Here is a 115,343-nt window from a genome sequence, read left to right as displayed (position 1 = left end):
CATGGCCTTCACTTGCCCGACCAGGGTGGCGACCGTGTCGCGCGGGGTATCGCCAGCAATGCCGAGCGACTTGGCTTGCTCGGCGGATAACTGAATACTGCCCTGATCAACTGGGTGCTCTGGAGAGGGAGTGCTACTACCCGCAACCCAGCTTTTCAGGATGATAAACACCACGGCCAGCAGCGCAGCTGGTACCAGCCATTTGAGCAATGCGTTAGCCTTCATCGTCAGCACCTCTCGCAACGGGCGGGAGCAGCACGGCTTGTTCGAGGCCAGCACCGCGGGTGACGAGGTAGGCAATCGTGGTGTCTTCAGCGCTGCCGACAGGCCCGAGGAAAGCATGCTGGAAGGCCGCGGCGAACAGCTTGGCTTGAAGCTGACGCGGGTCGAGTTGCAGAGTCTCTGAACCACGATTGCGCAACTTCACCGCCGTCACCCAGTAATCACCGAGTCGCCAGGCGGCGATAGGGGTGATGGACACGTTTTCGGTTGGCAGCAGGGTCGGCAGTTCGCTGCGCAGCTTGAGCGGTACGCGGCGTACTCCGGGTAGGGATTCTACCGTGCGCAGCGGCGCGTAAAGGCTCTGTGCGGCATAGCGCGTCAAAGCGACCGGGATCGGCGTACGTTCTGGAACAGGGACGGTGCTCGATTCAGACTCGGTAGTTTGCACCTGAGCACTCTTGATAATACGCACGGGTTCCAGCGGTTGATCGCCGGGAGTGGCCGCGATATCCAGCAGGATGATCTCGCCCGTCGTGACTGATTGCAGTTGCAGTCGGGTCGGTGCAATGGCTTCTGACGCGCGCAGGTACAGCGTGCCGCCAGTTGATTGCACACGCAGTTTGCCTGTCAGGGTTGAGGGCACGCCGACTCGAACATCCTCATTGATAAAGACCACTCGTTCCTGATTGATCACCAGCGGGACCGCGAGGGGTAGACGTTCCCATTGCATCAGCTCGACGGCCTGCGCTGCAGCTCCCCATAGCATCAGTGCGACGGTTAGTCCCAGGGTAGAAATCCGCTTCATGGCTCACCTCCAGGCAGGGAGATTTTTTGTGGAGTGCCCTGATAACAATCCAGTGCCAGCCCCCACTTATTGCGTTCGGGGTCCAGATCAAAACGCACCACGCGTAATGGATAACGCACCACCACCCGTTTCACCGGTTCGGCGGCGTAATACTCATCGGCGTTGAGGTCGAGTTTGACCAGCCAGCTGTCGCGGTCGAGTTGCTTGACCCTGAGTTCCGGATCTTCGCTGTAACCTCGGCCCAGAATTTCGTACACCCCACGCACTCGCTGGCGCAGCTCGCCGGCGGCCTTGCGGTACTCGTAGTCTCCGTCGAGGAAGGCCTTGCAGGCGGGCGTCAAGTAGGACTGCAAGCCATAGATGGCACGGCGATAATCCTGCTCGCCATCCGAGGGCCAGCGGTTGAGTTGGCCAAAGATGTACAGGGCAAAGGCATAAACATTCTCTGAGGGGATATCCCACCACTTGCGGGTGCTGCCCGAGCGCAGATCCGGCGGTACATGCACGGTCAGATCGGTCGGTGCCGAGCGCCAGCCATACCAGAGTCCGGCACAGACCAGGGTGAGGATCACTACCACCAGACGCAGGCTGAAGATATGAGCCTGCTGGGCATCCACCTTGTTTCGAAATCGGCTCATCGCTGACACTGTGACAGGGCAGGGCGCAGACGACGTGAACGGCGAACCGTCCAGGTGCCGGAGTGCAGGATCAAACTCCCGCGACCCAGACGCCAACGGCTGGCCAGTACCCATTCGAGCTTGCGGTACAACCAGGTCTCGGGGCGGGCCCGTTTGGCCCGACGCAGTAGCGTGCCACCGGCAAATAACACCACCGTCATGCCTGCGATCATGCCGGTCGGCGCCACGGCAATGGAGGCGGCGGCGATCGCCAGAGGAACACCCAGCAGCAGGCCGACGAGTGCGCCGACACCGAGCGCCACCCACATCTCATCATTGGTCAAACCGCGTAGTACGGCAGGATCGCGATTGAGTCGCTCCGGCAGAAAGACCAGGGTGCCGTCAGCAAGGCGTTCGATAGTGTTGTTCATGTCGACCTCACAGAATCGCGGCGGCCTTGGTCAGGAACCAGATGATGATCACCACCAACAGTGCTCCGATACCGACCACCGCGCCGAGGTCCTTCCAGGTCTTGCGCTGGTTCTGCACGTCGGCATAGACGGTCAGGGAATGCCAGGCAACACCCAAGAAAGCGAGCAGGGCGATCAGCAGGCCGAGGAGGATGCCGCCGTCGTAGGCGTAGTTTTTGATCGTTTCGATCAACCCGGAACCTTCACCACGTGAAGGAGCCTCCATGGTGGGAAGCTCGGCAAAAGCCAGGCTTGGACCGATTACCAGGAGCAGACCGATCAAGCGTTGGCTCGCACGATCACGCAGGTTGTTTTTCAGGGGGACAAGGCACTTGAGCATGACGGCGATCTCCTGGTTAGGACAGGGTGAAGAACATTAGGACGATTAGGGCGAGCAAGACGCGCGCAGCGCTGCCACCGAAGGCGCCGAAGCGCACGCTGCCGACCGCCCAACCTCGGTAAGCAGTCCACATCACCCAGGCGCACCAAAGCAAAGTCAGGACCAGAACCAGGGACATCCAGAGCGTCGAACTGCTCTGCGGTGAGAAACCGGAGGCGTTTTGGAACGCTGAGTTCTGAGCGTCAGTCATGCTCATGGCGACGGCTCCGCGGACGGAGTGTCAAGGCGGTAATCGCCAACCAATTCAGTGGGGTCTCTGGGTTGAGCGCGGGAAGGGGACAGGTAGCCCTGTACTCCGTGACGGATGCGCTGAATGTCCTGGGTCAGTCGTGGGTAGTCGAAGCGATAGCGCTCGACTGATTCAGCCGTGCGGGCTGTCTTAGCTCGTGTCACAAGGCGTTCGATAGTGTCGAGTTGTTGCAAAATCAGACTGAACTGATCCTGTTCATGAGCAGATGCGGCATAGCTGCCGCTATTGAACGTGATCAATACGAACAGAGAGCAGATTCGGCAAAATATAGTTGGCATGTGGATAGCCCATTTGGTTATGGGGCCAGCATTCAACTAACGTCCAGGCTCAGCAGTAAGAAACATGAAATACGCTGCGTCATTTTTTCAGTACCACGTCTGGTCGCGTAACGAATTAGGACACCACATTGAGGGCTATCAAACGCGGTGAAATGACGCGATTGCGCTGCAAGTACGGTTTCGATTTCTCATGAAAAACGATGGGCAGCCGTTAACGTTTGATGCCGTTAGCAACAATGTTAGCGGGGCGCAAATAAGGCGCGGGCGATATCAGTTTACGAAGAGTGAGTGCAGAGAGTGAACATCCAACAAGCAATTCGGCGGTACCGTATTCGACAGGGCGTGGGGATCACCTTGACCGTCTGCGGTGCGCTAATCTATTTGGTTTCGTCATTGATTTTTCTACACCAACAAGCAGAGAAGCTTGCAGGCACAACGATTTTTGGGCATTTGGGAGGGGTTGTGCAAAATTTAATAGCCGACGTTTACCAGGCCACATCACCCTACATCGGTTTTGTATGGAAGTACGCACCAACCCTCAGCCAGGAAAACCCGTTCAGCTATGGAAATTTGCTGTTTTTCGGCTTACTGGGTGTGATGATTGTTGGAAAGCAATTTCTCCTTTCCGCTAGCCAACTCAAGAGGCGTGTTCAGGTTCAACTCGAACGTCTTGAGGAAGCTCAGTGGCGCAATTCGATGCAAAATGGAACTGCGACCCAAGTCAACGCGAATCAGATTGGACAGATCAATTTTTATCAGCAATCTATGCCGCCGTCCCAAGGCGGTGATTGGTGGCAACGGCCGTGGGGTATTGTTGGTTTGTCTATCATTGGCGGTTACATCGTCGCGGTGTTGGCTAAATTAACCGGAATGGTTTAACACGCCAGCAATACGTTCTATCAGATGTATTTTTTAAACGTCGCCGCGGTGATAGCTGTCGTTACTCCGAGCATCATCGCGCTAGGCAAAAAAATGGCCATGGGATTGAGCGAAAAGGGCAAGGACAGGTAAATGACCCATGGCACGATCAGCAGAGGTATCACTGCTCGTTTAGCGCGGTGATAAACAAAACTGCTTTCTCGCCCAGCTCCAAATTTGCGCAGGTCGCGGCGCATCAGTCCATCGACGAAACCAGTGAACATGGCCAGCAGAAATAAGGGGGTGGCTAGGATCAGAATGGTCAGGCGTACCATGAAGGTAAAGGTCACATACACCGCCGCCAGCACGAAATCCTCAATGCTCACGTAGAATTGATTGGTCCAGCCCCAGAAACCGTTGCCTTGGCTCGACACCCGCGCCTGCTGGGCAAAATCCACAAAGCCTGTCTTGACCAACAACCACTGATTGAGGAAATCCAGCAACTGAACGATCGTTTGCCCGGGTTGTTGGAGGATGAGTGAAGCTTTGAAGTGCTCACTGAGCCAGCCCAGTTCACTGGTCAGCATGGCCTGGCTATGCCGCCAGCCCTGATCACCCCAGAACAGCAGCAGGCCGGCGAACTCGATCAGGATCGAGAACAGTAGTGAGGCAACCAGCAAGCCGATGATGCGCAGGACCAGGCTGATGGCCGAGACGATTATTCCCGGATGCTGGATAGGTTGTGGCGGCGTGTTCTGTGTGGAAGTCGCCATCGTTCACTCCATTGTGTGCCACAGGACTGATGTCGTTACGACGTCTATTGAGTGTGTTTTTGCTGAATAGAAATCAGGTGGGGTAGGGCTACCCCACCTGATCCAAATCGAAGTTGGTTGTTGGGCCGCCCCCGCTGGCAGTCCACCATTGGCCTGCCTGCTCGTTATAGGTGGCCCGCATTCGCTGGGTGAGTTCCTGCAGGTCCTTGGGCATGGCATCGTCGTTGGAGGGCTTAGGCAAAGGTATGCGGACTTTCCAGAGCTGCCCACCCGCCTGGAAGGAGAACATTTGCCCCTTGGGCAAACTGACGATGTGAGCAGGCTCGATCAGCTGCACACTGGTGCTGCTAACACGATCCTGCGAGGACGAAGTGAAGTCCGTGTTGGCCTCAGGATCGGAGGTGTCAGTCGCCCCCGACACCAGGGTCTTGGTCAGCACGTTAATCTTGGGCAGCTGCTGGGTGAGCAGTTCAGCGGTGGCGGTTTCGCGCACCCGCAGCATCTGCAGGGTGTTGAAGTTGCCGATGACCTGGCCGGCCTTGGCGCGGTTGCCAATTCGCGCTTCGATATCGCTGAGGGTCTGGGTGTAGGCGGTTACCTGGATACCGGCACCGCCGCCCTTGTTGATCAGCGGGATGAACTCATCCCCCATCAACTCGTTGAACTCATCGGCGTGCAGGTTGATGGGAAGCTTGTCGGCGCTGCTGCTCGATGGGGGGAGGCCGTGGTCGATGCCGTGTTTGTAGATGTGGCCGGCGACCGAGACCAAGTCGGCGAACATGGAGTTGCCCACGGCGGCGGCCACCTCGGCATCGGTCAGCGCATCCAGGCCGACGTAAACGATGCCGCGCTTACGGATGATCTGCATCCAGTCGAAGATTGGTCGCGGGTCATCTAAATCGGTGTAGTTGGGGGCCAGCAGCTGGGCGGTCTTACCGGTGGTGAGTTTCTCCAGCAGCGGCAGTAGCGAGGCAACGATTTTGTCGAAGTAAGTACGGTCATATCGCACCGCCGAACGCAGACCGTCCATGACCGGATCAAATACTCGCTTCACCGCCAGGTACTGCTCGATGGCCACCACCCGTTTTTCTCGCCCGATCATATGCCGGGGAATGTTCTTCTCGGTGAGCTTGCCTTCAAGCTGGACGATCACTTCCCACGCTTTCGGATCGGTCTTGGCGAAAAACTGCTGGGCGTATTCAATGAACAGCGCGTCGATGTTGACCACATGCCGTTGGATCTGCAGGTAGTCCGGGCGTCGGCCCAGCTCGATCAAAGCCCGGGCAATGATGTTGACGAAGCGCCAGGCGAACTCACGGAAGGCCGCAGAGTTACCTTCACCACTGAGCTGTCCAGCAATGCGAGACGCCACCTCAGAAATGCGTCCGAAACGTCCCACGGCGTTGTAGCGGGCTGAGATCTCCGGCCAGCCTAGATGGAACACATAAAACTCCTTCTCCCGACCGGCCCGCTTGGCTTCGACGTACATACGCTTGAGCAAGTCGGCATCGCCTTTCGGATCGAAGACGATCACCACTTCGTGTTCGATGCGATGAATGTCCTGGGTGATGTACACCTCGGCGAGTCGCGTCTTGCCGACGCGGGTAGTGCCCAGCACCAGGGTGTGTCCGACCCGTTCGCCCAGCGGCAGACTGACTTCCGTTTCGTTGGGCTCGACCCCATGCAACAGTGGCGAGCCACCTACCGGGGGTAAAGGGCGCAACGGATTGAAGGCGCTGTCCCAGGCAGTGACACGCGCCAGTATCGAGAGTCGAAACGGTGCATGCTCCAGGCGCCGTTCGAGTCCGCGGGCCAGGCGGTAGTGGGTCGGTTGGTCAACATAGTGAGCGACTGCCGGGTCTTGGGCTTCGACCAAGCGTTGGGTGTGTAGGCGGGTCCAGCGAAAGCCGCGACCCATGAACAAACGCTTACGGCTAACCGGAATCTGGCGACTGGTCAGTTCGTAGCGGGGCAGCCGGCGGATATTGCGCCGATAACGCAGCACGTCCCAGGCTTGTCGAAGCCGGATAAGGCCGAACAGGGCATAGGCCAGCGCCGCAACTAGACCGATCTCGGGTGACAGGGCCACGGCCCAGGGTGAGTTCACGCACAACACCGCGGCGGCGATGCAGATCGCCACGGTGTACAGCTCCACCGCTGGCCGGAGCTTGGACTCCATCGCGTGCTCGGCCATGACCTGGACTCACTGTTCCAGTGAGGTGGCAGTGATCAAGACGGGGTAATGCTCGATCTGCAGGCGGGTGGCGATGTCGTTGCCGTTGACCGGTAGGATGGTGATGTCTGGAGCGGCTGCTCGAATCCGGGCCAAAGCTTCAGTATCGGCCACCTCGACGGCCAGGCCGGCTGCACCCAGTTCCTGCAGTTCAGCCGCGCGTTGACGCAGCCAAGTCAGCGACTGGGGATCGCCGCCCACCAGAAAAAAGGGCTGCAGGCCGGGCATTTTCAGGGAGCGAGGCTTGACCGGGCCAGGGCTCAGCCGGGAACTACTAATCGGCAGTATCCAGGCCACATCGGCAAAGGTGGACAGGTCCGCATGCACGGGCCGATCAGCCTGAACTCTGTTATTTATCGGCACGCCCATGGCTGGAAAATCGGGTCGGGTGAAGTCGCTAGGCTGATCCCCGGCTACGGTCAGTTCCGGGTGGGCGAAAGGTGCCAAGAGCAGGATGAAATAGCAGGTAAGGGATATTCGCTTCATGGTGGTGTGCCTTGTTCGAAGGAAACCAGCAACCGTTTGAGTTGCCGGGAAAAGCCTGCGCGGTAACGCGTGGCCGGTGTTCCTCCTGCCGGGCGGTGATAGCGTCCGGCAGCCAACACCCAATCACCGGTGGCGGCGTGATGCTCCTGTAACAGCGCGGCGGTGACGGCGAGATTTCGGTAGGGGTCTAGGGCTTCGCAGGGACTGGAAAAACGTTGCCCGTGGTAACCCAAGTTGGTTTGTCCGAGACCGACATCGACCCGCTTGGCGTCATGTTGGGCGAGCGTCTGAAGCAAGGCGTGACAGGCGGCCTGGCGAGTGGAGAAGCGGTAGGGGGTGCCGGCAATGTTCAGGGTCCAAGGCCAAGGCAGCAGTCGGCCACGGACGCGGATACCGCTCTCCTGCAGGGCAATCGCGAACAGCACTGTAGAAGGGATATCGGCGTCATGTGCCGCCAGTTGGTAGGCTGGCGGCGGAAGCTCCTCGGCCTGAGCGACCAGCATCGCCAGCATGAGTGCAATACCACTCAGTCGAGGCGTTGCCATTGTCCATTCACCTGTTGAAATGTGGCAGGCAATGGCCCCGGGGCACCCAGGCTGAACCAGCGACCACGGTCATGGTTCAGGGTGATCTGCCTGCGTTGAACTCTGGTCGGGTCGATGTCTGCTTGCCGAGCCCAGCTACGGACGCGTTCATCCTCGCCTTGGCTGCCCACCAGGTAGATATCGAACGCCGTATCACTGCTTTGCAGACGCTGCGCTTCAACGGTGCACGCTGGGCAGTGGTCCTCCACAAACAGGGCCTGGCGCGGCACGAGCGATGAGCTGGCAGGGGATGGGGATGCCATGCCCTGGATCGGCAGCAGCCCTGGAAACAGCTTGGCCCAGGCCGTGGTGTAAGCGTTTTGGTAGGCCAATTCGCTCTCGGCGCGTTTGGCTTCCAGCGCTACCTGTAATTCGGCATAGCGCTGGCGCTCTTGGTCGGTCTGGGCCTCGACTCCGAGTGCGGTCAGTGGATCGAGGTTCGGGCTCCAGAAACCACGCGGGCCGGCTTGGATCTGTTCGAAGCGCGTCCACTCCTGCTCCGTCAGCCCCCAGCTTGCCGCCTGTTCAGAGTGAGAGCGCCCCAGCGGAGCGGACTGCGTGTCTTGGATCTGTGACTGTGTCGTGATGGGGTTAGCCATCGCAGCGCCGCTGATTAGTAGCGAAACGAGACAGGCGACGGAGGGCAGTAACGCTTTGTTCATGATCGCTTCTCAAGGGAGGTGCACGGTCTGGTCTGGCTGAGCGGCCACCGCGAAGATAGCTGAGTTTGGCTCCAGCACTTTCAGGTGCCAGGCGCCGAGCTGCTCGCCGCTATGCAGCAGACGAACATCCCTGAGCGAGCGACTGTCAGGAGGTGCGACTGCCAAAAAGCGCTCACCCCCGCGGGACTCGACACTCAACACTGAGAACGGTGGCGAGAGCGGGGGAGGTTTAGGACGAGTCGTCTGTTTCGGTTTGGTCGCGGAAGGCGTCGGTGGTGGTGAGGATGGCTTTGTCCTGAGGTCCAGGAGCTGCTGCTCGACCTGTTCAAGGCGTGCTCGTAGCGCAGTCATGTCCGCCGCGGTGGCGCGGGCTGCCAGACCGTCGCGCAGTTCCTGTATTTCTTGTGCCCACTGATCCAGCATCGGATCGAGGGTATTGGCCTGTTGCTCACCGGTATCGACCATCTGCTTCAGGTCTTTCAGCGCGTACTGCAGCTTCTCTTGTGCGTCCTTCAGCGCGCTTGAATCACGTTGCAGGGAGTCCAGAGTTTGTAGGCGTTGGGTGTCCGTGCTCTGTAGCTCGGCCATACGCTGATACTGGTTATACAAACCACCGCTCAGACCGGCGACTGTCAGGCACAGCAGCCCAATGATGAGGGTTTGAAACGTTGAGGCTTTCATTGACGCGCCTCCGATTGATGGGGCGAGACTGGTGTGATTAGCATGCCGCTGGCATTAGTTTTCTGCTGTTCGAAGCAGACCGAACGGCTGACGTCATCGGTCGTGAGTTGCCAGGCGGGTCCAGCCAGCACCTGTAGCGCACTGCGCAAAGAGATCGGGCCGAGCCGGTAATGGGCTGCGGGCAGAGACCGGGTAAACAGCACCTTCACCGACGCGGAAACTGGACAGAGCGAATAGCCCGAGCGCTGCAATACGTACTGCAACGCATCCTGCACCGAGGGACTCAGGCTGGACGGGATGCTCACATCAATGATTTGAGCGAGAAGATCGCGTTGTTCCGTGGTGGGTTTGGTGCTGACCAGCGTATAGCGGCCATAGCGGAGTTCTGTCGGATGCTTTCCTTCGACTGTGCCCCTCGAAAGCTGTGCCCGATTGGAGCCACTGTCGATCTCTGGATGGGCCGGCAATGGAGTGGGGATTTGCGCGGTGCAGGCGCTCAACAAACCCAGCAGGCAGACAGGCGTGAAAAAACGCTCCATGGAAAAAACCTCATGTCAGATTCAGTGCTGAACCTGACATGAGGTGAAGGAGCGATTCAGTGAGAAAGTTGATTCAAAGCTGGTCGTGTTAAAGCTGAACGTGTTGCTATTCATCAAAAATGGCGAGCCCATCCAAGACGACAGCGTCGGGGTCGAAGATCAACAATCGCACATCCGCCAATGCCGCCAGATACAGTACGTTGACCAAGGCTTCCGGTGTGCCGGCGTCGAGCTGCTCTTGTCTCAAGCTCGAATAACCATTGCCCTCAATGTTCAGCAAGTTCTCGTCCGTCCATGGCGTGCCGATCAGTTTGCAACCGATGCCGTGGCAATCCGCCAATGTGAACAGCTCGAACAAGAGGCCGGTTTGCCTCAGCGCGGAGTCACTGACCCACTCCTCCAGACACAGCATCGTTTCTTCAGGAAGGTGTGCGGTACTGATTTCCCAGGCTCGACTGTAGTGTCCCGTTTCGAAGCTTAGGCGATGGACCATGGCTTGGGCTTCTTCCAGGGAGTACAGGTCGCCGACGTGACACCGCTCGTTAAGCATTTCGCCTATCACGGCGTAGATCACTTGGCGCACCAGCCCGGTGGACGGGTAGCGTTCATCCAACTCCTCCGGAATGAATTGGCCTTCGCTGATCAAGGCGAAATCGTCATTGAACAGGCAGGGGAACAGCTGCAGCTCATCGTCGGGCAGATGGGCCTGTGAGTCGTGTACGGGGCGAAAGCAGGGAGGGCAGTCGTCTTCGTAGGTGATCAGTAGCAGCCGTTCGATATGAAGGTCGTCGTAGCCGCGAGCAAATGGATTGGAGGCCGCCAGCAGAGCAGGGGCTTGGGGTGTGGGGTTCATGAGCGTTCTCCAGATGAAAATGAACAAGGCGCCCGAAGACGCCTGTGAGGGTTAAAGCCAGCCATGTTCGGCCAGGGAAAACGGACGACCTTCACCGACGATGAAGTGATCCAGTACGCGCACTTCGATCAAGGCCAAGGCCTCTTTCAACCGTGCGGTCAAGACGCGATCTGCCTGGCTGGGTTCCGTACAACCTGAGGGGTGGTTGTGCACAAAAATGACAGCGCCTGCGTTATGAGCCATGGATCTCTTAATGACCTGTCGGGGGTAAACGCTGGCCCCATCAATGCTGCCGTGAAAGAGGACTTCGAACGCCAGCACCCGGTGCTTGGCATCGAGAAAAATTACACCGAAGACTTCATGCTCTTGTTGTGCAAGGTGCAGTTTTAGGTATGAGGCCACAGAGTCAGGCGACGTCAGGCTAGGGCCGCGGGCGAACAGCCGACGATCCAGAATATGCAGCGCTTCGTCGATCACCTGGTTTTCTTGGACGATACGATCAGTCGCGAAATCCGAGGTTTCAATCAGGATGAGTTGGGTGCTCATGGTGGTACCTCCGAAGGGAACAATCAGGGGTACACGCCCGAGGGGAGTGGTGTCCCCGAGGTGGATAGAGAGTCGCGGGCATTAGCCGATGGCGCGCTGTTTACAGCCGCGTGAATCGGTGGCGTTGACCGTGCAGGGGTGAGCCACAACCGTCGCAGGGCAATGGGGAAAAGGCTATTACTCCCCAGCCGGCTTCGGGATCGAAGTCGGCACTGATGGGCATTAACCGAACCAGTCCACGATGGATGCCGGCGATGCGTTTCTCGATTTCATCCGTCGTGTAGTAGAGCGATAACGTGCTGTAGTCCTCGTACGCCACAGCGAACAGGCAGTCGTCGCAAAGCCAGAAGGATTCCATATTGGGTCTCCTGTGCCGATTGAAGAAAAGGCGCTCGAGGAGCGCCTTGATGAGGAACATCGTGGACTGTTCAGGCGGACTGAACGGTATGGGTGGCATCACGGCGGGCCGTGCGGGGAGCAGTTGGAGATTCAGGTTCGACCCGAGCCTCTGTTGGGTTGTCGGTCTCCTCAGCTTCGCCATCAGCTGATGGTAGGGATGGCTCACTGGTTGGCGCTTGCTCAGCAGGTGCTGTTGCTTCCTGCCTGGCCGGCGCTTTGTACTCGAACGTGCCGTTGACCTTGATCCAGTCAATGAACAGCAAACGCCCTTTCAGACTGGCACCCGGTTGGCCCTGTTTATCGCCTTTCTCGTAGAGAAACGGATCGATCCACAGGTCGCCGATACGGAACGACAGCAAGACCTTTTTCTCGGCGTTGACGGCGTCCATATAGAGACGAATCAAGCGTTCAGCTTCACCCCCAGCGACTTTGCAGTCGAAACGGGTGTACTCCACCGCGTCGGTGGCACCGTGCAGGGCGGCGATATCGCAGGCCATAAATGGCTGGCCGCGGCGGACTTGTACTTCACGAACACGGTTGAGATAACCGATACCGACGGTGTGCAGATTGAAGTATGTAGTTGCTTCTTGGGAGTGGTTGGCGTGGGCCATGGTGGTTCTCCTGTTTCAAGGGAAAACGGCGACGCACAGTCCCTTACGGGGAAGTGAGCCCCCGTCAGGGTGGGTAAGGTGAAGGCAAGCGATGAACGACTCGTCACCGGCAAGCCGATGACGATCAGAACGATGCGTCTGGGGAAATAGCGGTGCAGCAGAGGAGCGTCTGCGGTGGTGATCCGCAGGCATGGGGTAGTGGGCATTCATCACCGCTGAAGCGGTAACCGCGCGAGCTTCCGAACGCTGATCGCACTTGGGTAAACCACCACGAACGTGGCGTAGCCTTGAAGGTTCTGGCTACCTGGGCTGGGCTGTCAACGACAGCGAACCACGCCCTTTGTATAAGCCTGTCATAGGGGAGCGTCAAGACGCTGCCCCCCGATTTTTTATCGCCGGAATGTAGTGGTAGTCACTGGACTGAAGAAAGTGAAGAATGGGCCTGGCGGGGTGCCAGGCGAGGAAGAGAAAAGCCACCTTTGGCGGTCTGACGCAATCGACAAGCTCCTCGCAAAACTTGGTTTGACTGCGCCATGATTCGCCAACCGACCCTTGTCGTGGCCTGGGGCGGAACATGCTGGCACGCATCCGCGCACAAAGGGTGCCCAGTGTTTCCCCGGTGGGCTCCGGAACTGAATACGATCGCTGAAGCGGATGACCGCTATTGCCTGGTAGAGACAACAGTGGTCATCCGCCACAGTGATCAGGTCGAGCACAAATCAGGAATGAAATTCCGCAGAAAGAGAAGGCTCCGAACTCAAGGAGTTCGACCGAGCTGCCCGGAGCGATTCGGTCTTGGGTCGCCGTTGGCGATGATCCTGAGACACTACAGCAGAGAGGGTTGGATCACGTCAAGCCAGTGGGCGATCCCGCATAAGCCACTACATTGAGCACGATGAAAGAGGTTACATACTGCCGAGATGAGCGGCCAATTGTTCGACGGTTGCCAGGATAAAGGCGCGGTCACTTTCTTTGCCTTGGCCCGTGAAATCGGACAACACTTTATCGACTTAGAGAGGGATCAGCCGCCGTTGATGATGCACTGATCAGCACATCACCCCAATACTCATGACGATCTACAGTGAAGCGTCATGAGCGACGCGTATCTTTTCTGATCGGCACTGTTCCCTTACAGTCGGGGTAGTGGGAGCATGACCAGAACGGCCCTGATTTCCCCTTTCGCCTGCGCGTTGAGGCGTTGCAAATGGGGCAGGTCGGGCCGGCTTCGACCGTTACCGCCAAGGTGAGTGCGCCACAGTGTTCGACCAATTGTGCAATCCAGTTCGCCTGCTTGGCGACGAACGCATCCAGGGTCAGACGTCCCGCTTCGATTTCGTCCAGAGCCTGTTCCCAGATCGCGGTCATACCCGGATCCGCGACAGCAGCGGGCACCGCCTCTATCAGAGTATGGGCCGCTGCGGAGGCCATTAAGGCGCGTTTTTTCTTCAGCAAATAGCCGCGATCAATCAACCCCTTGATGATGCCGGCTCGCGTGGCTTCGGTACCGATTCCGGTGGTGTCCCGAAGTTTCTGTTTCAGGCGTGGGTCGTTGACCAGCTTGGCCACGTTTTTCATCGCCTTGATCAGATCACCTTCGGTGAGAGGTTTGGGAGCGGCAGTGCGCATGGACTTGAGTTCGACGTCGTTCACTGCGCACTGAGTACCCTGTTGCAGGACGGGCAATACTTGGTGCTTTTGACTGGGCTCATCCTCCTCGGTGTTTTCGTAGAGCAAGCCTTTCCAGCCCTGGATCAGGATCTGTTTGCCAACAGCAGTCAAACGCTCTCCGCCGCACTTCAGTTCGACCTGAGTTCGATCAAACTCATGATGCGGAAGAAATTGCGCGAGGTAGTGGCTACGAATCAGTTCGTAGACTTGGCGTTCTTGTTCGGACATCCGCGCCAGGTTCGCCGGCTCGGTGGTGGGGATGATGCCGTGGTGCGCGGTGACCTTGGCATCGTTCCACACGCGGGAGTGCAGTGATCGATCGAGTCTTCCGAATGTGGGCTGCAGCGCCGGATCCGTTTTGAGCAGGGCAGCGAATACCGCGGGTACCTCATTGAACATACTCTCTGGCAAATAGCGGCAATCGCTGCGTGGGTAGGTGGTGGCCTTGTGGGTCTCATACAGGGCTTGGGCGATGTTCAGGGTTTCCTGAACGCCGAGTCCCTGCTTGCGCGAGCAGACTTCTTGCAGTGTGCTCAGGTCGAAGGGCGGGGGCGGAGGTTCTCGGAAACGCTCAGTCTGCAGCGAGAGTACTGTGGCCGTCTTACCGCCAGAAATCTTTTGGGCCGCCTGAATGCCCAGCGCTTGTTGCAGGCAACGACCTGCCTTGTCCTGCCCTGAGCTGGGTGGTAACCACGACGCGATGAATGGTTGCCCCATTGAGGACAGGTGCACCTCCACTTCCCAGTAGGGCACCGAGACGAAGCTGGCAATCGCACGATCCCGATCGACTACCAGACGTAAAGTGGGTGTCTGGACGCGTCCAACCGACAATACACCGTCGTAGCCCGCCCGCCGACCAAGAAGGGTAAACAAACGACTCAGGTTCATGCCGATCAGCCAATCGGCGCGGCTGCGGGCGAGGGCTGAGTGGTAAAGCAGGAAGGTCTCCTGACCAGACTTCAGTGAGGACAGTGCCTTGCGAATCGACGCCTCGTTGAGTGCGGACAACCAAAGTCGTTGAACGGGACCTCGATACTTGCAGAGTTCCAGTAGCTCGCGGGCAATCATTTCACCTTCTCGATCGGCGTCGGTCGCGATGACGACAGCAGAGGCTTCACTGAGCAGGCGCTTGATGACTTTGAACTGTGTCGCAGTCTTGGGTTTGACCTCGACCATCCACTGCGCGGGAATGATCGGTAGATGATCCAACGACCAACTCTTGAATTGCTCGCCATAGGCTTCAGGCGATGCTGTCTCCAGCAGGTGGCCGATACACCAGGTGACGGTTGTCTCTGTGCCGATCAGGCAACCATCACCACGCCGAGTGGCCCCGAGTACCTTGGCGATGTCCCGACCCTGGGAAGGTTTTTCGCAGAGGAAGAGGCGCATAGAACTGCTCCGGATTGAGTTCGGAGCAGCGTTGTTGGAAACAGCAGTTGCGAGATATGAGAAACCTGAATTGCAGGTTCCTCATATTAGTCGGTGAGGGCAGGCTTGAATGGGCCGAGGCTGCTAACCCGTTGCGACGGCAGTGTGGATCTTCACGAGCAGCACGAAGTAACACGCCAGCAACTTCGCGCAAAGGCGCAATTTTTATGCCTGAAAGTCTGTCAGTCCGTAGGTGGCTGCCCTCTGCGCTTTCTTGGTTTCGACGCAGGTGAACTGGCCTGTTCTGTACTTTTCTCGACGTGTGTCGCGGATGCCGCGGGTTCGCTGGATCGTTCCCGCATGACCACGCTGTGCACCCGGTGAGGCAGGATGCCGACTCGACGGGCCTCGATCTTGAAGGTGACCCGCGCATTGTCTTCGCTGTCCTCCCACTCATCGCGTACGGTGCGGCCTTCGACCAGCACACGCATGCCTTTCTGGTACAGCGTGCTCCAGTGTTCAGCCTCGCGGTGCCAGAGTTCAACCGGTGCCCAATAGCCGCCTCGGTCTTCATAACTGCCCTCGCGTGGCACGGGGTTGTCGAAGTACACATTCAGCCGTAGTAAACGCCGTGGCTCGTCATTGCCTGATGGAAACTCCTGAAACTCTGGTGCACTGCCGATGTTGCCTTCGCCGACAAAAAAAGTACTCATCCTGATACCTCCACTGCGGTTGTGAACTGGCGCAGTAACCGTTCGGCACTTGCCATTTTGATCGCGCAGGTCGTGGCCTGGCGGTAGAGCGAATGCACCACGCTCATTTGCAGGTTCAGTGCAATGCGCTCGCATTCGAAAAGGTGCAATGCCTCGTGTACGGCCTGTGGCAGGGCGTTGTTGGAGACCTGGCGTTCCCAGACCGCAACCCCCATACGGGCAAAATCACGGGTGCGCCAACGCAAAAAGGTGCTACCTGAGCTGGTGTTCTGCAGCACCAATCGGATATCCAGCAGTGAGAAAGGAGGCTGTCCGGCCTGCTGCACCACAGCCTCCATCAGGTGACATAACTGCGCCTCGATTTCCCTCGCCACCTGCGCCAGGTGCTCCAACTCTCCCTTACCCTTAAAAGGTTTTAAAAGGCCTTTTAGGGAGGCTGCGTGTTCGAGCTGTCGATAGGCATCCGGTGTCAACGCGTCGAAGGGCATTGGGTGAGCCGGATTCATGGGGTTTATGGGATTCATGCTTCGTCCTCCGGCTCATCCACTGTCGCAAATGGGGCTCCCGCTTCCTCTGCTAATGCGTCAGCGTCATCCACTGGCACAGCACTACGGCGAATGATCGGCGGTGCGAACTGGGAGCGGCGATGACCCTCAAGGATGTCCATCGGGGGCAAACCCCATTTGTCGATGGCTGCCAGGGCACGGGCGTTGTTCGCCGTCATGTCATCGCGTGTGACTCCGGCATGCCGATAGCGCTGTGCCTGACCGAACAGGCTGCGCAGCAAATGGGCGCCGTCGTCGATCCAGGCTTCCATGTCTCTGCGGCCGATCAGGGCGGTGTGATGGGCCAATAGGGTCCGGCGTACCAGGGTGTCGTAGTCGGTCAGCAGGTAGACCGCCAGAAAACCCAGCTGGCTGCCGATGTACAACGGCAAGGTGACGGGGTGGATGTTGAGGTTGTCACCCATGTCGATCTGGGTCGGCAGCTCTTGTCTGATCCGATCCAGCTGTTGGGTCAGTTCCAGCATCCCAACCTTGGCCTGCATCAGTTTTTCTTCGAGTTGCACGATGGCCCAGTCGGCATACGGATCGTCCTGGGCCGCGGTTTGTTTGATCAGGTTGGTGACACTGATGTAACCGGCCATGCCCATGATCGAGTGGACGCCTTCGCGTGCGGTTCGACCTTGCCAGATACGGGCGGCGTGGTGAGTGTGCAGGGTCAGGGTGATACTGCTGCGCAATGAACCCAGGTTGAGTTGATAGTGATCGGTCACGGTGTTGTCCTCGCATAAGCTTGGACGGGAACGTTGCGACAGATGAGGGGTAAGGACAGCCAAAAAGCTGAATGCGGTCTGTTCGGTTTGGTGTGAGAGGGTTAATTTCGCAGGCGTTCGCGATTGACGTCACTGGCATCATTTTCAGGGATGGCGATGGCTGTATCGGTCGAATTGCGCAGGTTCGGCTCTTTGCGATTTCACCTTAGAACTCAGTAGATTTGATGCCACTGGCATCAAATCTACTGACGTCCAGGGCGTTTTTCGCGCAGTTGGCGCAGCTCACTCAGGCACGCTTGGGCGAGGGCAGAGGCGGGTTCGCGCTGTTTTCGGGACGGGAGTGCGGGTGCTATTGGGGGCGGTTCTACAACGGGTGAGGGCTCTGTCTGACCTGCCCAAGGATGAAAATCACCGTTCAGTGCGCGCTGGATCAGGCCCATCAGATAGGCCGCGGGCTTGCGGATACCACCGGCTGCACAGCGTGCACCGGCTTCGTTAAGCACTGCCTGACGATCCGCTGGGTTGAGCTTGCTCAGCGCCACGGTGACGGCCTGACGCTCGCTTGGACTCAGGTGCAGCGGATCGGGCCAGTTCAGGTTATCCACCGTTGAGGTCGCGCGCGGTACAGTACAAGTACTTTCTTTTAATACAGTACAGGCGGCGTTCGGATTCCGAACGGCGCCGGAAATAGGGGCGTTCAAGCCCGGTTCGGAATCCGAACGAGGGCCTGCACGATTCCGAACGCGGTGATCGCCACCCAGTTCGGAATCGTGTAGGGCGTCCTCGGTTGCTAAATCCAATCCTTGCTGCATCCAGTGTTCGCCCCAGCTGTCGAGTCGCGTCGGTAGTCGACCCTGATCGATGTCCGTGTCCTGGCGGATTTCTTCCAGCATGTGCTGGGCGACAATCCGCACCGCCTTGGCGTTATGGCTGAGGCAATGTCCCACCAGCTCCAGGTAATCCTGATCCAGCTCCATGGCTTCAGCGGGGGTTAACGGTTCATCGTGTAGGACGTACAGAGAACCTTGTAGGCGCCCGCTGAGCTGATCGCGGCCACGACTCACCAAGCTGAGCCAGCGTGTCAGCCTGAGCATCATCAAGACGCGAGCGATGGTTTCACGGGAGGCTGACGCACCGTAGGGGACGCTTGACAGGTAAGGCTGAAAATCCTCATAGCGCGGTGTGACCACGCCCTGGTCTTGCAGGATGAGTCGCAACACCAGCCAGGCATTACGTTCCAATGGCGTCAGCCGATGATCCAGCAGCAGGCGACGCGGCACGACTTCGTGTGATTGGCCACTGAACAGAAAGTCAGCCTGCAGCGCCTGGTTGGAAGGTTGTTCGGTGGTAGGGCGGGCGGGCCAGCGCTCACTCAACTGCTGGGTGCATTGCTGCAGGACACGCTGCCAGCGACTGGAAGGGGCAGTGTTCATGTTCCATTGCTGTACTGGTCAATCTGCTGCCAGACGATCGTCAAGCTGATCTGCTGTTCTTCGGCCAGCATCATCATGGCATCGAGCTGATCCTCGGTACCGTCCTGTGTGCGTAGCTGGCACCATTGCTGCCAGAGCGCATGTTCCTGCGCTTCGCTCAAATGCTGAGGGCGGCCCTTTCGGGTTTCTATCTTGAGCAGACGTCGGCGCAGAGCGGTTTCCGAATGCGCCAAGCCGAAGCACTGATACATGATGGTGCTGCTGGCACCGAGCTTAAGCGCCCGGTTGATCAATCTCTCGTTCTGCTCGTCGCGTTCGGCTTGCTCGATCAACCGATGCAGCACCGGCGAATCAATTTTGACCTCAACCCAGGGAACGGTTGCATGGGCCAGGCGCGACAGCGTGGTGGGGGGTAAAGATTGCAGCAGGTAGATGTCGTCTTCACTCAGTCCGAGTGCTTTGCAGCGTTGCAAGTTACCCAGGCGCAACTCATGAAGCACCTGGGTCAGCATGGCCTGGTTGAGCACATTGAAGGACAGGTTCATGGCAGCTCCTTCGGTGAATCAGCTTCAGGTGTAAGCGTTAGATCGATCAGGCGACGGGCCAGACGGATCAGGCGATACAGTTTGATTAACAAACTGTCGGGCAGTCGCTCCAGTCCTACGTCCACGGCAGGACGGTCTGTCAGCGGAAGTTGGTAGATCCCCAGCAACAGCTGGCCAAACAGCGCTGAAGGCAGTTGCTTGCGATCCTCCCAGTTCACGTCGTCTTGAGCGCGCAATAGGGCCAGGAGCAGAAGGTGAACGCCGGTAGAGCGAGGTGTCGCAAAATCTACCCGCTCCATATCCATGGCAAAACCCAATCCATGCGGCTGATCGATGATGCTCTCGGGATGTCCGGCATAGGCTGCCATTTCCCGCGCTAGTCCGGCGATGGTTGAACGCAGTTGTTCGGGGCTATCCAGTGTGGGTGCGATGGTCCAGATATCGTCGATTGCGCAGGCCTCGACTGTCGGTGCTGCTTCGAATGAAATCTCGCGATCGATTTGTTTGCGAATCTGTTGAGTGCGTGACGGAGGACTGACCGCTGGTACGACATTCGTTTCGGGCGGTGTGAGCAGCTCCTCTCGCGCTGTTTCGGTCTGGGTTCTGGTCTCGATTGATTGGGGACGGGACTCGGAGGAGGGAGGTCCTGGCGCGGCTTCACCAACGCTCGGCGGATGGCTGTTCTCTGAGGGTGTGGTGACGACAACGCCAGGCGTCGAGATGACCTGTTGGGTGTCGCTCAGTTCCAGGGCCAACATACGGTAGGACTGTCCGAGCAAACGGCTCATGCGTTCGAGCAGTTCATCCTGGATCTGCTCAAGATCGAAGGACTCGGGTTCGGCATCGAAGTAACCCAGGGTATCGAGCCAAAATTCGGCGAACGCAATGGTGGCGGTTGGATAACGGTTCCAGGTTCGTTCAGCCTGGCTACGTAGGCCGATCAGGCGTTCGATCTGCGGCTTGCCCAATCCGGCATACAGGGTTTGTGGAATGGCGGGCAGTAAGTGTTCAAGGGTGTCGAGCATCCGGCTAATGTGCGACTGCGAAATGGGATAGCCTCCAGCGGCAAGGCGTCGTGCCAGCTCACGTTGCGAGAGCGCAGCGCCATCTGGTTCGAGCATGGTTTTGAGTTTGGCTACCGCCAGAGCACGCTCGATGAAGGTGAGTTGGCCGTGCAGATCGCTTTCGGCTAGATGGCCGAGTAGGGCGGTGATTTCATTGGCCCAGGGTCGGAACAGGCAGTGAATGCGAAAAAAACGTTCATCGCGGGTTTCCTGCCACAGCTCGCCGAGAATCGCCAAGCGCGTATTACCGCCGTTGCGGATGATGAAATAGGTTTCTCCTGGGCGGCGAGTAATCGGCGGTGGTTGATCCAGACCGCGTTCACGGATCGAGGCCTTGATATCGTCATAAAGCGGATTACGGATGAAGCGCGGGTTGTGTTCGTAGGGTCGCAACTGCTCCAGAGTGACCAGCATAGGTGTGTCGATGAGTGGATCGGACAGTCGTTCCACTTTTGGACCTGGAGTGAAGTGGTCCTGGTACAGCCTGTCGGTGATCTCCTCCTGACTGAGCTTCTTCATCGGAACAACCTCAGTTAACGCCGGTTGCGCAAATGGTCACCGACCTCGAACTTGACTATCTCGGCACTCCCCGAACCTTCGAAATGTTGGGAGAGTTCTGCGAGGAGCCAACCCATGGCCGAACGTCCACCCTGCAGACGAAAGACCACGGTGCAGTACTCCTCGCAAGGTGGATGACGTGGTCGAATGGATGGCTGAACGATGATGGGAAGTTGATCCAACATCAAAAGACTCCTTGCCAAACGCTATTGGCATCAAGGTCGATAAAAAATGATTTGGCGAGAAATGGCCGGCTTGGCGATTCATTTCATTGAGCCTCCGCGCACCTGCTCACTGTAGAGATCTCTGCGCGCCATTCCGGAAACAACTCGATGGCCAGTGCTTGCATGGTTTCCAGTGCCGATGGCGAGCGTCGTTTACATGACCGGCGCATCTCGATTCGGTGGACCGGCAGGCCAAGGGAGGCGGCATTGAGATACGCCACTCGGTCTGGAACTACGGTGTCTAGAACCAAGATGTTGGTAGCCCCAGCGAAGGTCTCCCGCAGACCGCAGATGATCATCTGAGTGTCCGTCCTAATGGCGTTCACCTGGTTCAGTAGCAGTCGCAAGGATGGTGGTGGAATGCCCAGGTGGCGGAACGGTTCGAGTTCGCTGAGCAGCTTCAAGGTGCCGCGGCGCAGTTCGCGGGCGGCGAGCATTTCCGGCGTGATGGGAGAAAGGGCGAGATCGGATGCCAGGATGGCCATCTCCAGCAGCACGCTACGTGCGCCTTGGGTGTCGATCAAAAGCAGGTCATAACGGGAACGGAAATGGTCGAGCAAATTGCGCAGCCGTAATCGCCCGTCAGGGGCGTGCAGCAGCAAAGTGCTCAGTCGGCCTTGGTCGTCGTTGGAGAGGATGAGGTCGAGACCGACGACCTCCGTCGTGGAAATTATCTGCGCAGGATCTGTCTGGTTGAGTGCAATGAGTTCGTACGCACCGGCGATGGCCTCGTGGTTCAAGGCGTAATAGCTGGAGAGGGTGGGTTGGCTATCCAGATCGAGCAGCAGGACGCGTAGGCCAGCATCCGCCAGCAGACCGCCGAGATTGGCAGCCACTGTTGTTTTGCCTACTCCACCTTTGGTGGACACCACTGATACCACACGCATAGCATCAGGCCTGCTGCGCCAAACGCTCAGTGATCCACTGTTCGATCTCCAGCGAGTCCCAGCCGACGGCGCGCAGTCCAATGCGTTTGGCATGAGGGAATTTACCTTCCTTCATCAAGTTGTAGATGTGCGCACGCTTGAAGCCGGTTTTACGCTCCACCTCGTCTCGCCGCATGATGTGACGTTCGACCTGTGGTAGAGGAGCTTCAGTGATGGGGGAGGGCTGGTTGGGCATGATGGTCACTCCTGGCGTCGATTGGCGCGTAGTGGGAAGTGACCTGAATTGAATAGTAGAAAAGGCGTGGAGTCATTGCACTGCAATCGGAGGGACTGCAGTGCAATGGCTCCGCTCACGTGTTTTTTTTGAGTATACGATTGGCTGCGGCGAACTTTGCATCCAGCGTGCGTTTACTCAGGCCAGGATCATTTTTTCGATGAGCTGAGATGGAATCGACGATGGAGGTTTGACTATCAAATACTGAGTGAGGTTTACCTGATGGCGAATGCCCTAAGATGAGTTCAACCAAGGCCCCGATGACTTTCAGGTAGCCGATTTCACTGCGGTCACTGAGTTTACTGTTGGCCTTGAGCAACTGATGGATATTTTCCCTTTCCAACCCCATTGCCTCAAGTTCATCGAGTAGTTGTTGGTAGGACGCTTCTATACTTTTTACCTGTAATTGCAGGGCATCACGATCAGCTTGTAAGGCTAGGTAGCTGCCAATGCTGATAGCTCCTTGTTGGTTGAGTGACTGTTCGAAAAGAAAGGCTGGTCTCTGGTCAGGGTAGTAGCGCGCCATCCACAATCTGAGGTCCGTATGGCGGACGGTTAGCTGGCTGCAATCAACGGGGGTGCCAATGGCGACCGGCATGCCGAGGCAACCATAGGTCAGCTCACCATGGTGGATAGCATCGAAAATTTTTTCGGTATTTGCATGTAGGCACGGCCATTGCGGAAAAGCTTTACTGAGATTGGATGAATCATTCCATGCAACCTCAAGGATTTGAGCCTCGTGAGCCATTAGATTGCACCAGCGTAAGGCTGCGTCTATGGGGCGATAAAAGACCTTCGCATACGGATTACAGCTTTGGATTGCGTACATGCTAAGGAGTCCTCCTTTTCTTCCACTAGGCATGGTCTCCCGAACAAATGAATTGGTGGTACTTGGAGCGTCCATGCGTTGCTATATATAGCTTCATATGGTTTTTTTTGAAAACGATTTCATTTGAGGTTGAGTTTTATAGTGCGCTATTGATATCAATATGATGGCGGCAAGGTTGGATATTGAAAATTTCAGCCACTTCGTGACACCGGCTGTGCGGCATCAAGGGGCGGATCAACATTCTGGAACGCAGTAAAGACACCCTAGTGCGGTGGTCAGATTTGACCTCAACCGGAAGGCTATCCGCACGGTACCAGCTCGCTGCTCGGGCGGGGCTGGTGGAGCGAAAGTACTGCCTACAGCGCGACCATGTGAATCATGCCGAAGCTGGCGAGCAAGGGGATTTTGTAAAGCGCTTCTCGACATCAGAAGCGCTCTGGATTCAGACGTTCAGGGCTCGGCCTTTGGCCAAGTACTTACACCTCCATGGAGCAACGAACGGGTCACTTACAGGGTCGCTGGTGCTCGTCGGTTAAGCATTTTTTGACTCATCGATAATGCTCTTAAAGCCCAGTCGAAACTCGTGTAGTAGCGGTTCGGTATAACCGCTAGGCTGCGCCTGGCCTTTGAACACTAATGCGCATGCTGCCTGAAAAGCCATGGAGGTTTCGAAGTTGGTTGCCATCGGTTGATAAAGTGGATCGTCGGCATTTTGCTGATCGACCACAGCGGCCATGCGTTTTAGAACCTCCAATGTCAGCTCTTCGCTAATGACCCCGTGTCGCAACCAGTTGGCAAGGTGCTGGCTGGAGATACGCAGGGTGGCGCGGTCCTCCATCAAGCCAACATCGTGAATATCCGGGACCTTCGAACAGCCGATACCTTGTTCAACCCAGCGCACCACATAGCCCAGTAATCCTTGAGCATTATTTTCGATTTCTTCACGAATCTCCTCAGCTGTCCAGTTGGCTTGTGGCACGACAGGAATAGACAGTAGTTCGCGAAGAATTTGCTCGCTTGCAGAGGTTAAGTCGACTTGTTCGAGTTCGGCCTGAATGGCTCGCACTTCTACCTTGTGATAATGCAATGCATGCAAGGTGGCGGCGGTAGGTGAGGGGACCCAAGCAGTGCTGGCGCCAGTTTTGGGGTGAGCGATTTTTTGCTCGAGCATAACGGCCATTTGATCCGGCATCGCCCACATGCCTTTACCTATTTGGGCCCGACCGCGCAAGCCACAAGCCAACCCGACCAGAACGTTGTTGCGTTCATAAGCCTTGATCCAGGGAGTGTTTTTCATGTCGCCTTTTCGCAGCATGGCTCCGGCTGCCATGGAGCTGTGAATTTCGTCCCCGGTACGATCTAGAAATCCGGTATTGATGAAGGCGACCCGTGCAGACGCTGCACCGATGCAGGCTTTGAGATTGGCGCTGGTGCGTCGCTCTTCGTCCATGATCCCCATTTTCAGGGTATTGCGCGGGAGTTTGAGCAAGTCTTCGACACGTCCGAACAATTGATTCGCAAATGCTACCTCGGCAGGCCCATGCATTTTCGGTTTGACGATGTAGATACTGCCGGTACGAGAATTTCCTCGGCGTGACAGATCATGCAACGCAATCAGGCTGGTCATTACGCCATCCAGTATTCCTTCGGGAATCTGCTGGCCTTCGCTATCGGTGACGGCTGGATTGGTCATGAGATGACCGACGTTGCGTATCAACAACAACGAGCGTCCTGGGAGTGTTAATGGGCTCGTGTGTGTTCTGTATTCACGGTCGGCATTGAGGCTGCGAGTGATGCGTCGTCCACCTTTCTCCAGTTCCTCTATCAGATCCCCTTTCATTAGGCCAAGCCAGTTGCGATAGACCGCAATTTTGTCTGAAGCGTCGACAGCCGCTACCGAATCTTCGCAATCGATAATGGTCGACACGGCCGCTTCCAAGAGCAAGTCTTTCACGCCTGCAGCATCGGTGCGACCGATCAGGCTGTTGGCGTCGATCTGAATCTCGATATGTAAGCCATGATTCCGTAGCAGAATTGCAGTCGGTTGCTGCGCTTGGCCTTGGTAACCCAGATATTTTTCTGGTTGTTGCAGTCCGACTGAGTTGCCATTGCTCAATAACACCCGCAATTGGCCATCTTCGACAAAGTAACGCTGCGCATCGGAGTGGGAGTCGCTGGCCAGCGGTGCGGTCTCATCGAGAAAAGCGCGGGCGAAAGCAATAACCCGTGTGCCGCGCAGTTCGTTATAGCCTTGACCTTTTTCAGCGCCATCGGTCTCGGCAATGACGTCAGTGCCATACAGAGCGTCGTACAGGGAGCCCCAGCGGGCGTTAGCGGCATTGAGCGCATAACGGGCATTGACGGCGGGTACCACCAGTTGCGGTCCGGCCTGATGGCAAATTTCGACATCAACGTTGGCGGTGGTGGCCTGCACGAGTTCAGGTTGCGGTTGCAAATATCCAATGGACCGAAGGAAGGCAAGGTAGGCGTTCATGTCACGGATGGGGCCAGGATGGGTGTTGTGCCAGTTGTCCAATTCGCTCTGCAAACGGTCACGCTCGACAAGCAGTGCTCGGTTCAGTGGCGCCAACTCATGCACCAATGCGTCGAAGCCCTCCCAGAAGGCCTTGCGGTCCAGGCCGGTGCCCGGCAGTACCTCCTCATCGACGAAACGTTGTAGGTTGGCCGCCACTTTCAAGCGTTTGCAGTTGACGAAATCAGTCATTTTGGGGTCTCCGCTTACTCATTAATCTGTACTTATTCAGATGGCCTGGCCAAAAAAAAACGGCGGCCAGGCAATCCCTGCCTGCTTTCGTTCTGAATCACTCAGTGCTCAAACATGCAGCCCCTGCTTTGGCCACTTGTGCATCCTGTGCGGAGGTCACGCCAGAGACGCCCACTGCGCCAATCACTTGCCCTTCGATGATGATCGGCACGCCACCTTCGAGAGAGGTCAGTAACGGGGCCGACAGAAATGCATTACGCCCGCCATTGACCATATCCTCGTAACCTTTGGATTCTCGGCGACCCAATGCCGACGTACGGGCTTTTTCCAGAGCGATATAAGCGCCAATCGGTGCACAACCATCAAGGCGTGTAAGGGCCAATGGGTGACCGCCGTCATCGACGACTGCGATACTCACTGCCCAATGGTTCTTCTCGGCTTCGGTACATGCGGCAGCGATAACTCGCTGGATTTCGGACTGGCTCAATATGCTTTTGGTTTTCATCAGGTTCTCCAATGTTGGCTGTTTATGTGTTTAATGCAGGGCTTCTTCGACCAGTTCGATCCAGTGTCTGACAGGGGTTCGACCTGCTCCGTCGAGATGGGTCTGGCAGCCGATATTCGCAGTGACAATGACTTCGGGTTTTCCGCTTTCCAGTGCATTCATCTTGTTGTCTCGCAGCTGTCGGGACAGCTCAGGTTGCGTCAGCGAGTAGGTGCCCGCTGAACCACAGCACAGGTGACTGTCCGGAACTGAAGTGAGGTTGAAGCCCAAGCGCGAAAGTACGGTTTCCACCGCGCCGCCGAGCTTTTGTGCGTGCTGTAATGTGCACGGACAGTGGAAGGCAAGGCGCCGATCACTCAGAATGCCAAGTGTTTCCAAGGGTTCATCCTGCAACACTTCCACCAGGTCTTTGGCCATGGAACTGACGCGAACGGCTTTGGCCGCATAAGCAGGATCGTCCTTCAGCAAATGCCCGTACTCCTTGACGAATGCTCCACAACCGCTAGCGGTTTGAACAATAGCTTCGGCACCGCGTTCTATGTTCGGCCACCAAGCGTCGATATTGCGGCGGGCACGAGCCAGACCGGTTTGCTGGGCGTTCATGTGATAGTCCACCGCACCGCAGCAACCGGCCTGGCTGATGGGGGTGATGCTGATACCCAGCCGATCCAATACTCGTGCTGTTGCGGCATTGGTATTGGGGGACAGAGTGGGCTGCACACACCCTTCGAGTATCAACACATGCCGGTCATGCTGCTGTGTTGGCCGTGGGCTGGCCGGGTACGATGATCTTGGCAGTTTGGTCTTGAGTGTATCCGGCAGCAGCGGGCGGAACGTCTGGCCGAGGTGAACCAACATTTTGAATAGTGTTGGGCTCAGTACAAGGGCTCGCAGTCCATCTCGTAACAACCGTTGTTTTGGCTGACGAGGCACCGCTTCGTCGACCACAGCACGACCGATGTCCAGCAAGTTGTGATAGTCGACACCGGAGGGGCAGGTGGTTTCGCAGTTGCGGCAGGACAAGCATCGATCCAAATGCTGCTGGGTCTTTTCAGTGACCTCGTTGCCTTCGAGTACTTGCTTGATCAGATAAATGCGTCCACGCGGACCATCCAGTTCATCACCCAGCAACTGATAGGTCGGACAGGTGGCGTTGCAAAAGCCGCAATGCACGCAACTGCGCAAGATGCTTTCGGCTTCATCAGCGCGTGACAGTCGTTTAGCTTTTTCGCTCAGAGTGGTTTGCATGGTTCAGAGCTCCGCGTACATCCGGCCCGGGTTGAAGATCCCTTTCGGGTCGAGTTGAGCTTTCAGTTGACGGTGATAACGCAATAGCGGAGTGGCCAGGGGGTGGAAAGGGCTTTCGGTAGCGCCGCTGCTGTAGCAGGTTGCATGGCCACCGACTTCAGCAACAATCGAGCGTATAAACACTTCATCGGCATCGGATTTCAGCCAGCGCTGAGCACCCGCCCAATCGATCAATTGTTCTCCGGGCAAGGCCAGGGTAGTGGTGTTGTTGGGGAGCGAAAGTCGCCATAGGGGGCGACTGTCCTTGAAGAACACCAGCCGGTGTTCATTCAGTTCGCGCCAATACGAGTCATCGAGCACTTCACCTCCGAGACGGTCATGGGCCGCTGCCACTGAGCCTTCGCCGCCCTCAAGACGCAGGCGCAGCAAGAGCCCATCATGACTGGCGGCACTGATTGGGATGGGTTGCTGACCCCATTCGGCAAGCTTCAACAGGGCCTGATGGCTGTCCATTTCCAGTACGATGCTCACGCAGCGGCGCGGCTTGGGCAGGACTTTCAACGAAACCTCCGTCAGCAGTCCCAGGCCGCCGTAACTGCCCACTAGCAATCTGGAAAGATCGTATCCGGCGACGTTTTTCATGACTTCACCGCCGAAACGCAGATGTTTGCCCAATCCGGTAATCACTCGGGTACCCAGAACAAAGTCACGCACTGAACCGGACCATGGACGACGAGGCCCGGATAACCCCGTAGCTACCATGCCACCCACGGTAGCGCCGTCTTCTGAGTAAGGGGGCTCACAAGGCAACATCTGCCCTGCGGCTTCCAGCGCTGCCGACAGTTCGTTAAGGGAGGTGCCGGCACGAGCAGTGATCACTAACTCCGTTGGGTCATAGCTCACAATGCCTCTATGAATTCGGGTATCGAGCACTTCACCGGCGATTTTTCGCCCAAGAAACGCCTTGCTATTACCGCCCTGAATCCGCAGTGGCGTCGCACTTTCCCGCGCATCGTTTACCTGTGCCAGTAACGTTGGACTGGCGTCGAAGTTCCGTTCGGCTAACATCAGAAACGCTCCAGGTCAGGGAAGGGAAGTTGACCCAAATGCACATGCATGGCGCCGAACTCGGCGCAGCGATGCAGGGTAGGAATGTTCTTGCCAGGGTTGAGCAGGCAGAGAGGGTCAAACGCGGCTTTTACTGCATGAAACAAGGTCAATTCATCGTTGTTGAATTGAGCGCACATCTGATTGATTTTTTCGCGACCGACACCGTGTTCGCCAGTGATGCTGCCACCGACCTTTACGCAGAGTTCCAGGATCTTGCCACCGAAGGCTTCGGCACGGTCCAGTTCGCCGGGCTGGTTGGCATCGAACAGGATCAGGGGGTGCATGTTGCCGTCGCCTGCGTGGAACACGTTGGCAACTCGCAGGTCGTACTCTGCGGAGAGTGCGGCAATCGACTTGAGTACCCCGGGCAGTTCACGTCTGGGGATCGTTCCGTCCATGCAGTAATAATCCGGTGACAGGCGCCCGACTGCCGGGAATGCATTCTTGCGACCGGCCCAGAATCTGACGCGCTCTGCCTCATCACGAGCCTGACGCACTTCGGTAGCACCGGCTTTTTGCAGTACCGTGCGTACCCGATCGCAATCGTCGTGGACATCAGCTTCAACGCCGTCCAGCTCGCAGAGGAGAATGGCTTCGGCATCCACCGGATAACCGGCGTGGATGAAGTCCTCGGCGGCGCGAATAGCCAGGTTGTCCATCATCTCCAGGCCGCCAGGAATAATGCCCGCGGCGATTATGTCGCCTACAGCACGCCCGGCCTTTTCCACGGAGTCGAAACTGGCAAGCAGTACTTTTGCCACTTGTGGCTTGGGTAGGAGCTTGACCGTAACCTCGGTAATGATGCCGAGCATGCCTTCGGATCCGGTGAATAGCGCTAACAAGTCGAAGCCCGGAGAGTCCAGTGCGTCGGAGCCGAGCGTCATACGCTCGCCTTCGACGGTAAGGATGTCTACCTTCAGCAGGTTATGCACGGTCAGGCCATATTTGAGGCAATGGACTCCGCCGGCATTCTCGGCAACATTGCCACCGATTGAGCAGGCAATTTGTGAGGAGGGATCTGGTGCGTAGTACAAACCAAAGGGGGCCGCGGCTTGGGAAATCGCCAGATTGCGCACACCAGGCTGGACACGGGCAAAGCGCGCGGCGGGATCAATTTCGAGGATTTGGTTGAATCGCGCCATCACCAGTAACACGCCTTTTTCTAACGGCAAGGCGCCCCCTGAAAGCCCTGTGCCGGCACCTCGAGCTACCACCGGGATTTTTCGCTCGCGGCAGAGCCTGAGTAAGGTTTCTACCTGCTCAATATGCTGTGGCAGTGCCACCAGCATTGGTGTTGTGCGGTAGGCGGACAGACCATCACATTCGTAGGGTTTAAGTTCCTCCTCGAGGTGGAGGATCTCCAACTCAGGTAAGTGCTCGCGCAGAGTCCGAAGGAACTCGACCTTATCGATGGTTGTTAATACACCGTCGACGCGTTCGTCGTAGAGAATATTCATGGGTAGGCTGACGACCCTTTGTTGTTTTTATTAGAAGGCTGTTCCTTCAGGAACGAGCGACTTGCATCATTGGCCACAGAGGTATTACTGTCCATGAGTCGCAGGACTGGTAGAACCAGTTTTTTCTATACGTGATGAGCTTTTATCTTATAATTAGTAATAATATCAATAAGTTATAAGTTGTTTTATTTCTTGTTGGTTTTGTTTTTTTAACTGGTACTACCAGTTGGAGGTCGAATGGACGGCTTTGAATCTGAACGTGCGCCCCAAGTCGCGGATGTAGTGTGTCAGCGCATTGAGCGCTTAATCGTTGATGGCATTTTGAAAAACGGTCAGATATTGCCGTCTGAACGGCGCCTGACAGAAAAGCTCGGGGTTTCCCGCAATGCTTTACGTGAAGGTCTGAAGTTGCTTCGCGCCAGAGGGATAATCGAGACCGCGCATGGCAAGGGGTCGTACGTTGCTCAACTGTCCGCCCATCCAGCAAGCTCTCCGCTGATGCACCTGTTCAGTTCACAACCACGCACCCTTTATGATCTGTTCGAGGTGCGTAGTTTATTGGAGGGGGAGTCTGCTCGATTGGCTGCGTTGCGTGGCACCGAAGCTGACTTCATATTAATCACCCGCAGTTATGAGGCATTAGTTGCGGCACATTCGCAGTCACTCGAAGCATCAGTACATGCGCGGCTCGATCATGCCTTTCATCTCGCGATCTGTGAGGCGTCACATAATCCGGTATTAGTGCAGACCCTTCGTTCGCTGACTGATCTACTGCTCAGTTCGGTATTTGCCTCGGTCAATAATCTTTATCACCGGGAGCCACAAAAGCGTCAGATTGACCGTCAGCACGCCCGACTCTACAACGCAGTCACCGGCCGCTTACCCGAGCAAGCCCGTAAGGCAGCCACAGCGCATATTCAAAGCATTTGCGAAAACCTCAAAGATATAGAAAGTGAGGAGCAGCGATTGGTGCTTGCCACCCTTCGGCTTGAGGGATGGAGGTGAGCACGTGAAAGAGCGACCGGACACGAAAATTTTGCCAGGGCAGATTCAGGAGATGAAGAACGCCCTATTTTTGGACATGCGGGCACTTTTTTGCACCGTTTTAAAACGACTACGTGTGACGTTGGGAAACGAGGAGTGTTACTAAAGCAGACAAGTGTTCCGAATGATGGCGGTACACCTCATGGCGCATGGGGCGTTTGATGCGGGCTATCTGCGGTTTAGGCGTGTCGCTTGTCTATTTGGCAATACTGGCATGAACACTGCTTTGTAATCCTTTACAGGGTGTGTTGATTGTCGATGCGTGGCCAGGGGAGAGGTAGGGCTACTGATGCTTTTAGAGATCAAAAGCGCGTTAAGTACATTTGACATATTTTTTGTAGGTCGGAATGTAATCCTTTACATGACGAGATTCGATTTATAACCGTTCTCGATGATGAGAGCTCCACCGCGGTTCGCACAACAATAATCGAACTGCGCGCCCATAGAGAGGCCAACGATGGACATCGAAAAAAGAAGCATTGAATTCGTTCCTATGTCGGAGCGCTACGGTCACCCGCGGCGTCTCTTTACAATCTGGTTTAGTGCCAATATGCAGGTGACCACTCTTGTGGTAGGTACCCTAGGCATTGTTGCGGGGCTGAGCCTGGCTTGGACGTGCATCGCTCTGGTTTTGGGCTGTGTTATCGGCACCATTTTTATGGCTGCTCACTCGACCCAAGGTCCTCATCTCGGCATTCCGCAGATGATTCAGAGTCGCGCTCAATTCGGCGTGCTGGGAGCTGGTTTCCCACTCTTGATCAACTACATCTCATTCATTCTGTTTACTGCGGCAAATGGCGTTGTGATGCGTGACGCTATCAAGGTCTTTCTGGATGTGGGCGATAACACAGCTATCGTTTTGTTTGGGCTCGTCTCGTTCATTATCGGTTTCATCGGTTATGAGCTCATCCACCGACTCGGGGCAATCATGTCTGCATTGTCAGGGATCATCTTTCTGGTGGTGGCTTACCTGGCTCTGCAGCATCCTCTGCCTGTGGGGGCAATGGACCTCGGCCAAGGTTTCACTCTGGCGGCGTTTGCCTTGACAGTTACCCAGGCGGCGTCTTGGACATTGGGCTTTGGTCCATACGTCGCTGATTATTCCCGCTATCTGCCGGCGAATATTTCCAGCAAGCAAACGTTCTGGTTCAGCTACATGGGTAACTTGCTGGGCGCAGGATTGGTCATGCTCCTCGGTGCCGTGTTGGCGACCATGTTCACTGATGTGACGACCAACCCAGGCAATGCAATCGCCAGCTTTTTTGGTCCATGGTCAAAAGTCGCGATGGTCATAGTGGTGCTCGGTGTTCTGGAAATCAACTCGTTGAATCTGTACAGCGCCTACATGTCGGCGATGACGATCATTTCCGGTATGCATGGGATGACTCGAATCAGTCGCAAGACGAAATTTATCGTGATGGGGCTGTCAGCTGCCGCCGCCACGTTAATCGCTGTTGCAACGCAATATGACTTTAACGCTTACTTCGCTGACATCCTGATTGCTCAGGTCTATTTCCTGGTACCTTGGAGTGCGATCAATCTCGCTGACTATTACCTGGTCAAGAAAGGAAAATACGTCGTTGCCGATATGTACGATGTGAACGGGAGTTACGGTAAATACAATGTGTCCACGATGATCATCTTCCTGATCGGCGTAGCGTCCACTGTCCCATTCATGGACATGTCGTTCTATCACAGCTATTTCGCCAAGATGATCGGCGCAGACATGAGCTGGATTCCTGCTTTGATCGTTCCTGCAGCGCTTTATGTCGGTTATGCCCGTTATAAAGCCTCTCATCACTTGCCAACGTTGCGTCAGGCAGCTTGAAGCTCCATTTCTAATCCTTCGAAAAAGCTGATGCACCACGTCATCAAGAATTTTGGTATTGTACTCGTGGCTTTGTAATCGTTTACGAGCCTGCTATTTGGTGGCGTGATGCGCAGTTAAGGTCGCCGGAGAGGCAGTAGACGAGTGGAGCAAGGGGATTACCAGTGCAGTTTCAAGGTATCCAAGAGACTCAGATTGCTAGACGTATAGAATTGAACAATGAGGAATCTTCAAAATGAAACTGAAAGACAAAGTCGCGCTCATAACCGGTGCTGGCGCAGGTATCGGCGAGGCTACCGCTCGTCTTTTTGCCCAGGAGGGGGCTAAAGTCGTTGTAGCCGACCGTAATATCGAATTGGCGCTCGCGGTTGCGGAGTCCATTGGGCCACAAGCGTTGGCCGTTCAAGTCGATGTCGCTATCACAGCGCAAGTTAAGGCTATGGTCGAAAAAACCGTCGCGCATTTTGGCGGTCTGGACATTTTGGTCAACAACGCCGGTTTCGGTACCTTGGGAACGGTGGTGACTGTCGACGAGGATACGTGGGATCAAGTTATCGACGTAAACCTTAAGGGCGTGTTCCTCTGCTCCAAGTTTGCAATCCCTGAAATCGTGCGCGGCGGCGGGGGAGCGGTAGTGAACCTGGCATCGACCATTTCCGTTGTGGGGATCAAGGACCGCGCCGCTTACGTTGCAGCCAAAGGTGGCGTCGCTGCATTGACTCGGGCTATGGCGCTTGATCACGCTTTAGAAGGTGTGCGAGTCAATAGCGTCGCGCCAGGGGTTATCGCATCAAGTTACTACGATAAGATCTTCGAAAGTGTTCCAGATCCTGTGGCATTCAAGAAGGGGCTGGAAGCTCGCTCGCCGTTGAATAAAATGGGCGAGCCTATCGATATTGCCAATATGATCCTGTTCCTCTCATCTGATGATTCCAGCTTCGCGACTGGTGCAATGTTCACTGTAGACGGTGGCTACACCGCCTGGTAAAAAGCGATCGGCTAGCGGGCTATTTTTTCTAATGGCTCGCCAGTTGTTCTTCCTCATCTGCCTATTCGTTCAGCCACAATTTCACGGTAAGCTCTTCCCAAGGATTTTGCTTGTTTTTTAAAATGTAATCGATTACAAGTTGGTATTGTGATGTCTCTCCAGTAAAAATGGTTCTCAGGGAGAGAATGCCGTGCGTGCCTTTAATGATTGTTTCGATCGAGCTTTTTTCGGACATGCCATCGAATAAAAAAACATGACTTGTGATCCTTTGAACTGGAACGATTTATGCGGCTCCGTCACGCGCTAAGCGGCCCGCGCGTATAGAGCGCAGTTTCAGATTTTTTGCTAATAGATATTGTTTAGTTTATCTGTTCGAAAGACAGTGCTTTGATAACTGTCGCTATAAGAAAAACAATCTGCGAGGTGTTGATGTTTTATTCCAAAGTTCTACGACGCGCGAGGATTGCTACCTCCGCAATTTTTTTTGCCAACGGAATGGTGCTGGCTATCTGGGCGACGAATATTCCTGGTATGAAACAGGCGCTAGCTCTTTCCGATCAAGAGTTGGGTTTTGCCTTAAGTGCATTTGCGGCGGGAACCATGCTGACAATGTATCTAGCAGGTGCGCTTGTTACGCGTTTGGGAAGTCGCAACACTTTATTACTAGGTGGCTTGCTGGTCGCATTCGTAGTCCCTATGTGCGCATTAGTTAACACTGTAGTTAGCCTTTCTATAGCGATTTTCTTGTTGGGAGTCGCAAATAGTATTCTCGATATATCGATGAATACTCATGGAGCGATAATTGAAGCCGACCGCGGCCGGCCGATGATGTCGTCCTTTCACGCAGTCTTTAGTATCGGTGGGCTAGCGGGCGCATCCACCGTAGCTACGTTGCTGTCAAATAAGCTGGGACTTCTTCAGTGTCTTTCGCTAGCTGGAGTACTGATGGGCGGTATTACGCTGGTCGCCGCAAGATTTTTGGGCAATCTTCAGCCCAAGCTTAAAGACAATAAGTCTACCGCTATTTTGAAGGGTTTCTCCTGGCCGAATCGTGCGCTAATTTGCATCGCTGGCTTGACCTTTTTGTCTTTGTTTATCGAACGCACGCTGATCGACTGGAGTTCGCTTTACCTAATTGATGTCAGCCACACTAGTACCAATATCGCCGCTTTTGCTTTCGGTGCGTTTAGTCTTGCTATGGCGATCGGACGATTGGCTGGAGATTTCTTGATCCGCCGTTTTGGGATTAATTGGCTGTTGACGGTTTCAGGGGCTTTGGGCGCACTTGGGTTGATCGTAGCAATCATCTTCCCTCAACCAACGATGTCCATTGTGGGTTTCATTGCCGTGGGTCTAGGGCTCTCCAATATGACACCGCTTTTATACAGTCAGGCTAGCCGTGCTTTTCCGGGGACGCCAGGTCTGGGTTTAGCAATGAATGGCACTATGGGCTACATCGGTTTTTTACTTGCACCTATTCTTATAGGTTTCTTATCTGAGAGTGTGGGGTTAAAAATTGCGATGGTTGTTCCGACAGTGGCATTCCTGTTGCTCATGAGTAGCCATCTACGGAAAACTCGAATCGATCGTCAAGTTATTGAGCTTCGCCGTACGCAGTCACTTTGCTCATAAAATGGTACGTTGAGGTGCCAGTGTCATCCGTTAGGATATAACTGGCACTGGTTAACCCAGTGAGGTATTTCTTGGACTATTTCGCGGCACTGACGGCTTTTGTTGAGGCTGCTGACAAAAATAACTTTTCACATGCTGCTGAACGGTTGGGCATCAAGGCTTCAACAGTGTCTCGCTATATCAAAGAGCTGGAGCAGGATTTAGGCATCGCTCTGTTCAATCGCTCGACACGAACATTGCATCTGACTGAGGGAGGTGAAACTTTCCTTCTCCATGCTCGTAACGTGCTCAATGGACTGGAGGAAGCCAAAGCAGCAACTTCAGCGTTGAATATGGAGCCGCGCGGTGTTTTGAAGTTGAACGCTCCCCCCGCATTCTGCAGGCATCATATATTTCCCTTTCTTCGTGACTTTTTCATTGCTCATCCGCAAATCAAGGTCGAGATAACCTTAGAAGAGTCGCAGGTCAACCTGATCAAGTCAGGTGTAGACCTTGCAATTCGAATTGGTGTGTTAGTTGACTCAAGTCTTAAAGCTCGCAAGCTGGCTGAAGAGCGGGTTGTGATATGCGTAAGCCCTGGGTTCGCAGTTCAAAACAAAGAGCCGGATAGTCCGAAAGCATTGATGGACGGGGCAGCAATTCTCCACTCCCATCACTCCGACGAGATCATACTTATTCGAGCTGCCGAGCGGGTGCACATAACCTTGAAGGGGAATATGCGCACTAACGATCTGGACGCGCAGCTCATCGCTGCCGAACAAGGTCTAGGTGTGGCGTTTCTGCCGGATTGGCTGGTAGCTCAAAGCTTGCGTGAAGGACGGCTCGTCAGGTGGCTGCCGCAATGGGAGCCTCAGTTTTCGCAGGTCACTTCTTCGCTGTGGTTTGTGTATCCACCTAAGCGAATTGTGTCTTCGAAGGTGCGTTGCTTCATCGACTTTATGATTCAGCATATCGGCGAACTGCCATACTGGCAGAGATGAATGCTGCGTGATGATTTGATCGCCACGCAGGTTCGACGGTGTTAACTGAAACGAATATCCAAAGAGCGCAAGTGCGTCTGCAGTCCCGCATCTTGTATGGGGATCAAAAATGCTTCGCTATCCGACTCGTTGAAGTGAGCGTGCCAGTAACCTGGTGGGGTCACGAATGCAAGACCGGGTGTCCAATCGACGCGAGTTGGATTTCGGATCTGACCATTTGCATCAAGCTCCGTACCGACTAATGTGTAGCAACCATCAGGGCAATCGATGATGAAGTCTAATGCTATCGACTGATGGCGGTGGGGTTTCTGAATCGAACCTGACGGCAAAATTCCATACATGGCCCAGAGCACGTGAGTTACGGTGCGGGTCTGGGGGAAATTACTATTGCCAAGTAATATGCTTATTCGACTTCTGTCCTGGGCACGTGGGTCTTCAGCGGCTTCGCGCAATTTGGCATTGGCTACCTCGGCAGGGTAGAGCGTGGCACTGAAACGATCCTCCGTGCGAGTAACACCCAGATAACGCAGCAGCGGTTCGTCATGTACGTAGTAAAAGCGAGCATCTTGTGTGGCCTTGAGCTCGGTAGCATTCATACCCGGAAGCGCGATGAAACATCCTTTGTTCCATTCAAAATGGTGCTGACCTTGAGTCAAGCTGCCACTGCCCGCGATAACATAGAGCACCTGTGACGTCGCGTTCGGTGTCAAGGTCAATGCGTCTCCAGCATTGAGGCGGATAAAGTTGGCACATAAACCAGGACCTGTAGCCGGACCATCACAGCCTAGAGCTCCGCTCAAATCTAACGGCAATAAACGCGAAGCCCCAGAGTCATGGAGTGACGCAGGGAAGCTGTGATAAGGAATTCGGGTTATAAGATTTGCGCTGATTGGATTGGCAGCTTTGCTGTACTCGAAATATTGGGCTTCCAGTTCATGGGTTGGTAATTCTGTGCCGGTTACAGGCTTGAATTCAGTATTCACGGTTTCACCTTTGATCATCGTTTGATCCAACGGGTGCCAAGCGTCTGGCGCCCCTCGGCGAGACCACTATACGAATGTTGATGCGATAGATTAAGCGCCCAGCGCGAACAGCTGTTATGCGAAGAACGGCATTGCTAATAGGCTCATAACGCTAATACAGCGTTACGAGCTTGGAATCTACGAAATTTTTCAGCGAGTTATTGTAACGTTGATGTTCAGGAAATAGCAGGGTGTGCTGGAACTTGTGAGCCCTTAAGCGAGGCCATGTGTAACCAGTCTTCGACGGCCAAAATGATGTAATTTATTACTTGGCGATGAGCCGAATCATTTGGGATATCGTGATAGCCACCGGGAATTTCCAATGCTTTAGCGTTTGGCATTTTTTTCGCCCATGCCCGTGCCAGTTCTGGTGGTGCAAACACATCATGTTCGCCGTTAATCAGTAGTGTAGGTGTATGAAGTTTCGCCAGACCGATTCGAAGTGTCACCGTCTGTTGGCTGATCACTTTCCAAAGATTAGGTTCTGCAGGGCCAGAATCGAACTTAAGTGGGTCATGCTTCAGTGCATCTAAATAAGCTGAGTCGCAGGACATGATCACTTCAATCGATGCGTCAATTACCGGAAGGCCCTCAAACGGAGTTCCGGTTAAAATCAGGCCGCTCGATCTTTGCCCAAGCTCAATAGCTAGGGTTGCTGCAGTTACGCCCCCGAGAGAATGGCCGCACAAGATAAGCGGTAATTCAGGGCTGAGGCCTTGGATGAAGTTCGCCAGCGACTTGGCGTTATCGGCCAATTGATTGATAGACTCGAACTGCCCAGGCGTGCCTGCTGTCATTCCGTGACCGATATGATCCAATGCCCACACTTCAAAATTGGCATGAACCAGCGCTGCCGCGAAACGGTGATAGTGCCCAGTGTGTTCGCCGAACCCATGTAACAGAAGAATTGATGCCCGAGGCTTATCGCAGTCCCAATGGCGATAATAATAACTATTTTTGTCTTCATGAAAGTAAGGCATTTATTAAACCTCTTTGTTTTGTTTTTTGTGCAAGTCTTCGTACCAATTTGAAGAAGTTAGCCAATGTATAGGTATTGGCGGGCCCGGTACCCGGCAACAAGAATGACGCTGCTGTGCACGCCATAGTCGCCCGTTTGGATAAATACTTTACGGCCGAGGCAGTCCCCAAGCCTGCCGAAAAACAAAGCTCCCAGTGGGGCCATTAGAAATGAAATACCGAAGGCGGCGAACGTTGCCTGAAGACTTGCCTATGCAGTGCTGACGGGAAAAAAAAGACTCGTCCAAGAATAACGGCGAGAAAACCGTAGGAGGCATATTTGAACCAGGTAATGAAATTGCCTATGGCCGCGGCGATGATCGCTTTGCGCAGCGTGTGCGAGGAGGATGTGAGCGTCCCTTTATTCATCATGAGTATCTTCCCGTACCGTAATGGTTTTTGTTTGATGGAGAGGGCAGATTATTGATGTCGGGATAAGCGGTTTTATTTGTTGTGGAGCATACGGTTTAGTTTTTTTGAGTTGATCGCTGTAAACGATTTCATTATTTTTAGCAGCTATTTCCTGAGAGTCAGGAAAAGTCAGAGCGGATAAGGTAATCAAGACGTTGGAAGTTCGCAGCCAATCAAGTCTGTTGTGGGCACCGTTTCAGACGTCTCAACCCCAGGCACAGATCAAGACCAGGTGTAATGGCAAACGGATCGAACGGGAGGCGACCGCGTCTTTATCAAGCCAATGGTCGCCTTAAAAGGGAGTGGGAGTTCACCGAGCCAGCTCGGAAATGCTTTGTTCTATCTGAACGAAACGTCCGCAAGCCAGAGCCCCATAGGGCCTGCGATCAACGCAAACATCATCCAAGCAAATGCCTGTATCTGACGCTTGTCGTTAGTGGAGGAGGGGGGGCAATGAGGACTCTCGTCGAGATGAATAGTCGAGACGTGGAGTTTTGTCATTTGTCCGACTGCGTAATTCAAGCTGTGCATTGTACGTACTCCTGCTCGATGTAAACAATTACAGAGAGATAAGCAGTATTTGTGCCAGTCGCAACGTAGAGCAGGTTTTTCGACGAAACTATTCAGAAAAATCAACTAAGTCAGTAAGATAGGTAGCGCAAGATAAATGTGGTGCGGGAGATCATGTAGCAATACCAAAAAAGGTAATGCGCCAAAGGTGACCTTTGATCAGCATGAGTAACGAGTAAGTGGCGTATCGGTAACAGGCATTTGCTCGCCGCCCGCCCCTGCCGGAGCGCCATGCTGGGTATTCACTCCGCGCGGACGAAAGGGGCCGGGGAGTGGAGCTTGCGCGGCAGATCTCGTCCGCTAACCGCGCGTTCCATCTGCAGTAAAAATGTTTAGATCGAGTGGCTGGATTGGCGAATCATTAACTGCGTGCCGAGAAGTACAGGCTGAATTTCCGAGCCATTTTTGAGGTTTGAGATCAACGCCTCTGCGCTTCGTAGCCCCATTTCACTTGCGGGGATCGCCAGTGTGGTAAGCGGAGGATCAAGGTATGCCGCAAACTCTAGGTTGTCATAGCCGACGACGGACATTTCTAGTGGAATGTTGATGCCCAATTTTTTGCATGCCGAGAGCACGCCAAAAGCGATGACGTCGCTGTTGCAGATCACAGCTGTGGTTTGAGGTGACTCCAAGCGAATCCGTCGCAGGGTCCGCTCACCGAATTCAATCGTGTAACCCTCTACGCTCTCATATACGGCGTGACTGCATTCGTCTTTGCAGGCCGCCAACGTGTCCGTAAAAGCCTTATGGCGCGCTTGTTGTCGGTCATTGCCTTTGATTGGGCCCGTTAGCATGGCCATGTGCCGATGTCCCAGGCCCAGCAGATATTCTATGAGTTGCTTGGTAGCGGCGTAGTTGTCGAAGCCAATGAAGGGGAAGGCTTTGTCCGTAAAATACGAATAAGTGCAGACCACCGGCATTCGATAGTCTTTGAGGTAGTGAGTGAGTTCCGGATCTGCGATATCACCCACGACCAATAGCGCTTCGGCTCCACGCTCGACCAGCAATTTAACTTTTTCGTAAATGGCTCCCGAATCGAATCCGCAGCTCAAGACATAAACGACATAGCCATATTCGGCCAGTTTGTCCTGGAAGCTGTTGATCATCGTGGCGTAGATAGAATGGTCTAGCGTCGGAATGATCGCGCCAATGACATTGGTTTTGCGCATGCGCAATGCTTTGGCGGCAGAGTTGGGTGTGTAACCCATCTTGCTGGCTACCAGCAGTACTTTTTCGCGAACATCGTCACGTACGTGATGAGGCAAGTTGAAGCTACGAGAAACCGTTGCAACGGAGACGCCTGCGGCCTTGGCGACGTCCGTCACGTTGACACGAGGCAATGACTTTCGAGTGGTGCTCACAAACAATCCCCTTGATTCATGGAGTCTCGTGCAGCGGTCAATTTATCTGGCATCGATGCAGGTGCATGACGCTTGACACGACAAAATTTCGACCGCATCAGGAGCCGAAGCCCTAGCGCTGACTTGGATTAATAGGATTTTGCTGTATTCAGAACATTGCCGCATCAAAAAAATGCGAACGATTACATTGAGGTGCCACTCTCATTTCCTATGGGGCGATACCTGAGCGACTCCGAAGGTTATCCGGAATTATCCGTCATCAATAGGAGGCTTTCCTTTGACTCATGAAAAACACTACGTAGATTGGTTGGTCGGTCAGTCAATGCTTAAAGCGGCCAGAGACCGCGCTCGCTTGTATTCGGGGCAGTCGAGACAGTGGATGCATCCTTATGCGGTAGGACGCCCTCGAGATGCTATAGCCGCCGCTTCTGTGTGGCTTACTGTTTATCCCGATGCCATTATCACGGAAGAGGGAAATTCAGTTTTGCAAGCTCTGGGGAATGAGAAGCTCTGGCAGGGATTATCGGAAATTGGTGTTCAGGGAATTCACACGGGGCCATTGAAGCGTGCCGGTGGTCTGAGTGGACGTAATCAGACCCCAAGTGTCGATGGGAACTTTGACCGCATCAGCTTCGAAATTGATCCGCGCTATGGCAGCGAAGCGCAACTGATTAATTTGAGCCGTATCGCCTCGGCACATAACGCGGTAACCATCGATGACTCTATTCCCTCGCACACAGGTAAGGGGGCCGATTTTCGCTTGGCGGAAATGGCTTATGGGGATTACCCCGGTATCTACCACATGATTGAAATTAAGGAGGAAGATTGGACTCTACTCCCTGACGTGCCAGAGGGGAGGGATGCGTTTAATCTCACTCCAGCGATAGTTGATGAGCTGAGGGAGAAGCACTACATAGTCGGCCAGCTACAGAGGGTTATTTTTTTTGAGCCCGGGGTGAAGGAAACTGACTGGAGCGCAACTGGGCCCATTGTGGGCGTTGACGGTAGGATCAGGCGTTGGGTTTACCTCCATTACTTCAAAGAAGGTCAGCCCTCGTTGAATTGGCTTGATCCTTCTTTCGCCGCTCAGCAGCTTATTATTGGTGACGCGCTGCATGCCGTCGATGTGTTGGGCGCGCGAATGCTGCGTCTGGATGCTAACGGTTTCCTTGGTGTAGAGCGTCGCATGAGTGGTACGGCCTGGTCTGAAAGCCACCCTTTATCGGTTACTGGGAATCAACTGTTGGGTGGAATGATTCGAAAAGTAGGCGGCTTCAGTTTTCAGGAGCTAAACTTGACACTGGATGACATCGCGGCCATGTCCCAAGGTGGCGCGGACCTTTCGTATGACTTTATTACTCGGCCGGCCTATCAGCATGCCCTACTGACTGGGGATACAGAGTTTTTGCGGCTGATGCTTCATCAAATGCATGAGTTCAAAATCGACCCGGCCTCGCTAATACACGCGTTGCAAAACCACGACGAATTGACCTTGGAGCTCGTACATTTCTGGACCCTCCATGCCCATGATATTTATATGTATAAGGGACAAACCTTCCCTGGCAGTATTCTGCGAGAACACATTCGCGAGGAAATGTACGAGCGCCTCGCGGGGGAGCATGCTCCCTATAATTTGAAGTTCGTTACCAATGGCGTGTCATGTACAACGGTCAGCATCATTACTGCGGCATTGGGTATTAAGGATCTTGGCTTGATCGATGAGTCGGATCGTAGCTTGATTCAGAAAATTCACTTACTTCTAGTTATGTACAACGCTATGCAGCCCGGCGTGTTTGCTCTGTCGGGATGGGATTTGGTTGGAGCACTACCGCTGTCTGCGGAGTTGGTAGCTGAAATGATGCTTGATGGTGACACGCGGTGGATTCATCGAGGCGCTTATGATTTGGCCGATCTGAATCCTAAGGCCAGCATTTCTGACCACGGCATGCCGCGGGCTAAATCGTTGTATGGAAGTCTGAGTAGCCAGCTCGAGAATCCTGATTCGTTTGCTTCCATGGTCAAAAAAATCCTGGCTGTGCGACAGTCGTATGCTATAGCGGCAAGCCGGCAGATTCTCATTCCTGATGTAGTGAGTCCGGCCCTGCTACTTATGGTTCATGAGCTGCCGGCCGGCAAGGGTATCCAGATAACGGCATTGAATTTCGGGCCCAATCCTCTGACTGAGGTGTTGCATCTGCCCGGCATCAGTCCTGGTCCGGTCGTAGATATGATCAACGAGCGGCTGGAAGGCGATCTCACTGAAAATGGAGAGATGACTATCAGTCTGGATGGTTTTGAAGGGCTATCGTTGAGGATCGTAAACCGGGCTCCTTCGATGTAATCATTTTCAGTGCTTGTTACTTTTATACGCACCATCATGCGGCGGTAACAAATTTACTGACCTATCGAAGGGCGTCGTTTAGAGGGAAATCCCCGTCGTAGGCGCCTAGGATCGATCTGAGAGGCGGAGGATGTTGTTGGCACGGATGCTGCTTCGACTAATGCATACCAGCCGTAGAATATTTTGTAATCGTCTTCCAATGGTGATTATTTTTGTTATTCTGCAGATTGTTTTGTAAACGATTACAGTCGCTACGTTCAGGTGGCGCTTTGTACCTCAGGTGAAATCATGCGTGATATCAACGGTCGACAAGTCTCTAGCTCATACGACTACATTGTCATTGGTTCTGGCTCTGCGGGCAGTGTGATAGCTGGTCGACTTTCCGAAGACGGTAAAAAATCAGTATTAATGCTGGAGGCAGGCCCTTCTGACAAAAGCATCTACATCAACATGCCGGCAGCGCTCGGCTTCCCTTTGATGAATGACCGTTTCAACTGGTACATACATTCCGAGCCTGAGAAGGAACTGGGTGATCGCACCATTTATGAAGCTCGTGGCCGCGTCCTCGGTGGCTCGTCCTCCATTAATGGTATGAACTGGGTTCGTGGTAATCCTTGGGACTACGACAACTGGGGAGCGATGGGCCTCAAAGGTTGGAGTTACGACGAGTGTCTGCCTTACTTTCGCAAGGCCGAAACATTCGACCAGGGTGGCGATGACTACCGTGGCGATAGAGGCCCTATGCATATCCAAACCTGCAAGGCTGATAACCCGCTGTATAAAGCTTTCCTGGAGGCGGGAGTGCAGGCTGGTTATCCGTACATCAAGGACCACAACGGTTACCGTCAGGAAGGTGTGCACATTACCCAGCGTAACGTTCACAAAGGTATCCGCTGGAGTACCTCGCAGGCATATATCCACCCTTACAAAGCCAGGGAAAACCTCCATGTATGCGACAAGGCTCAGGTAACCCGTATCGAGTTCCGGGGCAAGCGCGCAGTGAAGGTACACTTTCTTCGCGATGGCAAATCACACGATGCAGTCATCAACAACGAAGCGATACTGTGCGCGGGGGCAATCCATTCGCCTCATATACTGATGCTCTCTGGAGTCGGTAATGCCAAGCACTTGGCCGAGTTTGACATCAAGTGTGTTGTAGATCTTCCCGGTGTTGGGGAGGGCATGAAAGATCACGTCGCTGCACCAGTCCAGTATCGCGCCACTCAAAACGTGTCGATCGCCAAGCAACTGACCCCTATTGGAAAACTCAAGCTGGGCGCAATGTGGACGCTCTTCAAAAAAGGTTTGGGCGCCACCAACTTCTTTGAGGTTGGCGCATTCATCCGTACCAACGAAAACGTCAAGGTACCGAACGTTCAGTTCGAATTCATCCCGATGCTGGGTGAGTTCCAGCATGGTAGCGTCAAGCTGGAAAACGGCTTTCAGTACTTCTTCAGTTTGATGCGCCCCACTAGTACGGGGCGAGTGTGGTTGGGGTCTGCTGATCCACTGGCTGCGCCGAAGTTCGGTTTCAACTTCCTGTCCACTCAAGAGGACAAGGATGACGCCATCGCGGCAGTCAGAGCGATTCGCCATGTGGTTTCTCAGCCCGCATGGGACGCGTATCGCGGTGAAGAAGTGACGCCGGGGCCTGCCGTCCAAACGGATGAGCAAATTCTTGAAGCACTGCGTGGTTTGGCAGGTACGAACTACCACCCTTGCTGCACATGTCGTATGGGGACCGACGAGAAAAGTGTGGTTGATGCGCAAGGGCGGGTGCACGGTATCGAGAACCTGAGAGTCGTCGACGCTTCGATTATGCCTGAGATTGTCAGCGGCAACCTCAATGCTCCAGTGATCATGATGGCGGAGAAGATCGCGGACGACATTCGTGGTCAGAAGCTACCAAAAACGTCCGCTAAATATTATCAGCCTGCTTGAACAGATAACGTTTATGGGAGCCGTCTAGACGGCCTCCATGCGTCGGATGTACTCATTTTCAGAGTTTAAACATGAGACTTCAAAACAAAATTGCATTGATTACCGGTGCTGGTGCGGGCATTGGTGAGGCAACGGCCAAGCTTTTTGCTAGTGAAGGCGCCAAAGTTGTCGTCGCTGACCGAGATATCGAGTTGGCACGTAGTGTTGCGAGCGCTATCGGTGAGCAAGCCTATGCCGTTCAGGCGGACGTGTCCAAGTCCTCGGAAGTCAAAGCTATGGTTGAACAGGCCGTTGCTCATTTTGGAGGCCTGGATATTCTGGTCAACAATGCGGGGTTTGGCACTTTGGGCACCGTTGTTACTGTTGAAGAGGATATTTGGGATCAGGTTATAGACGTCAATCTCAAGGGAGTGTTTCTTTGCTCCAAATACGCCATACCTGAAATTATCCGTCGTGGCGGTGGGGCTGTTGTGAACCTGGCCTCGACAATTTCCGTCGTCGGTATCAAGGATCGTGCAGCCTATGTTGCGGCCAAGGGTGGCGTTGCTGCGCTGACGCGCGCTATGGCGCTTGACCATGCGTTAGAGGGCGTTCGAGTTAACAGTGTCGCTCCCGGTGTTATTGCTTCGAGCTACTACGACAAGATTTTTGAAAGTGTTCCGGACCCTGTAGCGTTCAAAAAAGGTCTTGAAGCGAGGTCTCCTTTGAACAAGATGGGCGAACCTGTCGACATCGCAAATGTAATCCTTTTCCTAGCGTCCAATGAATCCAGCTTTGCTACCGGAGCCATGTTTACTGTCGATGGCGGTTATACCGCTTGGTGAGGATGCCGCGATGATTGATGAGCTTAGAGAGTACGTTTTCAAAAAGGCTTATTGGGATGTGTATTGGCCATTGTTTGAGGATATCTGCTTGCCGACGCGCCGGGATGACTATGGCGTACTGCGAGGACTTTGGAGTATTTCACTGGGTGATGAAGTTCGCTTTATCCACCTTTGGCGTTATTCATCGTTGAATGATCGTACGCAAAAGCGTGCGGAGCTGATGAAAGTCGATGCATGGCGCAACGATTTTTTGCCCCGTGCTGCTCCACAGATCACACGACAGTTTCTGCAGGTTCTCAACCCCGTTGTCGATGCTTCCTGTGAAGCATTGGCGGGCGCATGCTACCAGCACACATACAGCTGTAGTCCAGGCGGAGTCGGTGAAGTCATTGAACAGTTGAAGGCGGCAAAGCTAGTTGATCATGGCGGCATCGTAGGTATTTGGACAACCGAGTTCAGCGATCCCAATCAGGTGATTGTGATCAGTACCTCTCTTGCAGCGCCTATCGACCAGACTGGCAAGATCACCGAGATCTTCCCACGCATACTCAAGCCAATCGTTGTTGGCAAATAACTAACTGCACCGAATTAGGATGAATCAAATGACCAGACTTTATGAACACTGGATCAATGGCGCCACTCAAGTCCCGGCCACTGGTCAGTACATTGAGCGGTTCTCTCCTGCACACAATGGTTCGCTGGCAAAATTTGCTGTTGGTAACGAACACGATGTGGATGTTGCCGTTGAGCATGCGCACAGGCTGCATGAGTCTGGAGCCTGGTCCAATGTGGCCGGTTCCGAGCGCGCCAAACTGCTGAACAAATTGGCTGATCTGATTGAGCGCGACGCTGATCGTCTTGCTGTAATTGAGGCAGAGGAAGTCGGCAAGCCAATTGGCTATGCAAAGGGTGAAGTGCTGTGGTCCGCTGAACTAACTCGTTTTGCTGCTTCGTTGGCGTGGCAGATCAAAGGCGAGGCTTACAACCATCTTGGTGAAGACAAGCTGGCCCTGGTTACTCGCGAAGCGCGGGGTGTGGTCGGTTTGATCGTGCCTTGGAACTTCCCGATGGTGTGCCTGTTCCAGAAGTTGCCTTACGCGCTGGCCGCTGGATGTCCAGTTGTGATCAAGCCTTCTGAACTGACCTCTGGGACCGCGCTCGAAGTCGCCAAACTGGCCAAGGAAGCTGGCTTCCCTGATGGCTTGATCAACATTGTTACCGGTCGTGGCGCAGTAGTGGGTGAGCGTCTGACCCGTCACCCGAATGTATCGATGATTTCCTTCACCGGGTCTACTCGGGTAGGTAAGCAAATCGCAGCGACGGCAGCTTCAGATTTGACTCGTGTGGCGCTTGAGTTGGGTGGTAAAGCGGCGAACGTTGTCTTTGCAGACGCGGATCTGGAGGCAGCTCTCGATGGTGTGCTTTTTGGCGTCATCCTCAACCAAGGAGAGGAGTGCGTGGCGGGTACCCGCTTGTTGATTGAAGAATCGGTTGCTGAAGAGTTCGTTTCCAAGTTGGTCGAGCGCGCAAATAAAGTAGTGATTGGTCTGCCACTGAATAAAGATACTCAGATCGGTGCGCTAATCCACGCCCAGCACATGGAGAGCGTGCTGAACTACATTGAGATTGGGAAGAGCGAAGGTGCCAAGCTGGTTTGTGGTGGTCAGCGTCTGATCGACGGTGAGCTCAGCAACGGTTACTTTGTCGGCCCGACTATCTTCACTGATGTGAAGCCTCAGCATCGTATTTTCCGTGAAGAAATTTTCGGCCCAGTGTTGACCGTGACTACCTTCAAAACTGTTGAGCAGGCGATCGCGCTGGCCAACGACACGGAATACGGTCTCGGGAATGGTCTGTGGACCAAAGATGTGGACAAGGCACTGAAAGTCTCCCAGAAACTGCAAAGCGGTACTGTGTTCGTCAACACTTATCTGGAGGGCGCCGTCCAGATGCCTTTTGGTGGCTTCAAACAAAGTGGTTATGGCCGCGAGAACGGTGTGGAAGCTCTCAACGAGTTCCTCGAGGTGAAGTCGACCTTCATCAAGATGGGCTCGCGTACACCAGTATTGCCGAACACTGTAGATTGATGCTGTCCCTTGGCAGTGCGCTGCCAAGGGACCCATTGTGTCGAACTTCACTCATTTTTCTGAAAGTTGACCTATGAACTTTAAACGAATGATCAATGTCGTTAGCGTCCATGCTGCGGGTGAGCGCAACGATGTCATTACCGGTGGCGTGCTTGATGTTCCGGGACAGACTATCTTCGACAAGATGAAGTACCTCGAAACTCAGGGCGACGATCTGCGCAAGTTCCTGCTGCAAGAGCCTCGCGGCAGCGTGACCCAATGCGTCAACCTGGTACTCCCGTCTTCGCATCCTGAAGCGGATGTGGGCTTTGTCATCATGGAGTCCGAGTTCTATCCGCCGATGTCAGGCACGAATACCATCTGCACCGTTACGGCGCTGCTGGAAACAGGCATGATCCCAATGGTCGAGCCGGTGACCCGCCTGACCCTTGAGGCTCCAGGTGGTTTGGTGCGAATCGAAGCAGAGTGTAAGAACGGAAAATGCTTGAGCGTTAAGTTTTCCAACGTTCCATGCTTCGTATTCGCTCTCGACAAGCATATCGAGGTGCCTGGCCTGGGGACCATGAAGGTCGATGTCGCGTATGGCGGTATGATTTATGTTTTGGCCGACGCCCAGGCGCTTGGGTTTGATATCACTCCTGATGAAGCTGCGACATTGGTCAGTGTTGGCGAAACGATAAAAGCTGCTGCAGCGGAACAAATTCCTGCGGTGCATCCGGTACTCCCGGAAATCCACACGATCAATCAGACGCTATTCGCGGGTCCTCTGCGTGACGATCCGCTGGGCAAGCGCTCGCGCAACGGCGTGATTGTTTCTCCTGGTCGGCTGGATCGTTCACCTTGCGGAACAGGAACCAGTGCTCGTCTTGCAGTGATGCATGCACGCGGCCAGATCAAGCAGGGAGAGAAATTCATCCACGAATCGATTCTGAGCACAGAATTCGTCGGTGAGATCGTTGAAACACTCACTGTCGGTGATCGTCAGGGCATCCGACCTACGATCAGTGGACAGGCCTGGATTACAGGTTTCCACCAGTATGTCCTGGACCCAAGTGATCCTTTCCCGACGGGTTATACCCTCAGCGATACCTGGCGCAAAAACAGCTGATACAGATGACAACGTCCGGCGATAAGTCGCCGGGCGTTTTGAACTCCCGCCTTTACTTCTTCAGTTATCCGTTTCCTCTAAACTGCAGCCATCAACTTTCCTGATTTCAGTCAGGCGCCTGGTGGCATTTGCGCTCTGAACAGGATGTTTCTATGACGATCAGTCGCGATCTTACTAACCAGACAAACGTCAATCCCTCGCTGCGCACCATGCAGATCACCACGATGTCGATGTTGATTCTGGCAGGACTGGTCAACAATCTCGACCGCAGCGCATTGTCTATTGCCAATTCGATGATCAGCGAAGAACTACACATAAGCGCCGCCGGGATGGGCGTTTTAATGTCTGCATTTTCATTGGTCTATGCCTTTTCTCAGCTGCCCATCGGCATCATTCTGGATCGATTGGGGGCTCGGCTGGTGTTGGGTTGGGGATTAATTGTCTGGTCCAGTGCTCAGGTGTTTTGTGGGCTGGCCAATAGCTTCTCTCACCTGTTTATTGGACGGGCTCTGCTGGGGGCTGGTGAGTCTCCGCATTACCCGGCGAGCGCCAAAGCGGTTAGTGAATGGTTTAGTGCTGAAAAGCGTGGTGGACCGACCAGTCTGTTTTTGATAGCCGGCACCATCGCACCTGCGTTAGCGCCACCGTTGCTGACATTTCTGATGTTGAGCTTGGGTTGGCGCTGGATGTTCATGGTCCTGGGTGGGATCGGAATAGCATTAGGCATTGCATGGCTTACCTTCTATCGCAATCGCGAGGATTTCGACAGCAAACTCGGATCCTTGCATGGCGACGCTGTTTCCCTGCACTCGAAGCTATCGCTTCGCGAATGGGGTGGACTGTTTCGCCAGCGCAATACTTGGGCAATGGTCTTTGGCTCGGCCGGGGTCATCTACATGATCTGGCTGTATATGTCGTGGCTGCCGGCATACCTTCAGCATGAGCGTCACGTGAGTCTTGCGTTAACCGGTTGGCTGGCTGCAATTCCTTATGCATTGGGTACGCTGGGGCAGTTGAGTTGCGGAACATTAGTGGATTGGCTTGTCCGGCGAGGCTTTTCAATTTCTGCCAGCCGCAAGCTGCCAATCTGCGCGGGGTTGATTGGCGCCGGCGTGGCAACCTTATTTGCTGCTTACTTGCCCACGACGACGGGTGCCCTGATAGCGATTTCAGTGTCGATGTTTTGCATTTACTTCGCTAACGTCGGAACCTGGGCATTGGTGGGCGTGATGGTTGATACCCGGTTGGTGGCGACCATGGGGAGTTTGCTGACGTTCGGTGGCTATCTGGGTGGCTCTGCCGCGCCCATTATCACCGGCATATTAGTGGACCAGACTGGCTCGTTTGCTTTTGCCTTGAGCATCAGTGCGGTGCTGGCTTTTGCGGCAGCGTTGATTTACCTCTTCGGCATCAAGCTTGATGGTTCGTCTGCGAAGTAAGGAGAGGCAACACCATGCTCGATCAATGTCGTTGGCATAACGCACCCCAACATTGGCGGTTGGCCGCGAATGGGGAGTTGCACGTAAACTCGGATGCACAAACCGATTTCTGGCGTGAAACTCAATATGGGTTCATTCGCGATAGTGGTCATTTTTTTGGGTTCAAAACGTCAGGGGATTTCACAGCTCAAGTTCGCGTCAAGGGAGATTTCTCGACGCTTTATGACCAGGCAGGTCTGATGCTCAGGGTCGACTCGCAGCATTGGTGCAAAGCCGGTGCTGAAGTCAGCGATGGCGCGCTGCAGATAGGTTGCGTGCTGACCTTGGGCAAGTCTGATTGGTCCGTGGGGCGGTTTGATCACTCGGTACCGGAGTTTTGGATAAGAATGACGGTGCAGGCTGGCGTTTTAAGAGTCCAGTATTCGCAAGATGGTCATACTTGGCCCCTACTAAGGCTGTGTCCATTCCCAGTGCATGACAGTTACTGGGTGGGGCCGATGTGTTGTACGCCGCAGCGCGAAGGATTGCAGGTAGAGTTTTCGCAGTTCCATGTAGGCGCACCTTTGGGTAAAGATTTGCATGACTTGACTTGAGTCGTGCGCAGCCAAGGGCTGCGCACTGCATGCTCATCAAACCTTGAAGTTACTCATCAATTGCTGTTGTTGGTTAGCCAGGTCGTTGAGAGCCTGGCTGACACTGGCAGACTCTTGAGCTTGTTGCGCCAACAGCTCCGTCACGTCCCTGATCGCTGACACATTCCGGTTCACCTCTTCCGAAACTGCGCTTTGCTCTTCGGCTGCACTGGCGATTTGCAGATTCATATCTGTGATGATTTCGATGCTCTTATTGACGAGTTGTAGCGCTACGACCGCTTGCTGAGCCTGCTGGGCGCTCGCATCTGCCTGCTGATGATGAGCTTGCATTGCAGTGACAACACCTCGTGTACCGCTTTGAAGATTGTCGATGACCCCGTGAATTTCACTGACCGAATCCTGTGTGCGTTTCGCAAGGTGCCGGACTTCGTCAGCGACCACCGCAAAACCACGCCCACTTTCTCCCGCTCTCGCTGCTTCGATAGCCGCATTTAATGCCAGTAGGTTGGTCTGTTCAGCGATGGATCGAATGACATCCAGAACACTGCCGATTTTCTCGCTGTTGTCCGCAAGACGGTGGACGTCATTCATTGCCTGACTCATGTGCAGAGCGAGCAACTGAATCGAACCGGTGGTGGTTTCTATGATCTGCTGGCATGACTGTGTCGCGTTGTCTCCATTGCGAGCAGCATTTGCGGCCATGGACGCATTGCGTGCGACCTCTTGTGAGGTAGCGCTCATCTCTTGAGCAGCCGTTGCGACCTGATCCACCTCCAGGAGCTGTTGTTGCATGCCGCTGCTGGTTTGACTGGCTACGGTGGACGCCTGATTGGCAGTGAGTCGCGTATCTTCGGCAGCCTGACTGACTTGGGCAATGATAGGTTGCAGTTTGTCCAGAAAACGGTTGAACCAACCCACCAGTTCGCCCATTTCGTCTCGTCGTTCGAACACCAGTCTGCGGGTCAGATCACCTTCTCCATTGGCAATGTTTTCCAGCATCGCGGCAACTCGATGGATAGGTTTACTGATGCTGGATGCCAGCAACCACATCAGTAAAAGACCCGCGAGTGCGACTGCGGTGCCCACCGCCACCTGTTTAATGATGCCTTCGGCATTGAAGCTTTCGAGTGTTTGTTGAAGAGCGTTAGCCGGAGCCATCAGGATGGTTTCGGGGACGTCGATCAGAACATGCCATTGACCAGCACCTTCTACCGTAGAGAAGGGGGCGGTGATCAACAGCTTGCCATTACTGGACGAGGTTTTTTGGAATTGACCCGGGTTCTGTGCGTTTTGAAGTGACTGCGCCTGAGCGGGATCTACCTCTTTCAGTGGTTTGCCCAGAGCCTCCTTTGAAGCAGTGCGACCGGCCACGATGCCTTTTTCGCTTATGTAACTGATTTCTGCCTGACCGTCGTAGAGTGCTGAACTGGCCTCCTGGGCCATTTTCTGCAGACTTTCCAGCGTCAAATCGATACTGATTACCCCGATCACCTTGCCATTCTCAAGCAAGGGGAGGGCAATGCTGGACATGAGTGTCGGTACACCGCTCAGCACATAGCTATACGGTTCAATGACGCACGTTGCGCGGGTTTTGATGGGGCAGGTATACCAGGCCTTGGTCGGATCACCATCATCCTGGAGATCTTTCTCGGCGATGGTGAAGTCTTCTTTAAGCGATGCGTATGCTGCAAAGCGACCCGCTTCGTTGCCCCTATGCTCGGGTGCATCGATTGACGACAGGTCCGAGCCATCCAGTGCATTTTTCTCGAATGCGATGGCCACCCCCAGAACCTCAGGTGTGGCGGCGGTCTGAATTCGCATGAGTTTAAACAGATCCTCGCGAACCACCTGTGCTGGTGTGCCACGTAGTTTTGCCTGTTCGCGCAAGAGCATCACTTGGCTGGCTAGAGTACGGGTAAACATCTCTGCGGTGAGAAAACGCTGTTGAATCACCGTCGCCTGTTGGCGTGCCGCGGTATCAAGGTAAAGCATCGCGCTTTGCTTGAGCGAGCTGGTGCCGGATTCATTGACCAAGGCTGATGTCTGGCGAATGTGGTGAATCGAAAAGCTGACGAGCCCCAAAATTACCCCGAGCAGGCAAAGGCCAGTGGCCAGGATGATTCTTGTTTTTATGGAAAAGCGAGATACGAACATGGCACCACCTCAAATAGGAGTCACTATTGGGCATATCGGCAGAGAAAACGATTACATTACCGATTTTGTTGGTATTCCACGGCTTCAATGACGTTTCGTCACCGCATGGGATTTTTTTGATTCTGGTGTTGACGCCCTCAATGTAAACGATTACATTTGAGTTGTTCCAGCGAATGCTTCTTTCGTGGAGAGGTGGCAGAAGTTGGTTCACGGCAAAAGCGGAATTCTCGGGCCTTACACCCGGCGCCCGTTTGTGACGCGCAGAAGTGAGGTTGGTCGCCCGACTTCTGCATTGCAGTATCCCCTCGTTAGGGTTTTGTCTCATTCATTTGCCCGCTGATGCGCAGCGGGATTTTTTCTTGTAGTTGTAGTTGTAGTTGTTGCTCTTCCTCACCCGCTCTCACACCGGCGGGTTTTTTTTGTCTGGAGGTCATCAAATGGGGCAGTGGGTCACGATCAAGCAAGAGGGATCCAAACTTTTCTCCGGCTATTTGTCGCTTCCACCCAAGGGAGAAGGGCCGGGTTTGATGATCTTGCAGGAAATCTGGGGAGTGAATGCACACATTCGTGCGCTTGCAGATCAATACGCAGCCGAGGGCTTTGTGGTGCTGGCGCCCGATGTGTTTTGGCGGCAAAAAACCAAGCTGGATCTGGATTACAGCGGGCCTCATACAGAAATTGCGTATGAGCATTATCAAGCGCTTGATTACGCCCTGACGGGATCGGATCTGAGTCTGGCCGTGGATTTTCTCGTGGACAGTCCCATCGTCAATGGAAAAGTCGCAGTGATGGGCTTTTGCATGGGCGGACGCCTTGCTTTTTCATTGGCCGGGAACCCCAGGTTGGCAGCGGGCGTGAGCTATTACGGCAGTGGAATAGCAGCGCACGCTGAACAGTTGAAGAAACTCGAGTTCCCATTTTTATTTCATTTCGCTGAGCTGGATCATTTGATACCCGTTGAGGAAGTGGGGCGAATTATGCCGATGGTTCACTCTGCTGGTGATGCGCAGGTCTACGTCTATAGCGGTGCTCAGCATGGCTTCAATTGTCCTTTTCGAGCCAGCTACTCGAGGCGAGACGCGTTGCTGGCGAAAGCGAGAACCCTTGAGTTTTTAGCGGCGCATTTGTAAACAGGGATCAACCACGTTAATGAATGAGTACGCAGCCTCAGCGCCCTTAACGCGCCTTCATGCCTCTTTGATGGTTTGTGGCGCAGCGTTTTTTCTGGCTTTTCACGATGCGCTGGCACGACACCTGATTGCGGAGTTGCCAATCGTCATACTGATCTGGACACGCTATCTCGTGCATTTACTTGTTATGTCCCCGTCAGGTTGGACCCAGGCGGGACGAGCGGTGTTGCGATCGCGTTGTTTGGGCATGCATTTTTTGAGGGCTGTATGCCTGCTGGTGCTCAGCGGTTGTTTTATTACCGGTCTTCAGTACATTCCGCTGGCAGAAGCCACCGCCCTGAATTTTCTGGCGCCACTGTTTGTATTGGTCTTGAGTCGAATGGTGTTTGGTGAAACTGTTTCACGCTTGCAGTGGGGAGCAGTGGCGCTGGGACTTCTTGGCGTGATGCTGATCGTCCGACCAGGGGGAGGGTTACTCACGCCAGCAGCGTTGTTGCCCTGTGGTGCAGCGTTCTTTTTCAGCATTTACCAACTACTGACTCGGGTAACGTCTCGGACCGATTCCGCGTCCACTTCGACTCTTTGGTTAGGCGTATTTGCGTTTCTATTGGCTACCTTGTTGTTGCCTTTTTTCTGGACGGCCCCTAAGGGTGACCAGTGGTTGTGGCTGATCTTCCTGGGACTTGCAGGTACTGGAGCCCATTGGCTATTGGCGTCTGCATATCGGCTGGAGAGTCCGGTTTTTTTAGCTCCGTTCAGCTACACGCAGATTGTTTTTTCAGGCTTGCTCGGCGTACTGATGTTTGGAACTTGGCCTTCTTCGGTAGCGGTAGTGGGGATTCTATTAATTGCGATCAGTGGCCTGGTGACGGTTCTACGCCATAAATAACGCCTCTCGGCCTATAAACGGGGAGAGGGCTGCTGAGCGTCGACGCGTTTGGGAATGAATCTGACCAGTGGCTGAAAAACCTCTTGCGGATCGCTAGGTAAACGATTACAAATAATCGTACATTCATTCACTTGTCATTTGAGTGGGTATTGGATCTCAGAATCAGGCGAAAGGGACGGCAGTTTTCTCGTTCAGTTCCCAATTTCGATCCTGGTTTAGCAAGCCGAATTCCTGGATCGTCGCTAAACAGGATTTTTACAAAATTGATGCGTACAAATGTAAACGTTTACTTTTAGCCGAACCTAACCGTATCCGGCTTGGAAAAATCGAAGGAGATAACAATGACAGATCCCAAAAACATTCCAGGCACCGACGCCGAATCCAAAGGCACTTTGGTCTACGTCACCCGGGAAACCGAAGTCAGCTACTGGCAGCCAAAGCCTGCCAATGGCTATGTGTCGGTAGTGGTATCCCCGCAACTGTTCAAGATGAACCGCAATTTTTCTGTGGGCACCCAAATGCTGCCACCAGGTGGTCGCGTCCGCGAGCACGCCCACTCGGCAAATGAAGAAGTGCTGCACTTCGTATCGGGCACAGGCTCGGCTGTGGTCGATGGCAAAGATTACAAACTTGAGCCAGGTGTGACCTTGTTCCTCGGGGAGCACAACTCCCATACCTTCCTCAATGATGGCGACGTCGACTTGCACTGGGTCTGGTTCATGAATCCGAGTGGTCTGGAAACCTTCTTCCGCGATGTCGGCCGTCCGCGTCAACATGGCGAACCAGCTCCAGAACCGTTTGAGCGTCCGGCCAACATCGAACAGATCGAAGCCTCCGGCATCTTTGCTTACACCAAGAACTGAGAACGTCATGTCTAAAAAGATCTACGCCTTGGAGAAAGGGCAGGGTCATCCGGTGGTGCTGATTTCGGGCCTCGGCGGGTTGTCCTCTTTTTGGCAGCCTGTCGCGGACCGGCTTAGCGAAGACTACCGAGTGATAACTTTCGATCATCCCGGTGTAGGTCAAAGCGGCATTGAAGGGCTCCCGACAATACCGGGTATTGCGGCAGCGCTACTGAAGATACTAGATGAAAAGGGTATCGAGCGGGCGCATCTGGTCGGTCATTCGACGGGCTCTTTGGTTACGCAGACCTTTGCATTAGAGCACCCGGAGCGAGTAAGCAGCATCGTCCTGAGCAGTGGCTGGGCCCGTCCTGATAAACGCTTCCAAGACTTTTTTGCCTACCGTAAATACTTGCTAGCGCATCTGGGCGGTACCGCTTATACGGCTCTTACACGACTGGTGGCCTATCCCTCTTGGTGGTACGGCCAGCACTTTGCAGAACCGGGCGCGCTGGATTTTGACGAACCAAGCGTCGTTGATGTCGAAATGACGCAGGCTCGGATGGATATGTTGCTCAGTTACACGCGTCGAGATGAGTTAACTCACCTCGCTGTACCCACCAGGGTAATCGGGGCTGAGGATGATTACGTCATTCCATTTCACCATTCGCAGGAGTTGGCTAGCCTCATTCCCGGGGCAGAGCTGATTGAGTTGAGCGGCGGCCATTTCGCCCCTGTTACTCGTGTGGATGCTTATACCGCTGTACTAAAACAATTCTGGGAGTCACTCGCATGAGCAGTCGTAAAATTACCCGTGTCGGCATCATTGGCTTAGGTGCTATTGGCAAGCGCGTACTTAATGCGTTGCAAACTGAGCATCTGACTGGCGCATCATTCGCGGCTATTGACCATGCTTCTCATGCTGACGCCTATATCCAAGAGCATCGCTTGGAGCTGTTCACTGAGTTGCAGGGATTGATCGATTGGAAGCCAGACCTGGTGATTGAATGCGCAGGGCATTCTGCTGTGGTTCATTGCGTTCCGGAGTTTTTGAAAGCTGGTATCGATGTCGTCATCGCTTCGATCGGGGCGCTGGCAGATAAAGCCCTGAGTGAGAGCCTTGAGCAGGCGGCTCAGAGTGGCAATGCGCGTTTGATTCTTGTCTCAGGTGCCATTGGTGGTCTTGATGCTTTGCGTTCTGCCCGTTCGGCTGGGCTAGATGAAGTTGTATACGTTGGTCGTAAGCCACCGCGTGCTTGGGCTGGGTCGCCGGCAGAGGACGATTTCGATCTGTCTGCGATCACAGTGCCAACGACCATTTTTCGCGGTACTGCCGCACAGGCATCGATCCGTTTTCCAAAAAACGCCAATGTGACCGCAGCAGTAGCATTGTCCGGTGTAGGGTTTGATAACACTCAAGTTGAACTCGTCGCAGATCCTGGCGTGGACAAAAATGTCCATGAAGTTCAAGCCAAAGGGGCCTTTGGCGAGTTGTCGATCCGTTTGGCGAACAACCCTTTGCCGGATAACCCTAAGACTTCCTGGCTTGCGGCTTTGAGTATTGAAGAAGCTGTCAGTAAGCAGCTACTGACGCTGGTGTTTTAAAGTCATCTTCGGAATGTAAACGTATACAGAAAAGTGGCGCTTGCGCCACTTTTTTATTTGCCCGCTGCTCAAGTGAGCTTGGGTGCATTTCTGATATCGCCTGTGCCGCGCAGAAGTTTGCACTGCAGCATCCCGCAGGCAGATGGAGAACGTTGTGACAAGATCCAATAACGGCGTGTACACCGATCTGAGTGTTGATGATCTGGTTAAAGAAGCCCTCAACCGCGGTGAAGGCGAGCTTGCCGATACCGGCGCACTGGTTGTTCGTACCGGTCACCGTACCGGCCGTTCGCCAGTCGATCGTTTCATCGTTGAAGAGCCAAGCACCCAGGCCGCCATCGCCTGGGGCCCGATCAACCGCAAGTTCCCGGCCGACAAGTTCGACGCCCTGTGGGCTCGCGTTGAGGCATTCAACAACGCGCAAGAGCATTTCGTTTCCCACGTGCACGTAGGTGCTGCTTCCGAGCACTACCTGGCCGTGAAGATGACCACCCAGACTGCCTGGCAGAACCTGTTCGGCCGTTGCCTGTTCATCAACCCGGCTCAGTACAACCCGGCGGGTCGTGACGAGTGGCAGGTGCTTAACGTTGCCAACTTCGAGTGCGTGCCAGAGCGTGACGGCACCAACTCCGACGGCTGCGTGATCCTCAACTTCGCACAGAAGAAAGTGCTGATCGCCGGCATGCGTTACGCCGGTGAAATGAAGAAAGCCATGTTCTCGGTGCAGAACTTCCTGCTGCCGGCTGCTGACGTGCTGCCAATGCACTGCGCTGCCAACATCGGTGAAGAGGGCGACGTGACCCTGTTCTTCGGTCTGTCCGGCACTGGTAAAACCACTCTGTCCGCCGACGAAAGCCGTTACCTGATCGGTGACGACGAGCACGGTTGGGGCGAAGGCGTGGTGTTCAACATCGAAGGCGGTTGCTATGCCAAGTGCATCGACCTGTCCGAGAAGAACGAACCGGTTATCTGGAAAGCCATCAAGCACGGCGCAGTCCTGGAAAACGTCGTCATCGATGACGCCAAGCACGCCGACTACGCCGATGTCAGCCTGACCCAGAACAGCCGTGCCGCCTACCCGCTGGAGCACGTTGCCAAGCGTTCCGAGAAGAACCTCGGTGGCGAGCCGAACGCTGTGATCTTCCTGACTTGCGACCTGACCGGCGTGCTGCCGCCAGTGTCGATCCTCAACGAAGAACAAGCGGCCTACCACTTCCTGTCCGGTTACACCGCGCTGGTCGGTTCGACCGAAATGGGTTCGGGCAGCGGCATCAAGTCGACTTTCTCCACCTGCTTCGGCGCACCGTTCTTCCCGCGTCCGGCCGGCGAATACGCTGAGCTGCTGATCAAGCGCATCCGCGGCTTCGGCTCCAAGGTCTACCTGGTCAACACCGGCTGGACCGGCGGTGGCTACGGCGTCGGCAAGCGCTTCAACATCCCGACCACCCGTGCCGTGATCGCAGCGATCCAGAGCGGCGCCCTGATCGGTACCGAGACCGAGCACCTGGACACCATCAACCTCGACGTGCCACTGGCCGTACCGGGCGTTGAGACTGGCCTGCTGAACCCACGCAACACCTGGGCTGACAAGCCATCCTACGACGAAGCCGCCAAAGCACTGGCCGGCCTGTTCATCGAGAACTTCAAGAAGTTCGAAGTGAGCGACGCGATCAAGGCTGCGGGTCCGAATCGGGCCTGAGCGTTCCCTGACTTATTGGAGTAAACCCACATGTTCGAGCATGTTGAGTCCTATGCGGGCGACCCGATCCTTTCTTTGGTGGAGTCGTTCAACAGCGATCCCCGAGCCGATAAAGTCAACTTGAGTATCGGCCTCTACTACGATGATGCGGGCCATATCCCGTTGCCTGACGCGGCTTGCCGTGCTGAGAAAGCCCTGTTTGAAGAAGGCCTTCAAGCTTCGCTCTATTTGCCTATGGAGGGGCATAAGGCCTACAGGGCGGGAGTACAGTCCCTGCTGTTCGGTGAGCAAGAGCAGGGCGGTCTGTTGGGGCGTATTGCCACGATTCAAAGCGTGGGTGGCTCCGGAGCATTGAAGGTTGGCGCGGACTTTCTCAAGCGTTACTACCCCGAGTCCCAAGTATGGGTCAGTGATCCTACCTGGCCGAATCATCGGGCAATTTTTGCCGGAGCGGGCATTAAGGTAAACACCTATCCCTACTTCGATGCCGGCAGCGGATCGGTTGATTTTGCAGCGATGATACAGGCCCTCGAGGCACTGCCGTCCCATAGCATCGTGTTATTGCACCCATGCTGCCATAACCCCACGGGCGCTGATTTGAGCGACAGCCAGTGGGATGTGGTGAGTCGGCTGGTCAAGGAGCGGCAGCTGATCCCGTTTCTTGATATGGCCTATCAAGGCTTTGGTCGCGGAATGGAGCAAGATGCTTACGCCATTCGTTGCATGGCTCAGGCAGGTATCCATTGCCTGGTCAGCAACTCATTTTCGAAAATATTTTCGCTCTACGGTGAGCGAGTAGGCGGGTTGTCAGTGGTGTGTGCTGATGGGCAGATCGCTGAGCGAGTGCTTGGGCAGCTGCAGGCCACTGCCCGGCAGAATTACTCAAGCCCACCACGATATGGCGCTCAGGTTGTCGCAGCGGTCCTGGGGGATGCGTTATTGCGGGAGTCGTGGATAACTGAAGTAGAGACGATGCGCCTACGTATTGTGGCAATGCGAGAGCAATTGGCGAGTCGGTTGGCGGAGTTGTTGCCCTTACAGAACTTCAACTTTTTCACTCGTCAGCAAGGCATGTTCAGCTACACCGGTTTCAGTACCGAGCAGGTGGCGCAGCTGCGCGACGAGTCAGGCGTATACCTGGTGGGAAGTGGGAGGATTTGCCTGGCTGGCCTTAATACGTCCAACCTCGACAAAGTGGTGGATGCCTTTGCGAAGATCTATCGCAAAAACAGAGTCGTAGCAGACTGCGAGCTGTACAAGACCTGAGTATCCACCTGTATGGCTACGTGGTCAGTGACAACGACGACCCGAAGGGGCGTTTTTTATTGATCGGTTGTGGTCGACGATCTGAAAGTGTGCGGCCTGGTAACACTGACCGAGGGCGGGTTCTATCCGGTGATCCCGCACCACTCATCAAGCCTGTGGGTTTGACCTGGATTTCAGTGAAGCCAGTGCTTGGCCAGATGCGTCAAAACAGCGCGTACTGATGAGGGTTTGCCCGAATTGCTGAAGCGCTCAAGTGCGATGAACGTGCGGGGTTGATAGGGGCTAGGACGCACAACTTCTGTTATCTCGCTGCCAAATTCATTAACCAGGGCTTCACTGGAATGGAGTTTACGGATGCCGGCCATTGAACAAAGTGAGTGCATGAGGGGCCTCTGGTACGAGAGAATATGAAAAGGATTACATTGATTGATAAAGCAAAGTTCTTGCCACTCATTCGCTGCCAGTCCCGATGCTTTTCTTCGGTTTGTCTCGGTTTCCCTGCAAGTGCCTGTCTGTCGCTCTAACGGGGCGAGTGATTGCTATCAATTGCAGCAAACGATGCTGGTATGAACCAGGTTTTCATCCACCCACTGTGCTCATCTTTCTACCCAGGTCTTCGACATGTCCTCCAGCGGTACCCTTGATCAGCTTATCCCCGGCAAATACGCACAACTCGCCACCCGCCTTGTATTTTTCATCGTCGGCTTCTGTGTCTCTGCATGGGCTCCTCTGGTGCCTTTGGTCAAGGGCAGGGCCGGGCTTGATGAGGGGACGTTGGGGTTGTTATTACTCTGCTTGGGTGTCGGATCGATCAGCGCCATGCCTGTTGCCGGTTATCTTGTAGGGCGGCACGGTTGTCGAAAGGTGATTCTTTTTGGCGGATTGCTGATTTGTTGCGTGCTGCCGTTTCTGGCTTATCTCTCCAGCACCCTGGGGTTAACACTGGCGATCATGGCATTCGGCGTCGGACTGGGAGTCATTGATTGCTCGATGAACATTCAGGCAGTACTGGTCAACAACGCCAGCCCTCGGCCAATCATGTCAAGCTTCCATGGACTGTACAGTTTTGGCGGCATTTGTGGAGCGATCAGCATGACCGCATTGCTCGGAATAGGTATGCCCGCGCTATGGGCGATCTTTTGCGTGGTGACGGTCATCTTGATCGTGCTTGGGAAGGCAGTCCCGCATCTGCTGCCTTACGGTGGTCACAGTGAAGGACCCTTTTTTGCCATTCCTCGGGGCAAGGTGTTATTCCTGGGAATCCTGTGCTTCATCATTTTCCTCACCGAAGGGGCGATGCTGGATTGGAGTGGGGTGTTTCTGGTTTCCTTGCGCGGCATAGATACCGCTTACGGCGGGATGGGGTACGCGGTGTTTGCTACAACGATGACCATAGCCCGCCTGATGGGCGATGCAACAGTCGTGCGATTTGGTGCGCCTAGAGTGCTGGTAATCGGCAGCCTATGTGCGGCTTTGGGGATCTTGGTATCGCTGGCCAGTGCTCACTGGATCGTCGCGCTCATAGGTTACGGGCTGGTCGGGGCTGGGTGCGCGAACATAGTACCGATCCTGTTTACCAGCGTGACGCAACAAACCTCCATGCCCGGTAACTCGGCGGTGCCGGCAATGACTACCCTGGGTTATGCAGGAGTACTCATGGGACCGGCCTTTATCGGCTTCGTCGCCCACGCAATTAGCCTACCAAAGGCGCTGGGGCTTGTGGCGATCGCACTGTTCTTTGTTGCTGCCAGCGGCCGCTTTCTTAAAGCCTGAGTGCGCAACGATGCGCGTGTAGAGTGCGTCACACCGGCGAACGGCCTCTGCTTGGCAGCCCAAGCCCAACAGCGTCTGCTCCGTACCTCCAGGCGCTGCATCATCTCGTAGTGCTCGTTGATGTTGGGGTTACTGAGTGCCAGTGATTATTCCTGCACCCACTGCACGCTATCGAACACAAAACCGGGGCTTAGAAAGCCTTTGCCCGTTTTACCTGATAGGGCTCGGTCTGGGTGTGATTGGAGAACATGAAGTTGTAAAGCTCATTGGTGATCGGCGTGTTCTGGGTGGCAATGTCTTTGAAAAACGGACCTCCAGAGCTGAGCTCGCGATTGCCCATTAGCATGTAAACCGCAACACCGGGGCCTTTAACACCGTGTAGTGGGTCATTGATCATCGGTTCTGCCGAATAGAATTTGGAGCTAGTGCGCCCCTCCGGCAGCAGAAAATCATCCTTGCCTTCGATTGCAGTGCCGACGTTGGAGTCGGTGCCGCGGTCGGCCTTTGGCAACTTGTTGACGTAGAACCGCGCAACAAAGCGTAGCTCGCCCACGGGTAGCAAGGTCGGGGCATAGGTCGCCATGTAAATGGCGGCGCGACCTTTGTTCGCCATGTAGTAGTGGATCAAATCCACCGTACTTGCAATGACCACAATCACGTCGCCTACCGTGTGCACTTCTAACTGTGGGCAGCCCAAGCCGGAAGCAATCTGCGAGGCTTTGGGTTCGGTCGTCTGCAATTCGTTGCCGTGGTAGCGCATGGAGATCAAATCGCCATTGCGTGTCCACACTGAACAACAGATTTGCACCGGTGTCGACGACGGTCCGGGAGTCTGTAGGGGTGAAGCCGAAGCCGGCGGCGTTTGCAAGGGCTGCAAGCATACAAAACACGATCAGCAGGCGAAGTCGCATCAGCTGCTCCCAGGGGTTACGTGGCCCGCACCGACGTCGCGGGGGAGCCTGAATTCGCGTCATTTCGGGCAGCTGCGGTGCAATGAGGTATTGACGGTATTGTTTGAACGCGTCCAGCGTCGGAGCATCCTAGGGCCGATAGTCATCGCCACAGCGGGTGCGACACGTCCTCGAAGTCATTGCCTTTGACGAGCAGATGCGAGGTGGCGGTGAGCGGCATGATCGCCCTCTGGTACGTCAGATGTACAAGCACATTGTTGACCAACTGCGCACGAACCTCGGAATTGCCCGTTCCGCCGGAGTGGGCGCGCGCGGCCCGACGTGTCATGCACGAAGTTTCTAACCAATGTCAGGGTGTCGTGATGGCCGAGAAACAACCATACCCAGTAATGGTGACCATCACGGGTCGCCGAGTGGGTGTGCGGCCATCGAACTCGCTGTTGGACATCGTCACATGGGTCGCGCTGCCCCAACCGGTCACGATCATCTGCCGGCCGACACGCGCGAAAGTGTCATGGTCGACCCACACGTCATCTGCATCCTCCAGGGTGAACGCATTGCCGCCGCAGACCACACGGGGGTTGATATCCGACAGGGTCAGGTTGAGCACGATGACATTGCAGGCGCCGCCATCGATGAACAACCCCATGGCCTGAATACCGGCGTGAGCACCCACCCCCAACAGCGTCTTGTTCGAACCGATCTTCAGACGCTGTAAACCGGCACTATCATAGGTCACCGTAGCGGGTGGCTTCGACTGGCAGAAATGGTTGGCGCCGTCGATTGCCTACCGCCATGGGGGCAGGCATTGGCTATGCACCCGGCCTCCGCCACCTGGGCGTTGCCATTGGAAACAACCGAGCCGCGAAAATCGAAGGTATAGTCCAAGACGGTAACGCACGGCCTGACATCGGTGCAATTGCCGAGTTTGTCGAAACTCGCGCACAGGGCTTTTTCAGTTCGTCCGGCGTGGCGGGATGCATGGCCGCTGCCTCGCCCCGCCAGTCACCGCCTGGGCAAAACCTTCGGCAGTGGCGGCAGCGTGATAGCCGTTTTTAACCTGTTTTCGTCCGTCTCCCCCCCTGCCTAAGGGCCCGGCAGCCAGTTACCTTGGAGACTGGCCGATGATCCCGAGGAACGATGAATGGACAGCCCCAATGAGTTGAAAGCCCGCCCGCACGACAACGCGCTGCCGTGTGAGGCAGAGGTTTCCCGGATAGCGTTCGCAAACGCCCGCACTGCATTGCTCGCCCATTCACAGCTGTCTACCCAAGTGCGCCTGGCCGAGCTGTCCAAGCTCAAACAAACGATCCTGGCCGATCGTTCAATGATCATCGGGCGGGTCATGCAGGAGGTGGGTAAATGTCGAACGGATGCACTGGTTGCGGAAATTCTCGGCACCCTCGATTGGCTCAACTGGCTGGAGAATAATGCCGAGCGGCTGCTGAAGCCTGGAAAGGTCAAAACGCCGATTACATTGCTGGGCAAGCAGTCGTTGCTGCTGCATGAACCCCTGGGTGTAGTGCTGATCATCTGTCCCTGGAATTACCCCTTTCATAACGCCATCACCGGTATTGCTGCGGCGATCGTGACGGGCAATGCGGTGGTTTATAAACCCTCCGAACACGCCCCCTGCAAGGGGTTGATCGAGCGCGTCCTAGCGTGTTCTCCCATACTCCAGACCTTGGTCCAGGTGGTGTATGGCACCGGCAGCCTGGGCTCGGCGCTGATCGAGCAGCAACCGGCGAAAATTTTCTTCACGGGCAGCGGTCCCACTGGCAGCAAGATCATGGCCCAGGCCAGTCGCGAGTTGATTCCTGTGGAGTTGGAGCTGGGCGGAAAAGACCCGATGATCGTGTTTGCCGATGCCCCCATGGCGCGCTCGGTGGCCGGGGCGCTGTGGGGGGGATTTACCAATGCAGGACAATCCTGTAGCGGCGTGGAGCGGCTGCTGGTAGAGCAAAGCGTGCAGGATCGCTTCGTCGATAGCCTAGTCGAGGAGGCGAAAAAGCTCATCGTGCGCGTGGGTGATAACGGCGAGGCTGATGTCGGGCGCATGACCGTTGGCTTTCAGCGCGACAAGGTTATCGAGCATGTGCAGGATGCTCTGGACAACGGTGCGCGCCTGCGATTTGGCGCCGTACCCAGCGCAGACTCCCTGACTGTGCAGCCGATCATTCTGGATCGCGTCACGCCGGCTATGCGGGTCTGGAACGAAGAAACCTTCGGGCCGGTGTTACCCGTCATGGCCTTCACCTCCGAAGCACACGCCATTGAATTGGCTAACGATACCCACTACGGCCTGTGTGCCAGCGTGTTCACCGCCGATACACAGCGCGCGCTGCGAGTGGCTGCTGCACTTGAGGTGGGCGGTGTCTCGATCAACAACGTCAACATGAGCGAAGGCAACCCCGGTTTGCCGTTTGGCGGTACCAAAAAAAGTGGCTTCGGTAAGCTGCGTGGGCCGGAAGGGTTGCTGGGCTTCACCCGCAGCAAGGCCGTACTGATAGACAAGGCCGGGAGCAACATCGAAGCCAATTGGTACCCCTACACATCGCGCAAATTCAAGCTGTTCGAGCGCTTCATTCAGGCGCTGTATGGGCCACGCCGTTTACGCCTGCTGGCGATCGCTTGGCATGGTCTGCGACTTGAAGCCTTCAGCCAAAAGCCGCGCGACTGACGGCGAGGGTCAAGCGCGCGTTTGTCGCGGGCCGTGCCCCGTCCAGCGTTTGAACGCCTTGCGAAAGTTCTGCGCGTCGCTGAAGCCCACCTCATAAGCAACCTCATCCAGCGTCATGCGTACATTGCCCAGCAGCGACAGGGCACGCTGCTTGCGCAAGTCATCCAGAATGGCTTGATAGGACATCTGGTTCTGCGCCAGGCGGCGGCGTAAGGTTCGCTCGCTCATGCACAGCTGCGAGGCGACCGCTGACAAGCTGACCGGCGTGCGCAGATCGCGACGCAGAATGCGATCGACGGACTCGATAAACTCAATTTCGCCGCCTCGATTCGCACTCGTTTCCAGCAATTCCACGACCTGTCGATTGCTCAACGCATCGTGGGTACCGATGGGGGTGTTGGCCCAGTGGTTTGCGCAGACAAACAGATTATCCTTGCGATCAAAGTGCACCGGACATCTGAACAGGTGTTCATATTGGTCGGCATACGCGGGCCGTGAGTAACTCAGCTCGATCGACGAAGGGCTGAACGCTGGGCCCGCTAAGGTGCGCGCGACATTCAGAAACACGCCGAAGGCTTCTTCAACCAGAAACGTCAGAATATCGGGCTCATGAAATGGGCAGGTGACCTTGATCGTGATTTGCCCTGGCGATTCAAGGTTCTCGAAATTCAACAACGCGCCGGTTTGCTTCTGCATGTCGATGCCCAATGCAATGGCGCTGCCAAGGGTGGCGCTGGTCAACATGGCGTAACCCACCAGGCCCATCGACGCGATGGACTCGGTCGCGCTCATGTCCAGGCCCAGCCCTCTGTCGCGGCCCTTGGTCATCTCCAGGGCGCGCTTGATCATCAGACAGGCCTGGCGAATCGAAACCCGGCTTTGCGGGTTGGCCAGGTCTGAGATGTTGAAACCCAAGCCCAGGCACAGCCGGTTTGGGTCGATGCCCAGTTGCACAATGAGTTCTGCCAGACTGCGCAGCAGGTTGACCGGTAAATCGGCGGTGTGCCGTGTCGAGCCGAGCATGCTGTGCTCCTCGTTGCGTGTTTATTTGCCCAGCATTAGACGGGTGACCAGGCGGGTTAGTCGTCCGTAAGGCGGCGCAACCTTGTCGGACATGTTGAAGGGGCTCAGTTTGAATACGCCCCGGGCATGGGACAGGCGCACGAACCCTTCATAGCCGTGATAGGCGCCTGTGCCGCTTTCACCAACGCCGCCGAAGGGCAGGTCTTCCTGGGTGGCATGCAGCATCGTGCCATTGATGGTCACACCGCCTGAACGGGTTTGCTGCACCACATGCGCGATGCTGGTTCGATCATTGGAGAAGCAATACAGCGCCAACGGCTTGGGTCGCGCATTGATGAAGGTGAGCGCCTCGTCGAGTGTGTCATAGGCGACGACGGGCAACAGTGGGCCAAAAATTTCCTCGCGCATGATGTCGGTGTTTAAGGGCACGTCGGTCAGCAAGGTAGGGGGGACTTTGCGCTCGGCGGTCTGGTCGAACGCCTTGTCCTGCCACACCTTGGCCCCGGCCACGATGGCCTGATCGACCAGATTCAACAGGCGTTCGTAGTGACGCTGCGAGATAATCGAGGTGTAGTCTTTATTGCCGTCAATGGTGGGATACAGCTGCTTGGCCGCCGCCACCCATTCGGTGGCAAAGCGCTCGACCAAATGGCGCGGCACCAGCACGTAGTCGGGGGCGACGCAGGTTTGACCGGCGTTGAATAGCTTGCCGATGGCGATCATCCGCGCGGCTTTCTTCAGTGGAAAATCCGCAGTGAGTACTACCGGCGATTTGCCTCCCAACTCCAAGGTCACCGGGGTCAGGTTGCGTGCCGCAGCGGCCATGACCAGGCGCCCGACCTGTGTAGAGCCGGTAAACAACAAGTGATCAAACGGCAGTTCGCTGAAGCGGCTGGCCACTTGCGCGTCGCCGATGACCACGCTGACCTGGTCGGCTGGAAAGGTTTGGGCCAGCAAGTATTGCAGCAACCGGGCGGTACGCGGCGTCAGTTCCGATGGTTTGATCATCACCCGATTGCCCGCCGCCAACGCTTCCACCAGCGGTGAAAGGGTCAGTGTCAGCGGGTAATTCCATGGCGCCAGAATGCCGACTACGCCCAAGGGTTGATAGATCACCTGTGCCGTGGCGGGCTTGAAGGCCATGCCCACTTTGCGTTTACTCGGGCGCATCCAGGCTTTGAGGTGCGAGCGAATATGGTTGATGCCGTTGACGATGGGCATCAGCTCACTGAGTTGGGTCTCGGCGAACGAACGGTTGCCGAAATCCGCACACACCGCTTCCAGCAGTTGGTCGTGGTGATCGCTGACCAGGCGCAACACGGCGTCCAGGGCAGCGATACGCTGCTCGTAGGTGGGGGCTCCCTGGGCAAGCACGGCGGCTTGTTGGGCCGTGAACAGTTCATTGAGTAACGGCACGGGCTCAAGCGAAGAGGGCAGGTTGCTGAGAGGCTGATTCATGACGGTATCCTTGGGCAAAGTGCAGGAAGAGGGGCGGTGAGAACGCGTGGGCTGTCAGGAGAAGTTTTTGCCCTCGCCGCGATAAGTCGGCACACGGTCCACCACGCGCCCGTTGCTGATTACCAACAGTTCATCGAAACGCTCACACAGTTCGCCCGCCTTGGCGTGACGAAACAGTACCGGGTCACCGATGTTCAACGCGTGCACCAGGGTGTGCAGCAGTGGGGTCTGTACTTCGCCGGCGGCTTCGTTGTCGATCAAGCGGCAGCTGCTGGGCAGCCAGGGCCGGGGCAATCGATCCTTGCCCGCCGGCCCGGAGGCGATGTAACCGCCGCCTGAGCACACCATCACGCCGGGGGCCTGGGTGCGTGTCACCGGCAAGGCAAAACCGGCGGCGGGCGTCAGTTCAAAGGCTTGGTAGTGGTCGAACAAGGTCGGTGCGTACAGGCCGGATCCTGCCGCCAACTCGGTAACCGAAGGGTCGAGTCGGGTGCTTTCAAAACTGCCCGTGCCGCCGCCGTTCACGAACCGCAGGGTGTGCCCAGCCTTACGCAATGCCTGCGAGACTTCTTCACGGCGTTTATTGACTTCGGCAATGGAGCGTCGCTTGAGAAAACGGATGATCCGGTTCTTGACGGCTTGGCCCGGCACCGCGTCCATCAGCCCGGCAATTTGCCCTTCATAGCCCATCAGGCCTTGTAGCACCACACCTTGATGGGAGGCGATATCGGCGGCCAGCCCAAGTGCGCTGGCTACGTCATTGATCGGCGAACGGTGTACGCCAAAGTACAGCCCAGGAAAAGCCGATGACATATCCAGGTCGATCGCCAACGGCACGACCACACCTTCTGTCATGGCTATCTGGTTGATCGCCTGCACCTGGGCCCGGTTATCGACCATCAAGGTAATCGAGCGTCCTCGGCGCAATTGGCAGGCGACTTTTACCAGGCTGCGCTCATCGACCGTCGGGTAAGCCACGACGATGTCGTCAAGCCCCAAGCCGGCCAGCCAGGCGGCCTCGGCGGCGGAGTAGCACAGCAGGCCCTGCATAAATGGCCCAGCGGCCATGATCGTACGAATCATATCCACCGAGCGTATGGATTTGGTCACCAGCCGCACGGGCAGGCACCCGGCGCGTTTGCCCAGGCGCTGGAGGTTGACCGTCAGTGCATCCAGGTCAATGAACGCGGCGGGTAGCTGCACCCCGGCCAGCACCTGATGGTAATAGGCGTAATTGCGAACAAGTGGTAGCGGGGGAGTTTCTACACGGCGCATGAAGGACCCAATGAGTTCAGCGATAAGTGAGATGACGCGTGGTCTCGCTGCAAAGAGGGTAAAGGGCGCCTGGCTGCCGGTGTAGGTGCGAACCGGCCTCGCAACGGGTCCAGGCCGGCCATGTTCGCACCCCGCTTCACGTTTTCGGGGCAGGGGCCAGCCGATCCAGATGACTGACAATCATCGACGCCACCATGGCGCAGACACTCTTGGGGTCCATGGATTCGTCAAACAGCAGTTCGATCGTTGCATGGATCATCTCCACCGCCACCCTCGCAGCGGTAGCGAGTTGCTGAGGATCCGCCTGTGGAAACACCGCCGCCAGGATCTGCGCCTGTGCACCTGAAACCTGTCGGTGGGAGTCAATCCTCACGTGCTCCAGTGCCGGTACCGCCCGAAGCCCCTTGAGGATCCACATGCCGCCCAGGGTTGCCTCGGTCACTCGATAGGTCTCCAGAATCAGTTCAGCGAGCACCAATTCCAGGGTCTCGGGTGGGCCGGACAACAGTTGCGGCGTGATCCAGTGGTCAATCAGGCCGTTCTGCTTTTCCAGCAGGCGTTCGCCTAACACCGTCAGTAGCGCGTATTTGTTGGGAAAGTAGCGGTACAACGCCGGCGGGGTAAGGCCTGCACATTCGCATACCAAGTTGGTGGACAGGCGCTCGATCCCTACCTCGCACAGGGTTTGCGCGGTCGCGACCAGTATCCGCTCGTAGGTCTCGGTGCCGCGCTGCTGCGCAGGCGGTTTCTTCTGTTCCTGGGTTTTCCCGGCGGTAGCGGCGCGGGCGCTGGCAGTGTTGGGCTTGGCCATAGGTACCTAGCAAAAAAAAGGTTGAAGAATCAGCTTATCAAAATGAAAAAAAATGTTGCTGAGGTTCTTAATGGTAGCTATAACTATCGTGTAGCGATGACTATCATAACCGATGCGTCGCTAGTGTGACGGTCTCTTAAAACAAAAAATACAGGTGACGACTATGAACGCACGGCATCGACTTTTTCTTTCACTGGCACTGGTGTGCTCTTCCAGCGGTTATGCGGCGGCGGGTCCACAGGAGGCCAAGGGCCTGTGGTTGACCTTGGAAAAGGATGCGGTGGTCAAGGTAGACGATTGTGCCGATAAGCCCGGCGCGCTCTGTGGAAAGGTGGTCTGGGTTAAGGATGTGGCCTCCACCACCAGCGATTGCGGCGTACAGATCATGCAACTGGATCGTTTCGACCAGGAAGCGTGGCGCGATGGCTGGGTGTTTGATCCCCGCGATCATAAAAAATACAAAGGCGTCGTTCGGGTCAAAGAGGGTTACCTCAATGTCCGGGCTTTTGTCGGCACCGAGATCCTCGGTAAAACGGAGCGATTCGAACGCGTTGCCTCTCTGCCTCCTGCACCGGTTTGCGCTTTGTAAACCCGACCTTTCTTGTAGGAGAGCCTCATGCGTGCAACTACACCCCATTATTTGATGGCCGCTTTGCTGTGGCCTGTTTTCAGCCCCTCCTTGGCATTTGCCGACGAGATGGCCAGCTATGCGGTTGATATCACGACCAAAGCCGTTTCCGATGTCAGAAACCGGGGCGTGTCGGATTCATTGAACCGACCTGGCGCCCGAGTCACCATTCAAGTCGCCCATGAATCAGGGCTGGTGGCTCTCGCCGAATTCACCACCGTCAACAAAAAGCAATTTCCTGAAGGTGATGGAGTTGACGTCCTGCTCGCGGGTGGTTATCGCTTCGGCGACCCAGAGGCGTGGCATTACGGGGTGGGTCTGGCGGCTGAAATGTTTCCCGGCGCGCAGCTCAAGACGCCGAATAAATTCGACTTCGAAAACTTCACTCCCACCGATGAGCGTACGACCAACTTCAACAGCGAATTCGCCGTATTGGAAATCGGCTTCGGCGCGCTGGACGGTCGAATCGCCAGGGTATTGTCCAAAACCTACCGCGGCGCCAACACGGGGGGCGTGTGTGGGGCGCAGTTGCAGTTTCGTGATGACCCCACCAAGGGCTTGGAATGCTATGCCAAGGGCGACCGGAACTCCCGTGGCAGCATGCTCTACGACTTGGATTACAAATACGCACTCGGCATGAACACCACGCTGAAGCTGCATGCGGGTTATCAGCAAATCGTCAACTTCTCCGAAGCGAACGCGGCTGACTACGACATTGGTCTGATCCATCACTTGTGGGGCTTCGACTGGGGGCTTGATTGGGTGACCGCCAAGACCCGGGCGCGTGAATTGTACATGGTCGAGGACAGCGGGCATGTACGCTCCACGGATGACAGCCGTTGGGTCGCATCGATTTCGCGTACTTTCTGAGTAGACCTTTATGACTTCGCTTTTCTTATCCCGGACGCCTCAGGCGGCCACCGGTCTGGAGCAACTCGTCCTCGCGGTGGACCTCGGTACCTCTGGTTGCAAGTGCGCCCTGGTTTCACTGGAAGGCGATATCCGGGCGTGGGCGTTTCACAGTGTGCCGTTGCATGTGAGCGGGTTGAGCGTCGAGCAGGAACCGCAGGATTGGTGGAATGCTTTCCTGCGTGGCGCCAACGAACTGCTCAGCACCGATCCTGTCCGGCGACGCCAGGTGATTGCGGTGTGTTGCTCGACACAGGGTGAAGGCACGGTGTGTGTGGATCGGGACGGCGTGGCCATTGGACGGGCGATGTTGTGGCTGGACAAGCGCGGGGCCGGTGCGGTGAAAAAACGTATGGGAGGAGGGCGGTTCAGCCTGGCCGGCTATGGGCCGCTCAAACTCTGGCGTTCACTGCGCCTGACCGGCGGCGTGGCCTCGTTGTCCGGCATGGATGCCGCCGGCCACATGGCCTATATCCTTGATCATGAGCCACAGCGCTATGAGCGAACCCACAAGTTTCTCAACGTGCTCGACTACATGAACCTGCGCCTGTCGGGTCGCTATTGCGCCACTAGCGACTCGATGTTGACCGCATGGATCACCGATAACCGCGACCCCCACCGCATCCGCTACGACGACGGGCTGGTCAAGGCACTGGGAATAGAGGCCGGCAAACTGCCTGAGCTTGTCCGCTCCACCGACGTTATCGGCACGCTGCGCCCGGAGCTTGCCGAGACCCTTGGACTGGCGCGCACTACGCAAGTGGTGGCGGGTGCCGTCGACACTTCGGCGGTGGCCGTCGGCGCTAGCGTCAGCGACTTTGCCCCGCACCTCTATCTGGGGACCTCGTCGTGGGTGGGGGCTCATGTCCCGTTCAAGAAAACCAGCGTGCGTCACCACATTGCTGCGGTACCCAGTGCCGTCAACGGCCGCTACCTCGCGATGGCCATGCAGTCGGCGGCGGGCGCGAACCTTTCTTTTCTGCGCGACAAGGTGCTGTACCACCCGGATGAGCTGCTCAGTGATGAACAACAGCCGGACGTCTATGCCTTGCTTGACCGTATCGCCGCACGCGTGCCGCCGGGGTCTAGAGGCTTGATCTACACGCCCTGGCTGTGTGGGGAGCGCTCACCGATCAGTGATCCGAGCCTGCGCGCCGGCCTGTTCAACCTGAAGCTGGAACATTCGCGGGAGGACATCATCCGCGCCTTCATGGAGGGGGTCGCGCTCAATACGCGCTGGATGTTCGAGCCGTTCGCGCGTTTTCTCGGCCAGCCCAGCGATGTGATCGTGGCCACCGGCGGCGGTGCCCAATCGGATGTGTGGTGCCAGATCATGGCTGACGTCTGTGGGCGCGTTATCCAGCAGCCGCAGAACGCCATCCAGACCAATGCACGCGGGGCGGCGTTCATTGCGGCGGTGGCGTTGGGCAAGCTGCAGTTCCACGAACTATCCAGCCTCAAGCGCCCCCACCGCCTATTTGAACCGTCCCGCGTGACCCGCGCGCTGTACGACGATCAATTCGCCACGTTCCAAGAGGTGCGCACGCGCCTTGCGCCGCTTTACCGGCGACTGAACCCCATACAGGAGACTGCCTCATGAGTCATGTTCAAGAGCAAATCGTCGAGCTCTCGCAGCATCTATGTCACCGCGGTTTTTTTGCGGCCACGGGCGGCAATCTCGCGTTGCGCATCGATGCGCAGCACATTGCGGTCACGCCGTCGGCAACTGACTATTTCACCATGCGCCCCGAGGATGTCTGCGTGCTGCGCCTTAAGGATCTGGCGCAGCTCTCCGGTGAACGTGCCCCGACGGTTGAAAGCGGGCTGCATGCAAAAATCCTGCGGGCACGCCCGGACGTGCAGTGCAGTATCCACACGCATCAGCCCGTAGCCAGCGCCTGCACGTTGCTCGGCGAACCGATGGATGTGCCTAACCCTGAACTGTGGGATTCCTTGGGTAAACACATTCCCCTGGTCGGGTATGCGCCTTCAGGCTCCAGCTGGCTGGCCGGCAAGTTCGGCCGGGCCATTCGTTGGGATTACAACGCGTACCTGATGCGCAATCACGGGGTGTTGTGCTGTGGCCCGGATGTCGAGACAACCCTGGCGCGCCTCGAGGACCTCGAGACCTTTTGCCGTGACTACCTGTTACGCGAAATCACTGAACAGTCCCGGCATAAATCACAGTCACCTGCCGCCGTGGCACGCCTGGTCGACGCCCTGGTGCGTTCCAGCGCTGCCGAAGCCCACTCTTCTTCCGAGACCCCATCATGAACAAACCCCTTGATCCCATCACATTGCCTGCGGCGGCAGATTCAGCGGTTTCGCAATGGCCGGATGTCGACTCGCTGTATAGGCGTTTCGATGCGCTGGTCAAGCAGCCGATGCGCCCCTTGAAGCGTGAGGCGCTGAGCAAGGTCATGGGCTACTTCGACGAGCGCTGCCAGGGTTCGAGGCGGCTTGCTGAGGAGGCCAAGAAGTTCATACCGGGGGGGGTGCAGCATAACCTCGCGTTCAATCACCCGTTCCCACTCGCAATCGCCCAGGCCAAGGGCGCACACCTGACCGATGTGGACGGCAATCGCTATATCGATTTCCTGCAAGCCGGTGGGCCGACCTTGTTGGGCTCCAACCATCCGGTCATTCGTGATCAGGTCAATCGCATTCTCGACGACTGCGGCCCCGTCACCGGCCTGCTGCATGAATACGAGGTGAGGCTGGCGCAGTTGGTCTGCGAAGTGATGCCCGGCGTCGACATGGTGCGCCTGCTGGGCTCGGGTACTGAGGCGGTCATGGCCGCAGTGCGTTTGGCGCGTGCCTATACCCGCAAGAAATGGGTGATCAAGATCGGCGGGGCGTATCACGGCTGGAGTGACCAGTTGGTGTACGGCATGCGGTTGCCGGGCACCGGCCGTATGGAGGCCGTCGGCATTCCGCGCGGCGCCACGGCCCACACCCAGGAAAGCCCACCGAATAATTTGGACGCGTTGCGTCGGCGATTGCAGATCAACCGCCTGCGCGGCGGCACGGCGGCGATCATGGTGGAGCCCTTCGGCCCGGAAAGTGGCACGCGTCCGGTGCATCCGGACTTCAACCGTCAACTGCGCAAGCTGTGCGATGAGTTTGACACGCTGCTGATTTTCGACGAAGTGGTCACCGGCTTCCGCGCCGGTTTGGGCGGCGCGCAAGGGTATTTCAACGTGATGCCGGACATCACCGTATTGGGCAAATGCCTGACCGGTGGTTACCCCATGGCCGGGGCGATCGGTGGGCGTAGAGATGTCATGCAACTGCTCGCCGGCGGCATCGGCACCTCAGCGCGGCGAGCCTTTGTCGGCGGCACGTTGTCGGCCAACCCGTTGTCCTGCGTCGCGGGTTACTACGCCTTGATCGAGGCGCGCAAACTGAATGCGCCGGCTTTGGCGGGGCGCGCGGGTGACCGCATGCGCAAAGGGCTGGACGAAATCATTAACCGCCGTGGCTTACCGTATGTGGCCTATAACATGGGCTCAATCGTGCACCTGCAAACCTCAGGCGTGTTGTTGCTGGATACCAGCAACCCGCTCAAGTTGCTGCGTGCACGTAACGAAGCCAAGTCGCGCAAGCACATGATGGAAGAGATGGGGGCTGCTTATACGGCCCACGGGGTGATCACACTGGCCGGCAGTCGGATCTATACCAGCCTGGCTGATACCGACGACGTCATCGACGACGCGCTCGAGCGATTCGACGCCGTTTTTCAACTGGTGTGAGGTGAGCGTGATGCACGATGTACTGCGGCAACAATGGTTGGAAATCCGACAACGGCTGGTTGGTCTGGTTAAGGCCGGGAGCAGTTTGTCTTTGCGTATACCGGGCAAAGAACGCATGTGGTGGGGGCAGTTGGAGGATACGGCCCCGACCTGTATTGAATGGCCGGTGCATGTCATGGGGGACAGCCAGACCCATCATGCCATCTACCGCGCGAGGGGCGATGTAGGTTCCGTACTGCTGGGCGGCGGCGAATTTGCCCGGTGCCTGGTGGATTTCGGCGGTGTTATGCCAATTTTGTTTGACGAGCAAGCTCGGCATATTGGCCACATGGGCGTCCCAGCGCATTCAGTCCACGACATCGCCGATGCATTGCAGCGCGGTGGTAATGCGTTGTTGGTCAAGGGCGTGCCCGCCACCCTTGGAACTACCGGCACGCGGATGGCGCTTAACGCGCAGCTTTTTGAAAAATGCGCCAAGGCCTTCACCCTCGCCAAAGCGTCTGGCGCCAAGATGACGCTGTTGCCCTGGTGGGTGGTGCTGGTCGCCAACGGCCGCCTGATGAAAGATGAAAAACGCGCGACGCAATGTTTTGCCCGAGGCGAGATTCCGCCGGAAAACCGTGGTTACTGAAACCCTTTAAGAGGTGTAACGCCATGCACATGTCGTCCGCTGTTTCCCGTAAACACCTGAGTGTCGCCTTGGCGCTGGGCTCGATCGCTGTGCTGATGGTAGGGCTGCAACCCTTGCTGCTGGGAGAGTTGCTGGCGCAAGACCGACTTTCGCTTGAGGGCGTCGGATTGGTCGCTATGGGCGAAATTCTCTCGCTGGGGTTGGGCGTTGTCCTGGGCGATTTACTGCGCTCCGTGTTTAGCCTGCGCCTGATTACGGTCGTGGCCATCCTGGCGGCATCGGGTATGGACCTGGTCACGGCCAACACCACCGGGGATGGCGCACTCGCACTGACGCGAGCCTTCGCCGGGTTGGGTGAAGGCCTGCTGTTATGGGGCACGGTGAACCTGATCGTTCAGGGGCCGGCGCCTGATCGGGTGGCGGGTATCTTCATGGTAGTGCAGACCCTCGGCCAGGCCTCGGTGGCTGCGGTGCTGGCCTACTGGATACTGCCAATTCGGAGCACGTCGTCTTATGGCTTTGTGTTTCTGGGCGTGTTGACAGCTGCTTCCTTATTCTTAGTCTGGTGGCAGCCCGTACGATTGGCAAACCTGGAAAAAAAGCGAACTGATGATTCCGGTTTTAGTTGGGGCGTAAACCATATGCTATTGCTGGGGCTGGCCTTTATGCAACTCAGCGCCATTGGTGGTCTTTGGGCCTATCTAGAACCATTGAGCAAATATGCGGGACTGGATGAACAAAACGCGCAGCTGCTCATTTCTGGCACGTTATTAATGCAGGTGCTGGGTGGGTGTTTTGCAATTTTTCTGGTGCGCCGCGTATCGGACTTTTCAATGTTGGCTGTCGCTGCATTGTTGTTGGGCAGTATCGCGCTGGGCATGTTTTTTTCCGCTGATATGGGCGTTAGCGTATTTCTGGTTCTGTGCGGTGCGTTTGGATTGGTCTGGCTGATGTTGACGCCATTTCAGGTGCGTATCTCGCTACAAATTGATCCCTCAGGACGAATCGCCGCACTAGTGCCCGGAATGCAGCTATTGGGGTGCGCCTTTGGTCCTATGATGGCGTCGCAGTGGGTGGTGGGAGAAAACGCCGAATATGTTTTGCTAGTCAGTGCCGTGTTCTCGCTCATTGCTTTGATCTTGGTTTGTTTGCTTCGCCGGTGCCCGGTGAACACACCCGTCAGTTTTGCACGTAAAGTGGTTTTGGTGGTGGGAGCGTCCTCTGGCATGGGACGCGAGCTGGCGGTACGTCTGGCACAGGAAGGCGCCTGGGTAGTTGCCACAGCCCGGCGCAAGGAGCTGTTGATCGATCTGCAATTGGAAATCACACTAATGGGGGGCAAATGCCTGGTCTCGGCGATGGATGCCTTAGATCAACACGCGGCGGCCGGCTTAGTGGATGAAATCGTCGAACTGTATGGTCGCCTTGATGTAGTTGTGCTTAACGCTGGCGGCGCGCCTGCTTTAGATATGCGCGAGATGAAAGCTGCGGACGTTACCTCGTATATGCGATCGAATTACGACGTGACAGTCAACTATCTGTTCCCCGCCCTGGAGCAGATGAGTCGCCAGGGACATGGATTTGTGGTGCATACCAATTCCCTTGCGGGATTCCTGGGTGTAACACTTCAAGGTCCTTACAGTGCTGCCAAAGGCGCCCTACGCTTGCTTATTGATACCTGCCGTATCGAGTTCGGTGGCCGAGGCATTCGTTTTTTATCCCTCTACCCAGGGTTTGTCGCCACTGCAAAAACCGCGAACGACGGTATGCCAGCTCCGCTGGAAATTTCCGAAGCGGCTGCCGTCGACCATATGCTTTACGCCATGCGCAGCCAGCGTTGGGACTATCTCTTTCCATGGCCTATGAGATGGCTAATTCGGTTGGCGAGAGTCCTACCTAAGTCGGTCACGTTGTGGGTCTTGCGAAAGGAGTTGCCTGGATCGCAACCAGGCAGACCAATCGGGCGTGCCGTAGAGGTTAAAAAAACGATATGAGTCAGGCGCATTAATCCGAGCTGATCGGATATTTTATTGCTATTGATGCTCTCTTGGCAGCGTGCCTGTCCAACGCTTAAAGGCGCGGCGCAAAACTCTAGCGTCGCTATAACCTATAGAATGAGCAACTTGGGTCAGCGTCATAGTGGTGTTGCTCAGTAAGTCACTGGCGCGCTCGTGTCGGATCTGATCAAGCAAATGGCTATACGAGTGGCCTAGATCCGCTAGTCGTCGACGGAAAGTCCGCTCACTCATGTTGAGTCGTTCTAAATAAGTTTGTAAAACTTGCGGATTATCTAGATTAAGTCGGAGGTGACTGCACAGTGTTTCGATCAGTGCATCGAAAGTAATGCGGCGATTTAGCATCTGATCCAATTTTGCACGTAAAGGGGCGCAAGTTATATTGTCGTAATCGGGAAGGCGAGTACTCAGCCAGTGAGCCTCGCTGATTAAACGATTTTTACCAGATTTGAATTTTATAGGGCAACGAAATACCCTGCTATAGCTGTCTGCATATGCCGGACGAGCATAGGAGAGTTCTATGCGCATTGGATTAAAAGCTGGACCTGCCAATCGCCTTACGATAGCAACCACGCTTGAAAATGCCTCTTCAACCAAGAACGGCTGAATATCTAGATCAAATATCCTTGGTTTAACTTCAATCGTTAGCTCATTTCCCTGCATACTTGCCAGATGCTCCATTAAAGCCCCAGTATCACCTTGATGCTCGAGACCGTAGCTCATCGCTTCGCCGAGGGTTTTGCAAGTCAGCATTGCCAGTCCTGCAAATCCCCAGGAAACCGGCGTTTGTCTTATACCTGTCGATAAACCCAAGGCAGGATCACGTATCGTTCGCTGCGCACGGGTGATTAACGTCCTAGTCTGACGGTAGGATAAGCGCATATCCAAGTCGAGAAGCTCTTCATATCCAAAACCTAGGCCGCGACAGATTCGCTCTGTTGACAGCCCGCTTTCATTGATCAGGCTAAGTAAAGCTCGTGCAACGTTGGGCACTACAACAGCTTCATTTTGCTGTGGATGTTGGGTCCAATGATGGGTATCGACGGCATGCTCGAGCATGAGATATAGACTCGCCTCTAATGGTTTTTTGTATCAGGAATGTATCGTATTTTATGATCTTACCAGCAGAATAAAAAAGCTGCTCAGGTAGCCCTAAAAGTTGCGATTCTAACCAGCAGTCTGTCCGCTAAGGAACCCTTTATGGCCGTAAAAGGCCCCTACAGTTGAGATGATTCCTTTACATTTAAATTTCAAGAGTTTATCTAATAATAACTGGAGGTGTGTGCGATGAGTGTGGTCGGCGATAGCAATGTTATTGATCTGGAAGACTCCGCGTGTATTATCGGCTCGGGGGCGGGAGGCTTAAGCGCGGCGCGAGCCTTGAAGGCACATAACATACCTTACGAACAGTTTGAACGGCATGCGGATGTAGGTGGAATTTGGGACATTCATAACAGCGGTACACCGATGTATGATTCGGCTCACTTTATTTCTTCCCGTGACCTGTCTGGTTTTGTCGGCTTCCCCATGCCACGGAACTATCCGGACTATCCATCGCACCGTCAAATTGCTCAATACCTCAGGAGTTTCGCTGACGCATTTGGCCTGCACGAGCAGATTCAATTCAACACGTCGGTCACTCTGATCGAAAAAGATTCCGAGAACCGCTGGTTGGTGACCCTCTCTGACGGCGTTGTAAAGCGCTATCGTTGGGTGGTATTGGCTACAGGTACTAACTGGAAGCCAAACCTGCCGTCGTTTAGAGGTGACTTTAACGGCGAAATACGCCATTCCAACACATTCAAATCCGGGCGCGAGTTCCAGGGCAAACGAGTGCTGGTGGTCGGCGCCGGCAATTCCGGTGCGGATATTTCGTGTGAGGCGGCGATCCATGCCGATCAAGCTTTTATCAGCATGCGACGCGGCTATTACTTTATTCCTAAGCATGTATTCGGCATGCCGGTCGACAAGTTCAACGAAGGCCCTCATCTGCCATTGTGGTTAGCCCGGCCAGTGTTCAAAGGACTGTTACGTTTATTAGTTGGCGACTTGACACGCTGGGGCCTGCCTAAGCCAGACCATGCGCTGTTCGAGACCCATCCAATCATCAATTCTCAACTGCTTCATCATTTGCAGCACGGCAATATTTTCGTCAGGAAGAACATTGACCGATTTGATGGCGACTCAGTTGTCTTCGAGGATGGCGTACGCGAGCAGGTCGACCTGGTGTTGTGTGCCACAGGATACAAGTGGGGGGCCGAATGCGCTGAGCAGTTTTTTGAGTGGAAAAACGGCCGCCCATTGATGTACCTGTCGATGTTCAGTCGCACTCACCGAAACCTCTGCGCGATTGGCTACCTTGACCAGAATTCCAGCGCGTTCAAAACCTTCGATACCCAGGCGCTGACCTTGGCTGCGTACTTTCGTGCCCAGCTTGAGGGGTCGGCAACAGCGTCGCAGTTCGATCAATTGATTCAACGGGATGAGCCTGACCTGAGTGGGGGGATTCAATTCGTGAGTTCGGATCGCCACGCGGTGTATCTGGATGCGCGGGCCTTCCTCGCCTACCTTGAAAAACTGCGCGCCGATTTGAACTGGCCAGCCTTGGGTGATCAAACCTACGACGCCTTAAAACTAGTCCATCGACAGGCGGGCGATACGCGTCATATGGCACCAGCGTTGCAGGAGGCCAGTGCCCATGGCGAATAATCGGATCTTTAGCGGCTGGGTCGCACTCATCACGGGCGGTGCTGGTGGATTAGGCCGTGCGATTGCAGCGGCGTTGATCGGACGGGGCATTAAGTGCGTGCTGGTGGATATCGATCCCGATCGCCTGGCTCAAGCAAGCAAAGCCTTGGGGCCGATGGCACTGACTTATCAAGTCGATCTGACGGATACCGAGGCGCTGGAAGGGTTGGTCAACCATGTCCGCGACGAGTTCGGGCGTCTGGATCTGCTGGTCAATAACGCCGGGATATTGAGCAATACGCCGTTCGAAGTACGCTCGATGCAGTCTATCAGCCATGAGGTGCAGCTCAACATGCTGGTGCCTATCGCGCTGACTCAGGCTTTTCTTGGCTTGCTGCAAGAGGCCGTTGACGGTCGGGTGATTACCATAGTGTCCCTTGGCGGCCTATTCCCCATGCCGGAAACATGTATTTATTCGGCTACGAAGTTTGGTTTACGCGGGGCAATGCTGTGCCTGGGACTTGACGGCAAGCGGCTTGGCGTCAAGTTCACCATCGTCAACCCATCGGCTACCGAAACGCCGATGCTGATGCGCGAGGCGATTGAGGACGGTAACAAAATGCAGTTCCTAGACCCACCGCAAATGCCTGAGGACGTTGCTCACACGGTGCTCAAGGCGCTGGACAGACCTCGCCTCGAGATGTTCGTAAGGCCGAGCGAGTCCTGGACCGCGCGCCTGGTGATGCTGGCTCCCGGCATCTTGCCCCGTGTGTTGCCGTTGTTTCACCGCAAAAGCGAAACAGGCCATCGCAACTACCTGATATCACTTGAGCAGCGAGGCTTAATTAAACGGGAGGGGCAGGGCTGGCGCCTCAGCTTGCCGGAGAACTGATCGATCCCTACAGGCGCCGGGATAAGGGAACTTGAATCAGGCAATTAAATTGCCGTTATCCAAACCGACAGTGAGCCAAGACGATGCGCACCAGACCCTATAAAAATTTTGAAGAGTTCTATCCGTTCTATTTGGGTGAACACTCGAACCGGACTTCTCGACGCCTGCATTTTGTCGGATCCACCCTGGGATTGCTGTTGGCTGCTGTGGCGCTGCTGTCGCAGTCATGGGGCTGGTTGCTGCTTGCGATTGTGCAAGCTTATTCCTTCGCCTGGGTGGGGCATTTCTTTTTTGAGCACAACCGGCCTGCCACCTTCCGGCATCCCCTGAGCAGTTTCAGGGGAGACTGGAAAATGTGGTGGGACATGCTGACGGGCCGGCTACCGTTCTAAATCGTGGAAGCCATGAGGGTTCACGGATGAGCCTTTAAGGTACCAGTTGATTTTTTGACAAGCCATATTCTCCCAACGAATAGAGCAATGTTCCATACCCCAGTTGGTCATATCCACCACTGTTTGGACCGTAATCCCCGCCACCCCCTTCTACCTGGACTTTATGCGCGAAGGCTTTCACGTTCGGCGCCTTTAGGCCTTTAAGCACGACGTAGTGGTTGTAGAGCAGTTCCCAGATCGGACGGATGTCGCCGCGATGTTCTGCCGAGATAACGGTTTGCTGGAAACCGCTGTTGATAAAGGGTGTAAACGGCACGTCCTGGCCCAGGTTGTATTTGGCCACATACTCGGCGCCTTGCAGCACGCGGTTGTTCTGATAGCCGAACAGATCATCGCCCTGGCTCCAGGCCATTTGGCAGAAACTGCCGAGCAAGGCGATATCGAGCAGGGTGTGCGCCTGGTCACGCCCGCTTTCCTGGACCTGGCCGAGACCATTGCCGTAGAGCTTCCACACCACGTGTTCAATGGAACCGTTGCCGGCGCCGTGTTTGAAATAGTTGACTGCTTCATCATAGATATCGCGGCGGTCGGTCAGTACGCCAATTGCCAGCATCGCGTTCATGTTGGCCAAGTCCCAGTTCGCCCAATAGTGATCGACCAACGCGTTATTGTGATGCACCAGAAAATCATGGTTCATCGGGTAGAAGACAGTGAGCATCATGTGCTGGAACTGACGAAAGTCCGCAGCCTTCCACTTTGAATAACCGCGCAGTAATTCTGCGGCATTGGCGAGTTGGTAACCGTACAAGCCGGATGCCAGGAATCGGTCCGAGGTGCCCTCAATGGCCGTGAGGGTGGTGGACCACTGGTTCAACAACGCCACGGCTTTGTCGGCATACGCGGGGTCGCCCGAGAGCTGCCAGCGCAGTGCCAATGCGTACGCAGCAGCAGCGTCGTTGAATAACCTGGCGTAGTTTTCCGGATGCTGGCCATCCGCGCCCCGATACACCACCGCGACGGGTCTCGGGTTCCAGGCCAGTGATGCGTGCCGGTTGGCGGTTAGCTTCTGCCAACCGGCCAGCCACGGCTGGTTATGGTTGGCCAGTTTTTCGCGGATGCGTATGAAGTCCTGCTCGGTCTGCAACAGGCCTGGGTGGACGAACGCGGAGGCTTGAGCACCGATACTCATCGACAGCGCGCCGAGTAGCACGGCCCCGCGGGTTATGCGCTTGATGTTGCGCTTTGCCTTCAACGAAAAAGTCATGGTGTGTTCGCCTTGATGTGTGAATGTTTACGCGGTGTGAACAGCAATACGTACAGCACGGGGATCAACCCCAGAGTGACCAACGTGCCCAGCGCCAGGCCGCCCATCAGCGTGATCGCCATGCCTTCCCACAGCGGCCCGGCAAACAGCATCAGCGGCACCAGCCCGATAATGCAGGTCAGTTTGGTCATGACGATGGGGCGCAGGCGTTTCACGGCGGCGTTCACCACCGCCTCGTACACTGGCAGGCCCTCGTGGAGTTCGGCCTCGATACGCTCGAGCAGCAACACGGCGTTGTTGACGATAATCCCCGCCAGGGACAACAGGCCGAACGTGGCCATGAAGCCGAACGGGTAGCCGGTGATCAGCAGCGCAACGGCCACGCCGATCAGGACGAAGGGGATCGCCGAGACCACAATCAGCAGCTTGCGAAACGAATTGAACTGCCAGACGAACAGCAACAGCATGGCGATCAGCGCGTGGGGCAGGTATTGCAGCAACGCCTGGTTAGCGTCCGCTGAGTCTTCGATTTCGCCCCCCAGCTCAATGCGGTAACCCGGCGGCAGGGGCAGTGCCGCCACCTGTGGTGCCAACTGCTCGACGATGGACGTCGCCGTCAACGACGGGTTATGCCCGACCACGGTAATGGCGCGTTCCTGATTGCGCCGCATCAGCGTCGAAGGTTCGCTCGACGCGACGATACGGGCAACGGCTGACAGAGGCACAGGCGTAGAGCCGTCGGCCGGGTAGACCAGGATGCCGCGCAGATCGGGGGAGGCATCGCTTGTCGTCGACGGCTCGCGCACCACCAGCGGGACGCGGGTCTGGTTGTCTTGCAATGACGACACCTGCAGGCCGCCGAAATGCAGTTGCAACGCCTGGGCAATGGCTTGGGTGTCGACCCCGGCGCGGCGCGCACTGTGCTGATCAACTTCGACGGTATAGCGCGTCAGGCGTGTGCTCCAGTCATCGCGCACATCCAGTGTGCCTGGCAAGTCACGCAGGGCTTTTTCGATCTGACCGGCGAGGTTGCGCAATACTTGTTCGTCCGGGCCCAGCACGCGATAGATCGCGATACCGGCCTCGGTGGTGCCCAGGGAAAAACGCTTAGGCTCGGCGCGCAGTTCCGGGTGTTGCTTGAGCAGATAACGGCGCGTATTGGCGATGACTGCATCAATATCCGTACCGCTTTTGACGCTGACGGTGAAGTACGCAGTTTCCGGTGCCGGCAGCGGCGGGTTGAGGCCCAGCACGATGCGCGGCCCGCCATCGCCGACGTAGCCGATACTGTCGGCCACCTGGGGTTCCTTGCTCAGCCACAGGCTGATCTCGCGCACGCTCTGCAAGGTCTTGCGCGAGCCGCTGCCGGGCTCCAGGGTGATGGGCACCTGGAACTGCAAGCGGTCCGACTGAGGCAGAAAGTCATAGGGCACGCGCATCAGTTCGAAGATCGCGGCGGCGAGTAACACCAGCATGGCCATCAAAAACAGCGCTTTGTGCTGCAGCACCCGGCGGATGACCGCCCGATAGCCACGGTAAAAACCACTGTCGTAACTGTCCTCTGCCGTGTCCTGAGGAGCGGCTTTGGCGAAATACAGGCACAGCAGCGGCGTGGCGGTGATGCTCAACAACCACGAGCCGAGCAGCGTCAGCGCCAGCACGACAGCCAATGAACGCAAGTATTCATTGGTGCTGGTCTGGCCGAGGAAGAACGGCGAGAAGGCCAGCACAATCACCAGCGAGGAGGTCAGCAGCGGAATCGCCAGGGTACGTCCGGCGTCTTCGCAGGCCTGGCGCCGATCCTCACCGGCGTGCAACCGGCGCTCGATGTCCTCGGCGATCACGATGCCGTTATCCACCAGCAAACCGAGCGCGAGGATGATTGCGGCAATCGACACGGTTTGCAACTCGACCCCGAGCATGCGCATGGCGATCAACGTACCGAGGATGGTCAGCGGCACAATGGCACCCACCACCAGCCCGGTGCGCCAGCCCAGGAACAGCATGACCACGGCCATGACGATGACCACCGTCTCGATCATCACATGCTTCATCTTGGCCATCTGCTGATCGACCACATCGGCCTGGAACGTCACCATATGCGCTGCGAAGCCCAACGGGAGCTGCTGTTCCAGCTGGGCCAAACGCTCGCGCAATGCCACGCCGAATTGGTGAACGTTTTGTCCTAGCGCCATCGACACCGCCAGCACCACAGCGTCCTGGCCTTGATACACCGCGGCGGTCTGGGGCGGGTCGGCAGCCATCACCGAGATCTGCGCGATGGCGCCGAGGGCCACCGACTGCGCAGTGCCGTTTGCGCCGGGCAGTTGGATCGGCAACTGGCGCAGTTGCTCCACGCTGAGCACTTCGCCGGTTACGGTCAGGGTGGTGATTTGCCCGCCAATGTCGGCGATACCGCCGGGGGCCAACACATTCTGTTGCTGCAGTTGCTGGAACAGTTGCTGGGGAGACAAGCCCAGCCCCGCCAGGCGCTGCGGGTTGAAGTCGATTGACAACTGCTGGTCCTGCACGCCGTGCAACGTCACCTGGCCGATGCCGGGCAAACCGCCCAACTGGTCGCGCAGGCGCTTCAGCGGCCCGCGCATCTCGCTCATGCTGTAGCCGGGCGCGGTGATAGCGATGGACGCGACGGCCACGCGTCCGAAATTATCGTCGACAAACGGCCCTTGGGTGCCCGGTGGAAAGCCGGCGCCGGCTTCGGCGACCTTGTTGCGCACCTGCTGCCACAGCACGCCGAGGTCCTTGGTTTCATCGCGAGCCGTCACTTGGATGACCACGCTGCCGGGATGAATCGTGGTCACAATATTCTTGATCTGTGACAGTTCGCGCAGTTTTTCTTCCGTTGGCCGCGCCAGCAGTTCTTCGGCGCGCTCACTGGGCAGTCCGGGGAACTGGATGCTCACCAGCGCATCGCGGATGGTCACCGAGGGCTCTTCCTGGGTCGGGAAACTGAGGAAGGTCGCCACACCTGCGAGCAGGATCAACAGCGCGGTGAATAGCGTCAGGCGGCTTGCGCCCAAGGCGTGTCGGGTCAGGTTGATCATTCGGTTGTGCTCAAGCGGCTGGAGGGCGTAAGCAGGTTGACGGGCTGGCCGTCAGTGAGAAACGCAACGCCAGTGACGACCACTTGCTCGCCGTCCTTGAGGCCCTTGTCGATAGTGACGCGGCCCTGGTCGATCAGGCCGATCGTAATGTCACGCAGGGCAACCTTGCCCTGGCTCGGGTCATAGACAAACACCTGCACCTGGCTGGCGTCACCGCCCATGCGCAGGGCCTGGGTTGGAATGGACAGCGGGAGCGGAGCGGGGGACGCGAGCCTCACATTGAGGTTCACCCCGCTGGGCAGTGCCAGGTCGCTGGCGATCAGGCGATAGCGCGCGCTTTGCAACAAGCCGTTCTGCGCGCGCATCGACACACCTTCCAGCACCATCGGCAGTGTGGAACCAGGCGCGGCCGGGTCGGCGGCCACGGCGTGGTCCCCAGGCTTGAGGCTGGCGGCCTGTTCCACCGGGACTTGCACGAGCACCTGCAAAGCGCCCGAGGCCTCCAGCTCCAACACGACTTGGCCGGGCGCTAGCTCGCTGTACAGCTGCGCAGGCCGAGCCACGACGCGACCGTCAAACGGCGCAATCAGTTGGCCCTGGCGCTGATCGCGGCGTACCAGGTCCAGCGCCGCTTCATCGGCTGTCTGCTGCGCGACGGCAGCTTGCCACGCCGCTTCGGCTTGCTCCACAGCGCTGGCCGCGACGCTGCCCTGGGTAAACAGCTGTTGCTGGCGGACCTTGTTGCGCTTGCGCTCGCCGGTTTGCGCCACGCTGGCGAACAAGGCCGCCTGCGATTGTTTCAGACGTAACCGCACGGCTGCAGTGTCCAGGCTTGCCAGCACCTGGCCTTGTTTTACGCTATCGCCGACGTCGACGTTCAACGCTACCAATCGGCCCGCGCCTTCGAAGGCCAGGGCCGCACGTTGGCGTTGGCGTACCACACCGGTCAACGGCGCAGCGTCGACCTCTGTGGCGTGCACGGTGGTGACTTTGACGGACCTTATCGCCGGCTCCGGCACCGGTTCCTCGCGCGAACAGGCCGCCACCATGAGGCAGGCTACGCCGAGCATCAGGGGGCGAGCCCAGGGACGAAATAGCTGAGGAAAACCATGCATGCCCAGGATCTCGTTATCAGAAGGTGTAGTTGATGGCGAGCATGCCCAGGCCGGCGCGCTCACGCTTGACCAGCGGGCTGTCACCGGCCTGGTCGGCGTACTGGGTCAGCGTCAGGCTGGCCAGCGTCGACCAGTGCGCGTCCAGGCTGTGCTGCCAGTTCAAGGCGGCGGAGTAGGCATAGATCCCGGCATCGGCGTCGTATCGCCCGTAGAGTGAACGTTGGCTCTGTGCCTGGGTGACGCCGAAGAATGTCTGGTTGTAGCGGCCATCACCGGCATGGGCGTCGAGGTCCAGGGCCAGGGTGTCGCTGCCTGTGTGGAATAGAATGCCTTCCAGGCCGAATCGGTAGCGGTTGCCGCGGTGTTCGCCGGCCATGCGCAGTTCAGCTTCGCCACTGACCGACAGCCAGTCAAGCAGTTGCTGGCTGAGGGTGAAGTCGGCGACGGTGGCGCCGTTGACATCGCCCATGCCATTCAAGTCGCGGCCGCCCGGGCGGGTGGTGCTGTCTTTTTCCTTGCGGCCCAGGTCGTAGTTGATTGCTGCGCTGGCAGCAAAGCCGCTGCCGGATTGAAACTGCACACCGAGGCCACGGGTGGTGTCGGCAAACAATACGCCGCGCTGGATACTGAACATCGGCAGCACGAGCGCACGGTAGCGGTCAGAGCCCATGTAGCGAGGTGTGACGCCCATGCCGAGGCCCAGGGTGGCGGTGGTCTTGTCGGCCGCCGGACTGGCGTCGGCCGCCTGTGTCGGGGTCACAAGCGAGCACGACATCAAGGCGGCGGCGCCCCAGAGCACTGCACGGATAGGGGGAGTGGTCAAGTTCATGGTGAAACCCTTTCTGCGGAGGAAAACAGCGGTGCGCCGGACAGCGCGCGATACAGCGCCAGGCGGTTGAACAACAGTTGGTAGCTCGCCTTACGTAACTCGATGGCGGATTCAGTCAGGCGAATTGAAGCTGCCGGGTGGTCTGAGCGCGCAGCCGCGCCCACGGCAATCTGTTGGTCAAGACGCTTGGTCTTCAATGCGGTCAATGCCGCCAGATCAATTTGCGTGGTGGCATTGGCCAACGCTTGCTGACGTTGAGTCAACAGGTCGGCGATTTCGCGGAAGGCGTCCTGCACGGTCTTTTCGTATTGGGCGACGGCTGATTGTTGGCGAGCGGTAGCCAAGTCCAGGTTGGCCTGATTGCGGCCACCGTCGAACAGCGGCAGGTTCAGTTGTGGGGTGAACAACCAGGCGCCGCTGCCGGATGAAAACAGGCTGCTCAAGCGCGGGCTGGCGATGCCGGCACCGGTGCTCAAGGTGATCGAAGGGAAGAAAGCTGCACGGGCGGCACCGATGTGGGCATTCGCTGCGCGAAGGGTTTCCTCACATTGGCGCACATCGAAGCGCTGCAACAGCCGCTGGGACGGCAGATCGACCAGCCATGACGGAGGGTTGAGATCGATGACAGGGCTTTGTGCCGCCGCTGCCAAAGGGGCGACCTGATACCCGGTGACCCACGACAACGCCTGTTGTGCACGCGCCTGTTCAGCGCTCGCATCCTCAAGTTGCAGCGCGGAACGACGCACCTGCATGCGCTGAGTGTCAACCGTGTCCTTCGCCACGAGCCCTGCTTTTTGCTGGCCGTCGAGTACGCTAAGCAACTGGTTTTGGTTGTCGAGAATGGACTGAGTGTCGACCTTCACGCCGGCCTGCAAGCGTTCCTGCAAATACAGCCGCGCCACTTCAACGATCAGCGCCTTGCGCGCGGCCTGGGTACCGTAGCGCGTGGCCAGGTAGTCATGTTGTGCCGCTTCTGACAGGCTGCGCATCCGTCCGAAAAAATCCAGCTCAAAGTCCGAGATACCCACGGACGCCACCGCGATGTCCTGCCCATAGCGTTCGTCGGCGGCCTTGTCGTGCAAGTGCTGGCGGTTGCGTTGCAGCCCCAGGGCTATCGTGGGCAAGCGATCGGCACCGGACATACCGAACTGGGCGCGGGCTTGCTCGACACGCAGTAACGCCAGGCGCAGGTCGCGGTTGTAGTCCAAGGCTTGTTCAACCAGCGTCGGCAACTGCGCCGATGAGTCCAGGCCGGCCAGCAGCTGTTTTTCTTCCTCGGAAAGCGCTTCTACGCTGTTGATCGTGGAGGAGGGTACGCCCGTTACCCGTGTGCCTTGCAGGATGTCCGGCACTGGCAACGCGGGCGTCTGGTACATCGGCGCCAGTGAGCAGCCGCTTAGCATGCCTGCCAGTAGCAAAATGGCGCCGCTGCGTTCAGGCAGCTTGATAGGCTTGGACAGCGATGCAGTGGTCGGCATAGGATCGGTTCGCGAAAGTCGGGCGTAGGGCAATACTGGCAGCGGACTTTCAATAAACCGTTCGTGAATTATCAAGGTTTCATCAAGAGGCTTCTTTGTGTCAGGAAAACGTATCCTCATTGTCGAAGACGACGCCGACAGCGCTAATATTCTCGAAGCCTATCTGCGCCGGGATGGATTTGAGGTGGCCTTGGCCGAAGACGGTCAGCGTGGTCTGGACCTGTACAAAAGCTGGCAGCCTGACCTGATCCTGCTGGACGTGATGCTGCCGCGATTGAGCGGCACTGAGGTGCTAGCCGCCGTGCGTCGCAGCAGTGATACGCCAGTGATCATGGTCACGGCCATGGGGGACGAACCGGAAAAACTTGGCGCCTTGCGCTATGGCGCGGACGACTACGTGGTCAAGCCTTATAGCCCGCGTGAGGTGGTGGCGCGTGTGCATGCGGTGTTGCGGCGTACCGCAGGCAGCCAGGCGGTTGAACAACTGCTGCGCCATGACAACCTGCGCGTTGACCTCACCGCCTTCACGGCGACCATTGAACACAGCGATGCGCAACCGCAGTTGTTGGACCTGACGCCGACGGAGTTCAAGCTGCTGGTCACGTTGCTCAAGACACCGTCCAAGGCATTCACCCGTGATGAGCTGCTGGAAATCTGCCTGCCGGAAAGCGAAGCCCTGGCGCGGGTCGTTGACGCCCACGTGCACAACCTGCGACGTAAACTGGAAACCCATGGCATCGCCGGGGTACTGGTGACTGTACGCTCCATTGGCTATCGGTTCAGGTAAGCCGTATGTTTGAGACATCTCGGGTCAACGACAAACCTTTGTGGCGCTGGGTCGGCATGCGCATGAGCCTGTTGGCCATCGGCGCCGTGGTGGTGATAGCCCTTTGCATGTGGGTCAACTTCAGGCTGTCGGACCGATATTTTTTGCAGCATTTGCCGCCGGCGGCGCGTGAGGAGTTACTGCAATTGCGCGCCGAGCCGCAGCTCAACGAGACACGCCTGCGCCAGCTAGTTGCCGAATACTACCCAGTGGAGTTCTTCCAGCCGGACATCGCCAACCGCGACTGGCTGGTGCTGGCCTGTCTGGTGCTGGCGGCCATCCCGATCATCATCGTCTGTGGCTTGTGGTTTTCGCGACCCTTGTCTAGTCAGTTCTCGGCGATAGCCCAGGGTGCTCGACGGGTCGCCGGCGGCGATTTCTCCACGCGCCTGCCCAATCACCGGCACGCCCCCGACGAGTTGCAACGACTGATCAGCGACTTCAACAGCATGACCACGCAACTGGAGCGCTATGAGCGCGATGTACGCGAGTCCAGCGCGGTCATCGCCCACGAACTGCGCACGCCATTGAACGCCGCCATGGGCCGCGTGCAGGGCATGCTCGATGAGGTGTTCCCCAATGATGCCGCGCAGTTGGGCATGGTCAAGCGTCAACTTGATCAACTGCGAACACTGGTGGATGACCTTCACCTGTTGTCGATGGCCCGTGCCGGCCGGTTGGTGCTGGAGCGTACCGATTTTTCCCTGGCGGCCCTGGTCGCCGAGCGGCTTGCCTGGTTCCAGCCGCAATTGGATGAGGCCGGCGTGCAGACGCAGGTCAATATTGCAGAAGGGTTTCGTATCCATGCCGATCGCGATCGATTGGGCCAGGTGCTGAATATCCTGATAGATAACCTGCTGCGCTACGCCGCCGGGGGCGGCGAATTGAACATCATGGCGCGTCAAGTCGAAGACCGTGTGGTGATTGAGATCGGTGATCGAGGCCCAGGTATCGAAGCACAGCACCTGGATAGCGTGTTTGATCGCTTCTGGCGGGCGGAGCGTTCCAGGGCGCGTTACTCGGGGGGGAGCGGGTTGGGTCTATCCATCGCTCGTGCTATCTGCCAGGCCCATGGCGGCGCGATTACTGCCAGCAACCGCATCCAGGGTGGCACCCTGATCAGGGCGGAATTCCCGCTGTAGGCTTGGTCTTTATATCTATATGTAGATAGCTATTAAAATATAGTTAATAATGCCTGATACGGCGTTAATTCGAGCGCCTGGCGCTGTATTGACGGGGCACAGCCATGGCGAGCGGACAACATCGATTTGAACGAATCCTTCTTACCAACGACGATGGCATCGATGCCCCGGGGCTCAAGGTGTTGGAGCGTATCGCCAGCCAATTGGCGAATGAAGTGTGGGTCGTCGCACCGCTGCTTGACCAAAGCGGCACCTCTCATTCATTGAGCCTGCATGCTCCCCTGCGCCTGAGCTACCACGGAACACGCCGATTTGCGGTGACCGGAACGCCGGGGGATTGTATTGCCGTGGCGCTCGGGCATTTGCTCAATCACGACAAGCCTGACCTGGTTTTATCTGGCGTGAATCGCGGGGCGAATCTGGGGACGGAAACAGTGTTCTCGGGCACTGTCGGCGCTGCGATGACGGGGTTGCTGTTCGGCATCCCGTCCATTGCCCTGAGTCAGGGCTTTACTGATCGTACCGCTGTGCCCTGGGGAAACGCGCTCAACCATGGTGCGCGGGTGATTGAGCAATTGATGGCCCGTGAGTGGCCGCAGGACGTTTGCCTGAATGTTAACTTTCCGAGTTGCGCGCCCAGTGCCGTGCTGCCCCTGAAAATGACGCGCCAGGGCAGGGGGCGCCTGGAGGGGGTATCTGTGCATTCGGGAACAGATCCGCGCGGTCTGGAATACCATTGGCTTAAGTTGGAGAGGCACCAACGGATGGATGAGCCAGGGACGGAAACGGCTGAGCATCTCGCTGGGCATATCACTGCGACGCCTTTGCAGTTCGAGCGGACACACGTCACAGCAAGCAGGAAGCCGGTGCGCGTTCAGCGCTCTTCGGAGCGATCGTAGCTGCTGAGCTTGTCCATCAGCAGTCCTGCCGCTTCCAGTTGTTTACGTTCACTGGCCGTCAGGCAGGTATCTATCGCATCTGAAAGCCATTCATCGCGGCGCTGGCGGCTTGCTTGCAACACCGATCGGCCTTGCGATGACAGCCCGATCCAGGTACGTCGACGATCTTCAGTATCGCCGGTACGGGTAATCAAGTCTCGCGCCTCCAAGTCCTTCAACAAGGCGGCGAGGTTGGACGAACGTATATTTTCCGCTTCGGCAATTTTCGATGGCGTTGCCATGCCGTCCATTTGATCGATGGCGCTCATCACCAGCATCTGCGACCACGTCTCGGGATGATTCTGTGCCTCCTGGCGAAGACGCTTGTTCAAGCGCGTGAAGCGCGCGCGAAATAACGAGATATCCATGCAGCGGCACCTTGAAAAAAACTATGCAATTGTAGCTAAATTGGAGCGATGGGGGAGGAGAGGGTTGGGGAGAACTGGCGAAATAATCACTTCGTTGCGAATGACTGAGTTGCAATCTACTCACGAACCAGGCCAACGCCAAAGCCACACAGCTATATAGCTGGTCAGCAGAGAGGTATTCGCGGCGGAGCATGCAATCAATGCTCGCCCTATCGACGTCGCCACGACCCTGCCCGAAGTGTGGGGCGCACGTTTCTAACTGACATTTCCCAATGTCTCCTAATGCTTGTGTACTTTTTTAACGTGGAATTGAACCATGCCGTCAAGACGCCTCAACTTTTGCCCAGCGGCAAATGGTATTGTTCCGCCTTGTCCTGCTATCCGGATCCAGCAGAATTAGCGCATCTATGTAGCGGGGTTGCAACGGCTAACGCTGGTACATATTCAGTTCTTTTCCTAGGGTTTTGCCGGTATGGTTGATGAGCTCAAGATTGAGCTGCACCCTTGAGGTTCGCACGACTTTCTCCCGGTACGCATGCTAAGATCCTGCGGTTCAAGCACAATGCTGTGCAGTTGCATGGAGTGTCATTCGCCAGCAATGATTATAATAGTGTGCATATGAAGTCTGCTGTGCAAGTGGCGCCAGGGCGGCAGAACGGGTAAACGGAGGTCGTTTGTCTTCCAGTCTAATCTCGATATTTTCTCTATGAAGTGTAGGCCTAAAGTGAAGTCGAATGATAACGAGCCAGCTGAAGCGGATGTGGCGCTTGTAAGAGAAAAGTCGTCGCAGCGAAAAGGGCGCACGTCACAAATCGTGCGCTCGGCACGCGTTCCTACACAGGAGCGCAGTAAAAAACGCTATCAAGCCATATTGGAAGCGACCCTACATATACTTCAATGCACCGATATCGAAAACATCAGTTTGCACGACATTGGCAAGGTCGCTGGGCTTCCACCACCCTCTGTTCATTATCTATTCAACACAGTGACCTCCATATTCATTGTGTTGAATAAGAATTTTAATAGTTACTTGACGGAGTCTATCCTCGAGCATAGTCGAAATCAGGGCTTTGCCCATGTCAGAAGTTGGCAGGAGTTGACGTGGTCTGCAATGGCTATCGCCAGGGAGCAGTTGAACAACAACAGAGCGATGTCAGAAGTTATGCTCGGCCCGGTGATGCACCGTTTAATACGCCTTACCAACCTGGAGACGAATCGTTATCACGGCGCTGCGTCACTGGCGTTGCTTGATCAGTTTTTCGTTGTCCCGAACGCCCCCAAACTGGCTGATTACCTGATGTATGCTGCCGAGATAGCGGATGGGTTGTGGGCAGGTGCTTATGGCCGTTTCGGTACAATTGACGACGAGACGTTTGATGAGTCGGTAAGGGCCAGCATCGCCTACTTGCGTTGTTACTTTCCAGAGAGCATGCAGGTACGTGATGCGTAACACGTAACACCCATCACGTAACGGTATTACCCATCCTAAGTCCTGGGCTGCAGGGCATCGGGCTTCCATCGACTCCGCTGAGCATTCTTTTTTAAAAGCGTCCTGCGCGCTTGCGCCTGAAAGATTTTCCATCAGCATTCCTGCTACTCCATAGAGCAAGACCAAGTGATTCATGCACCAAACTGGTGAGCGTGGGTGTGCTTTTTTTGCCGAAGCATGGATATTTAGTCCTCTTTTCTAAAAAACTGTCTTTAGTCAGCACGAGATCTAGGTGTTTTGAGGTTCTGGCGAATATTTGTTCATAATGCGCGTGAATTCAGGCATGAAATCTGCTTTATGGCATTGTGGCTGCCGATAAAATTGACTAATGTCGGGTTTATAGGGGTCGATGTCGCTATTTCTACTGCCCTGCGAGCTGACTGAATCGTCGCTGAGGGTCTCAAGCCAGTCCGTATAGAGGATCTTGCCGTGGTAACAAAAAATTATAAGCACGCTTCCAAAAGCGCCCACGTTAAACGAGTTATCACCCCCTCCTTGGCCACCCTAACTCTGCTGTTGACGGTCTGCTGCTCGTCGCTGCAAGCCGCCGGGCTGACTCCTTCAGGCGCAGAGCAGTCGGGCACTGCAAGCGGTATCCCGGAATGGCATGCGCCCCAGCCGATGTTGCCTGGTTGGACCTACGGACAGCCTCGAAAAGATTTCTTTCAATACAAAACTGACACGCCATTATTTTCCATTGATGCGAGTAATGTGCAGAAATATGCGGCGCAATTGAATCCAGGGCAGGTGGCGCTTATAACGGGCGTTAAGGGTTATAGTATGCCTGTCTATCCTTCGCGGCGTACCTGCGGAGTACCGGATTTTGTGGCGCAAAACACTCAAAGGAATGTTGGGTTTTCAAAAGTCGATGATAAAAATAATTCATTGATTGATGCCCATTTGCCTGGTTTTCCTTTTCCAGAGCCTAAGACTGGCGCAGAGGTTTTGTGGAACTCAAAACTGCGGTATCGCGGTGTTGGTCTAGAGCAAAATAGCTTGATCGTTTCCGTTTCCCCACGCAAAGGAAGTTCGGATTGGATAAAGGTAACGGCCGATCAATATAACTATTATCCGTGGGGCTTAAGGGAAGGTACGACGTTTGCCGATGTAAATCGTGTGGAAGGCATGGCGTATTTCAGCTTTTTGCAACCTGCAGCCTTGGCGGGGCAGGCGGCAACATTTACGGGGGCTGCGGATAAACCTGCGGAAGCCTACTACTACTTTCCGGGACAACGGCGTACGCGCCGTATGCCTTCCTATTCTTATGACGCGCCGCAACTAGGCTATGAAAATCAATATAACATTGATGAGTCCTACGTTTTCGCGGGATTAATGGATCGATTTGATTGGAAGCTGGTAGGGAAGCAAGAGTTGATTGTTCCTTACAATGCACTGGGCATGTACGACTTCAAGGCGAAATATGAAGATGTTATGCAGCCGGATTTTATCGCGGCATCGCAACGTCGTTATGAACTTCACCGTGTCTGGGTGGTGGAGGCAACTGTTAAGACGGGTATGCGCCATTCCGCGCCTAAACGCCTATTTTATATTGATGAAGACAGCTGGGCATTGGTCGGTGCGGTTGACTATGACGCGCAGGGCAATATTTCAAAAGTTCGTGAAGGTCAAGTCATCCCGGTATACGAAACTGGTACGTGCGATTCTTATGCGTTCATTCAATACAACTTATCCAGTGGTCGCTACGTCGTGGATGGTTCGCCGCTTGCCAGCGGCAAAGATCTCAAATGGATCGTCGATGGCGCCGGCAACCCACATATGAAGATGAGTTTTTACAATCCCGAAAATCTTCGTGCAATGAGCGAACGTTAATAACAATAAGACGCTGGGGGGATTAGAAATGAAATGTTTTTCGATGCGCCGCGACACCGATTTCCGCAGGCCGCTGGGTGTCGCATTGGCGGCGGTATTTACCGTGACGGGCAACAGTGCGATCGCTTTTACGTTCTCAAATGACAGCGACACGATCAGGGGAAGCTTCGATTCGAATATCTCTGCGGGAACGGGCATCCGGACTCAGTCACCCAGCAGCACCTTGGTGTCACCGACTTACAATGCCTCCACCGGTGCGCAATCGGGCGGTGGAAAGCTGGGTCAAATCAGTGGTCTGAGTGATCAAGGTGATATTAATTACGATAAGGGTGATCCGTTCACCACTTACCTCAAAGGCAATCATGAGCTGCTGTTGAAAATGCCGGCCCAAGGCTTGGCGTTTATGGCGCGTGCCTCCTGGCTGCGCGATTTTTCCGCCACTGAAACCACGGGAAACCTCAGCGGCCAGGACGCGTTCAATGCCACTGCGCCGGTCATCAATAATGGCCTGGCTTCAAGCGCGCGCGATGACATGCGGTTCAGGGTTCAATTGCTCGATTTGTGGGTGAGCAAGACATTTGACATCGCCGACCAGCAAGCCCGACTCAGGGTGGGCAATCAAGTCGTCAGTTGGGGCGAAAATATCTACGAGGTGGGTGGTATAAACGCCACCAACGCCATCGACGTTAACCGCGCATCGCAACCCGGCGCCCAGGTCAAGGAGTACGTACTGCCGGCGCCTATTGTGAGCTTTGCCACGGGGATCGGAGGTGGGTTCAACGCCGAGGTCTATATACAAACCAAGTGGAATGAGAGTTATCTGCCACCAACGGGCAGTTACTGGTCAACGTCGATTGTAGGTAAGGGGAGTCGTGCCTATGGCGTGGAAACTAAGGATGCTCGAGACGGCGGTCAATACGGAGTCGCGTTGCGTTATAAACCTGAAGGTACCGATCTGAATTTGGGGTTATATGCAATCACTTACCATGACAAGCTTCCGCAAACCACGCTTGATGCGAATGGATTAACAGTCTATCGATTTCCCGAAGATCGTCATATGTATGGTGTCAGTGCCAACTTTCCCGTAGGTGATTGGGCTATCGGCACAGAGCTGTCATATCGCCCCCGGGATGCCGTTCCTCTGAATCCTGCCAGTGGTTGCGTGGCCCAAGGAGGGCAATGCTGGGTCGATGAGAAGAAGTTTCAATGGCACCTCACGTCAATTTTCGCACTACAACCTTCCAACGCTGGCAGCGTATTGAATTTTCTCGGCGCGGACTCTGCGACATTAACTACTGAAACAGTAGTCATTAACTACCCGGGCTTGCATGACAACTATGGCGGCTCGCCTATCGCGCCCGGGGGATTGCTGTGGGGCAACCAGAAAAACGATTTGATTCAGACGGGGGCGCTCAATAGTCCTGGCGATGCGAAGGGCACGAAGTATTCAGGAGGGATCGATGTCGATTTCAACTGGGTCTATGACGGCTCGCTGATCAGCGGATGGCAGGTCATTCCCGGCATGTACGTGCGCCGTGGAATGTTCGGTTACACGCCCAATATCAATCAGCAGTTCATGGCCGGGGTGACCTCGGTCAACATGTATGTGAACTTCGTGCAAAACCCGGCAAATTGGCAAGTCGGGCTCAATTACACCTCGTTCTTCGGACCTTCCGATGCTTTGACGAATCCGTTGCGTGATCGTGACTTTATCGGTCTGAACGTTTCGCGTAACTTCTGAGGTCGCCCATGAAAGTCCCGTCTGAAATCGAACCGACACGCGCGGGCGTGTTGGTTCGGATGTTGAAGCTGCTAGAGAATGGGTTGTTCGGCCATCGGCGCGCAGTGCTTGGGCTATTGATCCTGTTCACGCTGGTGATGGCTTTCTTCGCCGTCCAGCTCAGGATGGATGCGGGTTTTGAAAAGCAACTTCCAATAGGGCATGAGTACGTCGCGACGTTCAAGCAATATCGCGCCGATCTTTTAGGAGCCAATCGTCTGACGGTGGTCGTCAAGGCCAGGCATGGGAAGATTTGGACGCCGCAGGGCTTGAGAAAGTTGTACGACGTAACCCAAGCCCTCACGTTCCAGTCCAATGTCGCAAGTGGTTCCGTGCAGTCGCTGTGGACGCCGAATACCTTTGTGACAGAGATTACCGAGGACGGTTTCAGGGCGGAGCCGATCATCCCGGGCACCATCACGCCGGAGAACTTGACCGCCGACAGCATAGGTGCCATCTCACAGTCGGTAATGCAGGGTGGTTTTATTGGCAGTCTGGTCGCGCGGGATCAAACCAGCGCGATGATTACTGCCGACTTGGATGAAATCAATGCCCAGGGCCAGCACATTGACTATGTGGCATTCGACCGTGGGATTGAGGCGAACATCCGCTCCAAGTTCGAAGACGATGATTACGAGATACAGATAATCGGGTTCGCCAAGCAGATTGGAGATATTTCCGAAGGCGCTGCTTCTGTGCTGCATTTCTGTGTGATTGCGTTGATCCTGACTGGCCTGGCGGTGTACTGGTATTGCCGTTCACTCAAGCTCACGCTTTTACCCCTGGCCTGCTCGCTGGTGTCGCTGGTCTGGCAATTCGGCACGTTGCACTTGCTGGGTTTCGGGCTGGATCCGTTAGGTGTGCTGGTGCCTTTTCTCGTGTTTGCCATTGGGGTTTCGCACGGGGTGCAGCAGTTGAATTTTATCGTGCGGGAGTTGGCGCGCGGCAAGAGTATGGACGCTGCCGCGCGATCCAGTTTCAGCGGTTTGTTCATACCAGGATCATTGGCCCTAATCACTGCGTTTGTTTCGTTTGTAACGCTGATCCTAATGCCAATTCCTATGGTCCGGGAGCTTGCTATCACGGCGGCGCTGGGGGTGGCGTTCAAAATAGTCACCAACTTGATCATGCTCCCGCTGGCGGCCTCTATGTTACGGATGGGGCAGGGCTACGCTAAAGGCGTGGAGTTGAAAGCCGCACAACGATCACGTTGGTTAAGGTCGCTGGCGCGGGTCGCCGAGCCGCGCAACGCAGCCTTGGTACTTTGCGTGGCATTGCTTGTCTCGATCACAGCGATCTGGCAGAGCCGGGATCGCGTGGTGGGAACGCTGCAGGCAGGGGCACCCGAGCTACGTCCGGACGCCAGGTTCAATAAAGACGCGGTGTCGATTGCCTCTAGTTATGATCTTGGGCTCGACTGGTTGACTGTGGTGTTCGAAGCGCCGCCTGGATCCTGTGATAAGCCTCAGATCGGCGCTTATCAGGATCGTTTCGACTTCGCCATTCAGCCGGTTGAAGGCGTCATGTCGATTCTCTCGTTTGCGTCGCTGATACGTCAGTATAACGAAGGCTATAACGAGGGAAATCCGAAGATGTCCGTAGTCCCGATTGACTCGGCCAACTACGCAGCTCTTGGCGTTGAGATCGGCCGGCTACCGGGCATCATGCGCAAGGATTGCAGCATGACGGCCGTGCACATTTATCTGGCGGATCATAAGGCAACCACTATCAACCGCGTGATTGAAGCGGTGAAGGCATTTCGGGCCAATGAGAAGCTGCCGGGCGTGACCATTCGCCTGGCATCGGGAAATGCCGGTGTGCTGGCTGCGGTGAACGAGGAAATCGAGCACAGCGAATTTCCGATGATGCTTTACGTATACACCACGATAATTCTCCTGGTGTTTTTGACCTATCGAGACCTGCGCGCGGTCCTTGCGTGTTGCTTGCCCTTAACCATCGGCACCTTCATTGGTTACTGGTTCATGAAGGAGCTGCAGATCGGGCTCACAGTGGCGACACTGCCGGTCATGGTGCTTGCCGTAGGCATAGGAGTGGATTACGCCTTCTATATCTACAACCGCCTGCAGCTTCATATGGCTAACGGTATTTCTATCGTCAAAGCCCTGGAGCATTCGATTCTGGAAGTGGGGATGGCCACGATCTTCACCGCGATCACCCTCGCGGTCGGTGTGGCGACTTGGTCGTTTTCAGAGCTCAAATTTCAAGCCGATATGGGGAAATTGCTCGCGTTCATGTTCCTGGTGAACATGATTATGGCCATGACTGTACTTCCCGCGTTTGCGGTGTGGCTGGAGCGGTGGTTTCCACGAAAGCGTCCCGTCCGTGCGCCTGGTCTTCTCTCGCATTGAATCCGGAGTAGCAGCGTTCATGAAAGCATTATTGAGGTATTTACTCTGCGCGCTCGCCGCGGCTGGCGTAGGGCTGCAGGTTGCCTTTGTCGTCGCGGCCGAATCTGTGGGGCCACTTCAACCATCACCCGCTACGCATTCGAGTCAGGCTCTGCGCTCGCCCATTCTGGCGGCCGCATGGGCAGGATCGCGTGCGGTCGCCGTGGGCGCGGATGGTGTTGTTTTACTCTCGGACGATCAGGCCCGCTCTTTTCGTCAGGCGGATAATGTGCCGGTGAGCTCCACCTTGACCGGCGTGAGTTTTGTCGACGCCAACCATGGGTGGGCTGTCGGCCACTGGGGGGCCATTCTGGCCACCGTTGATGGTGGACGGCGCTGGCAAGTCCAGCGGCTAGCCACGGAGGAGGACCGGCCTCTGTTTGCGGTGCATTTCTTTGATGCACGGCACGGCGTCGCGGTGGGTTTGTGGTCGCTCGTACTGGTGACTCAGGACGGTGGAAAGACCTGGGTTGAACAGGCGGTCAATTCCGAATTGAAAGACCTTGCAGACCTTAATCTGACTAGTCTGTTCGCGGATAAAAGCGGCGGTGTTTATGTTACTGCTGAACAAGGGCGAGTGTTGTATTCCGCCGACAGGGGGAATACATGGCGTTACTTGAGCACTGGATATGCGGGTTCGCTGTGGTGCGGGCTTTCACTCGATAACCAGACGCTGCTAGTGGGCGGGCAGCGTGGGACGCTGCTGCGCAGTGAAGACGCCGGGCAGACATGGACGCGTATAAACCTCGATACCACGCGCTCAATAACCTCCATTGCCAGTGATGGCGTTGATGTCCTTCTGGTGGGACTGGACGGCCTGCAAAGACGCAGTCGCGACGGTGGACGAACGTTCATCACGGCCCCGAATGATGTTTACGAGTCACTGACTGCCGCGCTGCCGACGCCAGCAGGCAAATGGGCGTTGTTCTCACGTCACGGGCTTATACATGAGCCTGAATAGTAAATGCCATAAACGTGTCGTGAGCCGTAAAACGGCCGACAGCGGTCTTGCAATCAATCAACCGTTAAAAAACTGACAACACCGGAGTTAAATCATGTCTGAGCGTTATGAGGAAGGTCGTTTCGTGTCGTCGAACGGAGCACAGTTGTTCTATCGGGACTTTGGGCCGGTTGAGGGGGCAGTAACGGTACCGCTTTTGTGCTTGCACGGTTTCCTGCGCTCCTCCAGGGACTTCTCCGAGTTAGGCCGTATCCTTTCGGGCCAGGGTATTCGGGTAATCGTGCCCGATTTGCGCGGTCGCGGGCTGTCGGCGACATTCGCTTCGGCGGCCGACTACCACTACGACCTCATCAAGCAGGATGTCTGGGATCTACTTGACCACCTGGGTATCGACAACGTCGCGGTGCTCGGCATTGCACTTGGCGCGCTGTTGGCAATGGACATGGCTGTTGAAAACCCTGCGCGCATCAAGGGAGTGGTATTGAACGACCAGGGCACGGAAATCAACCAAAGCGCCAGCAACAAGATGTCCGGCAACTTCGACACCCACGCCTATTCGTTCGACGAAGCTGTCAGCCGCATGAAGCTACACTTTGGCGACAGCTATCCAGGGCTCACGCACGCGCGTTGGGAAGATTTGACTCTGCGCGCCTACCGTGAAATCGAGCCTGGTAAATTCGCACGCGATGTTGACCCGCTTTCCCTTGCTGATGTCCCGCGTCTCAAGGCCGAACGTCCGGACAACTGGCCGCAGTATCGGGCTACGCGCGACGTGCCGACGACCATACTGAGAGGAGAACTATCCGAATATTTTACCGCTGATTGTGCTGAGCGGATGCTGGCTGAGCATCCCAAGGCCACACTGACAACCGTCAAAGGGCGTGGTCATCCACCTCTCATGGATGAGCCTGAAGCCTTGGCGGCGATTAAAGCGTTATTGGAGCGCGCTTCATCGCGTTAACCAGGTACCGACGCTGACCGGGCGACCGGCAGCGGCCTGCCAGGGACGCTACATTCGTCAGGATGACACGGCGATAATTCATCGATTACGAAGTATGTAATCGGGGGATACGATAGGGGGGGATCGTCCAGATTCGTGCCTGGGCGATAGCTTCAGTCGCGCCGAGTCGTTCAGTGATTACTTCTGCGGAGCGTTAATAAAATGAAAAAAAAGACCAAGCCCTCGCGTCCCGTCAATTATATTTTTTACACTCTCGGCGATTTATCCAGCGGTATTTATGCCGTCGCGCCGGGCATACTTCTGATGTTCTACATGACCAATATACTGGGCATTTCCGTGGGCATTGCAACCGCCGCCACGGTCCTACCCAAACTGGTTGACCTGCTCGTGAGCCCGCTGGTCGGTGGCATGTCAGATCGGACTTACACACGCTTGGGGCGCCGCCGCCCATACATTTTATTTGCCGCTTTTGCTCTATTGCCGACGTTCTTTCTGATCTGGGCGGCTCCCGCCAGTTCGCCGCTGGTTTCGGCTATCTTTGTGGCTCTAATGTTCAGTCTGTGTTCGTTTTGCTTTGCAGCGTTTCTAGTCCCTTATTGCGCGCTCAATTCCGAGATTGCCGCGACCTACCAGGAGGGCACTGCGCTGACCTCTTATAGAGGCGTGTATTCAATGTTGGGCTGCCTATTGGCTGGCGCCGGGGCGCCGTTGATCGTTGAGCTGTACGGCGGTGGGAAAGCCGGTTATCTGGCGATGGGCGCAGTCATGGGCGCCATCATGTCCATTAGTATTTTGATTACCTTTTTTGCGTCGAAAGAGCCCGTTCGCAAGGTTGCGACAGAGAAAATCAATACGTCGCAGCTATGGTTTGCGCTGATCCATAACCGCCCGTTCCTGATCTTGTGTGCGGTTTGGCTGCTGCACATGCTGGGTGCCGGCGTGGTGACGGCTGCTCTGGCTTACTATGTGACGTATGTGTTGAAGCAGGGTGTGGAGTTTCTTTCGCTAGTGTTCTTTCTCTCATTTGGCTCGTCGGTGCTGGCCATACCTCTGTTTCTCTATTTGGGCAAACGGGTGAGCAAATATGGCGCGTTCTCCATCGCACTCCTCGTGTCCACCATTGCCGGATGCGGGTACCTTTTACTCGATTCTTCAACTCCGGTGGCTATCGTATTAACGGTGGTGGTACTTGCGGGGATGAGTGAAGGAGGCAACCAGGTCTTTTCCTACTCTATGCTGACCGACTGCATCAGGCAGGGAGATAGTCGGATTGACAAGCAGCCTCCCGAGGCGCTTTTGAGTGGTGTATTCATCGCGACAGAGCGCCTGGGCTTAACGCTTGGGGCCTTGGTCACCGGCGGGCTATTGGCGTCCGCTGGCTTGATCGAGACCCAGGAAGGCATCACTCAACAGCCGGACTCGGCAGTGTTGGCCATTACCTTGGCCGCTTCGTTGATACCGGCGGGCTTGAATGCGCTGTCACTGATCATGTTATCGTTTTACCGAGCATTTGACCGGCGTGTCGCCGCGAGCGCTGTGGAGGGTGAGTCTGGGGTAGAAGAGTTTATAGCCGATATTGCAAATTGTTCCGCTTCGCGAACCGCAGCTTGATACATGTGGGCCCACCTCAATCCGGGTGGGCCGCAGCATGGATGTGTAAAGCACTTTGTACTGATGATCGTTAGGATTACTCGGGCTCGAACGACATTCCCAGTTTTGAGGCTTTTCTTCTTACGCCGTAACGTAGAACGGAAGAGACGCTTTGAACAATCAATGGTGTTATCGAGCGTAGAGGCCAATAGGACTTGTCGCGACGGACGAGCCAGGCCCGTGTATCCGTGCTGTGCAGATCTAACGCCAGGTCTGCCAGTGTCTGTCCATTGCGTGCGCCTAGTGGCATCCCGTGCCCCCAGCAGCCGTTGGCATACGATATTCTCGGGTCAGCAAGCACGCCTATGTGGGGAATATAATCCCGGGTAACCGAGATAGGCCCTCCCCAACTTTGCGCCGTAGGCACGCCAGCTAGGTTCGGGAAGAACGCAGCCAGCTGTTTCGGGCCGTTGTTCATAAAACCTGTACTGATTTCCGGCGACATTTCATTGCCGGAGGGCGCATGAGTGTAGTATCCACCCACGTACAAAAGACGGCCGTCCGCGGTGGGGGCGAACGAATAAAACAGGTCTGACAGCACATTAACGCCGCAGCGTCTTGCCCATCCCAATTGTTGCCACTGACTTGCCGATAACGGCGCCGTCACGTTCGCATACACCATGATGGGCGTTTGGTTACGTTCAAATGCAACATCCTTGAGCCCCTTCAAAAGATGCGAGTAGGCATTGGTCGCAATAACCAACTTATTGCAACGAACGACGCCGCACCCCGTACGCAAGGTGATGTGCGAGGCGTTGCGCTCAATACTCGCGACTGGACTGTGCTCAAAAATATTGACGCCCAGCTTCATGGCGACCTGTTTCAAGCCTCGAATAAATTTTAAAGGATTAAATTGCCCACCACGCCGATCAAATATCGCTGAACCAAAGTACGCGCTGGTAAACGCAGCGGCAATATCACGCTCTGAAATCGATTCAAGAAACTGGTCTTGATAAATGCTCTGGCTGAACTTCATGTAACTGTTCAGGTTTTCATTGCCCTCGGATTTAAGCCCCATCAACAAATAACCGCTGGGATTAAGATCACAAGCAATGTTGTGCTCGCGCGTCATGGTTTTGATGAGGTCAATACCCTCATGAACGTAAGTGTGGAGCTCGCGGAGCTTATCCGCGCCATAGCGTTTCAGCTGTGCTCGAAAATCGTTATCGCCAACGGATACGATCATTTGGCCGGCGTTGCGGCCGCTAGCGCCGTAGCCGATGACTTGCCCCTCCAATAACGCGACTGAGACGTGCGGATTTTTTTTACGCAGGTGATAAGCAGTTGAGAGTCCGGTTACGCCACCGCCGATTATACAGATATCGACCGTTTCACAGGTGTTCAGCACCTCGTTGGGCATATAAGGTTCTGCTGAGTTAAACCAATAAGATAGATTGTCATGCATGGTCTTGGCGTCCCGAGTCACAAATTAATATTTTTATATCGGCACTTTCATTGTCGCTTGGCGGCGCGTTCGACAAATGCCTGATATTCATCTTCCGGTATATAAAGACTCCGGTTATTCGCACCGCATGACGGGTGTGCTAGCACCAATCAGCAAGATCATGATGTGCGAGGTAAGGCTGTCCTTGTGCGGGCGCCCACAGATTGAGCAAGCCATGATTGCGGAGAGGATCAGGGATTTTGTGTGCCAATGTCGGCTTGCTGTCGTGGTTTCTCTTAATCGTGTAGCGCGCCCTCTTCATGGACGTTATAAACCAGCGAGCCGTGGACGAACGTTGACTGTTGCGAGGGAGGTAAACCGCGCTCCTAGACATTGACGGCAATTCCGGCGCGGGTGTGGGTGTGGGTGTGGGTGTGTAAGACGCATTGAGCGTCTTCCCTAGCGACGTGAATAGCGCTATGGATCATAAAACCTGCTCGATTCACTTCAAATGGCGAATGGCCTAACTTATTGCGTCTTGATCTATCGTATCAATGGGGGCACGGTGGTTTTCTCGAACATTAGTCCATAGGGATTTATCAGAAACTCGTGGTCGGTGCCTGGGAGGCTGGCACTGATGTGGTTGAGCACGAGATCTGTCCAGCCATAGAGCGCCACGGGCCGGTAACAGGCTGCAAGATCGCAACGCGGCTCTCACTCTTCGGGGCTTACGCTGTTTTTGATTGATTGAATTTGCATTTGAACATTCCTGGCATGAGGTTGGTTGCGGATGCTCTTGGTCAAGCACACCATCCGCCAATGTCTCACTGGTTGGCATCACTGAGTACTTTCTAAGGTGATTAAAAGCAATTTGGTAGCGGCTTGCTGTCAAGGCGTGCAGTGTTGAAGCCGCCTGCAACGATGCTGAGATTTGCTCTGTAGAGGGAGGCGTCAGTCCATGCAGCTACGTCCAAGTTTGACCAGCCTACGAAGCAAGTCATTTCATGAAAAGGGCGTTTCTTTCCCTAGCCGAAGAGAAAAAACTCGCGCCGGAAACATTCCAGCATCGGTTAGGAAGCCTGATCAATTCGCCGTTATTCGCGCTGTTCGCTAGCAACTTAGCGCGGTGGGTCGCGCGCGCATTGTAATAGCGAAAAAACGCCATTTTCGCCAGCGGGCCTGGGATGACTACCGAAGCCCTGTTGGTCCGCGAATTCCGTGAGTGACGATAGGGCTTCGTTGAGTTGCTGGGCCTGCTCAATTTGCAAATCACCCATAAACGCGAGGTCCGCGCTGTTATCGCAGTTGGTTTGCGGGCTTCGGTACGTATGCGCCATGTGCTTCGGGTCACGCGTAATAGAAAACTACGTTCCCTCAGTGTGTTGCGGTGCGCCACCGCGCTGTGGATGTCCTCTGTCGCATATGTGATGACTCTCACCGCCCCGATTTTGTACACCATTACTAACTCCTGCACATTTCTTAAATACAGGTGTTAGTCAGTTTTTACCAGATTGCGATTAGCTGAGCAAGCGTAGCGACAAAACGCAATATTATGAGTTTTTCGGCGCAGTTGCTAGCTATTGCTGATGTTTTTCTGCGTTGTGTTACAGTTTTGTATGGGTGGGTTAGGGGTTGTTCAAGGCAAAATATCTGACTAATATCTAATACTGGGCCCGGCCAGTGATGACGGCAATCGCCTGATGCTCGGGTTTTCAAGACGACGACCGTTTTTCATCACCCATAACAACAGCCGATAACACTATGAGTCGAGGGCGTGCCAGGTGAGCCAGGATAAGCAGGGGCAGGAGAATTTTGATTACGTCATCGTCGGTGCTGGATCGGCGGGGTGTGTGTTGGCCAATCGGCTCAGCCGCGATCCCGCCACGCGTGTCCTTCTTTTAGAGGCCGGTGGATGGGACAAGGACCCCATGATCAACTTACCCGTGGGCATTCAACCGATGACGGTCAAGCAAGCGTATCGTTGGAACGATATGTCGGAGCCGGATGCCGGCCTCAATGGTCGCCGTAATTACGTTCCCCATGGAAAGGTTATCGGGGGCGGATCCTCCATCAACTATATGGCGCACACACGTTGCCACCCTACCGATTACGATATTTGGGCCGCGGACGGCGCAACAGGTTGGAGTTACAACGAGGTGCTTCCCTTTTTCAAGGAATGTGAAGCCTGGGCGGGCGGAGGCGATGAATGGCGGGGCGGGTCAGGTGAGCTGGGCGCCATCGCCGGGAAGCTGGATGACCCAGTTTATGAGGCATGGTTTGCCTCATGTCGAGCGCTCGGTTACCCGATCACGCGTGATCACAACGGTGAGAAGCCTGAAGGCATGGGCGTTCTGCAGTACACAATCAAGAATGGCCAGCGGTCCTCGGCAGCAAAAGCTTTTCTACACCCGGTACTCCCGCGTCCCAACTTGACCGTGCGAACAGGCGCAATGGCGACCAGATTGTTGTTTGACGGTAAGCGTGCCATCGGTGTGGAGTATCTGTCGCAAGGGCAGAGATGTGTCGTGCACGCCGTCCAGACCGTGTTATGCCTGGGTGCAATCAACACCCCTCAGTTGTTAATGCTCTCGGGAGTGGGGCCAGCAGAGCACCTGCGCTCGATGGGCATTCCAATTCTCGTCGATCTCCCAGTCGGGAAAAATCTGCAGGACCATCTGGCTTTCTCAGTCATGTGGGCGCGAAAAAAAGCCGGTACGCTTCACCGTTCGTTGAGGCTTGATCAAGCGCTGATCAATATCATCCGCGCGATGGTGTTTCGCAGTGGTCCGTCGTCTCTGCTACCTGGTGTGATCCTTGGGTTTATCAAGTCCCGTGCATCGCTGAAACAGCCTGATTTGCAGCTCTATATCCAGATTCCTCCGCCGGACGCGGATGCCTGGTTTCCAGGATGGAAGAAGCCTTATCAGGACTGCCTGCAAGTAAAGGTCCAACTAATGGGCGCCCAAAGCAGGGGGGAGATAACGCTAAGGTCGCTAGACCCGAATGATCGCCCGCGTATAACTTACAATTCTCTATCCGCGCCGGCAGATATTGAAGTGATGCGTGAAGGCTTTAAACGAGCTTGTGCGCTGTTGAGTACAGACGAGATGAAACTGTACCGCGGTCAGAGGCTTTTGCCGGATCGGGCGCTCAATGACGATGCTGAAATCGATGCGTTCATTCGAGATCATGCGTTTCAGCAATACCATCCCGCCGGGACCTGCCGGATGGGAAATGATGAACGCGCGGTAGTTAATCCGGACCTGAGCGTGCGAGGGTTGGAAGGGCTCAGCGTGGCCGACGGCTCGGTCATGCCGAAACTGATCTCCGGTAATCCTAACGTACCGATCATGATGATTGCGGCCAAGGCGGCAGCGATGTGGATGAGTGCAAAGAAATGAACGGTCCTCTGACTTAATGCCTTTGTAGCTTTTGCCAAGCAATTCATTAGATTGAGTTTTGACTGCTTGATGCTGTTCTGTTGGTTGTTACCGATGGGGAGCTCTAGTGGGGAAAATTGATGCCCGATTCAATTTCATGTATTCCCCATTTCGGTTTAGCTCTGGATTTATCTCAATAATTGCGTTTGGCTTTTTTTGCCCGTCACAACATTGCGAGCAGAGGGTAGTCTGGCGTTAAGGGCTGCAGTCGAGCCATTTGCGACATTCGCAGCCTCGGATCTCGAGCCGCGAAGCTATCTTAGGGCGTGCGTCGATTGTGCGCACACTCTATACGCAACATAGTTCTCAGAGCCCAACTCCCCAAACGGCGTCGAGTTCCTCACTAAAGCTCCCCAAGTGAGCCCGAAGCACATGGTCCCGTTCATCGAAGCATTGCTTCAGGATATACAGATAATTGTTCTGTTCCCTGAAGCCATAGGGCTCGATGAGGAGCACCCGGAACACCGTGGCCAACGGCGCAAGGTGCGCACGCTGTTCCAGGCCCCACATAATGGTGAGGCCACGCCAGGCAATTTCGTCCTTGAGTCGGCCACCCGCTGACCGAACGGGAATCAATGGCCTGGGACGACCTGACAGAGCGGACTACATCAGTCTGGCTCAAGGCAGCGGCAACCGCTTTCTGATCGACCAGGCCCTCGCCAATCGTGATATACGGCCCCGGTCTTTCTGTGAAGTTAAGCACGTGCCCGAGCTCGTCAGTTTGGCAGAGGCCGGGCTCGGCGTTGGCGTGGTGCCTAAGTTAGCCATGCCGGCGGACGGAAATGCGACGTTGGTCAAGCGCTCGCTGACGAATCCCGCGATCAGCAGACCCTGGGACTGATATCACGTCGCGGACGAACACTCTCTCCAGTCGCGCGACTGCTATCTGGCTTGTTGATGGCGATCAGAAAATAACGATCTACCGCATCCTGCTAAGGCAAAGCGTCGCGGTTGGCGAAGATGCTTGCCATTTTCACCTCGTTTTCGGTTCCCCAGCTGCACAGTGGCACGATCGCGTCAGCCAGGCTGCGACCAAGTGGAGTCAGCGCGCAGTCCACGCGTGGCGGCACCTCCGTGTAGTCGGTCCGCGCCATTACGTGATCGGCTTTCAGTTCCTTCAATTGTTGGATCAGCACCTTGTCGCTGACGGCGAGGATCAAACGCTTGAGCTCGCCGTAGCGCTTCGGGCTGTCGCGCAGGGAAAACAAGATCAGCGGTTTCCACTTGCCCGAGAGGATGCGCAGCGTGGCGTTGAGCCTGCATCCGTTGTCGCAGATTTCACAAGTCTTCGTCAATTTTCCGCACGGTGAAGGGCTCGGTCTCCGATCAGGCCGACCTCGGCCGGTTCTACGCAGCAGTGAAGGCCGAACGTGGAACCCCTACATCGTCTTCGCCAATGCCGGGGGTGGGCAGCCCGCTTGCTCTTGGTGAGATCACCGCCGAGCACATTGACGAAACCTTCGACACCAATGTGAAGGGTACGATTTTCACGGTTCAAAAGGCGTTGCCGCTGATGGGCGAGGGCGGTTCGATCATACTGACCGGATCAAGCGCCGGCACCACTGGGGCACCTGCATTAAGCGCCTACAGCGCGAGCAAGGCGGCCGTGCGCAACCTCGCTTGGACCTGGGCGGAGGACCGAAGGGCACCGGCATCCGGATCAACGTGCTGTCACCCGGACCGACAACGAGCGAACTGGCGAAGCGAGCGCTGGGCGAGGAAGGCATGAAGGTCTTCGCTTCGATGAATCCGCTCCAGCGTATGGCCGATCTGGCGGAGATCGGAGCGGTGGTCGCCTTCCTCGCGTCGTCGGATAGCGGCTTCATGACCGTGAGTGAGTTCGCAGTCGACGGCGGGCTGACGCAAATCTGACTCCCCACGACCGGTCAGTCGATTTGATATACGCACCGTAGGGCGTGGTAAACCTGAGGAAAAGATATGAACTACGCAATTATCGGCTTCGGCAACCTCGGCCAGGCGCTTTGCGCGAAGCGGCATCGAAGTATTTGTCGCGACCACTCGCGACCCGGATAGCTTTGAATCCGCAGCGGCTGCGATTGTGCCCCAAGTAACTCCAAAAACACTAACGGAAGCCGTCAAGGCGGACATCCTCTAGGTTATTGATAACGTGTGCCTACCAGCATTGATTTCGAAAAACCAAGCATAGCGGCAACAGTGACTGATTGCGGGGTGAATCGAGCTTCATCAAAAAATGGATCCTTTGCCCGTTTACACTGGATGAGGCCACGATGAGAAACGAGATCAACAGCTACTTTGATAATACCGGCAGGGGGAGGCTGTGCCGAGCGTATCCACGTCACTTGGCAATCTCTAAAGTCGCCATCAAAGAACTCGAGTTGCTAATCATCGATGACACTCTCGGCACTGTGACATTTGGAGCAGGCCATTGAGGCACATCATCAATTATCAACAGCGCTATCACAATCCAGACTCCATAGCTTTCAATTTTGGCAACGACGCGATATGAACCTGTCCGTATTTCAGTATCACCGCCCCCTCGGCCGCCATTGCCTTTAGCTCAAGCGCAAGGGTCTGCCGGGTGATGCCCAGCATCATGGCCAGCGAGTCCTGAGTGATATTGAGGACGTGACGCTCATTCAGCGACAAAGATGTATCGCCGTGGGCCAGGTGCTCGAGACGACGGGCGATGCGCATGCGAGTTGAACGCAGCATACTGTCTTCGAGCATTTTTTGGACGAGGCGAGAGTGCATGGCTTGCAGCGCCGCGATCGCCCGTGCAAAACCGTTGTCATTCATCAGGCGGTCGAAATCGACGGGCTCGATACGGCGTACTTCGACCGCAGTCACAGCGCTCATGTCGTGCATCCGCGGCAGCCCATCGAGCAATGACGTCTCGCCGAACCAGTTGCCGACTTCAAACACCGTCAAAATTGCTTCTTTGCCGTCTTCACCCAAGGTCGACACTTTAAGCGCACCTTGGACCAACCCGTAGAAACAGCCCGGCGCATCGCCCTGGCGCAGGAGAAACTCTCCGGGGTTCAGGCGCTGGATTCGGCTGTTGACGAGCATTTCCTGTTGCAAGGCAGGTGCAAGGCCAGCGAACCACTGATTTTCGGCCATCTGTTTCACGAGCTGATCATTGGCAAGCATGGATACCCTCTCTTTTGTCAGCCCCCATAGTGCAGCCGCACCACAGTGCGAGCAACCCTCATCACCCTACGTAAAGAACTCGCTGAATGTAAGATTCCTTGCAGTGTCCACCAGCTCAAAAAACTACCCTCCTTTTCAGCCTGCCGCCCTTGTATGGGCGTAGTGACTAACAGGAGAGATCATGAGCAATCACACAACATTCAAAAGCTTTCAGGAGAGCACCGGTGAAGACTGGAAGCTGATTGGGTCAGAATTCATGACATACGCCCAACGCCTGCCTGATAGGGTCATCGAACATTTGCAGCAGCTCAAGGGCGACTTCGGTGGTTTCCCCATCGACCGCTATGCGCATTCACTGCAGACCGCGACACGGGCGCTGCACGACGGACGCGACGAAGAGTATGTGGTCTGCGCCCTGCTACATGACATAGGCGATACGCTCGGCGCCTACAACCATGCCGACATCGCCGCAGCTATCCTCAAACCCTTCATCAGCGAGGCTAACCACTGGATGATCGCCCATCACGGGATTTTCCAGGGGCATTATTTCTTTCATCACATCGGCTTGGATCGCAACGTGCGCGATCAGTTCGCCGACCATCCGCACTACGCTCACACCGAGCAATTCTGCGAGCTTTATGACAGCCCTGCCTTCGATCGTGACTACGAAACGCTGCCTTTCGAAGCTTTCGAACCCATGCTGCGCAAGGTCATGCGCCAACCATTGCGCAGCCAGTATGTCTCGGAAATGACTGCTGAGATTACGCAATAGCATTTCAACCTCGGTCGGCCCACCTACAAAAACAAGGAAATATCCATGCACATCCCTTCGATCAAAAATATTGTCAGCCCAGAGGAATGGCAACTGCGTTGTGACCTGGCCGCCTGCTATCGACTTGTGGCGCATTTCGGCTGGACAGATCTGGTCTTCACCCACATCAGCGCCCGACTGCCCGGTGACGAGCATCGCTTCCTGATCAATCCCTACGGTTTGCTGTTCGACGAAATCACAGCGTCGTCGTTGATCGTCGTCGATCAGATGGGCAACAAGCTCAACGCCTCGGAGTTTTCGGTAAACCGTGCCGGCTTCGTGATTCATAGCGCCATCCACGCATTACGGGATGACGTGCAATGCGTCCTGCATACCCACACCAGAGCAGGTATCGCGGTCAGTGCGCAGAAATGCGGCGTACTTCCTATTTCCCAGCAGTCCACCTTTGTCCTGAGCTCATTGGCCTACCACGACTACGAAGGGGTGGCGGTGCGCGACGAGGAACGAGCGACGCTGCAAGCCGACCTCGGCGAATCGACCTTTTTAATGCTGCGCAACCACGGCCTGCTCACTGTCGGCAGATCAATCCCGGATGCGTTTTTGGCCATGTACCTGTTCGAGACCACCTGCCAGATCCAGTTGGCGGCGCAGGCCGGTGGCGAGTTGGTCACCGTGAATGAGGCCATCATCGACGGCATACAGCAGGTGGCCAAGATGCAAACCGAAGATCAAGGCGGTGCTTTCGTCTGGCCAGCGTTGCTGCGAAAACTGGAACGAATGGACAGCGACTATCGTACGTAACGTCAGTCAGGAAGTGTTGGGATTGCCATTCTTAAAATAATGGGGCATCGCTTATGAAGACGACCTTGCTCGATGCCTCCGTTGTGGCTAGTCATGTGGTTACCGATAACCTTGATGCGCTCTACCGTAGATCCCCCGGCGACTGATCCGCCTGCTTTTCCTGTGCTGTGTGCTCAACTTCCTGGACCGCATCAATATCGGTTACGCCCAACTGCAGAAGCCTGTTTCAGTGATGCGGTCTACGGGTTCGGGTACGGGTTTGGCGCGGGCATGTTTTACGTCGGTTATACCTTTGGCGCCGTTGCCATGGTCTGGTATGGGCGCCGCTCTTCAGACGCCAAGAGCGACATTGGCATTTTTTGCAATCGTCACATTCTGTGCAGGCAGGGGCTAATGATGACCATCGTGACTACGGGCCACTTGTGGATTTCGCTGGTACTCCTGGCAATCACAACCGCCGGTATCGCCGCGATCACTAGTCTGGGCAGCCTCGCAGGTGTGGACAGCCCTGCTACGATCGGTTTGATCAAAACCCCCACCGGCAGCTTCATCCTAGGTCTTTACGCAGTTGTCGCGGTCATGGGGTTGGGGCGGTCTGGTCATGCTGCGCAGTCGAACCTTTATGTCATCCTTATTTCAACGTGGAGAAATTATTTATGTCATTCAAAGATGAAGTGGTATGGATCACCGGTGCGTCCTCAGGCATCGGCGAAGGATTGGCCGAAGCTTTCCTGCGCGAAGGGGCTTGGGTGATTCTTTCCGGGCGACGGGTCAGCGAGCTGGATCGGGTCGCGGCCCAAGCGCCTGATCGGGCGCTGGTGCTGCCGTTCGATACCACCGACTACGCCGCCCTTGCCGATTTGGTCGAGCGCGCCTGGAACTGGCGTGGCCGAGTAGACCGCTTGATCAACAACGCCGGTATCAGCCAAAGAAGCCTGGCGCTGGACACG

The 115,343-nt window shown here is 55.8% G+C and carries 105 protein-coding genes and 4 pseudogenes (2 of these 109 cut by a window edge); 52 read left to right on the top strand and 57 right to left on the bottom strand.

What is annotated here, in order from left to right; genetic code table 11:
• The 7 genes in view from CFE47_RS12200 to CFE47_RS12170 are tightly spaced (at most 16 nt apart) and all read right to left on the bottom strand, a layout consistent with a single transcriptional unit that may run on beyond the window.
• Positions 1–225, bottom strand: the 5' portion of a protein-coding gene (locus tag CFE47_RS12200) for a TIGR03752 family integrating conjugative element protein (RefSeq protein ID WP_286837321.1). Its footprint begins 1,290 nt before the window's first position; the window shows 225 of its 1,515 coding nt (coding positions 1–225); the start codon lies at positions 223–225; its stop codon lies off the left edge, out of view.
• Positions 215–1,027 (bottom strand): TIGR03749 family integrating conjugative element protein, encoded by an 813-nt coding sequence (locus tag CFE47_RS12195; RefSeq protein WP_286837320.1) that lies wholly within the window; start codon positions 1,025–1,027, stop codon positions 215–217. The genes CFE47_RS12200 and CFE47_RS12195 overlap by 11 nt, the downstream gene beginning before the upstream one ends.
• Positions 1,024–1,665 carry a PFL_4703 family integrating conjugative element protein gene (locus tag CFE47_RS12190; protein ID WP_286837318.1) on the bottom strand — a complete coding sequence of 214 codons (642 nt, stop codon included), beginning with the start codon at positions 1,663–1,665 and terminating at the stop codon, positions 1,024–1,026. The genes CFE47_RS12195 and CFE47_RS12190 overlap by 4 nt, the downstream gene beginning before the upstream one ends.
• Positions 1,662–2,075 (bottom strand): TIGR03750 family conjugal transfer protein, encoded by a 414-nt coding sequence (locus CFE47_RS12185; protein WP_286837317.1) that lies wholly within the window; start codon positions 2,073–2,075, stop codon positions 1,662–1,664. Before CFE47_RS12185 ends, CFE47_RS12190 begins: the two co-directional genes overlap by 4 nt.
• Before the next feature lie 7 nt (positions 2,076–2,082).
• Positions 2,083–2,454, bottom strand: a complete 372-nt coding sequence (locus CFE47_RS12180; protein WP_286837315.1) for a TIGR03745 family integrating conjugative element membrane protein — start codon at positions 2,452–2,454, stop codon at positions 2,083–2,085.
• A gap of 16 nt (positions 2,455–2,470) precedes the next feature.
• A complete protein-coding gene (locus CFE47_RS12175; RefSeq protein WP_286837313.1) occupies positions 2,471–2,710 on the bottom strand; it encodes a TIGR03758 family integrating conjugative element protein in 240 nt (79 codons plus the stop codon).
• Positions 2,707–3,042 (bottom strand): integrative conjugative element protein, RAQPRD family, encoded by a 336-nt coding sequence (locus tag CFE47_RS12170; RefSeq protein ID WP_286837311.1) that lies wholly within the window; start codon positions 3,040–3,042, stop codon positions 2,707–2,709. The genes CFE47_RS12175 and CFE47_RS12170 overlap by 4 nt, the downstream gene beginning before the upstream one ends.
• Positions 3,043–3,339: 297 nt before the next feature.
• Here CFE47_RS12170 and CFE47_RS12165 point away from each other — a divergent pair, with 297 nt between their 5' ends.
• Positions 3,340–3,921 carry a YniB family protein gene (locus CFE47_RS12165; protein WP_286837309.1) on the top strand — a complete coding sequence of 194 codons (582 nt, stop codon included), beginning with the start codon at positions 3,340–3,342 and terminating at the stop codon, positions 3,919–3,921.
• A gap of 20 nt (positions 3,922–3,941) precedes the next feature.
• On the opposite strand, the gene CFE47_RS12160 is transcribed toward CFE47_RS12165, so the two are convergent.
• The 27 genes from CFE47_RS12160 to glcD all read right to left on the bottom strand — a co-directional run bounded on the left by CFE47_RS12160 (position 3,942) and on the right by glcD (position 30,151).
• Positions 3,942–4,673 carry a TIGR03747 family integrating conjugative element membrane protein gene (locus tag CFE47_RS12160; RefSeq protein ID WP_286837307.1) on the bottom strand — a complete coding sequence of 244 codons (732 nt, stop codon included), beginning with the start codon at positions 4,671–4,673 and terminating at the stop codon, positions 3,942–3,944.
• Positions 4,674–4,761: 88 nt separating this feature from the next.
• Positions 4,762–6,867: a type IV conjugative transfer system coupling protein TraD gene (gene traD, locus CFE47_RS12155; protein WP_286837305.1), complete on the bottom strand. Its 2,106-nt coding sequence runs from the start codon at positions 6,865–6,867 to the stop codon at positions 4,762–4,764.
• Positions 6,868–6,876: 9 nt separating this feature from the next.
• On the bottom strand, positions 6,877–7,392 hold the full coding sequence (locus CFE47_RS12150) for an integrating conjugative element protein (RefSeq protein WP_286837303.1): 516 nt from the start codon (positions 7,390–7,392) through the stop codon (positions 6,877–6,879).
• Positions 7,389–7,937 (bottom strand): lysozyme family protein, encoded by a 549-nt coding sequence (locus CFE47_RS12145; RefSeq protein ID WP_286837302.1) that lies wholly within the window; start codon positions 7,935–7,937, stop codon positions 7,389–7,391. The genes CFE47_RS12150 and CFE47_RS12145 overlap by 4 nt, the downstream gene beginning before the upstream one ends.
• Positions 7,919–8,638 (bottom strand): TIGR03759 family integrating conjugative element protein, encoded by a 720-nt coding sequence (locus CFE47_RS12140; protein WP_286837300.1) that lies wholly within the window; start codon positions 8,636–8,638, stop codon positions 7,919–7,921. The genes CFE47_RS12145 and CFE47_RS12140 overlap by 19 nt, the downstream gene beginning before the upstream one ends.
• Positions 8,639–8,647: 9 nt before the next feature.
• Positions 8,648–9,319: a chemotaxis protein gene (locus CFE47_RS12135; RefSeq protein WP_286837298.1), complete on the bottom strand. Its 672-nt coding sequence runs from the start codon at positions 9,317–9,319 to the stop codon at positions 8,648–8,650.
• Positions 9,316–9,858 (bottom strand): PFGI-1 class ICE element type IV pilus protein PilL2, encoded by a 543-nt coding sequence (pilL2, locus tag CFE47_RS12130; RefSeq protein WP_286837296.1) that lies wholly within the window; start codon positions 9,856–9,858, stop codon positions 9,316–9,318. Before pilL2 ends, CFE47_RS12135 begins: the two co-directional genes overlap by 4 nt.
• Positions 9,859–9,964: 106 nt before the next feature.
• Entirely contained in the window at positions 9,965–10,711 is a 747-nt protein-coding gene (locus tag CFE47_RS12125) for a DUF5983 family protein (protein ID WP_081360950.1), read from the bottom strand.
• A gap of 51 nt (positions 10,712–10,762) precedes the next feature.
• Complete coding sequence (gene radC / locus CFE47_RS12120) at positions 10,763–11,257, bottom strand: RadC family protein (protein WP_286837292.1); 495 nt, start codon at positions 11,255–11,257, stop codon at positions 10,763–10,765.
• A gap of 100 nt (positions 11,258–11,357) precedes the next feature.
• On the bottom strand, positions 11,358–11,615 hold the full coding sequence (locus CFE47_RS12115; RefSeq protein ID WP_286837290.1) for a hypothetical protein: 258 nt from the start codon (positions 11,613–11,615) through the stop codon (positions 11,358–11,360).
• A 70-nt stretch (positions 11,616–11,685) separates the two neighbouring features.
• The gene (locus tag CFE47_RS12110; RefSeq protein WP_286837288.1) at positions 11,686–12,267 is read right to left on the bottom strand and encodes an STY4534 family ICE replication protein; all 582 of its coding nucleotides are present in this window, start codon (positions 12,265–12,267) and stop codon (positions 11,686–11,688) included.
• Positions 12,268–13,356: 1,089 nt separating this feature from the next.
• Positions 13,357–15,324 (bottom strand): DNA topoisomerase III, encoded by a 1,968-nt coding sequence (locus CFE47_RS12105; protein ID WP_286837286.1) that lies wholly within the window; start codon positions 15,322–15,324, stop codon positions 13,357–13,359.
• 221 nt (positions 15,325–15,545) lie between these two features.
• Complete coding sequence (locus CFE47_RS12100) at positions 15,546–16,016, bottom strand: single-stranded DNA-binding protein (protein WP_223508276.1); 471 nt, start codon at positions 16,014–16,016, stop codon at positions 15,546–15,548.
• Positions 16,013–16,531 carry a DUF3158 family protein gene (locus CFE47_RS12095; protein ID WP_286837369.1) on the bottom strand — a complete coding sequence of 173 codons (519 nt, stop codon included), beginning with the start codon at positions 16,529–16,531 and terminating at the stop codon, positions 16,013–16,015. Before CFE47_RS12095 ends, CFE47_RS12100 begins: the two co-directional genes overlap by 4 nt.
• Positions 16,532–16,536: 5 nt before the next feature.
• The gene (locus CFE47_RS12090) at positions 16,537–17,292 is read right to left on the bottom strand and encodes a PFL_4669 family integrating conjugative element protein (RefSeq protein ID WP_286837283.1); all 756 of its coding nucleotides are present in this window, start codon (positions 17,290–17,292) and stop codon (positions 16,537–16,539) included.
• 242 nt (positions 17,293–17,534) lie between these two features.
• Positions 17,535–18,725, bottom strand: coding sequence for an STY4528 family pathogenicity island replication protein (locus CFE47_RS12085; protein ID WP_286837282.1), 1,191 nt, complete (start codon positions 18,723–18,725; stop codon positions 17,535–17,537).
• Entirely contained in the window at positions 18,722–19,270 is a 549-nt protein-coding gene (locus CFE47_RS12080) for a DUF2857 domain-containing protein (protein WP_286837280.1), read from the bottom strand. The genes CFE47_RS12085 and CFE47_RS12080 overlap by 4 nt, the downstream gene beginning before the upstream one ends.
• Positions 19,267–20,853 (bottom strand): ParB family protein, encoded by a 1,587-nt coding sequence (locus CFE47_RS12075; protein ID WP_286837278.1) that lies wholly within the window; start codon positions 20,851–20,853, stop codon positions 19,267–19,269. Before CFE47_RS12075 ends, CFE47_RS12080 begins: the two co-directional genes overlap by 4 nt.
• Before the next feature lie 14 nt (positions 20,854–20,867).
• On the bottom strand, positions 20,868–21,077 hold the full coding sequence (locus CFE47_RS31690) for a hypothetical protein (protein WP_317851220.1): 210 nt from the start codon (positions 21,075–21,077) through the stop codon (positions 20,868–20,870).
• An 83-nt stretch (positions 21,078–21,160) separates the two neighbouring features.
• Entirely contained in the window at positions 21,161–22,003 is an 843-nt protein-coding gene (locus CFE47_RS12070; RefSeq protein ID WP_286837277.1) for a ParA family protein, read from the bottom strand.
• A 4-nt stretch (positions 22,004–22,007) separates the two neighbouring features.
• Entirely contained in the window at positions 22,008–22,238 is a 231-nt protein-coding gene (locus tag CFE47_RS12065) for an AlpA family transcriptional regulator (protein ID WP_223508282.1), read from the bottom strand.
• 115 nt (positions 22,239–22,353) lie between these two features.
• Positions 22,354–23,106, bottom strand: coding sequence for a hypothetical protein (locus CFE47_RS12060; RefSeq protein ID WP_223508283.1), 753 nt, complete (start codon positions 23,104–23,106; stop codon positions 22,354–22,356).
• A gap of 532 nt (positions 23,107–23,638) precedes the next feature.
• Positions 23,639–25,831 carry a malate synthase G gene (locus CFE47_RS12055; RefSeq protein WP_286837274.1) on the bottom strand — a complete coding sequence of 731 codons (2,193 nt, stop codon included), beginning with the start codon at positions 25,829–25,831 and terminating at the stop codon, positions 23,639–23,641.
• Between the two features lie 97 nt (positions 25,832–25,928).
• Positions 25,929–26,336: a heme-binding protein gene (locus CFE47_RS12050; protein ID WP_223508285.1), complete on the bottom strand. Its 408-nt coding sequence runs from the start codon at positions 26,334–26,336 to the stop codon at positions 25,929–25,931.
• A 30-nt stretch (positions 26,337–26,366) separates the two neighbouring features.
• Positions 26,367–27,584, bottom strand: a complete 1,218-nt coding sequence (gene glcF / locus CFE47_RS12045; protein WP_223508286.1) for a glycolate oxidase subunit GlcF — start codon at positions 27,582–27,584, stop codon at positions 26,367–26,369.
• 3 nt (positions 27,585–27,587) lie between these two features.
• The gene (gene glcE / locus CFE47_RS12040) at positions 27,588–28,652 is read right to left on the bottom strand and encodes a glycolate oxidase subunit GlcE (RefSeq protein ID WP_286837271.1); all 1,065 of its coding nucleotides are present in this window, start codon (positions 28,650–28,652) and stop codon (positions 27,588–27,590) included.
• On the bottom strand, positions 28,652–30,151 hold the full coding sequence (glcD, locus tag CFE47_RS12035) for a glycolate oxidase subunit GlcD (protein ID WP_286837269.1): 1,500 nt from the start codon (positions 30,149–30,151) through the stop codon (positions 28,652–28,654). Before glcD ends, glcE begins: the two co-directional genes overlap by 1 nt.
• 237 nt (positions 30,152–30,388) lie before the next feature.
• Here glcD and glcC point away from each other — a divergent pair, with 237 nt between their 5' ends.
• From glcC to CFE47_RS12010, 5 genes are all read left to right on the top strand, one after another.
• On the top strand, positions 30,389–31,156 hold the full coding sequence (gene glcC / locus CFE47_RS12030; RefSeq protein ID WP_286837267.1) for a transcriptional regulator GlcC: 768 nt from the start codon (positions 30,389–30,391) through the stop codon (positions 31,154–31,156).
• Between the two features lie 496 nt (positions 31,157–31,652).
• Positions 31,653–33,023 carry a purine-cytosine permease family protein gene (locus CFE47_RS12025; RefSeq protein ID WP_286837265.1) on the top strand — a complete coding sequence of 457 codons (1,371 nt, stop codon included), beginning with the start codon at positions 31,653–31,655 and terminating at the stop codon, positions 33,021–33,023.
• A 235-nt stretch (positions 33,024–33,258) separates the two neighbouring features.
• A complete protein-coding gene (locus CFE47_RS12020; protein ID WP_286837263.1) occupies positions 33,259–34,011 on the top strand; it encodes an SDR family oxidoreductase in 753 nt (250 codons plus the stop codon).
• 429 nt (positions 34,012–34,440) lie between these two features.
• Positions 34,441–35,643 (top strand): MFS transporter, encoded by a 1,203-nt coding sequence (locus tag CFE47_RS12015; protein ID WP_286837261.1) that lies wholly within the window; start codon positions 34,441–34,443, stop codon positions 35,641–35,643.
• Positions 35,644–35,714: 71 nt separating this feature from the next.
• A complete protein-coding gene (locus CFE47_RS12010; protein ID WP_286837259.1) occupies positions 35,715–36,623 on the top strand; it encodes a LysR family transcriptional regulator in 909 nt (302 codons plus the stop codon).
• A gap of 41 nt (positions 36,624–36,664) precedes the next feature.
• On the opposite strand, the gene CFE47_RS12005 is transcribed toward CFE47_RS12010, so the two are convergent.
• From CFE47_RS12005 to CFE47_RS11995, 3 genes are all read right to left on the bottom strand, one after another.
• Positions 36,665–37,606, bottom strand: a complete 942-nt coding sequence (locus CFE47_RS12005) for a cupin (protein WP_502695477.1) — start codon at positions 37,604–37,606, stop codon at positions 36,665–36,667.
• Between the two features lie 215 nt (positions 37,607–37,821).
• Positions 37,822–38,625 carry an alpha/beta hydrolase gene (locus CFE47_RS12000; protein WP_286837255.1) on the bottom strand — a complete coding sequence of 268 codons (804 nt, stop codon included), beginning with the start codon at positions 38,623–38,625 and terminating at the stop codon, positions 37,822–37,824.
• A 1,350-nt stretch (positions 38,626–39,975) separates the two neighbouring features.
• Positions 39,976–41,004 carry a LacI family DNA-binding transcriptional regulator gene (locus CFE47_RS11995; protein WP_286837253.1) on the bottom strand — a complete coding sequence of 343 codons (1,029 nt, stop codon included), beginning with the start codon at positions 41,002–41,004 and terminating at the stop codon, positions 39,976–39,978.
• Between the two features lie 277 nt (positions 41,005–41,281).
• On the opposite strand from CFE47_RS11995, the gene treS reads away from it, so the two are divergent.
• The 8 genes from treS to CFE47_RS11955 all read left to right on the top strand — a co-directional run bounded on the left by treS (position 41,282) and on the right by CFE47_RS11955 (position 51,337).
• The gene (treS, locus tag CFE47_RS11990) at positions 41,282–43,345 is read left to right on the top strand and encodes a maltose alpha-D-glucosyltransferase (protein WP_286837251.1); all 2,064 of its coding nucleotides are present in this window, start codon (positions 41,282–41,284) and stop codon (positions 43,343–43,345) included.
• Positions 43,346–43,633: 288 nt separating this feature from the next.
• On the top strand, positions 43,634–45,286 hold the full coding sequence (locus CFE47_RS11985) for a choline dehydrogenase (RefSeq protein WP_286837249.1): 1,653 nt from the start codon (positions 43,634–43,636) through the stop codon (positions 45,284–45,286).
• Positions 45,287–45,357: 71 nt separating this feature from the next.
• Complete coding sequence (locus tag CFE47_RS11980; RefSeq protein ID WP_286837248.1) at positions 45,358–46,110, top strand: SDR family oxidoreductase; 753 nt, start codon at positions 45,358–45,360, stop codon at positions 46,108–46,110.
• Between the two features lie 10 nt (positions 46,111–46,120).
• Complete coding sequence (locus CFE47_RS11975) at positions 46,121–46,684, top strand: NIPSNAP family protein (protein ID WP_286837247.1); 564 nt, start codon at positions 46,121–46,123, stop codon at positions 46,682–46,684.
• Positions 46,685–46,712: 28 nt separating this feature from the next.
• Complete coding sequence (locus CFE47_RS11970) at positions 46,713–48,197, top strand: aldehyde dehydrogenase family protein (protein WP_286837245.1); 1,485 nt, start codon at positions 46,713–46,715, stop codon at positions 48,195–48,197.
• A 73-nt stretch (positions 48,198–48,270) separates the two neighbouring features.
• Positions 48,271–49,305 (top strand): proline racemase family protein, encoded by a 1,035-nt coding sequence (locus CFE47_RS11965; protein WP_223508306.1) that lies wholly within the window; start codon positions 48,271–48,273, stop codon positions 49,303–49,305.
• Positions 49,306–49,457: 152 nt separating this feature from the next.
• Entirely contained in the window at positions 49,458–50,744 is a 1,287-nt protein-coding gene (locus CFE47_RS11960) for an MFS transporter (RefSeq protein ID WP_223508307.1), read from the top strand.
• Between the two features lie 14 nt (positions 50,745–50,758).
• Positions 50,759–51,337 carry a DUF1349 domain-containing protein gene (locus tag CFE47_RS11955; RefSeq protein WP_286837242.1) on the top strand — a complete coding sequence of 193 codons (579 nt, stop codon included), beginning with the start codon at positions 50,759–50,761 and terminating at the stop codon, positions 51,335–51,337.
• Positions 51,338–51,373: 36 nt separating this feature from the next.
• Here CFE47_RS11955 and CFE47_RS31785 read toward each other — a convergent pair.
• Positions 51,374–51,886 (bottom strand): annotated as a pseudogene (locus CFE47_RS31785) (methyl-accepting chemotaxis protein); the annotation flags it as partial.
• A gap of 345 nt (positions 51,887–52,231) precedes the next feature.
• Positions 52,232–53,158 (bottom strand): annotated as a pseudogene (locus CFE47_RS31780) (PDC sensor domain-containing protein); the annotation flags it as partial.
• A 770-nt stretch (positions 53,159–53,928) separates the two neighbouring features.
• Here CFE47_RS31780 and CFE47_RS11945 point away from each other — a divergent pair.
• The 8 genes from CFE47_RS11945 to CFE47_RS11910 all read left to right on the top strand — a co-directional run bounded on the left by CFE47_RS11945 (position 53,929) and on the right by CFE47_RS11910 (position 62,695).
• Positions 53,929–54,621 carry a dienelactone hydrolase family protein gene (locus CFE47_RS11945; RefSeq protein WP_223508310.1) on the top strand — a complete coding sequence of 231 codons (693 nt, stop codon included), beginning with the start codon at positions 53,929–53,931 and terminating at the stop codon, positions 54,619–54,621.
• Positions 54,622–54,640: 19 nt separating this feature from the next.
• A complete protein-coding gene (locus CFE47_RS11940; RefSeq protein ID WP_223508311.1) occupies positions 54,641–55,510 on the top strand; it encodes a DMT family transporter in 870 nt (289 codons plus the stop codon).
• Between the two features lie 341 nt (positions 55,511–55,851).
• Positions 55,852–56,373 carry a cupin domain-containing protein gene (locus CFE47_RS11935; RefSeq protein ID WP_223508312.1) on the top strand — a complete coding sequence of 174 codons (522 nt, stop codon included), beginning with the start codon at positions 55,852–55,854 and terminating at the stop codon, positions 56,371–56,373.
• A 7-nt stretch (positions 56,374–56,380) separates the two neighbouring features.
• The gene (locus CFE47_RS11930; RefSeq protein ID WP_223508313.1) at positions 56,381–57,148 is read left to right on the top strand and encodes an alpha/beta fold hydrolase; all 768 of its coding nucleotides are present in this window, start codon (positions 56,381–56,383) and stop codon (positions 57,146–57,148) included.
• Positions 57,145–57,957: an aspartate dehydrogenase gene (locus CFE47_RS11925; protein ID WP_223508314.1), complete on the top strand. Its 813-nt coding sequence runs from the start codon at positions 57,145–57,147 to the stop codon at positions 57,955–57,957. Before CFE47_RS11930 ends, CFE47_RS11925 begins: the two co-directional genes overlap by 4 nt.
• Positions 57,958–58,057: 100 nt before the next feature.
• On the top strand, positions 58,058–59,656 hold the full coding sequence (locus CFE47_RS11920) for a phosphoenolpyruvate carboxykinase (RefSeq protein WP_223508422.1): 1,599 nt from the start codon (positions 58,058–58,060) through the stop codon (positions 59,654–59,656).
• A 30-nt stretch (positions 59,657–59,686) separates the two neighbouring features.
• A complete protein-coding gene (locus tag CFE47_RS11915) occupies positions 59,687–60,922 on the top strand; it encodes an amino acid aminotransferase (RefSeq protein WP_286837233.1) in 1,236 nt (411 codons plus the stop codon).
• Positions 60,923–61,543: 621 nt separating this feature from the next.
• Entirely contained in the window at positions 61,544–62,695 is a 1,152-nt protein-coding gene (locus CFE47_RS11910; protein ID WP_223508316.1) for an MFS transporter, read from the top strand.
• A gap of 190 nt (positions 62,696–62,885) precedes the next feature.
• Here CFE47_RS11910 and CFE47_RS11905 read toward each other — a convergent pair whose 3' ends face one another.
• Positions 62,886–63,455, bottom strand: a complete 570-nt coding sequence (locus CFE47_RS11905) for a rhamnogalacturonan lyase B N-terminal domain-containing protein (RefSeq protein WP_286837231.1) — start codon at positions 63,453–63,455, stop codon at positions 62,886–62,888.
• A 150-nt stretch (positions 63,456–63,605) separates the two neighbouring features.
• A pseudogene (locus CFE47_RS11900) lies at positions 63,606–64,711 on the bottom strand (pectate lyase family protein).
• 39 nt (positions 64,712–64,750) lie between these two features.
• On the opposite strand from CFE47_RS11900, the gene CFE47_RS11895 reads away from it, so the two are divergent.
• Positions 64,751–66,286, top strand: a complete 1,536-nt coding sequence (locus tag CFE47_RS11895) for an aldehyde dehydrogenase family protein (protein WP_286837229.1) — start codon at positions 64,751–64,753, stop codon at positions 66,284–66,286.
• 9 nt (positions 66,287–66,295) lie between these two features.
• Here the strand turns inward: CFE47_RS11895 and CFE47_RS11890 are convergent, their stop codons facing one another.
• The 4 genes from CFE47_RS11890 to CFE47_RS11875 all read right to left on the bottom strand — a co-directional run bounded on the left by CFE47_RS11890 (position 66,296) and on the right by CFE47_RS11875 (position 70,853).
• Entirely contained in the window at positions 66,296–67,309 is a 1,014-nt protein-coding gene (locus tag CFE47_RS11890) for an AraC family transcriptional regulator (RefSeq protein ID WP_286837227.1), read from the bottom strand.
• 21 nt (positions 67,310–67,330) lie between these two features.
• On the bottom strand, positions 67,331–68,767 hold the full coding sequence (locus CFE47_RS11885) for a coniferyl aldehyde dehydrogenase (protein WP_286837225.1): 1,437 nt from the start codon (positions 68,765–68,767) through the stop codon (positions 67,331–67,333).
• Positions 68,768–68,821: 54 nt separating this feature from the next.
• Positions 68,822–70,042, bottom strand: coding sequence for an amino acid deaminase/aldolase (locus CFE47_RS11880; RefSeq protein ID WP_286837223.1), 1,221 nt, complete (start codon positions 70,040–70,042; stop codon positions 68,822–68,824).
• 136 nt (positions 70,043–70,178) lie between these two features.
• On the bottom strand, positions 70,179–70,853 hold the full coding sequence (locus CFE47_RS11875; protein WP_286837221.1) for a TetR/AcrR family transcriptional regulator: 675 nt from the start codon (positions 70,851–70,853) through the stop codon (positions 70,179–70,181).
• A 163-nt stretch (positions 70,854–71,016) separates the two neighbouring features.
• On the opposite strand from CFE47_RS11875, the gene CFE47_RS11870 reads away from it, so the two are divergent.
• Genes CFE47_RS11870 through CFE47_RS11840 form a run of 7 tightly spaced genes read left to right on the top strand, consistent with a single transcriptional unit; the run spans position 71,017 to position 78,767 of the window.
• The gene (locus CFE47_RS11870) at positions 71,017–71,442 is read left to right on the top strand and encodes a DUF2147 domain-containing protein (RefSeq protein ID WP_286837219.1); all 426 of its coding nucleotides are present in this window, start codon (positions 71,017–71,019) and stop codon (positions 71,440–71,442) included.
• Between the two features lie 27 nt (positions 71,443–71,469).
• The gene (locus CFE47_RS11865) at positions 71,470–72,351 is read left to right on the top strand and encodes a TorF family putative porin (RefSeq protein ID WP_286837217.1); all 882 of its coding nucleotides are present in this window, start codon (positions 71,470–71,472) and stop codon (positions 72,349–72,351) included.
• 10 nt (positions 72,352–72,361) lie between these two features.
• The gene (locus CFE47_RS11860; protein WP_286837215.1) at positions 72,362–73,990 is read left to right on the top strand and encodes a xylulokinase; all 1,629 of its coding nucleotides are present in this window, start codon (positions 72,362–72,364) and stop codon (positions 73,988–73,990) included.
• Complete coding sequence (locus CFE47_RS11855; protein WP_286837214.1) at positions 73,987–74,664, top strand: class II aldolase/adducin family protein; 678 nt, start codon at positions 73,987–73,989, stop codon at positions 74,662–74,664. The genes CFE47_RS11860 and CFE47_RS11855 overlap by 4 nt, the downstream gene beginning before the upstream one ends.
• On the top strand, positions 74,661–76,142 hold the full coding sequence (locus CFE47_RS11850; RefSeq protein WP_286837212.1) for an aspartate aminotransferase family protein: 1,482 nt from the start codon (positions 74,661–74,663) through the stop codon (positions 76,140–76,142). Before CFE47_RS11855 ends, CFE47_RS11850 begins: the two co-directional genes overlap by 4 nt.
• A gap of 10 nt (positions 76,143–76,152) precedes the next feature.
• Positions 76,153–76,773: a hypothetical protein gene (locus CFE47_RS11845; RefSeq protein ID WP_286837210.1), complete on the top strand. Its 621-nt coding sequence runs from the start codon at positions 76,153–76,155 to the stop codon at positions 76,771–76,773.
• A gap of 23 nt (positions 76,774–76,796) precedes the next feature.
• Complete coding sequence (locus CFE47_RS11840) at positions 76,797–78,767, top strand: MFS transporter (RefSeq protein WP_286837209.1); 1,971 nt, start codon at positions 76,797–76,799, stop codon at positions 78,765–78,767.
• Positions 78,768–78,806: 39 nt separating this feature from the next.
• Here CFE47_RS11840 and CFE47_RS11835 read toward each other — a convergent pair whose 3' ends face one another.
• Positions 78,807–79,847, bottom strand: coding sequence for an AraC family transcriptional regulator (locus CFE47_RS11835; protein ID WP_286837207.1), 1,041 nt, complete (start codon positions 79,845–79,847; stop codon positions 78,807–78,809).
• Positions 79,848–80,075: 228 nt separating this feature from the next.
• On the opposite strand from CFE47_RS11835, the gene CFE47_RS11830 reads away from it, so the two are divergent.
• From CFE47_RS11830 to CFE47_RS11820, 3 genes are all read left to right on the top strand, one after another.
• Positions 80,076–81,497, top strand: a complete 1,422-nt coding sequence (locus CFE47_RS11830) for a flavin-containing monooxygenase (RefSeq protein WP_286837205.1) — start codon at positions 80,076–80,078, stop codon at positions 81,495–81,497.
• Complete coding sequence (locus tag CFE47_RS11825) at positions 81,487–82,368, top strand: SDR family NAD(P)-dependent oxidoreductase (RefSeq protein ID WP_286837204.1); 882 nt, start codon at positions 81,487–81,489, stop codon at positions 82,366–82,368. Before CFE47_RS11830 ends, CFE47_RS11825 begins: the two co-directional genes overlap by 11 nt.
• 83 nt (positions 82,369–82,451) lie before the next feature.
• Positions 82,452–82,760 (top strand): Mpo1-like protein, encoded by a 309-nt coding sequence (locus CFE47_RS11820; RefSeq protein WP_286837202.1) that lies wholly within the window; start codon positions 82,452–82,454, stop codon positions 82,758–82,760.
• 34 nt (positions 82,761–82,794) lie between these two features.
• On the opposite strand, the gene CFE47_RS11815 is transcribed toward CFE47_RS11820, so the two are convergent.
• The 5 genes from CFE47_RS11815 to CFE47_RS11795 are packed head-to-tail and all read right to left on the bottom strand — an operon-like array spanning position 82,795 to position 90,511.
• Positions 82,795–84,024: an alginate lyase family protein gene (locus CFE47_RS11815; protein ID WP_286837200.1), complete on the bottom strand. Its 1,230-nt coding sequence runs from the start codon at positions 84,022–84,024 to the stop codon at positions 82,795–82,797.
• Positions 84,021–87,089 carry an efflux RND transporter permease subunit gene (locus CFE47_RS11810; RefSeq protein WP_286837199.1) on the bottom strand — a complete coding sequence of 1,023 codons (3,069 nt, stop codon included), beginning with the start codon at positions 87,087–87,089 and terminating at the stop codon, positions 84,021–84,023. The genes CFE47_RS11815 and CFE47_RS11810 overlap by 4 nt, the downstream gene beginning before the upstream one ends.
• Entirely contained in the window at positions 87,086–88,204 is a 1,119-nt protein-coding gene (locus CFE47_RS11805) for an efflux RND transporter periplasmic adaptor subunit (RefSeq protein ID WP_286837197.1), read from the bottom strand. The genes CFE47_RS11810 and CFE47_RS11805 overlap by 4 nt, the downstream gene beginning before the upstream one ends.
• Positions 88,205–88,220: 16 nt before the next feature.
• On the bottom strand, positions 88,221–89,033 hold the full coding sequence (locus tag CFE47_RS11800) for a MipA/OmpV family protein (protein ID WP_286837195.1): 813 nt from the start codon (positions 89,031–89,033) through the stop codon (positions 88,221–88,223).
• Entirely contained in the window at positions 89,030–90,511 is a 1,482-nt protein-coding gene (locus CFE47_RS11795) for an efflux transporter outer membrane subunit (RefSeq protein WP_286837193.1), read from the bottom strand. Before CFE47_RS11795 ends, CFE47_RS11800 begins: the two co-directional genes overlap by 4 nt.
• A 97-nt stretch (positions 90,512–90,608) precedes the next feature.
• Here CFE47_RS11795 and CFE47_RS11790 point away from each other — a divergent pair, with 97 nt between their 5' ends.
• The 3 genes from CFE47_RS11790 to surE all read left to right on the top strand — a co-directional run bounded on the left by CFE47_RS11790 (position 90,609) and on the right by surE (position 93,378).
• Positions 90,609–91,298: a response regulator gene (locus CFE47_RS11790; protein ID WP_286837192.1), complete on the top strand. Its 690-nt coding sequence runs from the start codon at positions 90,609–90,611 to the stop codon at positions 91,296–91,298.
• Positions 91,299–91,303: 5 nt separating this feature from the next.
• Positions 91,304–92,479, top strand: coding sequence for a sensor histidine kinase (locus CFE47_RS11785; protein ID WP_286837190.1), 1,176 nt, complete (start codon positions 91,304–91,306; stop codon positions 92,477–92,479).
• Positions 92,480–92,583: 104 nt separating this feature from the next.
• Positions 92,584–93,378, top strand: a complete 795-nt coding sequence (surE, locus tag CFE47_RS11780; protein WP_286837188.1) for a 5'/3'-nucleotidase SurE — start codon at positions 92,584–92,586, stop codon at positions 93,376–93,378.
• Here surE and CFE47_RS11775 read toward each other — a convergent pair.
• Positions 93,354–93,785, bottom strand: a complete 432-nt coding sequence (locus CFE47_RS11775; protein ID WP_286837187.1) for a MarR family winged helix-turn-helix transcriptional regulator — start codon at positions 93,783–93,785, stop codon at positions 93,354–93,356. The two genes, surE and CFE47_RS11775, sit on opposite strands and share 25 nt — an antisense overlap.
• Positions 93,786–94,509: 724 nt before the next feature.
• Between CFE47_RS11775 and CFE47_RS11770 the strand changes: the two genes are divergently transcribed.
• The 7 genes from CFE47_RS11770 to CFE47_RS11740 all read left to right on the top strand — a co-directional run bounded on the left by CFE47_RS11770 (position 94,510) and on the right by CFE47_RS11740 (position 104,825).
• On the top strand, positions 94,510–95,235 hold the full coding sequence (locus tag CFE47_RS11770) for a hypothetical protein (protein WP_286837185.1): 726 nt from the start codon (positions 94,510–94,512) through the stop codon (positions 95,233–95,235).
• A 468-nt stretch (positions 95,236–95,703) separates the two neighbouring features.
• The gene (locus tag CFE47_RS11765) at positions 95,704–97,104 is read left to right on the top strand and encodes a DUF1329 domain-containing protein (protein WP_286837184.1); all 1,401 of its coding nucleotides are present in this window, start codon (positions 95,704–95,706) and stop codon (positions 97,102–97,104) included.
• Positions 97,105–97,225: 121 nt separating this feature from the next.
• Positions 97,226–98,845, top strand: a complete 1,620-nt coding sequence (locus CFE47_RS11760) for a DUF1302 domain-containing protein (RefSeq protein ID WP_286837366.1) — start codon at positions 97,226–97,228, stop codon at positions 98,843–98,845.
• Positions 98,846–98,904: 59 nt separating this feature from the next.
• Entirely contained in the window at positions 98,905–101,253 is a 2,349-nt protein-coding gene (locus tag CFE47_RS11755) for an efflux RND transporter permease subunit (protein ID WP_286837364.1), read from the top strand.
• 19 nt (positions 101,254–101,272) lie between these two features.
• Positions 101,273–102,253, top strand: a complete 981-nt coding sequence (locus CFE47_RS11750) for a WD40/YVTN/BNR-like repeat-containing protein (protein WP_286837182.1) — start codon at positions 101,273–101,275, stop codon at positions 102,251–102,253.
• Between the two features lie 94 nt (positions 102,254–102,347).
• Complete coding sequence (locus CFE47_RS11745; RefSeq protein WP_286837180.1) at positions 102,348–103,214, top strand: alpha/beta fold hydrolase; 867 nt, start codon at positions 102,348–102,350, stop codon at positions 103,212–103,214.
• A gap of 201 nt (positions 103,215–103,415) precedes the next feature.
• The gene (locus CFE47_RS11740; RefSeq protein ID WP_286837179.1) at positions 103,416–104,825 is read left to right on the top strand and encodes an MFS transporter; all 1,410 of its coding nucleotides are present in this window, start codon (positions 103,416–103,418) and stop codon (positions 104,823–104,825) included.
• Positions 104,826–104,901: 76 nt separating this feature from the next.
• Here CFE47_RS11740 and CFE47_RS11735 read toward each other — a convergent pair whose 3' ends face one another.
• From CFE47_RS11735 to CFE47_RS31680, 3 genes are all read right to left on the bottom strand, one after another.
• On the bottom strand, positions 104,902–106,269 hold the full coding sequence (locus CFE47_RS11735) for an NAD(P)/FAD-dependent oxidoreductase (protein ID WP_286837177.1): 1,368 nt from the start codon (positions 106,267–106,269) through the stop codon (positions 104,902–104,904).
• 365 nt (positions 106,270–106,634) lie between these two features.
• Positions 106,635–106,736, bottom strand: a complete 102-nt coding sequence (locus CFE47_RS31685) for a hypothetical protein (RefSeq protein ID WP_502695472.1) — start codon at positions 106,734–106,736, stop codon at positions 106,635–106,637.
• Between the two features lie 55 nt (positions 106,737–106,791).
• Positions 106,792–106,899 (bottom strand): hypothetical protein, encoded by a 108-nt coding sequence (locus tag CFE47_RS31680; RefSeq protein ID WP_456021845.1) that lies wholly within the window; start codon positions 106,897–106,899, stop codon positions 106,792–106,794.
• Between the two features lie 1,130 nt (positions 106,900–108,029).
• On the opposite strand from CFE47_RS31680, the gene CFE47_RS11730 reads away from it, so the two are divergent.
• The 3 genes from CFE47_RS11730 (at position 108,030) to CFE47_RS31675 (ending at position 110,529) form a co-directional block, all read left to right on the top strand.
• Positions 108,030–109,649, top strand: coding sequence for a GMC family oxidoreductase (locus CFE47_RS11730; protein ID WP_286837175.1), 1,620 nt, complete (start codon positions 108,030–108,032; stop codon positions 109,647–109,649).
• 411 nt (positions 109,650–110,060) lie between these two features.
• Positions 110,061–110,249 (top strand): hypothetical protein, encoded by a 189-nt coding sequence (locus tag CFE47_RS11725; protein ID WP_286837173.1) that lies wholly within the window; start codon positions 110,061–110,063, stop codon positions 110,247–110,249.
• Entirely contained in the window at positions 110,200–110,529 is a 330-nt protein-coding gene (locus CFE47_RS31675; protein WP_353744894.1) for a LysR substrate-binding domain-containing protein, read from the top strand. Before CFE47_RS11725 ends, CFE47_RS31675 begins: the two co-directional genes overlap by 50 nt.
• Positions 110,530–110,620: 91 nt before the next feature.
• Here CFE47_RS31675 and CFE47_RS11720 read toward each other — a convergent pair whose 3' ends face one another.
• Positions 110,621–110,983, bottom strand: a complete 363-nt coding sequence (locus tag CFE47_RS11720) for a winged helix-turn-helix transcriptional regulator (protein ID WP_286837171.1) — start codon at positions 110,981–110,983, stop codon at positions 110,621–110,623.
• Between the two features lie 5 nt (positions 110,984–110,988).
• Between CFE47_RS11720 and CFE47_RS11715 the strand changes: the two are divergent.
• Together CFE47_RS11715 and CFE47_RS11710 are read left to right on the top strand one after the other, a co-directional pair.
• A pseudogene (locus CFE47_RS11715) lies at positions 110,989–111,560 on the top strand (SDR family NAD(P)-dependent oxidoreductase); the annotation flags it as partial.
• Between the two features lie 124 nt (positions 111,561–111,684).
• Positions 111,685–111,804: a hypothetical protein gene (locus CFE47_RS11710; protein ID WP_286837362.1), complete on the top strand. Its 120-nt coding sequence runs from the start codon at positions 111,685–111,687 to the stop codon at positions 111,802–111,804.
• Between the two features lie 323 nt (positions 111,805–112,127).
• Here the strand turns inward: CFE47_RS11710 and CFE47_RS11705 are convergent, their stop codons facing one another.
• Complete coding sequence (locus CFE47_RS11705; protein WP_286837169.1) at positions 112,128–112,820, bottom strand: Crp/Fnr family transcriptional regulator; 693 nt, start codon at positions 112,818–112,820, stop codon at positions 112,128–112,130.
• Positions 112,821–113,001: 181 nt separating this feature from the next.
• Between CFE47_RS11705 and CFE47_RS11700 the strand changes: the two genes are divergently transcribed.
• The 4 genes from CFE47_RS11700 to CFE47_RS11685 form a co-directional block, all read left to right on the top strand.
• Positions 113,002–113,592, top strand: a complete 591-nt coding sequence (locus CFE47_RS11700; protein ID WP_286837168.1) for an HD domain-containing protein — start codon at positions 113,002–113,004, stop codon at positions 113,590–113,592.
• A 45-nt stretch (positions 113,593–113,637) separates the two neighbouring features.
• A complete protein-coding gene (locus CFE47_RS11695; RefSeq protein ID WP_223508356.1) occupies positions 113,638–114,393 on the top strand; it encodes a class II aldolase/adducin family protein in 756 nt (251 codons plus the stop codon).
• A gap of 270 nt (positions 114,394–114,663) precedes the next feature.
• Positions 114,664–115,146 carry a hypothetical protein gene (locus CFE47_RS11690; RefSeq protein WP_286837165.1) on the top strand — a complete coding sequence of 161 codons (483 nt, stop codon included), beginning with the start codon at positions 114,664–114,666 and terminating at the stop codon, positions 115,144–115,146.
• Positions 115,050–115,343, top strand: the start of a protein-coding gene (locus tag CFE47_RS11685) for an SDR family NAD(P)-dependent oxidoreductase (protein ID WP_286837163.1). Its footprint extends 564 nt past the window's final position; only the first 294 of its 858 coding nucleotides appear in the window; it begins with the start codon at positions 115,050–115,052; its stop codon lies off the right edge, out of view. The genes CFE47_RS11690 and CFE47_RS11685 overlap by 97 nt, the downstream gene beginning before the upstream one ends.

Origin of the sequence: Pseudomonas sp. PGPPP1 (genome assembly GCF_002255865.1) — a bacterium.
Lineage (GTDB): Bacteria > Pseudomonadota > Gammaproteobacteria > Pseudomonadales > Pseudomonadaceae > Aquipseudomonas > Aquipseudomonas cremoris.
This window is presented reverse-complemented; position numbering and strand designations above follow the sequence as displayed.

Coding starts and splice junctions, on each gene's coding strand:
- CFE47_RS12195 (WP_286837320.1), bottom strand. CDS start 1,027: ATGAAGCGGATTTCTACCCTGGGACTAACCGTCGCACTGATGCTATGG.
- CFE47_RS12190 (WP_286837318.1), bottom strand. CDS start 1,665: ATGAGCCGATTTCGAAACAAGGTGGATGCCCAGCAGGCTCATATCTTC.
- CFE47_RS12185 (WP_286837317.1), bottom strand. CDS start 2,075: ATGAACAACACTATCGAACGCCTTGCTGACGGCACCCTGGTCTTTCTG.
- CFE47_RS12180 (WP_286837315.1), bottom strand. CDS start 2,454: ATGCTCAAGTGCCTTGTCCCCCTGAAAAACAACCTGCGTGATCGTGCG.
- CFE47_RS12175 (WP_286837313.1), bottom strand. CDS start 2,710: ATGAGCATGACTGACGCTCAGAACTCAGCGTTCCAAAACGCCTCCGGT.
- CFE47_RS12170 (WP_286837311.1), bottom strand. CDS start 3,042: ATGCCAACTATATTTTGCCGAATCTGCTCTCTGTTCGTATTGATCACG.
- CFE47_RS12160 (WP_286837307.1), bottom strand. CDS start 4,673: ATGGCGACTTCCACACAGAACACGCCGCCACAACCTATCCAGCATCCG.
- traD (WP_286837305.1), bottom strand. CDS start 6,867: ATGGCCGAGCACGCGATGGAGTCCAAGCTCCGGCCAGCGGTGGAGCTG.
- CFE47_RS12150 (WP_286837303.1), bottom strand. CDS start 7,392: ATGAAGCGAATATCCCTTACCTGCTATTTCATCCTGCTCTTGGCACCT.
- CFE47_RS12145 (WP_286837302.1), bottom strand. CDS start 7,937: ATGGCAACGCCTCGACTGAGTGGTATTGCACTCATGCTGGCGATGCTG.
- CFE47_RS12140 (WP_286837300.1), bottom strand. CDS start 8,638: ATGAACAAAGCGTTACTGCCCTCCGTCGCCTGTCTCGTTTCGCTACTA.
- CFE47_RS12135 (WP_286837298.1), bottom strand. CDS start 9,319: ATGAAAGCCTCAACGTTTCAAACCCTCATCATTGGGCTGCTGTGCCTG.
- pilL2 (WP_286837296.1), bottom strand. CDS start 9,858: ATGGAGCGTTTTTTCACGCCTGTCTGCCTGCTGGGTTTGTTGAGCGCC.
- CFE47_RS12125 (WP_081360950.1), bottom strand. CDS start 10,711: ATGAACCCCACACCCCAAGCCCCTGCTCTGCTGGCGGCCTCCAATCCA.
- radC (WP_286837292.1), bottom strand. CDS start 11,257: ATGAGCACCCAACTCATCCTGATTGAAACCTCGGATTTCGCGACTGAT.
- CFE47_RS12115 (WP_286837290.1), bottom strand. CDS start 11,615: ATGGAATCCTTCTGGCTTTGCGACGACTGCCTGTTCGCTGTGGCGTAC.
- CFE47_RS12110 (WP_286837288.1), bottom strand. CDS start 12,267: ATGGCCCACGCCAACCACTCCCAAGAAGCAACTACATACTTCAATCTG.
- CFE47_RS12105 (WP_286837286.1), bottom strand. CDS start 15,324: ATGCGCCTCTTCCTCTGCGAAAAACCTTCCCAGGGTCGGGACATCGCC.
- CFE47_RS12100 (WP_223508276.1), bottom strand. CDS start 16,016: ATGAGTACTTTTTTTGTCGGCGAAGGCAACATCGGCAGTGCACCAGAG.
- CFE47_RS12085 (WP_286837282.1), bottom strand. CDS start 18,725: ATGAACACTGCCCCTTCCAGTCGCTGGCAGCGTGTCCTGCAGCAATGC.
- CFE47_RS12080 (WP_286837280.1), bottom strand. CDS start 19,270: ATGAACCTGTCCTTCAATGTGCTCAACCAGGCCATGCTGACCCAGGTG.
- CFE47_RS12075 (WP_286837278.1), bottom strand. CDS start 20,853: ATGAAGAAGCTCAGTCAGGAGGAGATCACCGACAGGCTGTACCAGGAC.
- CFE47_RS31690 (WP_317851220.1), bottom strand. CDS start 21,077: ATGTTGGATCAACTTCCCATCATCGTTCAGCCATCCATTCGACCACGT.
- CFE47_RS12070 (WP_286837277.1), bottom strand. CDS start 22,003: ATGCGTGTGGTATCAGTGGTGTCCACCAAAGGTGGAGTAGGCAAAACA.
- CFE47_RS12065 (WP_223508282.1), bottom strand. CDS start 22,238: ATGCCCAACCAGCCCTCCCCCATCACTGAAGCTCCTCTACCACAGGTC.
- CFE47_RS12060 (WP_223508283.1), bottom strand. CDS start 23,106: ATGTACGCAATCCAAAGCTGTAATCCGTATGCGAAGGTCTTTTATCGC.
- CFE47_RS12055 (WP_286837274.1), bottom strand. CDS start 25,831: ATGACTGATTTCGTCAACTGCAAACGCTTGAAAGTGGCGGCCAACCTA.
- CFE47_RS12050 (WP_223508285.1), bottom strand. CDS start 26,336: ATGAAAACCAAAAGCATATTGAGCCAGTCCGAAATCCAGCGAGTTATC.
- glcF (WP_223508286.1), bottom strand. CDS start 27,584: ATGCAAACCACTCTGAGCGAAAAAGCTAAACGACTGTCACGCGCTGAT.
- glcE (WP_286837271.1), bottom strand. CDS start 28,652: ATGTTAGCCGAACGGAACTTCGACGCCAGTCCAACGTTACTGGCACAG.
- glcD (WP_286837269.1), bottom strand. CDS start 30,151: ATGAATATTCTCTACGACGAACGCGTCGACGGTGTATTAACAACCATC.
- glcC (WP_286837267.1), top strand. CDS start 30,389: ATGGACGGCTTTGAATCTGAACGTGCGCCCCAAGTCGCGGATGTAGTG.
- CFE47_RS12025 (WP_286837265.1), top strand. CDS start 31,653: ATGGACATCGAAAAAAGAAGCATTGAATTCGTTCCTATGTCGGAGCGC.
- CFE47_RS12020 (WP_286837263.1), top strand. CDS start 33,259: ATGAAACTGAAAGACAAAGTCGCGCTCATAACCGGTGCTGGCGCAGGT.
- CFE47_RS12015 (WP_286837261.1), top strand. CDS start 34,441: ATGTTTTATTCCAAAGTTCTACGACGCGCGAGGATTGCTACCTCCGCA.
- CFE47_RS12000 (WP_286837255.1), bottom strand. CDS start 38,625: ATGCCTTACTTTCATGAAGACAAAAATAGTTATTATTATCGCCATTGG.
- CFE47_RS11985 (WP_286837249.1), top strand. CDS start 43,634: ATGCGTGATATCAACGGTCGACAAGTCTCTAGCTCATACGACTACATT.
- CFE47_RS11980 (WP_286837248.1), top strand. CDS start 45,358: ATGAGACTTCAAAACAAAATTGCATTGATTACCGGTGCTGGTGCGGGC.
- CFE47_RS11975 (WP_286837247.1), top strand. CDS start 46,121: ATGATTGATGAGCTTAGAGAGTACGTTTTCAAAAAGGCTTATTGGGAT.
- CFE47_RS11970 (WP_286837245.1), top strand. CDS start 46,713: ATGACCAGACTTTATGAACACTGGATCAATGGCGCCACTCAAGTCCCG.
- CFE47_RS11965 (WP_223508306.1), top strand. CDS start 48,271: ATGAACTTTAAACGAATGATCAATGTCGTTAGCGTCCATGCTGCGGGT.
- CFE47_RS11960 (WP_223508307.1), top strand. CDS start 49,458: ATGACGATCAGTCGCGATCTTACTAACCAGACAAACGTCAATCCCTCG.
- CFE47_RS11955 (WP_286837242.1), top strand. CDS start 50,759: ATGCTCGATCAATGTCGTTGGCATAACGCACCCCAACATTGGCGGTTG.
- CFE47_RS11945 (WP_223508310.1), top strand. CDS start 53,929: ATGGGGCAGTGGGTCACGATCAAGCAAGAGGGATCCAAACTTTTCTCC.
- CFE47_RS11940 (WP_223508311.1), top strand. CDS start 54,641: ATGAATGAGTACGCAGCCTCAGCGCCCTTAACGCGCCTTCATGCCTCT.
- CFE47_RS11935 (WP_223508312.1), top strand. CDS start 55,852: ATGACAGATCCCAAAAACATTCCAGGCACCGACGCCGAATCCAAAGGC.
- CFE47_RS11930 (WP_223508313.1), top strand. CDS start 56,381: ATGTCTAAAAAGATCTACGCCTTGGAGAAAGGGCAGGGTCATCCGGTG.
- CFE47_RS11925 (WP_223508314.1), top strand. CDS start 57,145: ATGAGCAGTCGTAAAATTACCCGTGTCGGCATCATTGGCTTAGGTGCT.
- CFE47_RS11915 (WP_286837233.1), top strand. CDS start 59,687: ATGTTCGAGCATGTTGAGTCCTATGCGGGCGACCCGATCCTTTCTTTG.
- CFE47_RS11910 (WP_223508316.1), top strand. CDS start 61,544: ATGTCCTCCAGCGGTACCCTTGATCAGCTTATCCCCGGCAAATACGCA.
- CFE47_RS11905 (WP_286837231.1), bottom strand. CDS start 63,455: ATGCGCTACCACGGCAACGAATTGCAGACGACCGAACCCAAAGCCTCG.
- CFE47_RS11895 (WP_286837229.1), top strand. CDS start 64,751: ATGGACAGCCCCAATGAGTTGAAAGCCCGCCCGCACGACAACGCGCTG.
- CFE47_RS11890 (WP_286837227.1), bottom strand. CDS start 67,309: ATGCTCGGCTCGACACGGCACACCGCCGATTTACCGGTCAACCTGCTG.
- CFE47_RS11885 (WP_286837225.1), bottom strand. CDS start 68,767: ATGAATCAGCCTCTCAGCAACCTGCCCTCTTCGCTTGAGCCCGTGCCG.
- CFE47_RS11880 (WP_286837223.1), bottom strand. CDS start 70,042: ATGCGCCGTGTAGAAACTCCCCCGCTACCACTTGTTCGCAATTACGCC.
- CFE47_RS11875 (WP_286837221.1), bottom strand. CDS start 70,853: ATGGCCAAGCCCAACACTGCCAGCGCCCGCGCCGCTACCGCCGGGAAA.
- CFE47_RS11870 (WP_286837219.1), top strand. CDS start 71,017: ATGAACGCACGGCATCGACTTTTTCTTTCACTGGCACTGGTGTGCTCT.
- CFE47_RS11865 (WP_286837217.1), top strand. CDS start 71,470: ATGCGTGCAACTACACCCCATTATTTGATGGCCGCTTTGCTGTGGCCT.
- CFE47_RS11860 (WP_286837215.1), top strand. CDS start 72,362: ATGACTTCGCTTTTCTTATCCCGGACGCCTCAGGCGGCCACCGGTCTG.
- CFE47_RS11855 (WP_286837214.1), top strand. CDS start 73,987: ATGAGTCATGTTCAAGAGCAAATCGTCGAGCTCTCGCAGCATCTATGT.
- CFE47_RS11850 (WP_286837212.1), top strand. CDS start 74,661: ATGAACAAACCCCTTGATCCCATCACATTGCCTGCGGCGGCAGATTCA.
- CFE47_RS11845 (WP_286837210.1), top strand. CDS start 76,153: ATGCACGATGTACTGCGGCAACAATGGTTGGAAATCCGACAACGGCTG.
- CFE47_RS11840 (WP_286837209.1), top strand. CDS start 76,797: ATGCACATGTCGTCCGCTGTTTCCCGTAAACACCTGAGTGTCGCCTTG.
- CFE47_RS11835 (WP_286837207.1), bottom strand. CDS start 79,847: ATGCTCGAGCATGCCGTCGATACCCATCATTGGACCCAACATCCACAG.
- CFE47_RS11830 (WP_286837205.1), top strand. CDS start 80,076: ATGAGTGTGGTCGGCGATAGCAATGTTATTGATCTGGAAGACTCCGCG.
- CFE47_RS11825 (WP_286837204.1), top strand. CDS start 81,487: ATGGCGAATAATCGGATCTTTAGCGGCTGGGTCGCACTCATCACGGGC.
- CFE47_RS11820 (WP_286837202.1), top strand. CDS start 82,452: ATGCGCACCAGACCCTATAAAAATTTTGAAGAGTTCTATCCGTTCTAT.
- CFE47_RS11815 (WP_286837200.1), bottom strand. CDS start 84,024: ATGACTTTTTCGTTGAAGGCAAAGCGCAACATCAAGCGCATAACCCGC.
- CFE47_RS11810 (WP_286837199.1), bottom strand. CDS start 87,089: ATGATCAACCTGACCCGACACGCCTTGGGCGCAAGCCGCCTGACGCTA.
- CFE47_RS11805 (WP_286837197.1), bottom strand. CDS start 88,204: ATGCATGGTTTTCCTCAGCTATTTCGTCCCTGGGCTCGCCCCCTGATG.
- CFE47_RS11800 (WP_286837195.1), bottom strand. CDS start 89,033: ATGAACTTGACCACTCCCCCTATCCGTGCAGTGCTCTGGGGCGCCGCC.
- CFE47_RS11795 (WP_286837193.1), bottom strand. CDS start 90,511: ATGCCGACCACTGCATCGCTGTCCAAGCCTATCAAGCTGCCTGAACGC.
- CFE47_RS11785 (WP_286837190.1), top strand. CDS start 91,304: ATGTTTGAGACATCTCGGGTCAACGACAAACCTTTGTGGCGCTGGGTC.
- surE (WP_286837188.1), top strand. CDS start 92,584: ATGGCGAGCGGACAACATCGATTTGAACGAATCCTTCTTACCAACGAC.
- CFE47_RS11775 (WP_286837187.1), bottom strand. CDS start 93,785: ATGGATATCTCGTTATTTCGCGCGCGCTTCACGCGCTTGAACAAGCGT.
- CFE47_RS11755 (WP_286837364.1), top strand. CDS start 98,905: ATGTTGAAGCTGCTAGAGAATGGGTTGTTCGGCCATCGGCGCGCAGTG.
- CFE47_RS11750 (WP_286837182.1), top strand. CDS start 101,273: ATGAAAGCATTATTGAGGTATTTACTCTGCGCGCTCGCCGCGGCTGGC.
- CFE47_RS11745 (WP_286837180.1), top strand. CDS start 102,348: ATGTCTGAGCGTTATGAGGAAGGTCGTTTCGTGTCGTCGAACGGAGCA.
- CFE47_RS11740 (WP_286837179.1), top strand. CDS start 103,416: ATGAAAAAAAAGACCAAGCCCTCGCGTCCCGTCAATTATATTTTTTAC.
- CFE47_RS11735 (WP_286837177.1), bottom strand. CDS start 106,269: ATGCATGACAATCTATCTTATTGGTTTAACTCAGCAGAACCTTATATG.
- CFE47_RS31685 (WP_502695472.1), bottom strand. CDS start 106,736: ATGATCCATAGCGCTATTCACGTCGCTAGGGAAGACGCTCAATGCGTC.
- CFE47_RS11725 (WP_286837173.1), top strand. CDS start 110,061: ATGGTCCCGTTCATCGAAGCATTGCTTCAGGATATACAGATAATTGTT.
- CFE47_RS31675 (WP_353744894.1), top strand. CDS start 110,200: ATGGTGAGGCCACGCCAGGCAATTTCGTCCTTGAGTCGGCCACCCGCT.
- CFE47_RS11705 (WP_286837169.1), bottom strand. CDS start 112,820: ATGCTTGCCAATGATCAGCTCGTGAAACAGATGGCCGAAAATCAGTGG.
- CFE47_RS11700 (WP_286837168.1), top strand. CDS start 113,002: ATGAGCAATCACACAACATTCAAAAGCTTTCAGGAGAGCACCGGTGAA.
- CFE47_RS11695 (WP_223508356.1), top strand. CDS start 113,638: ATGCACATCCCTTCGATCAAAAATATTGTCAGCCCAGAGGAATGGCAA.
- CFE47_RS11690 (WP_286837165.1), top strand. CDS start 114,664: ATGTTTTACGTCGGTTATACCTTTGGCGCCGTTGCCATGGTCTGGTAT.